This is a genomic window from Antarctobacter sp., assembly GCF_048262615.1.
Taxonomy (GTDB): Bacteria; Pseudomonadota; Alphaproteobacteria; order Rhodobacterales; family Rhodobacteraceae; genus Antarctobacter.
Genome location: NZ_JBLXFB010000004.1, coordinates 107,871 through 217,529 on the forward strand (window position 1 = coordinate 107,871; position 109,659 = coordinate 217,529).

The window sequence follows — 109,659 nt, forward strand, 5'->3', positions numbered from 1 at the left end:
GATCCGCCCGGATTCTGTCTTGACCGTGGGTTTGGCCCCCTCGGTCACGTCCAGCACCAGACTGCGCTCGAAGATCCGCGCGCCAGCGGCCTGTGCCGCCTGCGCCAGACCTTTGGCCAGCTTCAGCGGGTTCAGATGCCCCGCGCCCCGGTCGACAATCCCGCCCCGATACAGCGGTGAGGGGCACAGCGCGGCAAACCCGTCCGGGTCCAGCGCCTCTATCGGATAGCCATAGACCCGGTCCATATGCGCGGCGTAGGCGTGCAGATCGCGCATTGCCCCGGCTGAGGACCCGGCCCAAGCGATGCCGTCGCGCAGGTCACAGTCAATGCCGTGCCGCGCCGCCAGATCGCGCACCAGCGCCTTGGCGTCCTCGCCCAGATCCCACAGCACGCGAGCGGCGTCGCGCCCGACCATCTTTTCCAGCGTGACCTGATCCTGCCGCTGGCCCGATCCCAACTGGCCGCCATTGCGTCCCGACGCGCCAAAGCCCACGCGATGCGCCTCGACCAGAACCACGTCCAGCCCGGTCTCTGCCAGATGCAGCGCCGCCGACAGGCCGGTGTAGCCGCCGCCCACGACGCAGACATCGGCCCGCATCTCACCTTTTTGCACCGGGAAGGGCGGCAGGGGCGGCGTCACCGCCGCATACCAGCTTTCGGGGTATTCGCCGCGCCGGTCGTTGCTGAACAAGAGGTTCACGGGCCCGCTCCGCGATCAGACGTTCAGCAGCAGGTGCTCACGCTCCCACGGCGAGATCACTTGCAGGAACTCATCGTATTCGGCGCGTTTCACGATGGAATAGACCCGCGCGAACTCTGGCCCCAGAACCTCGTGCAGGGCGGTGGCCTCGTCGAAGATGTCCAGCGCCTGACCCAGAACGCGGGGGATGTCGCCCTCGCCCTCATAGGCATCGCCCTTGAACTGTTTCGAGGGCCTGCGCTCTTCCATCAGGCCCAGATAGCCGCTGGCCAGCGAGGCCGCGATGCCAAGATAGGGATTGCAGTCCATCCCCCCCAGCCGGTTTTCCACCCGCCGCGCCTCGGGGCCGGACAGGGGAATGCGGATGCCGGTAGTGCGGTTGTCGCGTCCCCACTCCAGATTGATCGGCGCGGCGTGGTCCTTCACGTAGCGGCGATAGCTGTTCACATAGGGCGCCATGACCGCGATGGCCGAGGGCAGATGCGTCTGCAACCCGCCGATAAAGTGGAAAAACGCATCCGTCTCACCGCCCTGCGGACCGGAAAACAGGTTCTGCCCGGTCTCGATATCCAGCACCGAATGGTGGATATGCATGGCGCTGCCCGGTTCATCGGCGATGGGCTTGGCCATGAAGGTCGCGAAACAATCGTGCCGCAGCGCCGCCTCGCGGATCAGCCGCTTGAAGAAAAACACCTCATCGGCCAGCTTGACCGGGTTGCCATGGCGCAGGTTGATCTCCAACTGCCCGGCGCCGCCCTCCTGCGTGATACCGTCGATCTCAAAGCCCTGCGCCTCGGCGAAATCATAGATGTCGTCGATCACCGGGCCGAACTCATCCACCGCCGTCATCGAATAGGCCTGACGCGCCGCCGCCGGGCGACCGGAACGGCCCATCATTGGCTCGATATCCTTGGCCGGGTCGATGTTGCGCGCCACCAGATAGAATTCCATCTCCGGTGCGACCACCGGCTTCCACCCCTGTGCCTCGTACAGGGCAACCACCCGTTTCAGCACGTTGCGCGGGCTGAAAGGCACCGCCGTGCCGTGCCGGTCATAGGCATCGTGGATCACCTGCAAGGTCCAGTCGCCGGTCCACGGCGCGGCGGTCGCGGTGGTCATGTCGGGGCGCAGGACCATGTCGCGCTCAATAAACCCCTCTTCCGAGGCCGCCTCTCCCCAGTCGCCGGTGATGGTCTGGAAAAAGATCGAGTCGGGCAGGTGAAAATACGACTGACGGGCGAATTTCGACGCCGGAACCGCCTTGCCCCGCGCAATCCCCGGCAGGTCCGAGATGATGCACTCCACCTCGTCCAGACGCCGCCCCTCAAGGTAGGCATGGGCCGCTTCGGGCAGGTTTTCGGTCCAGTCGATCTGGGCGCTTTTGTCCACGGTATGTCCTTTGCGTTTCAGGCGGCGCGCTCTGGCAACTGCTTGTGTTTCAGGAAGTGTATCAGGTCGTCGATCATCTCGGCGTTGTCCAGCGGCGTATCGATCTCTGCCGAAGCCTGCGCCAGCAGCGGGTCCGGCACCACGCCGCGCCCGCGTTTGTCGATCAGACCCTTGGTAAAGGGGGCGTTGAATTCAGGATGCGGCTGCACCGTGTAGGCCTGACCGGGATACAGCAGCGCCGCATGGGTGCAAAAATCGCTGGAGGCGACGGTCCGCGCCCCCTCGGGCGGGGTGATCACCTGATCCTGATGCCATGCCATCACGGTTTTCGGTCCGCGCCCGGCAAAGTCATAGACCTGCGGCCCGATCGACCAGCCGCCGGGGAATTTGACAACCTCGCCGCCCAAGGCCTGCGCGATCACCTGATGGCCAAAGCAGATGCCAACCAGCGGTTTGCCCGCCGCCACGATCTGCCGGATTAATTCCTCCAGCGGCGGCAGCCACGGGTGATCCTCATAGATGCCGTGCCGCGATCCGGTGATCAGCCAGCCATCCGCCGCCTCTGGCCCCGGCGGGAACTCACCGTTCACCACCGCCCATGTTTCAAACGCGAACCCCGCGTGGGCCAGCCGGTCGATGAACATATCCGGGTACTGGCCGTGGGTTTCGGCCAGTTCCGGCACCACGATCCCGGTCTGAAGAATACCGATCTTCATGTGTCACCTATGCGTTGGCGTATGACGAAAGCGTCCCAAGATCACACCGTATCCAGATAGATTTCCGTCTGTTCCGACTTTGTCAGCTCTTCCATGTCGCGCATTTCCTGCCGCTTGGTCAGCACCAGATTGCGGATCAGTTCCTTGGGGAAGATACGCGGCATATAGGGGCTGGCGTCAAAGGCGTCGATGGCCCCGCCCCAGTCGCGCGGAATATGCGGCAGGTCCTGATCGTAGGCGTTGCCGGTGATGCGCTCTGGCGGGGTCATCTTGTCCTCGATCCCCATCAGGGCCGCGCCAAGGATGGCGGCCAGCGCCAGATAGGGGTTCACGTCACCACCCGCCACGCGATGCTCGATCCGCCGCGCGACCGGCGCGCCGGATGGCACGCGCACCGCCGCGGTGCGGTTGTCATAGGCCCAGCAGATCGCCGAGGGCGCGTGTGATCCGGGCACGATCCGTTCATAGCTGTTGAGATGCGGCGCATAGATCAGCGCGCTGTCCGACAGCGCCGCGATGCAGCCGCCGATGGCGTGCAGCAGCGCCTCGGTGCCTTCGGGGCCGCCGTTGTCAAAGATGTTCTTGCCGTCCTTGTCCAGCACGGAAAAATGCGCGTGCATCCCGTTGCCGGAATAATCGTCATAGGGTTTGGCCATGAAACTGGCGGCAAAGCCGTGTTTGCGCGCCAGACCCTTCACCAGCATCTTGAACAGCCACGCATCGTCCGCCGCCTTCAGCGGGTCGGCCTGATGCATCAGGTTGACCTCGAACTGGCCCAGACCGGCTTCCGAGATCAGCGTATCGGCGGGAATGTCCATCAATTCACAGGCCTCGTAGAGGTCGGTGAAAAACACGTCAAAGGTGTCCAGCGCCCGGATGCTCAGGACTTCGGCGGCGTTGCGCCTCTTGCCGGTGCGCGGCGACACCGGCACCTGCAAGCGCCGCGCGCTGTCGTCGATCAGGTAGAATTCCAGTTCCACCGCCACCACCGGCGTCAGACCCTTGTCGGCAAAGCGTTGCTGCACCGTCGCCAGCGCATGACGCGGATCGCCGCCATAGGGGCGGCCGTCCTCATGGAACATCCAGATCGGCAGCAGGGCGCTGGGCGCTTCCAGCCACGGCATCGGGACAAAGCCGCGTTCTGTCGGGAACAGGATGGCGTCGCGGTCGCCGCTGTCAAAGACCAGCGGGCTGTCCTCGATGTCCTCTCCCCAGATGTCGACGTTGAGCGCCGAAAAGGGAAAGCGGGTGCCATCGGTCAGCATCTTGATCGCGCTGGGGATGGGCATACGCTTGCCGCGTGCGACGCCGTTCACGTCACAGGCAGCGGCTCGGATGGTGCGGATTTGCGGGCGGTCGTGCAGCCAGTCGGCGCTGGGGGCGGTCATTTGAGACTCGTCTGTTTTGAAATTTGATCAAATTCATATGCCAGCCGCGACGATCCGGCAAGGGGGGGCGTTGAACGGGGGCGGGCAAGCCGTCAAAATCTTGGCAAAACGGGCGGACCCGTGGGCGCGCTTACTCCGCCAGAAACGCCGCGGCCCGGTCCCGCACATCCTGCGGCACCTCCACCGCGCGCCGCGTCTCCAGCGACAGCAGCACGCCCTTGAACGTCGACTCGAACGACAGGGTTTCTTCCGGGCAGCGGTACAGACGATGGCGAAAGGTCATCGTCTTGGTCCCGATCGCCACCACATCGGTTTCCACCCGCAACAGGTCGCCCGCGTGCAGTTCGGCGCGGAAATCGCTTTCTGCATGGACCACCGCAAAGGACAGCCGCCGCCCGCCGCGCATGTCCGCAGGCGTCAGCCCCAGTTCCGCCTGCAAGGCAAAGACCGCATCAGAACAGGCGGCGAAATAGCGTGAGACATTCATGTGGCCCAGAAAGTCGCAATGCGACGGGTCGACGGTGGCGCGGTAGGTAGTCATGGCGGGCATGGGCGGCGTCTCCTGTGGGTGTCATCCGGCGCGGCGATGGCCAGCGGGGGGCCATCAAATGATGGCCGTTTCCTAACGATAGGTAAATTCGCCTCTGTAACCCATTGATTTTGCTAAGGCGCAAAGCTGTCCACGCGTGGACACCCGTCAGCGGATGAGGTTCATTTTCAACCTGATCCGTCCCCTCACATCCTGAGGCAGATGCCGGTTCAAACGCCGGTTCATCAGCCCGAACAGGCTGATGATCACCAGCGTCACAAGGACAAAATACGCCGCAAGGATCGGGTAGGGCACGAAGGGATTAAAGGTCTTGTCGGCGAAATAGCTGGCATAATACAGCGCGTCGCCCTTTTGCCGCCAGGCCGGAAATCCCGACAGAAAAACCAGCGTGGTGGCATGAAACAGAAAGATCGCCTCATTCGTGTAGGCCGGCCACGCCAGCCGCAGCATCGTCGGCCATGTGATCTTTCTGAATTTCGTCCAGCCCGAAAACCCATAGGCATCCGCCGCCTCCATGTCGCCCTTGGGGATCGACAGCAGCGCGCCGTAAAAGATTTCCCCCGAATAGGCGGCGGTGTTCAGAAACAGCACAATCGCCGCGCCCAGCCATGCGGCCGTGAAGGGGTCAAAGATCGGCGAGACGGATTTCAGGCTGAGAAAGGCGAAATAGGCAAAGAAGAACTGGATGAACAGCGGGCTGCCCCGAAAGACAAAGATGAACCACTCGCTGAGTTTGCGCGCCAGCGGGTTGGCCGAGGCCTTGCCCAGGGCCACGGCGGTGGCCAGAAAGAACCCCGACACCAGCGCGATCACCCCGAAGTAGACGTTCCAGATCATCCCCGACCCGATCAGCACCACCTGCTGGCAGAGGGTGAAATCCTCTCGCGGCAACAGCCGCTCGCCGATCCCGACAGAGCGCAGGCCATAGTCGGCGATGGTCTCCCAGCAGCTCATGCCGTCTTCCTCTGCGCTTCGCCGCCCATGGTCGCCTGCCCGTGGGTCAATCGTTTCATGATCCGTCCAAGCACCAGCTCGGACACGCGGGTAAACGCGAGATAAAACACCAACAAGGCAAGGAAATACCACATCCGCCAGTCGCCATGCGGATAGTCGGTAAAGCGCGGCGTTTTGGAGCCGCCCAGTTCGCGCGCCCAGTAGACGATATCCTCGACCCCCAGCAGGAACAGCAGCGGCGTTGCCTTGATCAGCACCATCCAGAGGTTGGACAGGCCGGGCAGGGCAAAGACCCACATCTGCGGCACGAGTATACGCCAGAAACACTGGCGCTGACTCATGCCATAGGCCTCGGCGGTTTCCAGTTGCGCGCGCGGCACCGCCCGCATTGCACCATACAGGACATTGGCCGCAAACGCGCCAAAGACGATGGCAAAGGTCAGGACGGCCAGAAAGAAACCGTAGGTCTCATGCACCCATTGCGCAGCGTTGCCTTGCGGCAGCTTGGCGGCGGCGCAGACGACAAAATCATTGCCCTGCCGGATCGGCTGATCCCAGTCGGGGCATTTTACTTCGTGCCGGATCCACTCAAAGAACTGGTCCAGCGCGATGACAAAGAACAGAAAAAACGCGATGTCCGGCACGCCGCGCACCACGGCGATATAGCCGCGCCCCAGCAGGTTCAGCGGCAGGAACCGTGACCGCGCCGCCGCTGCCCCGGCAAAGCCGAACGCCAGAGCCGATGGCGCGGTGATCGCCAGCAACAGCAGGACGGTGCCGACGGACCAGTAGATCGCCATGTGCTTGCCCGTGGTCAGGTAGCAGGCCATCCAAAACACGCCGTCGAGCGTCGAGGGGTCAGCGCAGGAATTGAACATGCCGGGCCGCTTTCTTGTCTGATCTGTCGGGCACCCCCAAAACCGGAGGTGGGGGAGCGACTGCTGTGTGTCTGGCCCGAACTTTCCCCGTAACCCGGCGGGCGCGGGCCATTACACTGACGTCATTCAATTGTTCATGGTCGGAGGTCATTATGCCAGATGAATTTGTCTTCAAGAAACCGGTCGCCGTCGTCATCGACAACGGGTCCGGGATGTTTCAGCCACCGATGTCCAGTTTCGAAGACCCGCTTTTGGGCAAGAAGGGGCCGCCCGTGGTCTCCTACGCCTATGCCGATACCGGATCGCTGGTTCCGGTCGCCTTCGAAGACCCGCTGCTTGGCAAAAACCCGCCTCCGGTCTTTGAGGACCCGCTGCTTGGCTTCATGCCGCAGGGCTTTGAGGACCCGCTGCTGGGATAACGGCCAAGGGACCGCACGTTGCCGTGCGGTCCCGCGATTGCATCAGAAGGTTTCGCCGATTTCCCACTTGGTGATCAGCGCGTTCAGCGTGCCGTCGTCCTTCATGGACTGGATGGCCGCGTCGAACTTTTCACGCAGTTCGGTGTCGCTTTCGCGCAGGCCCATGCCGACGCCGCCGCCGATCAGGATATCGTCCCCGGCAAAGGCAAGCTCTGCGTCCTCTTCGGCGATGGGGGTCAGGAACGCCTTGTCGGCCAGAACCGCGTCTGCCTCACCGTTGCGCACGGCAGCGATGGTTTCATCCGGCGTGGCGAATTCCACCAGCGTGGCCCCCATCTCGGCGATGTAGGAGGCCTGAATGGTGCCGGTCTGCGCGGCAAAGATGCCCCCTTCCATGTCCAGTTCCGCACCCTCGGGGGCAAGGAACGAGGACGGATCGGGCTGGGTATAGTTCTGGGTGAAATCAATCACCTCGTCGCGTTCGTCGGTGATCGACATGCCCGCGATGATGGTGTCGTAGTTGCCCGACACGAGGTTCGGAATGATCGAGTCCCACTCGTTGGTGACCCACTCGCAGGTCAGGCCCGCGCGCTTGCACAGCTCATCGCCCAACTCACGTTCAAACCCGTCGACTTCGCCGGCGTCGTTGATGAAGTTGAAGGGCGCATAGGCGCCTTCGGTGCCCATCCGCACAACTGAATGGCTTTCCGCCCATGCCGCACCTGCCAGCATGGCCAGCGCCGCCGTTCCGATCATCAGTTTTTTCATATCGTTACTCCCTGGTTCTTTGGCGGCTGGTTCGGCCGCCTGCTTATCCGCAGGCCTTTGGCCTACGCGTGCACGGTCGACTTCAGGAACCCCTGAAGCCGCTCCGACTTGGGCGCACCGAAGAGTGTTTCCGGCGGCCCCTGTTCCTCGATCAGACCCTTGTGCAGAAAGACCACGTGGTCGCTCACATCCGAGGCCATCTTCATGTCATGGGTCACGATCAGCATTGTGCGCCCCTCTTGCGCCAGCGCTTTGATGACGCGCACAACTTCCTGTTCCAGTTCCGGGTCCAGCGCGCTGGTCGGTTCATCGAACAGCAGCGCCTCGGGTTCCATACACAGGGCGCGGGCGATGGCGGCGCGCTGTTGCTGGCCGCCCGACAGTTGCGCGGGATAGGCCTCGCATTTGTCGCCGATCCCCACCTTGTCGAGATAGCCGCGCGCGGCGTCCTCTGATTCGGACCGGTCACGGCCCAGAACGGTCACGGGCGCTTCCATGACGTTTTGCAGGATCGTCATATGCGCCCAAAGATTGAATTGCTGAAAGACCATCGACAGGTTGGTGCGGATGCGCAGAACCTGTTTGGCGTCGGCGGGGCGGCGATTGTGGCCGTTGCCCTTCCACTGCACCGGCTCACCCTTGAACAGGATGTCGCCTTGCTGGCTGTCTTCAAGCAGGTTGCAGCATCGCAGAAGCGTGGATTTTCCGGACCCGGACGACCCGATCAAAGAGACGACGTCCCCCTTGTGCGCTGTGATGTCAACGCCCTTGAGGACTTCGAGCGAGCCATAGGCCTTGTGCAGGCCTTTGATCTCTATGACGGGCTGGGTCGCCATGCACTTCCTGACTGTTGCTCAGATTTGCGACAGATTGGCGGCAAGACGGCAGGGTTGCAATCGCGAAATCGCCTCAGTGCGGTCAATGGGGGGCATGATGACGAAAGGTCAGGCGACGTCGCGCGCCTGCGGCGGCGGTGCCGGGATCGGCACCGCAAGGTAGTCTTCGTTCCGGTTCTGGGCCAGTCCGACCGGCCCGCCCATCGCCGCGCGGGTCTCGTCCGGGAGCGTCTGCAACGCCTCCGCCAGCGCCGTGCGCAGGGGGAGGGGATCATTGCCAAGGGCGGTGATCAACGCCAGACCGGCGGTCGGCGTGCTGCGGTCGCTCACCTGTAGCGCATCTGCGACCGACGGCTCCAGCAGGCAGAGAACGCGCCATGTCACGGCATCGACATAGGCCACGTCCGCGCGGCCCTCGATCACCGCCGCGACAGAGGCGCGATGGCTGCCGGTCTCCAGATAGCTGGCAAAGGGCCGGCCCCGCGTCGCCCCCCAGCCGGACTGGCTGTCGGGCTGGTTGAAGGCAAGGCGCAGATCGCCCCGATCGCCGGGGTCGCCGCGCCGGGTCAGCACAACGGAATGGTAAAAGCCGGGCGGGGTGTCCGGCAGCGCGTAGTCGAAAGAGGCCACATAGGTCACACGGTCGCGCAGCCGGTCCCGAAAGGGCAGCCCGCAGGTGTGCGACAGGATCAGATCCGGGGCCATCCAGTGCGCATACCAATCCTCGGGCAGGGCATCGGGGGGGGTCAGGGGGGGCAAGTCCGGCAAGCGGTGCTGCACCGCGTCCCAGAACACCGCCCAATGCGGCGCGGTCTCGCGCTGCCAGTACATCGGAAGGCTGGCGATCATCCGCGTTTCTCCACCCGGCGCCGCGCAAAGGCGCTGTCGCGGTCGTTGACACCCAGCAGGTTGGACACCAGCCGCAGCAGCGCGTCCTCTTCGGCCTCGCGCACGCCATCGGCAAGAACAACCTGCCACAGCGCCTCGATCACACCGATGCGCTCCTCATAGGGGACCGCATCCTTGATCGCACGGGTAAAGCGCACGGTGTCGGGGGCCTCGGCCTCCAGCGTTTCGGCGTCGCCGCGCAGCTGGGCCGCCTCGAACGGCGAGAGGCTGTACCGGGCGGCAACGATGCGGTCGATCCGCGCCTTTTCGGCCTCGTCAAAGTCGCCGTCGGACCGGGCGACCCGCACCAGAAGGGCGGTCAGCGCAAGGCGGGCATCCGCATCGGGCAGCGGGGCGGGGTCTGGCGCGGTCAGGCGCTTGAGGAAATCTGCGAACATGGCGGTGATATAGTCCCGGGCGGCGGCGGGTACAAACCCTCAGGGGATCACGGCGGCGCTGCGCGCGGCCTCATTGTCGGCGGGGGCCACGCCAAGCGCGTCTTCGACCAGTTGGACCAGCGCCGCTTCGCGCGCATCGGTGATCCCGTCGGCCCATGCCACCTGCCACAGCGCCTGCACTGTCTCGACCCGGTGGGCATAGTCGACATTCTCACGGATCAGCGCCGACATGCGGGCGTCATCGGTGATCTCATGGGCCAGCCGTTCACAGGTGGCGCGCATCTTGGCCGCCTCAACCGGGTTGAGGCCAAACGCCTTGGACAAGGTGCGGTCGATCTGGCTGATTTCCTCAAACAGATAGGTGTTGTCGGCCCGCGCGACCCTCACCAGCAGCGTTCCCAGCGCCAGCTTGGCGTCGGGTTCCGGCAGCGGTTCCGGTTTGCGCGGACCGTGGTGGAAAAAGGTTTTCAAACGCTCGAACATGGGCGGCACTCCGCAGGATCTGGCTTTGGTTAACACGGTCCGCGCGATGGCGTCACGCGCCTCCTGCGGAGAGGTTCGCGAATTGCGCCGACAGTGTTTTCAGCGCCGCGTCCAGCCCCCAGGGCGGGTTCACGACGAACAGGCCAGAGCCGGTCATCCGGTGTCCTTCGCGCGCCGGGGGAAAGGTGACCTCGTGGCGTAGGCCGTCCGGGAAATGGTCCTGCAAGGCGCGCAGCATGGGGGTATGGGGCGCGTCGGTCAGCAGCGGATACCACAAGATCATGACGCCGACGTTCCATTTCCGCGCCACCTGCGCCATCGCCTTGGGCACCGTGGCGTAGTCGGTCTTGACCTCCCAGCTGGGGTCGATCAGCAGCAGGCCCCGGCGCGGATCGGGGGGGCAGAGGCTCTGGATCAGGGCGAAACCGTCCTCGTGATAGACCCGCGTATTGGGCGCGCGCGCCACCTGTTTCAGGGCGATGTGTTCCTGCGGGTGGAGTTCGGCGAGGTGCAGCCGGTCGGTTGCGCGCAGCAGGCTTTGGGCGATCAGGGGGGAGCCGGGGTAGGCGGCGTCGCCGTGGGTGTCCCGCACATGGGCCAGCGCGCGGGCATAGGGGTGGTCGGGTGGGAACCACGCGGAGGCGAGGGTAATCCCCTTGGCCGCCTCCCCGGTTTTTTGCGCCTCCGTGCCCGAGAGATCATAGATGCCCCGGCCAGCGTGGGTCTCTATATAGGTGATCGGCTTGGGCTTGCGGGTGAGGTAATCGAGGCACCAGGCGAGGGCCGCGTGCTTGTGGACGTCGGCAAGGTTTCCGGCGTGATAGGCGTGTTGATAAGACAGCATGGGCCTCGGGTAAGGGCTTGGGCCGTCACTGGCAAGTGGGATCGGGCGGATGGCGAGGTGATTTCGGGGGTGTCCACGCGTGGACAGCTTTGCGGGTGTGTAAAATCAATGGGTTACAGAGACGTTTTCAGGTTTTGTTAAGGAGTCGGGGGTGGTGATGGTGTCGCGTGGTGGGTTGAAAACCCACCCTACGGGCGCTTGGTGCATGGGCAGGTCATCGCCGTTGCAGCCGCCACGCCGGGGTGTTTTCCCATGACGTGACGGCCCAAAGGGGGCGATGTCAGCCGCGCCGGACGCTGTCGACCATCAGCATCTTTTCCGCCTTCTTTTGCGCGCGGCCGCGCCATGCGGGGTACGCAAGGAAGGGTGATACGAAAAACCCGATAATCAGAAAATTGAGTAGAAAAACGATCAGCGCGCGGCCCCAAAAGCCATGAACGGCGAAATAGATCGGGCCGAACGGGAAGGCCCAAAGCCAGCTTGCGCCGGTTGAGTCGTCGAAGGTGTCGGCGAGCACGTCTGCCTCGGCCTTGTTGGCGACGGCCTCATTCTGGAGGCGTTGTACGCGGTCGGTGGAAGTGGTGTCTGTCATGGGCTACCGCATTGAACACGCTTGGGTTTGCGCGGGGTCGGAGGGTCTGCAATTCCGTTTTTCCGACAAGTTTCAGTTCATCGTGGCTGGGGCGGGGGTGGTTTGAATCGGGCGTTAAGCGGTGTGTTGGTTGTGGTGAGGGATTCGCGGTTTGGGCCGGTGGGGGGGCGTTGCGCGCCGATCTATCCTCGGATGAAGCGCGAAGCCCCCGGGCGCGGGACAAGGCCGCAGGCCGCCGCGCCAGCGCCGACCCGCCCCCCGGGGCGGCGCTTTGGTCAGGTCTGGATGGGCCGGTGAGGGCACACGGACTTGGCTGGGATAAACTGCCGAATTGGGAGGTTTGGAGCGCCACCCCGCGGGTCGGCGCTGGAGCGGCCGTTCAAGTCTGCGTATCGTCCAGCGTTCCAGTAAAAAAGAGGGGAATTCGAGAATCTAGCGCAGTCAGCGACAACTCGTCTTCGACGTGAACGATCACTTCAGAAAACCTTTTTTCAGGCAAAATATCCTGAACCAAGTGCATGCTAAGTGTATTTAAAACGTGTGTCATTTGTCGACTTGCTTTCAATGTCCAGTCTAGCCAGGACAAGAAAACTTCTGTTCCAGTTTTATCTTTCTGTTTTGCAAAATCTTCAATGGCGCAATCGAACATTGTAGCTTCCCCAAAAGGAAAGAAGCTATCTCCTTCATGGCGATGGAAGTAGAGTTTTTTTGAAAATTTCTCGTTGCCATGGGGAAGAAATTCTAGAGCGCGTGCCGGAAGTGAGTGGTTGGTCGAATAGTCTCTAAGAAATTTAGAAATCGCGTAGCCATCCAAGTTCTTTAGGATTTCAATCTCTGTCCATATCGTGGAGATTTCTTTCAGAAGGGCAATATTCCTTGAGCGGGATTTTTCTAGCCTCTTTCTAAATCCGGAAATGCCATCTATGGCCTCAAAGGACTTTGCGCTTAGAAGTCTCGCTAGGGTGTTGGTGTGAATTCTCCACTTTTGGAGCGCGTGCTCGTCGCTGGGTTTTGACTCGTATGCGGAAAGGTAAATTCCTTGCACTACACGAATTTCGTTTCCGGTGTGACATGCGACTGCCAATAGGGCTGCGAATTCCTTTGGAAGCTTGCTGTATTCTTCTTTGGTCAGTTCCAGTAGCGAAAGTGCTGTTGACCCCATTTCTGACACTAGCCCCTCAAACCAACCGCGACACATCCTTCGCCGCCCGCACAAAATCCCTGAAAAGCGGATGCGGGTCAAAGGGTTTCGACTTTAGCTCGGGGTGGAACTGGACGCCGATGAACCACGGGTGGTCGGGCCATTCGACGATCTCGGGGAGGCGGTCGTCGGGGGACATGCCGGAAAAGCGCAGCCCGCAGGCCTCCAGTTGATCCTTGTACTTGATGTCGACCTCGTAGCGGTGGCGGTGGCGCTCGTCGATGGCGGTTGTGCCGTAAACCTCGGCCACCTTGGAGCCCTCTTTCAGCACCGCGTCATAGGCGCCAAGGCGCATGGTGCCGCCTTTGGCGTCGTCGGGGCGGCGGTTGACCTTTTCGTTGCCCTGCACCCATTCCTTGAGGTGATAAACAACCGGTTCAAAACGCTTTTCGCCGGATTCGTGGTCAAATTCCTCGGAGCCCGCCTTGGCGACACCGGCGACGTTGCGCGCCGCCTCGATCACCGCCATCTGCATGCCAAGGCAGATGCCCAGATAGGGCACCTTATGTTCGCGGGCGAATTGCGCGGCCTTGATCTTGCCCTCTGTGCCGCGCTCGCCAAAGCCGCCGGGCACCAGAATGGCATCGTATTTCTCAAGGTAGGGGGCGGGGTCTTCGCTCTCGAAGGTTTCGGCGTCGACCCATTCCACGTTGACCTTGACCCGGTTGGCCATGCCGCCGTGGGTCAGCGCCTCTGCGATGGACTTGTAGGCGTCTTCAAGCTGGACGTATTTGCCGACGATGGCGACCGTGACCTCCCCCTCGGGATTGTGGATGCGGTCAGAGACGTCTTCCCATTTGGTCAGGTCGGGCTTGGGTGCGGGGCTGATCTGAAAGGCGTCGAGGACGGCCTGATCCATGCCTTCGCGGTGGTAGGCCAGCGGGGCGTCGTAGATCGATGACAGGTCCTGTGCCGCGATGACGGCGTCGGGGCGGACGTTGCAGAACAGCGCCAGCTTTTCGCGTTCTTTCTGCGGGATTGGTCCTTCGGAGCGGCAAACAAGGATATCGGGGGCCAGACCGATGGAGCGGAGTTCCTTGACGGAGTGCTGGGTCGGCTTGGTCTTCAACTCACCGCTGGCCTTGATGAAGGGCAGCAGGGTGAGGTGCATGAAGATACACTGGCCGCGCGGTTTGTCCTGACTGAACTGGCGGATCGCCTCGAAAAACGGCAGGCCCTCGATGTCGCCGACGGTGCCGCCGATCTCGCAGAGCATGAAGTCGACTTCGTCTTCGCCGATGGAGATGAAATTCTTGATCTCATCGGTGACGTGGGGGATCACCTGGATCGTCTTGCCGAGGTAATCGCCCCGCCGCTCTTTTTCCAGCACATTGGTGTAGACGCGGCCCGAGGAGATGGAGTCGGTCTTGCGCGCGGGGACGCCGGTGAAGCGTTCGTAATGGCCAAGATCCAGATCGGTTTCGGCGCCGTCGTCGGTGACAAAGACCTCACCGTGCTCAAAGGGCGACATGGTGCCGGGGTCGACGTTCAGATAGGGGTCCAGTTTGCGCAGGCGGACTGAAAAGCCGCGTGCCTGTAGCAGCGATCCGAGCGCCGCCGAGGCCAGACCCTTGCCAAGCGAAGACACAACGCCGCCAGTGATGAAGATAAAGCGTGCCATGTGGGCGATCCCGTGATTTTGCCTGTCGTACCGGCGTTTTGGTCCTGACCCAAGCGTGTCCGGATCTGGGGTCCGGCTGGGCCAATTCATGCGCTCCCGCTGCCAGAATGGCAGCAGCATCACGGGATTAAACCGATAGCGGATTCGGAACGATTTGTCCAGCCAACCGCAAGATGCTGTTGCGGTTGGTGAAAGTTATGCAAACCCTAGTGGGGTGGGTGTCAGTCGGCGCGCGGCACCAGCGGCGCGTCGGGATCGGTGTCCGCGGCGGGCGGCGGAATCAGCGCGCTGGGGTCGATGCCATCGAGTCCGGGGGCCGGTGCGTCGGCAGAGGCGGGCGCGGAGGTGCCCAGCCGGTCGAGGATCGAGGTGCCCGAGGCATTGCGCGCCGAGATGACGGTCAGCGTGATCGAAGTCACGATAAACGCCACGGCGAGGATCCAGGTCAGTTTGCCCAGAGCGGTCAGCGGCGCGCGCTGGCTCATGGCGCCACCGCCGCCAATCCCCAGCCCACCGCCTTCGCTGCGCTGGAGGAGCACGACGCCGATCAGGCCAAGGGCCAGAAGCAGGTGCACGATGAGGATGACGTTTTCCATGGGGCCAGCGCCTTTCGGTCGGTTTCGGGGTCATTTAGGCGAAGGTGAGGGGCGGTGCAAGCGACGAAACTGTTTGGCGGGTGGCGGGTGGCTCTGTTTGGCCTGCGGCCAAAGGCGCCCACCCGCCAACCCTTGGGTCGGGGCGGGCGGTCTGGGGGATTGTTCCGGACGGCGGGCGGGGGCATGCTGCGGCTATGCCCCATGATCACGCAGACGATGCCCCGCCCCACAGCCTGTTGCCGCCTGAGCCTGCCTTGCGGGTCAGGGCGCTGGAGACTTTGTTGACCCGCAAGGGTCTGGTCGATCCGGCGGCGATGGATGAGATCATCGAGACTTATGCGCACAAGGTGGGGCCGCGCAACGGCGCTGCGGTGGTGGCGCGGGCCTGGGTTGATGCGGATTTCCGCGCGCGTCTGTTGGCGGATGCGACGGCAGCGGTGGCGGAGATGGGATTCGCCGGGCGGCAGGGGGAGCATATGGTGGCGGTCGAGAACACGCCCGAGCAACACAATATGGTCGTCTGTACGCTGTGTTCCTGTTACCCGTAGCCGCTGTTGGGGATTCCGCCGGGGTGGTACAAATCCGACGCCTATCGGGCGCGGGCGGTGCGCGAACCGCGCGCCGTTTTGGCGGAATTCGGCGTGACCCTGCCAGAGGGCCAGCGGGTGCGGGTCTGGGATTCGACCGCCGAGGTCCGTTACCTCGTGCTGCCGATGCGGCCCGAGGGCACGGGCGGCATGGATGAGGCGGCTTTGGCGGGTTTGATCAGCCGCGATGCGATGATCGGCACCGCGCTGGTGGCGGCCCCCACATGAGCCGGGTGCATGACATGGGCGGGCGGTTTGGCGATGGGCCAGTGCTGCCCGCGCCCGAGGATGCCCCGGTGTTTGAGGCGGACTGGCACGGGCGGGCGCTGGCGCTGACCCTTGCGGCGGGGGCCTTGGGACAGTGGAACCTTGATATTTCGCGGCACGCGCGCGAATGCCTGCCGCCCGGCGACTACATGGCGTTTTCCTACTATGAAAAGTGGCTGGCGGGGTTGGCCGATCTGCTGGTGGCGCGGGGCGTTGTCACGCGCGCGGAACTGGCGGGGGCGGTGCCTGCGGACTCAACGCTGACAGACAGGCGGTTAAAGCCCGAGGCGGTGGCGGGGGCCTTGGCGCGGGGCGGACCGGCGTCGCGCGACGGCGCTGCGCCGCGCTTTGCCGCAGGAGACAGGGTGCGGACGCGGCGGCCTTCGCGCAATGTGATGGTCGATGGCGGGCATACCCGCCTGCCGGGCTACGCGGCGGGGCTGGTGGGGAAAATCGAATTGCTGCACGGCTGCCACGTCTTCCCCGATGCCAATGCGCATGATCTGGGGGAACGGCCAGAGCCGCTGTACACGGTTGTCTTTGACGCGGGCGAGGTCTGGGGTGCGGCGGAGTCCCCCGGCGATACGGTCAGTTGCGATCTGTGGGAAAGCTATCTGGAGCCATTGGCATGAGCGCGCCTTCGCCGGTGTTCGAGGCCCCGTGGCACGCCGAGGCCTTTGCCCTTGCGGTCGCGCTGGAGGCGGCTGGCGCATTCACATGGCCGGAGTGGACGCAAGTGTTTGGCGCGGTGCTGGCCGAACATGGCGCGGCCAAGGATCTGGACGGCGGCGAAGATTATTTCCGCGCATGGGTGGCCGCGCTGGAGCGGATTTGCGCCGCCAAGGGGATTGCCGGGGCCGACGATCTGGAGGCGCTGCGGCAAGCGTGGGAACGGGCCTATCTGTCGACGCCGCATGGGGCACCAGTGCGCATCGACGCCTAGCCGACAAGCTTTCCGCCGACATAGGTGGCCGCGATGGCGCGGTCGTCACCCATCATGATGGTGGGAAAGAGCGATTCCCAGATGTCGCCCGCGCGTGCATTGCGTTGGGCGATGGCAGCGGTGGAGGCAAGGTCCAGCGCGATGAAATCCGCCTCTGTGCCGGGGGCCAGCGTGCCGATCCGGTGATCCAGCCGCAGCGCGCGGGCGGACCCGGCGGTGGCCAGCCAGACCAGTTCGGCGGGGTGCAGGGCGCGGCCCCGCAACTGGGCGATCTCATAAGCCGCCGCCATGCTGCGCAGCATGGAAAAGGACGACCCGCCGCCGGTATCGGTGGCCAGCCCGATGCGGTGACCGTCACGCGTCAGCCCGTCCATGTCGAACAGACCCGATCCGATGAAGGTATTGGAGGTCGGGCAATGGATCAGCGCGGCACCGACCTCTTGCAGGCGGTGGGCCTCGCGCGGTTCAAGGTGGATGGCATGGCCATACAGGCCGTTTCCGCCCAACAGGCCGGCGCGCTCATAGGTATCAAGGTAATCGCGGGCCTCGGGGAACAGCGATTTCACCCAAGCGATTTCGTCCTCCTGTTCGCTGAGGTGGGTCTGCATCAGGCAATCGGGGTGTTCGGCCCAGAGTGTCCCCAGCGCCTGTAGCTGCGCGGGCGAGGAGGTGGGCGAAAAGCGCGGCGTGATGACGTAGGACAGGCGGTCCTGCCCATGCCAGCGGGTCAGCAGCGCCTTGCTGTCGTCATAGGCGCTTTGCACGCTGTCGCGCAGCCCCTCTGGCGCGTTGCGGTCCATGCAGGTCTTGCCGCCCAGCACCCGCATGCCGCGCGCGCGGGCCGCCTGAAACAGCGCGTCGACCGATCCGGGGTGGATGGTGCAATAGCTGCACACGGTGGTGGTGCCATTGGCCAGCAGCAGGTCCAGATAGCGGCCCGCGATCTCTGCCGCATAGGCCGGATCGCCAAAGCGCATTTCCTCTGGAAAGGTATAGCTGTTGAGCCAGTCGATCAGCCGCTTGCCCCAACTGGCGATCATGGCGGTCTGCGGATAATGGGCATGTGCGTCGATGAACCCCGGCAGCAGCAGCGCCGCGCCGTGATCGGTGACGCTGGCATAGTCGCCCTTGCGCAGGGCGTCGGCCTCTCCCAAGGCGGCGACCACGCCATCCTCGACCACCAGCGCGCCTTGACGGCTGTGACGGGCGGCGTCGAGCCCGTCGTGGAACGGGTCGCCGGTAAAGGTCAGCGTCTGACCAAGGTGCAGGTGCCGTTTGCTCATGCAGCAAAGCCTAGGCGCGGTTGAGAAAAAGGTAAATCTCTGATGCCCCCCTGTCGCCCGCTCTGCGCATGACTTATTGTCGGGGCAAAGCAGGTTGAGGGCACAAAACATGGCCGAAGAGCTGGAGGCAGACACCACAGACGCGCCCGAGCGCGACGACGCCTATGCGCTGGACCGCAAGGCCGTCGCGGCGATTCTGTATGCCGTCGATATCGAGGACCGCGAACAGCTGATCGAGTTGATGGAGCCGCTGCACGCGGCGGACATCGCCGACCTTCTGGAACAGGTGAACGCCTTTGATCGCGGGCGGCTGATCCGTCTGTACGACAAGGAAATCGACGGCGAGATCCTGTCGGAACTGGATGAGACGCTGCGCGAAGAGGTGATCGCCGCACTGACGCCGCAGGTTCTGGCCGAGGCGGTGCGCGAACTGGACACCGACGACGTGGTCGATCTGGTCGAGGATCTGGAGACCGCGCAGCAGGACGCCATCATCGACGCGCTGGAGGCCGGGGATGCGGCGGCGGTGCGCCAGTCGCTGGCCTATCCGGAGTTCTCCGCCGGGCGCCTGATGCAGCGCGAGGTTGTGATGGCCCCGGAATACTGGAGCGTGGGCGACGCCATCGACTACATGCGCAGTTCCGAACACCTGCCCGAGCAGTTCTATCATGTGATCCTTGTGGACCCCAAGCTGCGCCCGGTGGGCAACGTGACGCTGGGCAAGATCATGTCCTCGCGGCGCGATGTGCTGCTGAAACGGATCGTCGAAGAGACCTTTCACACCATCCCGGTGACACGGGATGAGGGCGAGGTGGCCTATGCCTTCAACCAGTATCACCTGATTTCCGCGCCCGTGGTGGATGACAACGACCGGCTGGTGGGCGTGATCACCATCGACGACGCGATGGCGGTGCTGGATGAGGAAAACGAGGAAGACATCCTGCGGCTGGCCGGTGTGGACGGTGAAAGCCGCCTGTCGGACAAGGTGATCGAAACCACCAAACGGCGCTTTCCCTGGCTGGCGGTGAACCTGTTGACGGCGGTTTTGGCCTCGCTGGTGATCTCGCAGTTCGAAGAGGCGATCACGCAGGTGGTGGCGCTGGCGGTGCTGATGCCGATTGTCGCCTCGATGGGTGGCAACGCCGGCACCCAGTCGCTGACGGTGGCGGTGCGGGCGCTGGCGACCAAGGATTTGACCGGGTCGAACATCTGGCGGGTGATCCGGCGTGAGGTCGCGGTGGGGCTGATCAACGGGCTGGCCTTTGCGGTGATCATGGGGATTGTCGGCATCGTCTGGTTCGGGTCGCTGCAACTGGGCGGGGTGATCGCGGTGGCCATGGTGGTCAACCTTGTGGTCGCCGGGCTGGCCGGGATCGCGATCCCGGTGATCCTTGAAAAGGCCGGGGTGGACCCGGCGCTGGCCTCGGGGGCCTTTGTGACAACGGTGACCGATGTGGTCGGCTTCTTCGCCTTCCTCGGGCTGGCCGTCGTGGTGCTGTTGTGACGCTGGAGGCGCGCAAGGCGGCGGCCCGCAAGGCGGGCTTTGCCCGCCGTCAACAGGCCTTCGACACGCAGATGCCCGGCGCGGCAGGCAAGCTGAGCGAGGTGCTGGCCGGCTACCGCGGTGTGCCGGTGTCCGGGTTCCTGCCGATCCGCACGGAAATCGACCCGGTGCCCGCCATGGCAGAGGCCGCGGCCCACGGCCCTGTCGGCGTGCCGGTGATCGTGGCCAAGGCAACGCCGCTGAAGTTTGCCCGGTGGGAGCCGGACTGCACGCTGGTCGAAGGCGCGTTCAAGGTGATGATCCCCGACCCGGCAGAGTTCCTCGAACCGGAGGTGCTGGTCGTGCCGCTGGTGGCCTTTTCACGCAGCGGCGGGCGGCTGGGCTATGGCGGCGGCTTTTACGACCGAACGCTGGAGATGCTGCGCGCCAAGCGACCGACGCTGGCCATCGGCTTTGCCTTCTCCGCGCAAGAGGACCGCGACCTGCCGCTGGAACCCACCGATCAGCCGCTGGACATGATCGTGACCGAATCCGAGGTCATCACCCCCAAGGGCTGACCTCAGACCGGCGGCGCGGGCGGCTTGGCCCGCAGTTCCAGCCGCCGTTCCCGCTCGAACACATACAGACCAGAGGCGACGATGATCGCGATGCCGACCCATGTCAGCGGCGTGGGGAAATCGCCAAACGCCAGATAGCCGATCACCGTGGCCCCCACGATCTCCAGATACTGCAACGGCGCGATGGTGCCCGCGGGCGCAAGGCGCAGCGCATAGGTCAGAAACAGATGTGAGATCGTCGCCACCACGCCAACCCCCAACAGCGTCCACACCGCCCGCCCCGCAGGCCAGACCGGGTCGAAATAGAGGTTGCCCGTGCCGTTGAAGATCAGCAGCGGCGGCAGGATCAGCAGCGTCGCCGCCAGCGCCGTGTGCCCCTGCAAGACCAGCGGATGCAGCCGCCGCGCCATGGCGCGCGTCATCAGCATGTAAACCGAAAACAGCGCCGCCGTGCCCAGCGGCAACAGCGCCACCAGCCCCAGATCGGAAAAGCTGGGCCGGATCACCAGCAATGCGCCGCCAAAGCCCACCGCGCAGGCGGTCAGGCGACGCCAGCCCACCGGCTCGCCCAGAAACACCGCCCCCATGAGGATCAGCACAAACGGCTCGACAAAAAAGATCGAGATGGCATCGGCGATCGGCATGTAGCGCAGCGCGGTAAAGAACATCCCCGTCGCCACCAGCAGCGCCGCCGCGCGCACCAGATGCAGCGCGGCATCGCGTAGGGTCACACGCTGACTGTGGCCCAGAAGGGCGGCCAGCGGCATCAGGATCGCCACCTGAATGGCAAAGCGGAACACAAGGATCTGCGGCACCGGCACAACCTCCGGCGTGGCCTTGGCCAGCGCGTCCATCATCGGCGCGAACAGGCAAAAGGCCAGCATGAAGACAATGCCTAGGGTGGTGCGGTCAGGCGGGCTGGTCATGGTGGCCTCAAAATGGTCTGCGGCGCCAGATGACCCGCGCCGCCGGTGAATGTCAAAGCGCATCGCCCCGGTTTCTTCTGTCCAGAAATATTCCCGGGGGTGAGGCGCGCAGCGCCGAGGGGGCAGCGCCCCCTTGCCCCGCTCTCCTCCGCGCTCAGGGCAGCAGCGACAACCAGATCCACGCGGTGATCACCGACAGCGCCGTGGCGATCAGCACCGCCGAGGCCGCCACCCGCCGCGCCCGTCCGTACATATTGGCAAACACATAGGTATTGATGCCCGGCGCCATGGCGGCGGTCAGCACCGCAGAGCGGAACGCCTCGACCGACAGGCCGGTGAGCGTGCCCAGCGTCCATGTGATCGCCGGATGCAGCACCAGTGAGACCGCGCAGATATAGGCGATCACCCGCCCGTCGCCCTGCGGCTTGTAGCGGCACAGCACCCCGCCCATGCCGAACAGCGCCGCGGGCAGGGCGGTGCGGATCATCATGTCCAGCGCGTCGGTGGCCACCGAGGGCAGTTGCAGGTTCGTCAGGTTGGCGAACAGCCCCAGACCGATGCCGATCACCAGCGCATTGCGGAACATCGCCCGCCCGACCTTGGCCGGCAGCGCCCGGTTCGAGATCCCGGCAGAGCGGGCGCGGGCAATCTCCATCGCGGTGATGCCGATGCCGTAGCAGAACGGCGAATGCAGCGCGACAATCACATAGTTGGCCTGCAAGGCATCGGTGCCGTAGGCGCGTTCGGTCAGCGCAAGGCCGATCATCACCGAATTGGCAAACAGACAGCAAAACCCGATGGCCACCGCGTCCTCCCAGTCGCGCTTGAACAGGTAGCGCGCGCCTAGCAACCCGGCGGTAAACCCGGTGGCCGACCCGGTGTAAAAGCTGACCAGCAGCCACGGGTTGAAATCGTCGCCCAGTTCCAGCGTCCAGATCGCGCGGAACAGCAGGCAGGGGATGGCAAAGCTCTGGGTAAAGCTCATCAGCCCGTCGACGCCGGACTCGGAGAACCAGCCTTTCCAGACCGCGCCGTAGCCGGCGGCAATGACCAGAAACACCGGCAGGATGACGTCAAGCAGCGCCTGCATGTCAGCGGGTCTTTCGGTTTGGATCAGAGGGCATAGCGCAGGACCATGCCGTCATAGGCCGGGGTGATATGCGCGGCGGTCTCTGCGTCGAGTTCGGCATAATCGAGATCGATGTGCATATTGGTCAGCACCGCGCGGCGCGGTTGCGCCCGCGCGATCCAGTCCAGCGACAGGGCGAGATGCGCGTGGGTCGGGTGCGGCTTGCGGCGCAGCGCGTCCAGCACCCAGCAGTCAAGGTTGTCCAAAACGGGCCAGACGTCCTCGGGGATGGTCGCCACGTCGGGCAGATAGGCCAGATCGGCGATGCGGAATCCCAGCGCGTCGATGCTGCCGTGGTTGACCTCGAACGGGGTGAGGGTGATCTGACCGCCCGCGCCGTCGATGCTGAAGGGGCCCTTGATGGTGTGCAGGTTCAGGATCGGCGGATAGGGAGAGCCTTCGGGCTGCACAAAGGCATAGGCAAAGCGCGACAGCAGGTCGTCCTGGGTGTCGCCATCGGCCCAGACGTTCAGCCGCTCCCGCGTGTTGAAGACGATCTGGCGCAGGTCGTCCAGCCCGTGGGTATGGTCGGCGTGGCCATGGGTCCAGACCACGGCGTCCAGTTTGCCGATCCCGGCGTCCAGCAGTTGCGCGCGCATGTCCGGGGTGGTGTCGATCAGGACGGTGGTGGTGCCGTCTTGGGTTTCGCGTTCGACCAGCATCGAGCAGCGGCGGCGGCGGTTTTTCGGATTGTCCGGGTCGCAGTCGCCCCAATGGCCGCCAAGGCGCGGCACGCCACCCGAGGACCCGCAGCCAAGGATGGTAAAGCGCAGCTCACCGCTCATGCGTTGGCCTCATTGGTCGTGTCCGCCATCCATGCGGCGGCCTTGGCAAAGAGGCGGTCAAAGTTGGCTTCGGTCTGTTGGGCGAAATCGTCGTAGCCGAGGCCAAAGACCTCGGCCCCCTTGCGGGCGGTGTGGGCCACGTATGCCGGTTCATTGCGTCGTCCGCGATGGGGCGGCGGTGCAAGGTAGGGGCTGTCGGTTTCGACCAGAATACGCTCGACCGGGGCGGCGGCAAAGATGTCGCGCAGCTCTTGCGATTTCGGGAAGGCGGCGATGCCCGACATCGACAGGTAGAACCCAAGGTCCAGCGCCGCCCGCGCCAGTTCCGCGCTGGAAGAGAAACAGTGCATGACGCAGGTGTAGGGCTGCGCGCGGTAGCCTTCGGTCAGGATGCGGGCCATGTCGTCGTCGGCGTCGCGGGCGTGGATGATCAGCGGCAGGCCGGTGTCCTGCGCAGCTTCGATATGGATGCGCAGGCTTTGCTTTTGGATTTCCGCGCTGTCGGCGGTGTAGTGGTAATCCAGCCCGGTCTCGCCGATGCCGACGAATTTGGGGTGTTTGGCAAGGGCCGCCAGTTCGTCGAGTGTCGCCAGCGGTTCATCGGCGGCGGACATCGGGTGGGTGCCTGCGGCGTAAAACACCGGGGCGTTTGCCTCGGCGATGGCGCGCACCTGCGGTTCCAGCCGCAGGCGGGTGCAGATGGTGACCATGCGGTGCACCCCGGCCTCAACGGCGCGGGCGATGACCTCGGGGCGTTCCTGATCGAAGTCGGGGAAATCGAGGTGGCAATGGCTGTCGGTAATGGCGGGAACGGTCATGACGGATCCTTGGTTGCCCGTGGTATCTAGGATGGGGCGGGGAGGGTCAAGACGGCGGCCGCGACTAGGGCGCGCCCAGCCCGGCGGGGCGGGCGACCGGGCGCAGGGTGAACGGATCGGGGCGGAAACGCGGGTCGCGCGCGACCGGGCGCAGCGAGGAGTCCGGGGCCTGCGCCGTGGGCGGCCCGCGCTCTGGATCGGGGACTATCGGGTCCGGTGCGGGGGCGAGGGGCGTTTGCGGCTCTGGGTCGGGTTGTGGGTCTGGCAATGGCTCTGGCTGCGGGGCGGGCTGCGGCTCTGGCTCCGGTTCCGGAAGTGGGTCCGGGTCGGCGGGCGCGGGTGCGGGCAGAGGGGCCGGCTGAGGGTCGGGGGCGGGTGCCGGTGCGGGGGCGGGCGCGTCAGCCGGCAAAGGCGCGGGATCAGGGGGCGCGGCCCTCTCTGGTGTCGGTGGGGGCGGAGGCGGGGGTGGCGCTGCCGGTGTGGTATCCACCTGCGGCAGCGCGCCGTTTGCGGGCGCGACCAGTGCCGCGCCGGAGACGCGCGGCGCGGCGGGCGCGCTGAGGAGCGCCGCGCGCGAGGTCTGCAACTCTGTCGCGGCAAAGGGCGCGGGCAGCACCAGCGCATTGGGCACGTCGCCTGTCACCACCGGGCGCGGGCGCGGCGTGGGGTCGGGCGCGGGCGGCACGGCTGGCGCGTCAGGCGTTGCGGGTGCGGGTGGCGCGGGGAGGCGTGCGGGCGCTTTGGCCTCCGCCACCGGGGGGCGCGGCGCGGCCTCTGCCGGGGGCGTGGCGGGCGTTTCGGGCAGGTCGGCCTCTGGCGCGCGGTCCCATGCGGCGACAAGATCGCTCAACCCCGGCGTGACCGGCGACAGGGCCAGCGCCGGGTCGGGCGGCTCTGCCTCGGGACGGGCGATCACGGCGAGGATCGCAAGGTGGACCGCCAGCGCCAATGCAACGCAGACCAGCGCCTCGATCAGCCGCACGCGGGTCATTGCGCCGTCTTTCCGGTGGTCACAAGATCAACCCGCCCCGCGCCCGCCTGCGCCAACGCCGACAGCACCCGCGCCAAGGCGGCTGCCTCCGTCCGGCCGTCGGTTTGCAGGCGCACCGGACCAGACCCGGCGGCGGCGGTGATGGCGGCCTCGCCGCGCAGCGTGCCGAACGACACCAGCCCCGAGGGCGCAAGGATCAGGACCGAGCGCATCGGGCCGGGCGCGTCCTCGACCGACAGCTTGCTGCGCCCGGCGCTGCCGGGATCGGCGAATTGCGCGGTCATCAGGAAAAAGATCAACAGCAGGAAGACCACGTTGATCATTGGCACAACGGGTTCAGCCCGCGCCTTGGGCGGACCGGGCCAGAACCGGCGGGGCGTGCTGAGCGGGACGCGGGCCATTGCGCTATTCCACCACGGCGAGGCGCGCAAAACCAGCCTCGCGCAGGGTGTCCAGCACCTCGACCAGCCGGTCGACACCGGTGCCGGGGGCAGGGCGGAGGACAATAAGGTCGTCCGGTGCGGCCATGAGCGGGCCAAGCGCCGTGGGCAGGTCGGGCACTGGCAGGCCATTGAGCGTGACGCCCGATGGCAGCACGGTCACAAGGCGCGGCGGGCCGGTATAGGGTGCCTCACCGCCCGGCGCGGCCAACAGCAGCGAAATGCCATCGGTTCCGCCAAAGCGCGCCACCAGCATAAAGAACACCAGCAGCAGAAAGACCACGTCAATCATCGGGGTCAGGCTGGGGCGGCGGCGGCGCGGAGAGACGGGCAGGTTCAACATGGGATCAGGCCGATTGCCCTTCTTCATCCTCGACATAGGCCCAGGGGGTTGTGAAGACGCGGGTGACCAGATCCTCAAGGTCATGGGCCAGCCGGTCGGCCATGCCGTCAAAGATCGACAACATGACACTGGCGGGGATCGCCACGGCCATGCCTGCGGCGGTGGTCAGCAGCGCCGCCCAGATGCCGCCCGCCAGCGCCGCCGGATCGGCCTGCTGGCCGCTGTCCTGCAAGGCCTGAAACGCGTCGATCATACCCAGCACCGTGCCCAGCAACCCCAGAAGCGGCGCAATGGTCACGACAAGGTCCAGCATCCGCAGGCCCAGCCGGGTTTCGTTCAGCACGGCGCGGGCCTGCCGTGCGGATTCCTCGCGGGCGTCTTCCTCGGGGATCGACAGGCGCGCCTGCATCGCGGCCTGCACGACGCGGGCGCGCGGCGCGGGGTCAAAAGAGATATGCGACATCGCCAGCGTGGTCTGTCCCTGTCCCCAGAACCGCAGCGCGGTCTCTGCGCCTTCGCGTTTCCATGTGCCCCGGCGGAACATCTGCCAGAGTTTCCACAGGACGAGGCTTAGCGTCAGGACCGACAGGACAGCGATGGCCCAGAGCGCCGGGCCGCCACGGTCGAGGAACTGGGTGATTGTGCTCAGCATAGAGGGGCCTTCCGCGTGGGGGCGAGGGTGCCTGTGTCAGTGATCTCATGAAATGGCTTTTGGGGCGAGGGTGTCTTGCGCGCGCCCCCGCATGCCCCCTCGGCGCGCGCCGGAAAAACAGATTTGGCAGCCCGACATGGGAACTGATGGGACCGGACATGGGCCGAGATGGAACAAGCGGGGGATTTGATGGTCCGGACTGGGCGGAGACAGCCAAAACGGGCGAAACCCTGCCGAGTCACCGGGATTCGCCGCGATTTTTGATGAGTCACACCGGCATTTGAGGCAGAAAGCGCCTGTCGACCGGCGTGATCAGGCCTTCTGACCGCGGCGATCGTGGTTTTTCTGGGCTCTGATGAGATTTTTTTCTCGGCCATGGGTTCGTCTATATCTTGTGTGCATGTGGCGGGGCGCTCGCTAGGTCTGCCCGGATTTCGCCATCCTGAAGGGATTTTGCCCTAATTTTATGGGCCTGGCTACCGCTCGGATGAGCAATTTCCCACAAAAAACTATTGAATACCATTCCTTCCCATGGCATCCATGGTTCACACGATGAGAACGGCAGCAAGGGCATCCAAGACCCGGCACTGAACTCAAATAATAACAAGAGCAGGTTTCATACAGGCGCACGCTCTCATCGTGACACAAGGATCCGGCGCGCGGGCGAGCAGACATCCCCCCAGGTGGCGCGCGCAGTCGGAGACACCCGCATAGCGGGTCCAGCGGCGGGTTGATCAATGGCAGCTGATCAACCCGCCGTATTTCGTTTCAAAACGGGGGATTGAAGGGGCCGAGGGCAGTGAGCCGCAGGCTGAGGTTCAGAGGCGAACATCGACTGAAGGTCGATAGCAAGGGGCGGATGTCCATTCCGGCCGAATTTCGCCGTGTCCTCGCAGCGGGTGACCCCGACTGGAACCCCGAGTCCAAGGAAAACGCGAACCCCAGCCTTGTGATCGTGACAGGTGACCCGCGGCAGGAATGCCTTGAGGTCTATACCGTCGAAGAGATCGAGAGCATCGAGGCCCGCATCGAAAAACTGAAAGCCGGCCCCGGAAAAGCGGCGCTGACGGCGGTCTATTCCTCGGGGGCCACGCCCGCGACGGTGGATGAGACCGGGCGTCTGGTGCTGTCGGCGCGGTTGCGCACGCGATTTGGGATCGGCTCTGAGGCGTGGGCGGTGGCAAGCCTGAACAAGTTCCAGATCTGGAGCGCCGACCGTTACGTTCCGACCGATGCGGTCGAGGCGGATGACCTGGCAGTGGATCTTCCCGAAGACCCAATGGAACTGCTGGATGCGCTGGAGGGTCTGTGATGGCCCGGCCCGCTGCGACATCCGGCGGCGCACCCCATGTTCCGGTGCTGTTGCGCCCGCTGTTGGCGGCGGTGGCGCCGGTCACAGGCGTGTGGATCGACGGCACGCTGGGCGCGGGCGGATATGCGCGCGGGCTGCTGGAGGCCGGGGCCGACAAGGTGATCGGCATCGACCGCGATCCGCTGGCGCATGAAATGGCGCGCGAGTGGGGCGCCGAATACGGCGACCGGCTGACCCTGTGGCAGGGCAATTTCGCGCAGATGGACAAGGCGGCAGAGGCCGTCGATGGCGTGGTGCTGGATCTGGGCGTGTCCTCGATGCAGCTGGACCGGGCCGAGCGCGGCTTTTCCTTCATGAAGGATGGTCCGCTGGACATGCGGATGGGGCAAGAGGGGCCGACGGCGGCGGATCTTGTCAATTCGGTCGAAGAGGCCGAGCTGGCCAATATCCTGTTCATCTATGGCGAGGAACGGCAATCGCGCCGGATCGCCCGCGCCATTGTGCAGGATCGTCCCTTTGACCGGACCTTGCCGCTGGCCGAGTTGATTGAGCGGGTGCTGGGACGCACCAAACCGGGGCAGGCCCATGCGGCCACCCGCAGCTTTCAGGCGCTTCGGATTGCGGTGAACGGCGAATATGACGCGCTGTGGCAGGGGCTTATGGCCGCCGAGCGGGTGCTGAAACCCGGCGGGTATCTGGCGGTTGTGACTTTTCATTCGGTCGAGGACCGAATGGTGAAACGCTTTTTCCAACTGCACGGCGACAAGAAAACCCATGTGAACCGCTACGGCGACCAGACCCATGAGGCGACGGACCCCTTTACGGTGCTGACCCGCAAGGCGGTGGGGCCGGATGCCGAGGAACTGGCACAGAACCCGCGGTCCCGGTCCGCCAAGCTGCGGGTCGGGCGGCGGACAGAGGTCGCCGCGCGCCCGGTCGAGGCGGCGGAACTGTCGATGCCAATGATGAAACAGACACCAAGGAGAAGATGAAATGCGCAGCGTCCTGTTCCTGCTTGCCGCCATGGCTGTCATCACCTCCGGCTATTGGGCCTATTACGAAAATTACCGCACCAAGGCGGAACTGGATAATGTCGAGGACCTGCACCGCGAGATCGGGGCGGCGCGCGAACGTCTGGCGATCCTGCGCGCGGAATGGGCCTATCTGAACCGGCCCGACCGGCTGCGCGATCTGGCCGAGCTGAACTTTGACCGGCTGGGCCTTTTGCCGCTGCGCCCGGATCAGTTTGGCCGCATCGATCAGGTGGCCTATCCGCAGCCCGAGGTTCTGGACATCACCAAACCCGTCGACGTCACCTCTGCCGGAGCGACAAACCCATGACCCGCACGCCGCTGCGCCCGCTGGCGCGCATCCTTGAGGCCCGCCAGAAGGGCGAGAATCCCGACGTCATCGAGCGCGAGAACCGCAGGCTGCGGCATGAAGAGATCCGCGACCGGCTGCGGCTGCGCGCCGAAGGCCGCCTGCTGGTGCTGGCGGCCTTGTTTGTCTGTGCCTATGGCGTCGTCGGTGCGCGAATGGGGATGCTGTCGGCCTCTGAACCGGCAGAGCCGCGCGCGCAGGCCACCGGGGCCTCGATTATCGCGACGCGGGCGGATATCACCGACCGGCATGGCCGCATTCTGGCCACAAACATGTCGACCCACAGTCTGTATGCGCACCCGAACCGGATGGTCGATCCGGTGCGCGCGGCGCAGGAACTGGCGGCGATCTTTCCCGATCTCGACGGCGACAAGCTGACCGCCCGCTTTACCAACCCCAAGACCAAGTTCCTGTGGGTAAAGAAGAAACTGAGCCCCGAGCAGGTGCAGGCGGTGCATGACATCGGTGAGCCGGGACTGTTGTTCGGCCCGCGTGAGATGCGGCTGTATCCCAATGGTGCGCTGGCGGCCCATGTTCTGGGCGGGGCCAGCTTTGGCGACGAAGGTGTCCATGCGGCCGAGGTCATCGGCACGGCGGGCATCGAGAAATTCTTTGACGCGGAAATGCGCGATCCCGCCCGGCAGGGTGTGCCGCTGACGCTGTCTCTGGATCTGTCGGTGCAGGCCGCCACCGAAGAGGTGCTGGATGCGGGCATGAAGCTGCTGAACGCCAAAGGCGCGGCCAGTGTGCTGATGGATGTTTACACGGGCGAGGTGATCGCCATCGCCTCGCTGCCCGATTTCGACCCGAACGACCGCCCCCGTGTGCCGATCGCGGGTGAGAATCCGGGCGACAGCCCGCTGTTCAACCGCGCGGTTCAGGGACTGTATGAACTTGGCTCGACCTTCAAGATATTCACCGCCGCGCAGGCGCTGCAACTGGGGTTGGTCAACCCCCAGACGATAATCGACACCTCGCCCCCGTTTGAGGTTCTGGGCTTCAAGGTGGGTGAGTTTCAGGGCAAGAACTATGGCAAGCTGACCGTCGAGGACGTGATTGCGCGCAGTTCGAACCGGGGCACCGCCAAGCTGGTCATGGCCATCGGGCGTGGGCGGCAAAAGGACTTTTATGGCAACCTTGGCATGTTCGATCCGGCGGCGCTGGAGATTGTCGAGGCCAAGCGCGCCAAGCCGTTGATCCCCGACCGATGGACCGATCTGTCGGCGGTCACAATCTCTTACGGTCACGGAATCTCTGTCTCGCCGCTGCATCTGGCGGCGGGGTATGCGATGCTGGGCAATGGCGGCCACGTGGTGCAGCCGACGCTGTTGAAACAGGATGGCCCCCGCTTGGGGGACAAGCTGTTGCGCGATGAGGTGGCGACGCAGGCGCTGACCATGCTGCGCAAGGTTGTAAGCGACCAGAAAGGCACCGCGTCCTTTGCCGAGGTGCCCGGCTACCGCGTCGGTGGCAAGACCGGAACGGCGGAAAAGCCCAAGCGGAGCGGCGGCGGGTATCACAAGGACAAGGTGATCGCGACCTTCGCGGCCTTGTTCCCCACCGATGCGCCGCGGTATGCGCTGGTGGTGATGCTGGATGAGCCTGTCGAAACCTCCGGGTCCAAGCCGCGCCGCACCGCTGGCTGGACGGCGGTGCCGGTTGCCGCCGAGATGATCACGCGGATTGCGCCGCTTCTGGACTTGCGTCCTGAGTATGATACGGGGCAGGTGAAAACGTTGACGACGGCCTCTGATTAGGGCCGCTTGGACGCGGTGCCGCCTGCCGTGCGGCTGAACCAGACAGACAGCCGGGGGCGAGCAAAACATGGCGTCGGAACGCAGCATCCTGACCAAGAGCCTGTCACAATTGGGACTGACCGCCCGAGGCGGGCGCGAGGTCGAGGTGACAGGCCTTGCGGTGGACAGCCGCGAGGTGCGCGCGGGCTTCCTGTTTGCCGCGCTGCCGGGCACGCGGGTGCATGGCGGTGAGTTCATCCAGTTCGCCCTGCGCATGGGGGCGGCGGCGGTGCTGACCGACGCGGCGGGCGCAAAGATCGCCGAGGCAGAGCTGGCGGCGTCGAACGCCGCGCTGGTGATTGCCGAAGACCCGCGTCAGGCGCTGGCCTATACGTCGGCTCTGTGGTTCGGGGCGCAGCCCGATACGGTGGTGGCGGTGACGGGCACCAACGGCAAGACCTCGGTCGCCAGCTTTACCCGGCAGATCTGGCAGGAACTGGGTCTGCGGGCGGTCAATGTCGGCACCACCGGGGTCGAGGGCGATTGGCAGACACCGCTGAAACACACCACGCCGGAACCGATCACCCTGCACCGGGTATTGGCGGGGGCGGCGGACTCCGGTGTGACCCATGCGGCGATGGAGGCGTCCAGTCACGGGTTGGCGCAACGGCGGCTGGACGGGGTGACGCTGGCGGCGGCCGGGTTCACCAATTTCACGCAGGATCATCTGGATTACCACGAAAGCTTTGACGAGTATTTCGCCGCCAAGGCGGGGCTGTTCGCGCGGGTGCTGCCCGAGGATGGCGTGGCGGTGATCAACATCGACGATCCGCGCGGCGTGGACATGTTGGCCATCGCGCGGGCGCGCGGTCAGGAGGTGATCACCGTGGGCCGCGAGGCGGCGGACCTGTGCCTTGAGGCGCAGCGCTTTGACGCCACCGGGCAGGAAATCCGGCTGAGCTTTGAGGGCACCGTGCGGCAGGAACGCCTTGGCCTGATCGGCGGCTTTCAGGCGGAAAACATTCTGGTCGCGGCGGGGCTGGTGATTGCCTGCGGCGGCGACCCGGAAGATGTGTTCGACGTGCTGCCCCTGCTGGGGACGGTGCGTGGGCGGATGCAACTGGCGGCCAAGCGCGACAACGGCGCGGCGATCTTTGTCGACTACGCCCATACTCCGGACGCGGTGGCGACCGCCTGCAAGGCGCTGCGCCCGCATGTCATGGGGCGGCTGATTGCCGTGGTCGGCGCGGGGGGCGACCGGGACCGCGGCAAACGCCCGCTGATGGGCATGGCCGCCACGGCAAACGCCGACAGCGTGATCGTCACCGATGACAACCCGCGCTCCGAGGACCCCGCCCTGATCCGCGCGGCGGTGATGCAGGGCGCGCCCGAGGCGCTGGAAGTGGCCGACCGGGCCGAGGCGATCCTGCGCGGCGTCGACGGGCTGGGCCCCGGCGACGCGCTGCTGATCTGCGGCAAGGGCCATGAGACCGGGCAGACCGTGGGCGATACGGTGTACCCTTTTGATGACGTGGAACAGGCCAGCATCGCGGTGGCGGCGCTGGACGGGAAGGGGCTATGAGCGCGCCTTTGTGGACCTCTGCCGAGGCGGTCGCCGCCACCGGCGGCAGCACCCCCTGCGACTGGACCGCAACGGGCGTGTCGATCGACACCCGGACCCTGAAACCCGGCGATCTGTTTGTCGCCCTGAAGGCAGAGCGCGACGGGCACGATTTCGTCCAACAGGCGCTGGACAAGGGCGCGGCGGCGGCCTTGGTCAGTCGCGTCCCCGAGGGGGTGGACGACACCGCCCCGCTGTTGCTCGTCAAGGACGTGCAGGCCGGGCTTGAAGCCTTGGGGCAGGCCGCGCGCGCCCGCACCCGTGCGCGCGTTGTTGCGGTGACAGGCTCTGTCGGCAAGACCTCGACCAAGGAAATGCTGCGCACGGTTCTGGCCGCGCAGGGCCGCGTCCATGCCGCCGAGAAAAGCTATAACAACCACTGGGGTGTGCCGCTGACACTGGCGCGGATGCCTCGGGACGTGGATTTTGCCGTGATCGAGATCGGCATGAACCATCCCGGTGAGATTGCGCCGCTGGCCCGTCTGGCGCGGCCGCATGTGGCGCTGATCACGATTGTGGCCCCCGCGCACCTTGCGGCCTTTGACAGCGTCGAGGGCATCGCGCGCGAAAAGGCCGCGATCTTTGACGGGCTGGAACCCTACGGCACCGCCATCTTCAACGGCGATCTGGCGGTCAGCCCCATCCTGCGGCAAAAGGCCGGCGAAGGCCGCCGTTTCGCTGTCAGCTTTGGCGAGAAGGCCTGTAACCAATACCGTTTGTACCGGGTCACGGTGCGCGATTCCTGTACCGTAGCCGTGGGCCGGGCCGGGGTCGAGACGCGGCTGTTCAAGGTGATGGCGCCGGGGCGTCATTTCGCGGTCAATGCCATTGGGGCGCTGGCGGTGTCCGATGCGCTGGGCCTTGATCCGGCGCTGTCGGTCATGGCGCTGGGCCAGTGGGAGGCAGGGGCCGGGCGCGGTCAGCGCGAAAAGATCGCGCTGGACCCGGTGGATGCCCGCATCAGCGTCGAGCTGATCGACGATGCCTATAACGCCAATCCTGCCTCGCTGGCTGCCTCGCTGGAGGTGCTGGCCGCGGCGGAACCCCGGCACGGGGTTGGCCGCGTCGCGCATGGCCGCCGGATTGCCTATCTGGGCGACATGAAGGAACTGGGCCGCAGCGAAGTGGCGCTGCACCGCATCATTGCGCAGAACCCCGCGCTGGAGCGTATCGACACGGTGCATTGCATCGGCCCGCTGATGCAGCACCTGTGGCGCGATCTGCCACCGGCCAAGCGCGGTCACTGGACCGACACCGCCGACAAGATGGCCGAACGGGTGGCGCGTGATCTGGACGCGGGGGACGTTGTGTTGGCCAAAGGCTCGCTCTCGATGGGGGTGGGGCGCGTGGTTGACGCCATCCGCAAATTGCGCCAAGCGACACCGGATCTGGAAGGCTAGGAAGGACGAGGGCCATGCTATTCTGGCTGACAGAGTTCAGTGACGGCGGCGACGCCTTTAACCTGTTTCGCTACATCACCTTCAGGGCGGGCGGTGCCTTTATGACGGCGCTGATCTTTGGCTTTATCTTTGGCCAGCCGCTGATCAACGTGCTGCGCAAGCGGCAGGGCAAAGGCCAGCCGATCCGCGACGACGGCCCCGAGGGGCACTTTGCCAAGGCGGGCACTCCGACGATGGGCGGCCTGCTGATCATCGGGGCGCTGGTCACCTCGACCCTGCTGTGGGCGCGGCTGGACAACCCGTTTGTCTGGATGGTGCTGTTTGTGACCATTGCCTATGCGGCCATCGGCTTTGCCGACGATTACGCCAAGGTGAGCAAGCAGAACACCGCTGGTGTGTCCGGCAAGGTGCGGCTTTTGCTGGGTTTTTTGATCGCGGGCATCGCGGGTTTCTGGGCCTCTGCCTATCATCCCGACGACCTGACCTACCGGGTGGCCTTTCCGATCTTCAAGGACACGCTGGTGTATCTCAGCTACTTCTTCATCCCCTTCGCGATGATCGTGATCGTGGGCGCGGCCAATGCCGTGAACCTGACCGACGGGCTGGACGGGCTGGCCATCATGCCGGTGATGATTGCCACCTCGACCCTTGGGGTGATCGCCTACGCGGTGGGCCGGGTCGATTTCACCGAGTATCTGGACGTGCATTACGTGCCCGGCACCGGTGAGATTCTGGTCTTTGCCGCGGGCGTCGTGGGCGGCGGTCTGGGGTTCCTGTGGTACAACGCCCCTCCGGCGGCGGTGTTCATGGGCGACACCGGGTCGCTGGCTCTGGGCGGCGCTTTGGGGGCCATCGCGGTGGCCACCAAGCACGAGATCGTGCTGGCCATCGTCGGCGGTCTGTTTGTGGTCGAGGCGCTGTCGGTCATCATTCAGGTGCTGTATTTCAAACGCACCGGCAAGCGCGTCTTTCTGATGGCCCCGATCCATCACCACTATGAGAAAAAGGGCTGGGCCGAGCCGACGATCGTGATCCGCTTCTGGATCATCTCGCTGATCCTTGCGATCATCGGGCTGGCCACGCTGAAAGTGCGCTAAGCCGGAAACGGTGTGTCTGACAGGTGCTTGCCGCACCTTTGTGACCTTATTGGAGAGCTGTCATGATCCCTGTTCGCGGGTTCGAGGGTGCCGTGGTCGCGGTGCTGGGACTGGGCCGGTCCGGCCTGTCGGCGGCGCGTGCGCTGCGCGAGGGCGGCGCGCAGGTGGTTGTCTGGGACGATACGGATTCGGCGCGCGCGCGGGCCGAGGCCGACGGGTTCGAGGCACGGCGGCTGGACCGGGTGGAGGCGTTTGACGACGTGGCCTGCCTGATCACCTCGCCCGGCATCCCGCATCTTTACCCGCAGCCCAATGCCGCCATTCTGGCGGCCCTGCGCGCCGGTGTGCCGGTGGACAATGACATCGGCCTTTTCTTTCAGAGCCTTGGCGGCGACTGGGACATGTATGACAAACCGCCCAAAGTGATCGCGGTGACCGGGTCGAACGGCAAATCCACCACCTCGGCGCTGATCCACCATATCCTGACCACCGCAGGCCGCGAAAGCCAGTTGGCGGGCAACATCGGGCGCGGCGTGCTGGACATCGACCCGCCGGGGGATGGCGGCGTGGTGGTGCTGGAGCTGTCCAGCTACCAGACCGATCTGGCGCGCAGCCTGACGCCGGATGTGGCTGTTTTCACCAACTTTTCCGCCGACCACCTTGATCGGCACGCGGGTCTTGGCGGCTATTTCGCGGCCAAGCGACGGCTGTTCGCCGAGGGCGGGCCGGACCGGGCGGTGATCGGCGTCGATGAGGTCGAGGGGCTGTATCTGGCCGGGCAACTGGCAGAGGGGCGCGCGGATGACCGGGTGATCCGGGTGTCCAGCGGCCAGAAACTGGGCGGTCCGGGCTGGTATGTCTTTGCCCGCAAAGGGTTTCTGTCCGAATGGCGCAAGGGGCGGCAGGTCGGCGCGGTCGATCTGCGCGAGGTGGCGGGCTTGCCCGGTGCGCACAACCATCAGAACGCCTGTGCCGCCTACGCGGCGTGCCGGAGCCTTGGTCTGGCACCTCGAGACGTTGAGGCGGCCCTGCACAGTTTTGCCGGTCTGCCGCACCGCAGTCAGCGCGTGGCAGAGGCCGGTGGCGTCACCTATGTCAATGACTCCAAAGCAACAAATGTGGATTCGGCGCTGAAGGCCCTGCTGGCGTTCCCGAAGGTCCGCTGGGTGTGTGGCGGGTTAATGAAAGAGGGGGGTCTGGCGGCCTTGCAACCGGGGCTGAGCCATGTGGCCAAGGCCTATGTCATTGGCCGGGAGCCTGAAAGTTTTGCGCTGCAACTGCCCGGAGTCGCGACAGAAATCTGCGGCGATATGGCGACGGCAGTGGCCCGCGCCAGTGCCGATGCAGAACCGGGAGAGGTGGTTTTGCTGGCCCCGGCGGCGGCGAGTTTCGACCAGTATGACAGTTTCGAGAAACGCGGCGAGGATTTCATTGCCTGCGTCAACGCCGCGACGGGCGTGACATAAGGCGCGTTTTCAACCGGTTGCGCGGCTCTGGATGTCGCGCCCGGCAGCCACACCCGAGGCCCAGGCCCATTGGAAGTTGTACCCTCCCAGCCAGCCGGTCACGTCGACCGCCTCACCGATCACGTAGAGGCCGGGAAGATGCTTTGACATCAGCGACTTGGAGTCGATCCCCGTGGTCGAAACGCCGCCAAGGGTCACCTCGGCGGTGCGATACCCCTCAGACCCGGTGGGTTTGAGCCGCCACGCGGTCAGCGCATCGGTCAACTGGTCGATGCGACTGTCCGACAGGTCAGCGATATTGCCTTTCAGATCAATCTCCTGCCCGATGAAGCTGACCAGTCGCGCGGGCAAATGGGCCGCCAGTTCGACAGTCAACGCGCGTTTGCCATCGGTCTGGCGCTTTTCCCGGAGCAGGGTGGGCAGGTCCACCTCTGGCAGCAGGTTGACCACGATCTCTTCGCCTTCGTGCCAGTAGCTGGAGATTTGCAGGATGGAGGGGCCGGACAGGCCGCGATGGGTGAACAGCATCGCCTCTGGAAAGCTGGCTTTGTCGTTTGACACCAACGTGTTGGTCGCAACCCCGGCCAAGGGGACAAAGCGGTCGCCAAAGGTGAGGGGGACCAGCGCCGGGCGGACCTCGGTCACGTCATGGCCAAACTGCCGGGCAATGTCGTAGGCGATGCCGGTGGCCCCCATCTTGGGGATGGATTTGCCGCCGGTGGCGAGGATCAGGTTTTGAGACGTGATTTCAACCTCTTGCCCCTCTTTCTCGACACGGGTGACAAAGCGGCCTTCGGCGTGGCGAATGTCCTTGATCTTTGTGCGCAGCCAGAGGCGCGCCCCGGTCTTTTCCATCTCTTTCAACAGCATATCGACGATCTGGGTGGACTTCCCGTCGCAGAACAGCTGTCCCAGCGTCTTTTCGTGCCATGCGATGCCGTGGCGGTCGACCAGCTCGATGAAATCCCACTGGGTATACCGGGCAAGGGCCGATTTGGCGAAATGCGGGTTCCCGGACAAAAAGCTGTTGGGATCGCAGTACATGTTGGTGAAGTTGCAGCGCCCGCCGCCAGAGATGCGGATCTTTTCGCCGGGCGCTTTGGCGTGGTCGATGACCAGAACATCCGGCCCCGCGTGGGCGGCGGCCATCAGTCCGGCGGCACCCGCGCCAAGGATCAGAGTGTTGACAAACATGCGCGGGACGTAGGGCCAAACCCCGGAAAAGGCCAGAGGACAGCGGGCTTTGGACAGGACATAAAGGCGCGTCAACGTGGCCGCACGGGCACACCGCCCATTGCACCCCCCCGATTCCTTTGGCGTGGCCCGGAATTCTGCGCTACACTACCCGTCAGACCCGGAAAACCGGGCGATCCGAGGCAGTAGCGGTGTTCAGATGACAGAGATGGTTTATGGCACGGTGCCCGTGAAGGGTGGCGAGCCGGTGTTGCCCAAGTGGTGGCGGACGGTGGACAAGTGGACCTTGTCCTGCATTTTCATGCTCTTCGGCGTGGGGCTCTTGCTGGGTCTGGCGGCCTCGCCGCCGCTGGCGGAACGCATCGGGTTGCCGCCGTTCTACTATGTCCAGCGTCAGGCGTTCTTTGGCGGTCTGGCGATGATTGCCATGGTGCTGACCTCGATGATGGGGCCGGTGATGGTGCGGCGTCTGGCGGTGATGGGTTTTTTCGCGGCCTTCGTGTCGCTGGCCCTGCTGCCGGTGTTCGGAACGGATTTCGGCAAGGGGGCGGTGCGGTGGTACAGCCTTGGGTTCGCCAGCGTGCAGCCATCTGAATTCCTCAAGCCGCTGTTTGTGATCATGACCGCTTGGCTGATGGCCGCAGGACAAGAGCTGAGCGGTCCTCCGGGGCGGATGTATTCCTTTGTGATCATGTTCTCGATCGTGATGATGCTGGCGTTTCAGCCGGACTTTGGTCAGGCGGCGCTGGTGCTGTTCGGCTGGGGCGTGATGTGGTTTGTCGGCGGCGCGCCGATGCTGTTGCTGGTGGGACTGGCGGGGCTGGTCGTGCTGGGCGGCATGCTGGCCTATAACTCGTCCGAGCATTTTCAGCGCCGTTTCGACGGGTTCCTGAACCCCGAGGTCGATCCGACCTCACAACTGGGCTACGCCGAAAACGCGATCCGCGAGGGCGGATTTTTCGGCGTCGGCGTCGGTGAGGGGCAGGTGAAGTGGAGCCTGCCGGACGCGCATACGGATTTCATCATCGCTGTCGCGGCCGAGGAATACGGGCTGCTGATGGTTCTGGTGATCCTGACGCTGTATGCGGCCATCGTGATGCGCAGCCTGATCCGGCTGATGCGCGAGCGTGATCCGTTTATCCGGCTGGCCGGCACCGGCCTTGCGGCGATGTTCGGCGTGCAGGCGATGATCAACATGGGCGTTGCGGTGCGTCTGCTGCCGGCCAAGGGCATGACGCTGCCTTTTGTCAGCTACGGCGGGTCGTCTTTGATCGCGGGCGGCATTGCGGTCGGCATGCTGCTGGCCTTTACCCGGTCGCGGCCGCAGGGCGAAATCCGCGACATTCTGCGCGGTCGGGCGCGGTGACACGCGCCCGATGGGCAGGAACCTGCCGGTCTTCCCCTTGTCATGGACGGGGCCATGCGGATGTTATATCCGCGCGTGGATCGGGTACGGAGTTGGGTAAATGGGCGAGCGCAAGCCTTTGCTGGTGATGGCGGCGGGCGGCACAGGCGGACATATGTTCCCTGCGCAGGCTCTTGCGGAAATCATGCTGGCGCGCGGCTGGCGGGTAAAGCTGTCGACCGATGCCCGTGGCGCGCGCTACACCGGCGCTTTTCCCGACGGGGTCGAGATCGAGACGGTGGCCTCTGCCACCTTTGACAGGGGCGGGGTGCTGGCCAAGGCGATGGTGCCGTTCCGGCTGGCCTCGGGGGTGTTGTCAGCGATTTTCGCGATGCGGCGGGACCGGCCTGATGTGGTGGTGGGCTTTGGCGGTTATCCCAGTGTCCCGGCGCTGACCGCCGCCTGGCTGCTGAAACTGCCGCGCATGATCCATGAACAGAACGGCGTCCTTGGCAAGGTGAACACGTGGTTCGCGGGCAAGGTCGACGTGATGGCCTGTGGCACATGGCCCACCGATCTGCCCGAGGGGGTGGAGGGCATCCACACCGGCAACCCGGTGCGCATGGCCGTGCGCGAACGCGCCGGGGCGGGCTATATCGCGCCCGGACCCTATCCGATGTCGATCCTTGTGATCGGCGGCTCTCAGGGGGCGCGGACGCTGTCGGACGTCGTGCCGCCCGCGATTGCCGCGCTGCCGCTGGAGATGGTCGGCAACCTGCGGGTCAGCCATCAGGCGCGCGACGAGGATGAATTGCGCGTGGCGACCTATTACGCGGAACACGGGCTGGACGCGGATGTGCAACCGTTCTTTCATGACGTCCCGGCCCGGATGAGCGAGGCGCAATTGGTGATCTCGCGCTCTGGCGCGTCCTCTGTCGCGGATATCGCGGTGATCGGGCGGCCCAGCATCCTGATCCCCTATCCCCATGCGACGGGCGATCACCAGATGGCCAACGCACAGGCGCTGGTGGATGCGGGGGCGGCCATCCGCATCCCGGAAAGCAAGCTGACCATCGAGACCCTGACAGAGTCGATAGAGGCGGTTCTGAGCAATGAGCAGGGCGCGATCCGCATGGTGCAGGCGGCGCTGCGGGTGGGCAAACCCGAGGCGGCGGACCACTTGGCCGCGCTGGTCGAAGAGCTGGCAGGCATAACAACAAACGATGAGGGCACGGCAGATGAAGGATTTCGGGATTGAGCGGGGCGCTTGCATGACCGGCGCGACAAAGCTGCCCGGCGATGTGGGCGCGATCCATTTCGTCGGCATTGGCGGGATCGGCATGTCTGGCATCGCCGAGGTTCTGCTGGACCACGGCTATGCGGTGCAGGGGTCTGACCTGAAGGCGACCAAGATCACCCAGCGGCTGGTGGATCTGGGCGCGCGGGTGTTCGAGGGGCAGGTGGCCTCGAACCTCGAAGGCGCTGAGGTTGTGGTGATCTCCTCGGCGATCAAGCCGGGCAACCCCGAACTGGACGAGGCGCGCCGTCGCGGTCTGCCCGTTGTGCGCCGGGCAGAGATGCTGGCCGAGCTGATGCGGCTGAAATCCAACGTGGCCGTGGCCGGAACCCACGGCAAGACCACCACCACCACGATGGTCGCCACGCTGCTGGACGCCGGTGAGTTTGACCCGACCGTGGTGAACGGCGGGATCATCCACGCCTATGGCTCCAACGCGCGGATGGGGCAGGGCGAATGGATGGTCGTCGAGGCGGATGAGAGCGACGGCACCTTCAACCGGCTGCCCGCGACCATCGCCATCGTGACCAACATCGACCCCGAGCATATGGAGCATTGGGGCACGATCGAGAACCTGCGCAACGGGTTTTATGACTTCGTGTCAAACATCCCCTTCTACGGGCTGGCGGTCTGTTGCACCGATCACCCCGAGGTGCAGGCCCTGGTGGGCCGTGTGTCTGATCGGCGCGTGGTGACATACGGGTTCAACGCTCAGGCGGATGTGCGCGCCGTGGGGCTGACGTATAAGGGTGGCGTGGCGCATTTCGACGTGGTGTTCCAGCAGAGCGGTGAGCGGATCGAGGCCATGACCCTGCCGATGCCGGGGGATCACAACGTGAGCAATGCCTTGTCGGCCATCGCGGTGGCGCGGCATCTGGGCATGTCGGGCGATGAGATTCGCAAGGCCTTGGCGGCGTTCGGCGGCGTGAACCGGCGCTTTACCAAGGTGGGTGAGGTTGGCGGCGTGACGATCATCGACGATTATGGCCACCACCCGGTTGAGATTGCCGCCGTTCTGAAGGCGGCCCGGCAGGCCAGTGAGGGGCGGGTGATCGCGGTGCATCAGCCGCATCGGTACAGCCGTCTGTCGCACCACTTTGAGGAATTCTGTTCCTGTTTCAACGAGGCGGATGTGGTGGCGATTGCCGAGGTGTTTGCCGCCGGTGAGGACCCCATTGCGGGGGCCACGCGGGACGATCTGGTGGCTGGGCTGGTGCGGCATGGCCACCGGCATGCGCGGGCGATCCGGGACGAGGACGATCTGGAGCGGCTGGTCCGTGAGCAGGCGCAGCCGGGGGATATGGTGGTCTGCCTTGGGGCGGGCACGATTTCGGCCTGGGCCAATGGCCTGCCGGCGCGGCTGGAGGCGGTGCCGGGCTGAAGCCCGGCCTACCCTTGTCCACGCGTGGACAGCCTGTGGGGTATGTGAAATCAATGGGTTACAGAGACGGTTTTACGTTTCTTTAAGAAATGGCCCCTTCGGGGGCTGTTTTTGTTTGGGGGCGGGGGCGCTGCCCCCGGCCTTCGGCCTCCCCCGGGATATTTTTGGACAGAAGAAGCTGGGGTGAGGGATAAGTCGTTGAGTTTCGGTGCCGTGGCGGTGACAGTTGCGGGATGAAGGCTGAGGATATCAAGGATCGGGAGGCGCTGGAGGCGTGGCTGGAGGGGCGGCCCCGGCAGGATGCGGTGGTGATTGCGCATCGGGCGGCGCTGCGGGTCTTGCCGATCTGGGGTGCGGCGATGGGAGAGGATTGGGCAATTGAGGAAGGTCTCTCAGTGCTCCCACTGCTCCGTTGTTGTCTAGTCTCAGCGCTAGATGCCAATGATGCTTTGGGTTCCAAAAATGCGGCAAAAGCAGCTTTTGGGACTGATGCCGTCTATGATCCGTTCATTGCAGCTCAAGGAAAAGACAGAGTCAGTGCAGCATTTGCGGCTGCTAGGGCCGCTGCGCGAACGTCGGTTTCTGAATCACTTTCGGAGTCTGCTGCATTTGCAGCTGCCCGGTTTTCTCAGGAACAATCATGCGAGATATTGGGTGATGTGGCTGCTTTGCTTGAGGGACTTGACCCAAGAAGTTTCAACATTTGGGCCAAGGATGTAGCTCCCGACTGGTTTCAAGACGCCGAGACCGAGATGCAGGCATTGTGGCACAATGACGGAAACAAACGTTGGGAGTTTTGGGCGCGGTGGTGGGAGAGTGCTGTACGAGGCGAACCACTTGACCCAAATCTTCAACTGGCCATCGTGCAGGGGATCGACGAGGAAACCTGGAAAGACCCTGACAAGGTGGCGGCGCGGATTGTCGAGATTGAGGCGCGGTTCAGGCTGGATGCGGTGATTGCCGAGAATCCGCACGCCTGGCGGATCGAGTTGGACCACAAGACCGGGCTTTTCAACGCCTATGCCATCGAGACGCGCGACCTGTCAGAGATCGTTGCTGGTATTCAGGAGGCGATCAGCGAATTCCACCGGCGCTGCAAGCTGCTGAACGTCAGCAATTTCGGGCAATCGGTGAAACTGGCTTTCAAACCCGTGATCGACACGTTGCGGCGGGACATTCGACGTCACTCCGAGGAACCCTATAGCTTGTTCAGGTCGCTGGACTACGCGCGCGCAGAACTGGAGGAGATTGCCACTGCAGAGAAATATGCCGGGGAAAGCTATGTCACGCGGTTCTTCAAGACGCTGGACGACCATGCCGAGGACATCTGTCTGGCCTCGCCCGAGGTTGTCGAACAGTTGAAGGCCAAGGCGGCGGTGCGTTTTGAGCTTTGCACCGTCGAGCGGCGCATGATGATGATGCGGCAGACCCTTGGCCTGCATCTGGATGCAGAGGGGATCCTGAAGCGCGCGGCGCTGGAGGCGCTGATCGTTCTTCAGGACGACAAGGCAAGCGACGAACGCAAGAAAGATGCCTTTTACTTTTGCACCGCGATCTTGCCGCGTGCTGCGCGGGCCTATCTGGCGGAGAAAGATGAGACAGGAGAGGCGCCCAAAGGGTCGAAGTCCACGCGGGCCAAGCGCATTGTTGAAGCCGCCGATGCGCTGTCAAAGCTGGACAAGGGGAAGGATGCGCTCGTTGAGAATGTTCCAGAAATGTATGAAGGGGCGCAGAGCTTGCTTGAATTCATAAACAGCAATGCTTGGCCGTTTTGACCGTGGGCTTACGGGATTTGCGCCTGTCCAGTCAGCAGATAGGGCCTTCCCCCTTTCAAACCGCCCAAACCACCCTCTTTTCTGCAATTGCATCTATCGCGGGGCTTGTCTGACGGGCCGCCTTGGCGCAAGCTCTTGGCACCTCTGGGGGGACACGGAGGGCAGACAATGTCGGTTTCGCTAATACTCGCCTGTGCCTGGGCTTTGCTGGCCAATGTGCTGGCGGTGCTCCCGTCGCGGGACAACCATTGGACGCGCGCCTATGTGCTGATCGCGTTGGGCATTCCCCTTGTCGGTTTCGTCACCTATCAGAACGGCCCTTGGGTGGGTCTGCTGGTCCTGTTCGCGGGCATGAGCGTGTTGCGCTGGCCGCTGCGCTATCTGTTTCGCTGGGTGCGCAAGACCGCCGCAAGGTAAGGGCGTCCTGACTGGCGCAACGGCGTCGGACCGGCGAGATTTGCGCCGGAAGGAGGGCCGCGCCCATGATTTTCGTCATTCCCGCTGTTGCGGCGCTGATCGGTCTGACCGCCGGTTGGGGCTTTTTGCGATATGGGCTGTCCCGTGCCGCATGGGCCATGACTCTCCTTTTGGCGGGGCTGATGGCCTGGGGGCTGTACAAGAGCCAGGTGGCGCAGGGCTGGGACGCGCTGGCCTATGTGATCCTCTGGCTGCTGGGCGCGGCCCCGGCGCTGCTGGGTCTGGGGCTGGGCGCGTTGATTGGCCGGTGGCGGCGGGTCAAGGCCGAGGTGGCTGGGCAAGGGGCTGCGCAGGCCGAGTGATCCCCCTTGCAGAGCGCGCGCCCGCGGCCTAGCAACCGGGGCATGAGCGATCTTCCTACCCCGCGCGGACGGCTGACCCCGGACCGCCCGCTGAACGATCTGACATGGCTGCGCGTGGGCGGGCCTGCGGATTGGCTGTTTCAACCTGCTGATCTGGACGATCTGCGTGCGTTTTTGGCGGAGTTGCCGCGCGAAGTGCCGGTGTTCCCGATGGGCGTCGGCTCTAACCTGATTGTGCGCGATGGTGGCATTCGGGCCTGCGTGATCCGGTTGGGGCGCGGCTTTAACGGTATCACGGTTGAAGGGTCTCGGGTGACGGCGGGGGCGGCGGCGCTGGATGCGCATGTGGCCAAGCGCGCCGCAGAGGCGGGCGTGGACCTGACGTTTTTGCGCACCATTCCGGGCAGTATCGGCGGTGCGGTGCGGATGAACGCAGGGTGTTATGGCACCTATGTGGCCGATCATCTGGTCGAGGTGCGCGCGGTGACGCGGGACGGCGATCTGGTGGTGATCCCCGCGGCGGAGTTGGCTTTGCAGTACCGGCAAAGCGATTTGCCCGAGGGCTGGGTGCTGGTCGAGGCGGTGTTTGAGGGGGTGCCGGGCGATCCCGACGCCTTGGCCGCGCGGATGGACGCGCAGTTGAAGAAGCGCGATGAGACGCAGCCGACCAAGGACCGCACCGCCGGCAGCACGTTCCGCAACCCGGCGGGGTTTTCCTCGACCGGTCTTGCGGATGACACGCATGACCTGAAGGCATGGAAGGTGATCGACGCGGCGGGGATGCGCGGGGCCACGCAGGGCGGCGCGCAGATGTCGCCCAAGCATTCGAATTTTCTGGTGAACACCGGGGGCGCGACGGCGGCGGACCTTGAAGGGCTGGGCGAATCAGTGCGAAAAAAGGTTTTCCAACACAGTGGAATAGAGCTACACTGGGAAATCATGCGGGTCGGTGAACCGGACCGCGACTAGGGCCACGATCAAGAAAATAAGAGCAGGGCCCGGCGACCACAGGCAGGTTGCACACATACATGCGGCATCGTCCGCGCAAGAATTTGCGACGGGGGCACGAAACCCCGCGCGATCAATGGGGGCATGGCCCTCTATATAAGAATGGGGGCTCCGCCCCTGGGCAGTTGAGGCAGATTTGGGAATGTCGAGCAGGACAATCCCGAAAGTGGTGGTGTTGAAAGGGGGGCCTTCGTCAGAGCGCGAGGTCTCGCTGAGTTCCGGTCGGGAATGCGCCGCCGCTTTGAGGGGCGAAGGATACGAGGTGATCGAACTGGACGCGGGGCCCGATGTGGCCGGGCGGCTGGCAGAGATTGCCCCGGACGTGGTGTTTAACGCATTGCATGGGCGCTGGGGCGAGGACGGCTGTATTCAGGGCATTCTGGAGTGGCTGCGCCTTCCCTATACGCATTCCGGGGTTCTGGCCTCGGCGCTGGCGATGGACAAGGAAAAGACCAAGGACGTGTACCGCGCCGCCGGGTTGCCGGTGGCCGAGAGCCTGCTGGCGCGGGCTGATGAGGTGCGCGAACGGCACGTGATGGCGCCGCCCTATGTGGTGAAGCCCTACAACGAGGGGTCCTCGGTCGGGGTGTATCTGGTGGACGAGGCGGCCAACGGGCCGCCGGCGCTGGATGCGGCGATGCCCGAGGTGGTCATGGTCGAGGCCTTTGTGCCGGGGCGGGAACTGACCGCCACCGTGATGGGTGACCGGGCGCTGGGCGTGACGGATATCCTCACTGACGGCTGGTACGATTTCGACGCCAAGTACAAGGCGGGCGGGTCGCGGCATATCTGTCCGGCAGACCTGCCGCAGGATATCTACGCGGCCTGCATGGACTATGCGCTGCGCGCCCATAAGGCACTGGGCTGCCGGGGGGTGTCGCGGACGGATTTCCGCTGGGATGAGGGCAGGGGGCTGGACGGGCTGATCCTGCTGGAAACCAACACCCAGCCGGGCATGACGCCCACGTCGCTGTCGCCGGAACACGGCGCGCTGGAGGGCATGAGCTTTGGCCAGTTCTGCGACTGGATGGTGAAGGATGCCTCATGCGACAGGTAGAGGCGCAGGCCGCCCATGACGATCCGCAGATGGCGCGGCTGGACCCGCGCGCGTCCAAGCTGAAGTACCGGCTGGAACGGCTGATGCTGACGCCGTTCTTTCGGTTTACCTTGCGGGTGTTGCTGCCGTTTGGCCTGTGTTTCGGGGTCGGGGCGGCATGGTTCGCGGTGGATGAGAACCGCGAGGCCTTTCACCTGATGCTGAGCGAGGTGCGCGCCACGGTCGAGAACCGGCCAGAGTTTCAGGTCCGCATGATGGCCATCGACGGCGCGGCGCCAGAGGTGGCGGTTGCGATCCGGGCCGACCTGTCGATCGACTTTCCCAAAAGCTCTTTCGATCTGGATCTTGAGGGCATGCAACAGACGGTGACGGCGCTGGACGCGGTCAAGACGGCGCAACTGCGGGTGCGGCAGGGCGGTGTCCTACAGGTCGACGTGGTCGAGCGCGTTCCCGTGGTGCTGTGGCGGACCGCCGAGGGGCTGAACCTGCTGGATGACGAAGGCGTCTTTGTTGGCCCTGCGGTATCGCGGGGGGCCCATGCGGCGCTGCCGGTGATCGCGGGCGGTGCTGCGGAACTGGCGGTGGACGAGGCGCTGCGGCTGTACGCGCTGACCGGGCCGGTGCGGGCGCGGCTGCGCGGGTTTGAACGGATCGGCGCGCGGCGCTGGGACGTGGTGCTGGACCGGGGTCAGCGCATCATGCTGCCCGAGACCGGCGCGGAACGGGCGCTGGAACAGGCCATCGGCATGGCGCTGACGCCGGGGCTGGACCTGCTGGCGCGCGACCTGACGGTGGTCGATCTGCGCCTGCCACGCAGACCAACAATACGAATGACCGAGGACGCCACGCAGCAGATGTGGCGGATCAAGGCGATTGAGGCTGGTAGGGAAGTGTTGCGATGATCGAGCTTTACGAGTCCCAAAGGGCGATGCGGAACATGCGGCGGGCAGCGATGCAGCGCGGCGTGGTGGCCATTCTGGACGTGGGGTCGTCCAAGGTGGCCTGTCTGGTGCTGCGCTTTGACGGCACCGACCCGTCCGATGAGGGCATCGGGTCACTGGCGGGGCAGTCCGGGTTCCGGGTGATCGGGGCCGCGACAACGCGGTCGCGCGGGGTGCGTCACGGCGAAGTGCATGACATGGGGGCGACCGAACGGTCGATCCGCACGGCGGTGCAGGCGGCGCAGAAGATGGCCGGTATCCGGGTGGATCACGTCATCGCCGCCTTTTCCGGGGCCGAGCCGCGCTCTTACGGGTTGGCGGGCAAGTCCGAGGTGCTGGGCACCACGGTGGATGAACAGGACGTGGCGCGGGTGCTGTCGGCCTGTGATGTGCCCGATTTCGGCTATGGCCGCGAGGTGCTGCACGCGCAGCCGGTGAACTTTGTGCTGGACCACCGCAGCGGGCTGATCGATCCGCGCGGCCAGATCGGCAACGAACTGGGCTGTGACATGCACATGCTGACGGTCGAGGGGCAGGCGATCCAGAACCTTGCCCATTGCGTCAAGCGTTGCGATCTGGAACTGGCCGGGCTGGCGTCGTCGGGCTATGTCAGCGGCGTCTCGGCGCTGGTCGAGGATGAGCAAGAGTTGGGCGCGGCCTGTATCGACATGGGCGGCGGGGCCACCGGCCTGTCGATCTTTATCAAGAAACACATGATCTACGCCGACAGCGTGCGCATGGGCGGCGATCACGTCACCCGCGACATCTCCAAGGGGCTGAAGGTCTCGATGGCGACGGCGGAACGGATCAAGACCTTTTACGGCGGTCTGGTCGCCACCGGCATGGACGACCGCGAGATGATCGAGATCGGCGGCGACACCGGCGATTGGGAACACGACCGCCGCACCGTCAGCCGCGCCGAACTGATCGGCATCATGCGGCCGCGCGTCGAGGAGATCCTTGAAGAGGTGCGGATGCGGCTGGATGCGGCGGGCTTTGACCATTTGCCCAGCCAGCAGATCGTGCTGACAGGCGGGGCCTCGCAGATCCCCGGTCTGGATGGGCTGGCGTCCAAGATCCTTGGCCAGCAGGTGCGCCTTGGCCGCCCCTTGCGCGTCCACGGGCTGCCGCAGGCGGCAACCGGGCCGGGCTTTGCCACGGCGGTGGGCCTGTGCCTGTTCGCGGCGCATCCGCAGGACGAATGGTGGGATTTCGAGATCCCGGTGGACAGGCTGCCGGCGCGGTCGCTGAAACGCGCGGTGCAGTGGTTCCGCGAGAATTGGTGACAGCGCCGGACAGCGCTTTCAATTCAGACCGGAAAAATCCTTTCGGCAAGTCACTTCCGGGGCTGACGGGCGGGTAAGGCTCTGTTAGGTTATACACAAATCCGTCCACAGAGGCGGGGCTACGGGATGTCGGGCAGGCTCCCTTACATTGTCAGTTGATCGGACGCGCGCCATGGGTGTTTGTCGCGCGCCATTAGTGGTCGGCACTGAGTAATCCACTGCATATCGGTGAATGGGCGAAATACGGCCAAAACACGCCGCGAATTTGCCACATTTGGTAGATTTCGCGCGTTTTTCGCGTGACGGACCGGGCGTCTATCGGTAGGATTCAAGGGAACGGGCCGCGCACAGGCCCGAAACCGGAATAAAAAACAGGCGGACGACAACATGGCACTGAATCTTTCGATGCCCGGACAGGATGAGCTGAGACCCCGTATCACGGTCTTTGGCGTGGGCGGCGCGGGCGGCAATGCCGTCAACAACATGATCGAGAAAAACCTTGAGGGCGTCGATTTTGTCGTCGCCAACACCGACGCTCAGGCGCTGGCCCAAAGCATGTCGCAAAGCCGCGTGCAACTGGGTGTAAAAGTGACCGAGGGTCTGGGTGCCGGGGCGCGGGCCAGTGTGGGCGCCGCCGCCGCCGAGGAAAGCATCGAACAGATCGTTGACCATCTGGCCGGCGCGCACATGTGTTTCATCACCGCAGGCATGGGGGGCGGCACCGGGACGGGGGCGGCTCCGATCATCGCTCAGGCGGCGCGTGAACTGGGTGTGCTGACCGTTGGTGTGGTGACAAAGCCCTTTCAGTTCGAGGGCGCCAAGCGGATGAAGCAGGCCGAGGCCGGTGTCGAAAGCCTGCAAAAGGTTGTCGACACGCTGATCATCATCCCGAACCAGAACCTGTTCCGTCTTGCGAACGAAAAGACCACCTTTACCGAGGCGTTCAGCCTGGCCGATGACGTGCTGTATCAGGGCGTCAAAGGTGTCACGGACCTGATGGTCCGTCCGGGTCTGATCAACCTCGACTTTGCCGACGTGCGCGCGGTGATGGACGAGATGGGCAAGGCCATGATGGGCACCGGTGAGGGCGAGGGCGAGGATCGCGCGGTTCAGGCCGCCGAGAAGGCCATCGCCAACCCGCTGCTGGACGAAATCAGCCTCAAGGGCGCGCGCGGTGTGTTGATCAACATCACCGGCGGTCACGACCTGACGCTGTTCGAACTGGACGAAGCGGCCAACCGCATCCGCGAGGAAGTGGACGCAGAGGCCAACATCATCGTCGGCAGCACGCTGGACGATGGCATGGCAGGCCGGATGCGCGTGTCGGTGGTCGCCACCGGCATCGACGCCCGCGACAACACCGGCGATGTGCCGGTGCCGCGCCGTCCGCTGTCCAAGCCGCTGGGCACTCTGGCCAACACACCCGCGCCTGCTCCGGCCCCCGCGCCGCAGCCCGCACCGGAACCGGTTGCGGCCCGCGCCGCCGAGCCCGAGCCGTCGCTGTTCGGTCAGATGGAGGAGGCCGGACAGGCCGATCCGGTGATCTCACGCGAGTATGACGAGGTGATCGAGGATGAGCGCGCCGACGACGGCCTGCCGCCGCCGGTCTACCGCGCCCATGTGGCCGAGTTCCGCCCCGCGCCCGACACCATCGAGGCCGATCCGCAGGACTTTGTCGCGCCGCGCGCGCCCGCACCCGGCACGCCCAGCCCGGCCACACTGGACCGGCTGAAGGCCGCCGCCGCGCGGACCCGCGAAGAGACGCAGGCCGCTGCCGCGCCGCAGCCCGCGCCCGCCGCCCCGCCGGCAGAAGAGCGGTCGCGCTTCAGCGTGAACTCTTTGATCGGTCGCATGACCGGCCATACCGAGCAGCAGGCCGCGCCGCAGTCACGCCGCGCACAGCCGCCGGTGCAGGCGCATCGCCCGGCCCCGATCCACGATCAGGAGCCCGAGGCCGAGGATGACCGGATTGAAATTCCGGCCTTCCTGCGCCGTCAGGCCAACTGAGGCCAACCGGACTTGGCGGTCGGGCCTGCGCCCGACAGCCAGAACCACCCCGCGACATGAAAACGCCCCCTGCCTGAGCCGGGGGCGTTTTCATATGTTACGCCCCCGGCCAAAGGTGTTCACAAAACGCAACATTGATGCAAATAACGGTCGAGTCCGGGTCGCGGAGAGGTCTGGGAGAGACCCCGATTCCTGCCGAAATAATGAGGCGATAACAGTTGCTTGCCGCGTGTTCTTCGCGTTTGTGGCGGGGTTCCGCCGACCGTTCACGAGTGATGTTTCACACCGTTGCAATCTTTGATTTGAGGCGAGGGGGTACCTTCGCTACGTCCATACCCAAAGCCGCGTCCGGGTTGGGGGGACGTGTGCAACTCAGGGGCAACCTCGTGCAGACCACTCTTCGTTCGCCGATCACATTCACTGGTGTTGGACTTCATTCCGGCGCGCCCGCGCGCCTGACGATCCGTCCTGCCAGCGCCGACTATGGCATCTGGTTCAAACGCACCGACATCGCGCTTGGCGACACGCTGGTTCCCGCCCGCTGGGACGCGGTCGAGGCGTCGCCGCTGTGTACCTGGATCGTCAACCGCGCCGGGACATCGGTGTCGACGGTCGAACACGTCATGGCGGCCCTGTCGGGTTGCGGTGTCCACAACGCATTGATCGAGATCGACGGACCCGAGGCCCCCATCCTCGACGGATCGTCGGTGCCTTTCGTGCGTGGCATCCTTGCCCGTGGCCTGCGCCAACTGGCCATGCCGATCCGCGCCATCGAAGTGCTTGCACCTGTCGAGGTCCGCACCGACATGGGCTGGGCGCGTCTGTCGCCCGCCGAAGTGGGGCAGGGCCTGACCATGCAGTTTCACATTTCGTTTGCCGATGCGGCCATCGGCGAGCAGACCAAGACGCTTAACCTTGCGAACGGCACCTTTGTGCGCGAACTGTGCGACAGCCGCACCTTTTGCCGCGCCTCGGACGTCGACGCGATGCATGCCGCTGGCAAGGCGCTGGGCGGCACCTATGAAAACGCGGTTGTGGTCGATGGCGACAAGATCCTGTCGCCCGGCGGGCTGCGTCATTCGGATGAGGCGGTGCGGCACAAGATGCTGGACGCGCTGGGGGATCTTGCCCTCGCCGGGGCACCGATCATCGGCCACTATGAGGGCCACAAGGCCGGTCACGCGATGACCAATGCCCTGCTGCGGGCGCTGTTTGACATGCCCGGTGCGTACCGCGTGGTTCTGTGCGATCCGGCGCAGGCGGCTCGCCTTCCCGGAGCCGGTGTCGAGCGGCACGAGATTCCGGCCGTGGCCTGAGCGCCGCGTGGGCGGCATAGCGCGCATTATTCGGGCTACAAGACATTTTGCACCGGAATTTTCTGTGCTAGACCGCTCCCAATGGCAACCGCTGAAGGCGGTGCCGCACGAAGTAGAGGACGATCGGGCATGACTGGGGGCGGATCGCGGAAACTTGGGATCGTCGCGGTGGCGTTTGCGCTGTCGCTGGCGGGCTGTGGTGAATTGCAGCGCAAGGAAGTGGGCCCCGGTGGCGTGCCGCTGGAAAGCTTTACCGCCAAGCAGATTTTCGAACGCGGCGAATACGAGCTGTCGAGAAACGACTCAAAAGACGCGGCGTTTTACTTTGGCGAGGTCGAGCGCCTCTATCCCTATTCGGAATGGGCCAAGCGTGCATTGATCATGCAGGCCTATGCCTATCACGAGGACAGGGATTATGAAAACGCGCGCTCTGCGGCGCAGCGGTTCATTGATTTCTATCCCGCCGAAGACGACGCCGCCTATGCGCAATACCTGCTGGCGCTGTCCTACTATGACCAGATCGAACTGGTGGGCCGCGATCAGGGGCTGACGTTTCAGGCCTTGCAGGCGCTGCGCACGGTGATCGAACGCTATCCCGACAGCGAATATGCCCGCTCTTCCATCCTGAAATTCGACCTTGCCTTTGACCATCTGGCGGCCAAGGAAATGGAAGTGGGGCGCTACTATCTGAAGCGGTCGCATTACGGTGCCGCAATCAGTCGGTTCCGCGTTGTGGTCGAGGATTTCCAGACCACGACCCACACGCCGGAGGCGCTGTATCGTCTGATTGAGGCCTACCTCTCGCTGGGTCTTCTGAACGAGGCGCAGACCGCCGGGGCCATCCTTGGCTATAACTACCAGTCGACCGACTGGTATGAGGATGGGTTCAAGCTGTTGACCAAGCAGGGGCTGAAGCCTTCTGTGCTGGGCGACAACTGGCTGTCGGCCATCTATCGTCAGATGATCAAGGGCCAGTGGTTGTAAGGAGCGGCGGACCTCAGGTCTGGCCGACGGCGAACCATGCTGCGCGCGCTTGAAATACGAGACATGTTGATCATTGAGCGGCTGGAACTGGAGTTCCAGCCGGGTCTGAACGTGTTGACCGGGGAAACCGGGGCCGGAAAGTCGATCCTGCTGGATTCGCTGGGCTTTGTGCTGGGCTGGCGCGGGCGCGCCGAACTGGTGCGCTCTGGGGCCGAGCAGGGAGAGGTGGTGGCCGAATTCGAGTTGCCGCAGGGACATGCGGCGTGGTCGGTGCTGGAAGAAGCGGGGTTGCCCGCCTCGGACGAATTGATCCTGCGGCGGGTGAACACCAGGGACGGGCGCAAGACCGGCTGGGTCAATGACCGGCGGGTGTCCGGTGAGGTGCTGCGGCGCCTGTCGGAAACGCTGGTGGAACTGCACGGCCAACATGACGATCGCGGCTTGCTGGACCCCAAGGGGCACCGGGCGATCCTTGATCTGTATGCGGATGCGGGACCGGCGCAGGCCGAGGTGCGCAGCGCATGGCGGGCGATGGGGACGGCGCGCAAGACGCTGGACGCGGCGCAGGCGGCGCTGGAGGCGGTGCGCGCCGAAGAGGATTTCCTGCGCCACGCGGTTGCGGAACTGGACAAACTCGCGCCGGTCGCGGGCGAAGAGGCGGAACTGGACGCGCGCCGGCGCAGCATGCAGTCGGCGGAGAAGATCCGCGACGACATCGCGCAGGCCTCCAGCGCGTTGGGCTATGACGGGGCCGAGGGGGCCATGTCGAACGCGCTGCGCTGGCTGGACGGGGTGGCGGAAAAGGCCGAGGGGTTGCTGGATGCGCCCATCGCGGCGCTGACGCGGGCCATGTCCGAACTGGACGAGGCTTCGCGCGGGGTGGCCGATTGCCTTGAGGCGCTGGAATTCAACCCGATGGAACTGGACGACACCGAGGAGCGGCTGTTCGCGATCCGGGGCTTGGCGCGCAAACATCAGGTGATGGCGGATGACCTGCCGGGTCTGGCGGCGGAGCTGTCGGACCGGCTGGCGGCGCTGGACGCGGGCGAGGCGCGCATCGGCGGGCTGCGCGCGGACCTGAAGACCGCTGAGGCGGGGTATGACGCGGCGGCCACGGCGCTGAGCGCGCTGCGCCGCGAGGCGGCGGGGCGGCTGGACGTGGCGGTGGCGGGCGAACTGGCCCCGCTCAAGATGGAGCGGGCGGTGTTTCACACCGCCGTGTCCGAGGCCCCGGCAGGCACCGAGGGGCGCGATACGGTGGCCTTTACCGTGGCGACAAACCCCGGTGCCCCGGCGGGCGCGCTGAACAAGATCGCCTCTGGCGGCGAGCTGTCGCGGTTTCTGCTGGCGCTGAAGGTCTGCCTGACCGAGGCGCAGGGGCGCGGGGCGACGATGATCTTTGACGAGATCGACCGCGGGGTTGGCGGGGCCACGGCGGATGCGGTGGGCCGCAGGCTCAAGGCCTTGTCCGAAGGCGGGCAGGTGCTGGTGGTGACCCATTCGCCGCAGGTGGCGGCCCTTGGCGGGCATCACTGGCGGGTGTCCAAACGGGTCGAGGGTGAGATGACGCTGTCCGAGGTGCTGCCGCTGGCGGTGGATGACCGTGAGGATGAGATCGCGCGGATGCTGTCCGGCGACGTGGTGACAAAAGAGGCCCGCGCGGCGGCGCGGGCGCTGCTCAAGGCCTGAGGACGGGACAGGGGCATCTTTGAGTGTCTTGACCGCCCGTCAGGCGGATGGACATCCGACCACATCCGACAAGGGCGATCAGTTGCTGGGCACCAGTTTGCCCGGATTCATCAGGTTTTGCGGGTCGAGCGCCGCCTTCACGCTGCCCATGACCTGCCATGCGTCGCCGTGTTCGGATTGCATGAAGGGCAGTTTGCCATAGCCCACGCCGTGTTCGCCGGTACAGGTGCCGCCCAGTTGGATGGCGCGCGTGGCCATGCGCGCGGCCAGTTCCTTGGCCTTGCCCAGTTCGGCGGGCTGGTCGGGGTCGATCAGCAGGATGGCGTGGAAATTGCCGTCCCCCACATGGCCGAGGATCGGCCCGGGCAGGCCGCTGTCGGCGATGTCGGCCTGTGTCGCCTCGATTGCCTGCGCCAGCCGCGAGATCGGCACGCAGATGTCCGTCACCACCGCGCGCGCGCCGGGGCGCGAGGCGAGGATGGCATAATAGCCGTTGTGGCGCATCGCCCAGAGCGCGCGCCGTTCCTCTTCGCGGGCGGACCAGCGAAAGGCGCTGCCGCCGTGGTCTGCGACAATCTCGGCAAAGCGTTCGGCGTCCTGTTCGGTGCTTTGCGGGCTGCCGTGGAATTCGACCATCAGGTGCGGTGCTTCGGCCATGTCGGTGCCGGCATAGGCGTTGAAGGCGCGGGCGGTTTGTGCGCAGGCAAATTCGATCCGCGCCATGGGAATGCCCATCTGGATGGTTTCCATGACGGCGGCGGTGGCGGCGGCCATGTCGGGAAAGGCGCAGATGCCGGCGCTGACCGCCTCTGGCTGACCGTGCAGGCGCAGGGTCAGTTCCGTCACCAGTCCCAGCGTCCCCTCCGACCCGACCATGAGCGCGGTCAGGTCGTAGCCAGCGGCACTTTTGCGGGCGCGGGTTCCGGTGCGGATCACCCGCCCGTCGGCCAGCACCACCTCCAGCCCCATGACATTGTCGCGCATCGAGCCATAGCGCACGGTTGTGGTGCCCGAGGCGCGGGTCATCGCCATGCCGCCCAATGAGGCATTTGCGCCGGGATCGACCGGAAAGAACAGCCCGGTGGCGCGCAACTCTTCGTTCAGTGCCTCACGGGTGACGCCCGGTTGCACGGTCACATCCATGTCGGCGGGGCGGATTTCCAGCACCCGGTTCATGTGACGGAAATCCACCGAAACGCCTCCACGCAGGGCCTGACCGTGCCCTTCGAGAGAGGTGCCCGCACCCCAGCCGATCATCGGTACATCCGCTTTTGCGCAGATTTCGACGATCTGGCGCACCTCGTCGGTGCTGCGGGGATAGACCACCGCCTGCGGCGGCACGGGGGGGAAATAGGATTCCGATGCGCCATGCGCGTCGAGATCGCTCTTGGACAGGCTGACGCGTTCGCCTAGGACGGTTTTGAGATTATCGATCGCCTGCGCGATGGGCATGGGGGACTCCGGCATTTTGCTCGGACCACCTTAACCAGCGCGTGCGTCGCGGGAAAGCCACGGGATTTGGGGAGGCGGTATTGCCAGGCCTGCTGCGAGAGCAATTGCGCAATGTTTCGGCGGCCTGCGGGCAGGGCTGGGACATGGTGCGGCACCAAGGGCCGGGACAGGTCCAGTTCTGGTTCATCGCGCTGGGTGTGGGAATTGCCTCGGGCTTTGCGGCGATCGCCTTTCGCGGCGCGGTGGAGGGGTTGCAGACGCTGGTCTACGGCACGCCGGACGTCAACACGCTGCATTCCTTTGCCGAACGGCTGCCGTGGATCTGGGTGCTGATCATCCCGGTGCTGGGCGGGATCGCGGTGGGGATTATCCTGCATGTGGCCACGCCGGACGGGCGGGTGCGGGCGGTGGCCGATGTGATCGAAGGCGCGGCGCTGAACGACGGCCGGGTCGAGAAAAAGGCCGGAATCGCCTCGGCGCTGTGTTCGTGGATCACCCTGTCGACCGGCGGGTCGACGGGGCGCGAGGGGCCGGTGGTGCATATCGCTGCGATGGCGTCGAGCTGGGTGGCCAACGCGCTGAAGGTGGACGGGATCACCGGGCGCGACCTGCTGGGCTGCGCGGTGGCGGCGGCGGTCTCGGCTAGTTTCAACGCCCCCATCGCCGGGGCGCTGTTCGCGCTGGAGGTTATCCTGCGACATTTCGCGCTGCACGCCTTTGCGCCGATTGTGGTGGCCAGCGCGGCGGGGACGGTGATCAACCGGCTGGTGTACGGCGACGTGACCGAATTTGTCCTGCCGGGGACAACGACGGTGGAGTTCTACCTTGAACTGCCCGCTTTCTTTATCCTTGGGCTGGTTTGCGGATTGGTTGCGGTGATCATGATGCACGCGATATTTTTCGCAGACGACATGGAGACGCGGCTGCAAAAGCGCCTGAACCTGCCCTACTGGCTGCGCCCGGCAGTGGCGGGGCTGCTGCTGGGTGGGATCGCGATCCTGTATCCGCATATCATCGGGGTCGGGTATGAGACGACCTCACGCGCGCTGACCGGCGGGCTGTTGATGCACGAGGCATTTGTCTTTTGCATCGTCAAGGTGGCGGCGGTGTCGATCACCATGGCGGGGCGCATGGGCGGCGGCATCTTTTCGCCCTCGCTGATGGTGGGGGCGCTGACCGGGCTGACCTTTGGCCATATCGCGACGGGGTTGTTTCCCGAGGTGTCCTCGGCCTTTACGCTCTATGCGCTGGCGGGCATGGGGGCGGTGGCGGCGGCGGTGCTGGGGGCGCCGATCTCGACCACGCTGATCGTGTTCGAGCTGACCGGCGACTGGCAGACCGGGCTGGCGGTGATGGTGTCGGTGTCGATGTCGACGGCACTGGCCAGCCGGTTGGTGAACCGGTCGTTCTTTTTGTCCCAGTTGAAACGCCGCAACGTGCATCTGGCGGCGGGTCCGCAGGCCTATCTGCTGGCGATGTTCCGGGTGCAGGGGGTCATGCGCAAGCCGACCGACGAGAACGCCGCCGACGAAGAGGCCTGCCTGCGGATGATCGAACAGGAACTGTATGTGCAGGCGACCGCGACACTGGAGACGGCATTGCCCCGGTTCGACAAATCCGGCGTGGCCTTTCTGCCGGTGGTGACGATGGTCGAGGACAAGCCGGTGCTGCAAGGGGCACTGTTCCACGTCGATGCGCTGAAGGCCTATAACCGGGCCTTGGCGGCGACGGCCAAGGAAGAGCACAGGTAACCGCCGCGACCGGGAAAAGACGGGCCACGCCGGGCCCGTCCTGTGTCTGTGCCGGTGGTCTTGTCGCTGTCCGGAGTGCTGTCCGGAGCGCTGTCCGGGGCGCGGTCACCTGATCCGCGAGATGTTCCGGGCAAGGCAGACCTGAAGGTCATTGCCATTGTGTCCGGCGCAGGCGGCCACGGCCTCGGCGAAACTGTCGAAGGTCTTGCCGCCCTTCTTGCCCTTTCTGCGGTTGTCGTTGTGGCCATAGTCCTTGTGGCCGGTGTCGCCGCGCCAGTCGCCGTCACGGTCGCGACCACCTTTGCGCCTGTCGTCCCGATGGTCGTAACGGTTGCCGTTCGGGGCGCGGCTGTGGCCGGGGTCCTGTTTGACCAGATAGTCGCCATGCGCCCAGCCGGTATAGCCGGAGGGGTGACGCAGAAGAATCCAGTCGCCCTGACGGCCAAGCTCTGCCACCTTGTCGCGCTGGCCCATGGTGAACAGCACCGGGTAGCCGGTTCCGGGACCGTTGCGCAGGTTCAGCCCGCCATAGCCGGGGGCATAGACCCAGTAGTGCTGCCCGGTGGGTTGGGCATAGGGCGTTCCGGCATGACCGCCATTGTGGCCGCGTGTCTTGACCTTGTGCTCTGACAAGAAGCGGCTGTTGGCCCAGCCGGTCTTGCCCTCAAAGCGCAGCTTGTACCAGCCATCCTGTTTGTAGATCACATGCGCCTTGGCGCCGTGGGGCATCTTTTCGATGACCTGATAGGCTTGGCCCGGTCCGTTGCGCAGGTTCAGGTGGCCAAAGCGCGGCGCGTCGATCCAGTAGTCCTGCCCACGGCTGTATCCGGGATCGCGGTCATGGCCGAGAACCGGCTTATGGTCGGTGAGAAAGCCGCTGTGCGCCCAGCCGATCAGGCCCGAGACATGCCGGACCTTGACCCATTTGCCCGGCGCTTCGAGCAGTTTGACCGGGCTGCCGTGGGGCATCTTGCCAAGCACATGGTACTGGACAGAGGGGCCGGTGCGCAGGTTGAGATAGCCGTCGCGGGGGGCGTCGACCCAAAGGGACGTGGCGGCCGCCGCGCTGGCGAGGAACAGGGCAGAGAGGAATGTCAGCAGTCTAAGCATGGTGTCGTCCTTTGTTGCAGAGGCGATGACCGGATTAGGCCCACAGCCCCCCGGACGCGCAATATCGGGGGGGTGTTAGAGGATAGCATCCTTGTTTTTCAGCGGCTTACGGCGGCGCGGGGCCGCCACCTTTTTTGCGCGCAAACCCGCCGGTCAGGGCCGCGCAGGCGGTTCCGGCGGCGAATTCGGCTTTGCCCGGAGCCCGTCCCTGAGGTATGCCCGGCCCTGTCAGTTGGATCGAAGGACGCCGCCGCCCGTGACCCGCAAACAAGTCCTTCTTGTCGTTGGTGCCGCGCATAGCGGCACGACGATCCTTGACGCCGCGCTGGGCGTCTCGCGGCAGGTTGTGGGGGTTGGCGAGGCGGTGCGCTTGGTGTCGGGGATTCGCCCCGACCGGATGAAAAACCCGGTGACGGGACGCCTGTGCACCTGCGGGCAGCGCGCCGAGCAATGCCCGCTGTGGTCACAGGTACTGCCGGACTTGCACGCCGACAGCACCGTGGCCTCACATTTTCCACTGGTGGATGACGCGGCGCGCGCGCTGTCGCCAGAGGTGCGTTACGTGCTCGACAGCACTCCGGACGCGCTGGACCACGTCGACGGGCTGGCCGGCTACGATGTGCGGGTTCTGCAACTGACCCGCGACGTGCGGTCCTGGGTGGCTTCGCGGCGACGACGCCGGGGCGGCAGCCTTGTGTCCGGCTACGTGACATGGCTGCGCACGGTCAAACGGATCGACGCCGATCTGACGCGGCGCGGCCTGCCGCGCTTTCGGCTGGGGTATGAGGAACTGGCGCTGCGCCCGCGCGAGGTGCTGACCCTGATCTGCGCGTGGTTGCAGGTGCCGTTCGATGAGGCGATGCTGCGGCCCTTTGGCAATACGAACAGCCATATCATCACCGGCAATGCCAGCATCCGCACACCCGATCTGGCGGCGACGGTGCGGTATGATGGCAGCTGGCTGGCGTCGAATGACCATCCCGCCGCCTCTGGCCTGCTGACCAGCATGTGCGCCGGGATCAACCGGCGGCTGGTCTATTCCAACGGGGTGTTGAAACGGCGCGGCTGACACGAATGCCCCCCGCGCCGGGGGGCGCAGGGGGCGGGGTCTTGGCTGTGGCTGGCAAGGCGCGGTGTCAGACGTGTTCGACCGCGACCCCGTCCTGAACGTAAAAGGCGATGTGGTCCTTGATCTGGGCCACGTCGGCCTTTGGGTCCTCATAGGACCATGCCGCGTTCACGTAGGTCGTGGATTTCGACATGATCGAGAAATAGCTGGCCGCGCCCTTGTGCGGGCAGGCGGTGGTGTGGTCGGTGCGGTCCAGAAAGGCCATGGCGATGTCGCCGCGCGGAAAGTAGACAATCATCGGATAGCCGTCTTCCTGTAGTTCAAGCGCATTGGCGGATTCGCCCAGAACGGCCCCCCCGGCGCGCACAACCCAGGTGCCGGTGGCCGGCGTGATGGTGATCTTGCTCATTTCATGTCCCCCAGATGTCGCCCGCATCAGAGACACGGGCAGTGTAACGTTGTCATGTCAGATGACAGAACAGGCGTCCGACAGCCACTGCCCCGTTGCCGCATCCAGATGCGGGGACAGCGTTGCGTAGACCCGTCGGTGATAGTCGTTCAGCCAGATGCGTTCGGCCTCGGTCAGCAGAGTAACGTCGATCAACCGGGAGTCTATAGGCACCCATGTCAGGGTTTCGAACTCCAGCATCTGGGCCACGGTCTGCCCGTCCAGTTTCGGTGCGGGCTGCACGGCGATCAGGTTTTCGATGCGGATGCCATAGGCCCCTTCGCGGTAAAAGCCCGGCTCATTGGACAGGATCATGCCCGCCTCCAGCGGCACGGTGCCGGTACGCGCGATGCGCTGCGGGCCTTCGTGGACGGACAGATAGGCGCCGACCCCGTGGCCGGTGCCGTGGCCATAATCCAGCCCCGCCTCCCACAAAGCCGCGCGCGCAAAGGGATCAATGTCACGCCCCGCCAGCCCCTTGGGAAAGCGCAGCCGCGAGACGGCGATCATGCCTTTGAGAACGCGGGTAAAGGCCTGCACCTCCTCCGCCCCCGGTGTGCCGATGGCGACGGTGCGGGTGATGTCGGTGGTGCCGTCGACGTATTGACCCCCGGAATCGACCAGCAGCAGCTCACCGTCGCCCACGGGACGGTCGGTGCTGTCGGTGACGCGGTAATGCACGATTGCGCCGTTGGGGCCGCTGCCAGAGATCGTCTCGAACGAAATGTCGCGCAGGGCGTTGGTGGCGCGGCGTTCCTCCTCCAGTCGTTTGACGACGCCGATTTCGGTCAGGCTGCCGGGGGGGTGCGCGTCCAGCCATGCCAGAAAGCGTACCATGGCCAGCGCGTCGCGGTGGTGGGCGGCGCGGGTGCCGTCCAGTTCGGCGGCGTTCTTGAGCGCCTTGGGCAGCCGACAGGGATCGGTGCCGTCCTTCGGATCGACAAGGGCGTCGGCCACGGCGACCGGACAACTGGCAGGGTCGATCAGCACCGGGCCGGTCAGGGCGGCAAGGTCCGTCAGGAAATCCGATGGCGCGCGCAGGGTGATCTGCGGGCCAAGGTGATCGCCAAGATCGGCCAGCTTGGCGGCGTCCATATACAGCGTGACGCGGCCCTCCTTGTGCAGCACGGCAAAGCCGTGCGGCACCGGCGTGCGGGCAATGTCGCTGCCACGGATGTTAAGCAGCCATGCGATGCTGTCGGGCAGGGTCAGCACGGCGGCCCCGGCGGCAAGCGTCTTGGCCAGTCGCGCGATCTTGTCCGCGTGGCTTTCGCCCGCCAGTTCCAGCGGCTGCGCAAAGACCCGGCCCTGCGGCGGGGCGGGTTGATCGGGCCAGATGGCATCGACAAGGTTGTCGGTGGGGGTCAGGGTCACATCCGGCAGCTTGTCCGCCAGAGCGCGGTGCAGATCGACGCTGAGCAGCCACGGGTCAAAGCCCAGCTTCCCCTTGGGCAGCGCCGCGCCGATCCAGTCGTTCAGCGCGGTTTCGGGCCAGTCGACCTTTTCGAAGACATCCGCCACCTGCGCCTTGACCTGCACGCGGTAGCGCCCGTCGACAAAGACCGCCGCCCGGTCGCGCAGCGCCACGCACCAGCCCGCCGAGCCGGTAAAGCCGGTCAGCCACGACAGGCGTTCGTCCCGCGGCGCGACGTCTTCGCCCTGATGCGCATCGGCGCGCGGGATCAGGAACCCGTCGAGGCCGCTATCGGCCAGTTTCTCACGCAGGGCGGCAAGGCGGGGTGGCCCCTGATCGGGCGAGGCGGTCTCAACGAAACTCTGAAACATGCGCGGTCTCCTTTGCCGCGCAGACTAGCGAGCGGCGCGCCGGTGGCAAGGGCGGGCAATTTGTCGCGTTCGGGACGGTTTGGGGCGGACTATAACCGCCGGATTGACAATGACGACAGGAGCGCGTTCGTGAGTGACGATCCCGAAGCCCGCCGCATTTTTCAAGACATGCTGGACCGCTGCGGTTCCGCGATGCTGGCCGGAGACATGGCGGGCGTGCTGCGCTGGTTTGCAACCCCGAACACCGTTGAAAGCTATGAAGGGCGGCGGGTTCTGCTGACCGAGGACGACACGCGGGCGCTGTTCGAGACGGTCATTGCGCGGCAGCGCGAACAATCCATTTCCCATATGATCAGGCGCGTGACACATGCGGAATTCCGGGGCCCTGACATCATCTGGGCCACCCATGAGACGCGCTATGTGTATCACAATACGGTGCTGTCAGATGCACCGCATGAGGGGTTTTCGATCCTGCACCGCTATCCGGATTGCTGGAAGGTGCATCATGCGCAATTCACCGTGGACGGCAGGAACCCGTTGAACTCGGCGGTTCAAAAGCTCGAAGCGGCGGACAGGTATGACGCCCCCCGGATCATGCCAGGACAAAGCGGATAATGGCGTCCAGATAGGCGTCGTAATGCGGGTTGCCGGGAATCGGGACGTGATTGGCGCTGTCCTGAATCATCAGTTCGGCCTGTGGAATGCCCGTCGCCAGTTTGCGCGCCTCCGACAACGGGTGCACCCTGTCGTGACGCGCGTGGACAATCAGCGTAGGGCATTGGATGCGCGGCAGCAGATCGGCGTTCGAGATCCTGTCGATGGCGGAACGGATGCTCAACTCATTGGCTTTCGACGCGGCGGCCTGCATGTTGCGGCCCATCGCCTGCACGGCCTCAATCGGACCTTCCGGAAAATAGGGATAGAGCAGGGCCGCCGCAAAGGGGCTGTCGGGGGTGTCCCAGGCCTCTGACACCAGCGCGTGAAAGGTTTCCGGCAAATCGGCACCGCGCCGTTTGCGCCCATCGACGTAGCCGCCGGCGATCACCAGTTTGCACACCCGGTCCGGATGTGCGGCGGCAAGGTGCAGCGCGGTGTGCACGCCCCCCGATTCAGAGAACAGGGCGAACCTGTCCAACCCGGCGGCATCGGCTGCCCGCAGCGCGTTTTCCGCCATCACCGCGAAATCGGCCGTGATGTCGCTGCGGTCCGACATGCCAAAGCCGACGGGATCGTAGCGCAGCAGCGTGAGATGGTCGGCAAGCCGGTCAAAGGCGGTGCGTTCACAGGGCGTGTGCCATTCCGCCTCAAGATGGGTGGTGTTGTATCCCAACCGGAACAGCGGCGGCCCGGCACCGGTCAGCGCCCAGGCGATAGAGCGGCCCTGCGCATCGCTTGCATAGCGAATGCGCTGTTCTTGTGGCGCGCGCACCGGCGCGGACACGGATGTGGCCGGGGTGTGGTCGACCGCCGCCACCAGTTGCAGACCCCGCCGCGCCACGGTGCGGATCACGCGCTGGGCCTTGCCATCGTCCCCCAGCGCCTTGCGCGCGCCCGCGATACGGGCCGAAATGGCAGAGTCAGAGACGATGCGTCCGTTCCAGACGGTCTCGACGATCTCGTCGCGGGTGACGACCCGTCCGGCGTTTTCCACCAGCAGGCGGATCAGGTCAAAGACCTGCGGCTCGACCCGGACCAGGGCCCCGGACCGGGTCAGGGTCAGACTGTCGGTGTCCAGCAGGCAGTCGGCGAAACAGTGGCGCATACCCATGATTAAGACGCGGGGGCGCGGGTTCCGCAAGCTTCGGGTCGAACCTCAGGGGTTTCCAAGGGATATCCAAGGGCGGTCTTCAAGCGCGCCGCCGGTGACGGCGCGATGATCGGGTTGCAGCCACAGGAGGTACCCATGTTCACCCCATTCGACACCGCTCACCTGACCCATCGCGCCGCACGTCACATACCGGTGTCCAGCGCCACCCGCGAAGCCAATCGCCAGCGCCGGGCCGCGCGCGGGACCGTGTTCAGGACCGCGTTCAGGGCGTTGTGGGCAAGGCTTTTTGCCAAAGCGCCGGGTCAGGTCGCGACGGTGCAGCCTGTCAACCGGCGCGTTTGATGCCCATGAACCGCGCCCGCGCACGCGGGTCGCTGTCGAACAGCGCGGCCAGTTGTTCGGTCATGGCCCCGGCCAGTTGTTCGACGTCGGTAATGGTCACGGCGCGGTCATAGTAGCGGGTCACGTCGTGGCCGATGCCGATGGCCAGCAGTTCGACCTGCCGCTTGCGTTCAACCATGGCGATGACGTCGCGCAAGTGCTTTTCCAGATAGTTGGCCGGGTTCACCGACAGGGTGGAATCGTCCACCGGCGCGCCATCGGAAATCACCATCAGGATTTTGCGCGCCTCGGGGCGGCCCGCCATCCGGCGGTGCGCCCATTCCAGCGCCTCACCGTCGATGTTTTCCTTCAGAAGGCCCTCTTTCATCATCAGACCCAGATTGTCGCGGGTCCGCCGCCACGGGGCGTCGGCGTGTTTGTAGATGATGTGGCGCAGGTCGTTCAGGCGGCCGGGCTGCTGTTCGCGTCCCGCGTTCAGCCAGTCCTCACGCGCCAGCCCGCCTTTCCACGCGCGGGTGGTAAAGCCAAGGATCTCGACCTTGACCGAGCAGCGTTCCAGCGTGCGCGCCAGAACGTCGGCGCAGATCGCCGCGATGCTGATCGGGCGGCCGCGCATAGAGCCGGAGTTGTCCAGCAGCAGCGTCACAACCGTATCGCGGAACTCCATGTCCTTTTCGACCTTGAACGACAGCGGCGTCGTCGGGTTGGCAACCACGCGGGCCAGCCGCCCGGCGTCAAGGATGCCTTCCTCGCGGTCGAACTCCCAACTGCGGTTCTGCTGCGCCTGAAGGCGGCGTTGCAGTTTGTTGGCCAGACGCGACACCGCGCCTTTGAGCGGTTCCAGCTGCTGATCCAGATAGGCGCGCAGGCGTTCCAGTTCGATCGGCTCGGCCAGATCCTCGGCGGCGATTTCCTCGTCGTTTTCGGTCGAATAGACGGTGTAATCCGGATCGGCCTCGGAAATCGGCTGCGGGGCGGGCGGCTCCAGCGGGGCCTCGCCCTCTGGCATCTCGGCCTCTTCGCCAAGTTCCTGATCAGCCATCTCATCCATCGAGACCTGCGCCTGCGACGGATCCTGGGTTTCCTCCTGCGACTGTTCGGGAGAGGCTTCGGATTCTTCGCCGTCGTCGTCATCGTCGCCGGTGGAATCGGGTTCCTGATCGTCCTGATCGTCGTCAACGCCGTCTTCGTCGGAATCGTCGTCAAAGCTGTCGGGGTCGTCGCCCAACTGATCGCCATAGCCCAGATCGGTGATCATCTGGCGCGCAAATTTCGCAAAAGCGGTCTGGTCGGACAGGGTGTCGTCCAGCCGGTCGAGCGTGCCACCGGCCTGATTTTCCATGAACCCGCGCCACAGGTTCATGACATTGGCCGCGTCGGGCGGCAGGTCGCGCCCGGTGGCCAGATGACGGATCAGGTAGTTGGCGGCCACCGACAGCGGTGCCTCGGCGGCCTCGCGGATCTGGCCATAGCCGCGCCGGGTGGCGTCGGCGGCGATCTTGGCGTCGATGTTGCCGGCGGTGCCGGGCATGTCGCGCGCGCCCATCGCCTCACACCGGGCGGTTTCCATCGCCTCATACAGTTCGCGCGCCATGTCGCCCTGCGGCAGATAGCGGGCATGGGTGCTGTTGTCGTGATAGCGGTGGTACAGCGCCAGCGCATCCGCCGTGCCGCGCGCCAGCATGACTTCATCGCGCGACATGCGGCGCGAGACTTGCGGCAGGCGCATCGCCTCTCCGGACACGCCGGAGGGGTCGACCGAATAGCTGACCGAAAGCTCCGGGTCGTCGGCCATCACCTTGGTGGCTTCGGCGAGGGCCTTCTTGAACGGATCGGCGGGGTTGTCGCTGGGCTTGTTCATGGGGCGTTTATCCGCCCTTTGAGGTGCGCCCGCAAGGGGGCGCAGGCTTGGTCGGGCGTGCATTTCGGGATAGGCTGCGGGAATTGGTTGATTTGTTTTGCGACGAAAGGTTTCGACGATGAAGCGTTTGTTTCTTGCCGGCTTGCTGCTCTGGCCGGGAGGCGTCCGGGCCGATGTGACCTGCGCCGAAATGCAGACGGCGCTGCGTGTGCCGCCACCGTCCTCTGGCGTCTCCGAGGAACCGGGTGGCCCGTTGGGATGTTCGCGGGATGCGCTGAAGATGTTTGTCCTGAACGAAACCGCGCTGGCAGAGGCGGGTCCGGTGACGGATCTGTCAGAATTGCACGGCGTCTGGCTGGGCGATCTGGTTTTGCCCTATCTTCTGGGCGTCACCGTGCCGGGGCAAGAGGTGCTGGAGATCGCGCCGGGGCGCGAGGCAGGCACGCTGACCGTCACGCAATACTGGATGAAGGCGGTTTCGCCGCCTTCAGGGCCGCTCTGGTCCGAAGAGGGGGATTATCTGGGGGTGGCCGCGCGGGCGGTGCTGGAGCAGGACAGCGACGGCGCGTTTGTCGTTGCCCGGCAGGGTGAGAAGATCCGCTATGGCTCTGTCCAGCTGGAGTTTGAGCGGTCCTATGACCTTGTCGTGAAAATGCAGTTGAACCATTTCGAATTGCCTTTCACGCTGCGCCTTGCAGAGCCTGTGCTGGTGCTGGAGGGCGCGCTGCGCGATCCCGTAACCCGCGACCCGCAAAACTATGCCCGCACCTACACACGCATCGCGCCGGGGGCCGCGGATCTGGCGTTGGGCACGATTCTGGCGTTTTCCCTCAGCCAGTCGCGGAATTTCGATTGTCTGTCGCACCAGATCTCGGATGGGGCGGGGCCGCTCATCGACGCGGTGGGCGCGGACGGGATTGAGGGGCTCAGGGATCTGGTCCGTCGGATGATTGCCAACGGGATGCGCCGGGAGCGGCTGGCCGAGGCGCTGGGCGATACCGATGACGATGCCGAACGTGACCGGCTGCGGCAAGAACTGCGGGACGCCATGGAGTCCTATCTGGCCATAAGCTCCGCGCCCGAGGCCCGCGCCCTTACGACCCGCGTTGCGGACAACGCCAACCTGTTCTGCCCCGAATTGCCCTGAGCCGACGTTGGATCAGCTGAGAATCAGCGCCGTACAAGGGCGCATCGCCATGCGGGCGGCGGCCCCGGCGCGGCGCTTGCGGTCCGGATCGGTATGAAAGGTCGCGATTTGCAGCAGGTGCGCCTGCGCAAACTTGGCCCGGATGCGGATATCAAGGATTTCGGGGCCGGGGAGGCCAGAGCGCGGCGCGACCGTGTCCAGCAGCAATTCAAACAGGGCGCGGCGGTCCTGTTCCGCATCCGCACCGCCCCCCATGAGCCAGCGATGTTCCATCTCTGCCGAGGCGCGCCCCAGGCAGGCGGCGAACACTTTTGCGCGTTCACGCGGCACATCGGTCAGCGCGGCCAGCGGTGCAGCCAGCGCGGTCCAGAGGCCGAAAGTGGCGATGATTGTTTTCAAAGCGCCCATGAAACCGACTTTATGCCGGATTTATTGCCAAACAATAAGGCAATATGAAAACTTTTCCGGCCTGTGTGGCTGAAGGCGCGCGGCTTCGTCTTGATCTGCGGCCGCATGCTGGACCGCACCGTCCTGAGGGGCGGGACCACCGCGTTCTTTGGGGGGCAGACCTGCGGGCAGGCTGCGCCCGTCGATGCCGCCTCAACGGTCCTGAAACATGTGTTCCGATGCCCTGGGTTCCGGTATTTCCGGCCCGCCCAGTCTGGCCAGCCGTTAGCGGCAATCGGTGATCTGGGGGGCCAGCACGGCGCGGGCATTGAATGCCAGGTCGGGCCGCGCCCCTTTCTGGCGGATGCGGTAGACCCGGACACGCGCCTGAAACCCCCGTTCAAGGCCGTCATCGCCGCACCGGTTGCTGATGAAACGGATGTGCAGGTGGACCCCGTCACGCATCTCTGTCAGGTCTGCGGTATCGGAGGCCACCAGCGGGTCGGCCTCATTCTCGAGGACCCCCTTCAGGACGTCATGACAATAATTCGGCGCGGTAGCCGTCCTGCGGCGCGGGCGCAGGCCTCGCCGCAGCGCGACGCGCGGCCCCTTGCAAACACCAGCCACAACAAAAAGAATGCCCACGCCCGCCGCGCGGACCCAGGCATTCCGTAAGGTCGGGATTGTCAGCCGAGGCTGAGCGAGGCTGCGCTTTCCGGCAGTTCCTCGTCAAAGCAGCGCTGGTAGAACTCGGCCACGGTCTGGCGCTCCAGCTCATCGCATTTGTTCAGGAAGGACACGCGGAAGGCATAGCCGACATCGCGGAAGATCTCGGCGTTCTGGGCCCATGCGATCACGGTCCGGGGCGACATGACGGTCGACAACTCGCCGTTCATAAAGGCGCGGCGGCTGAAATCGGCCACGGTCACCATCTGGCGGATCGTCTTGCGGCCCTTTTCGTTGTTGTAGTGCGGCGCCTTGGACAGGATGATCTGCGTTTCGGCGTCGATCGACAGATAGTTCAGGGTTGCGACCAGCGACCAGCGGTCCATCTGGCCCTGGTTGATCTGCTGCGTGCCGTGGTAGAGACCGGTCGTATCGCCAAGGCCAACCGTGTTCGCGGTGGCGAAGATGCGGAAATACCGGTGCGGGGTGATGACCTCGTTCTGGTCCAGCAGCGTCAGCTTGCCGTCGGTTTCCAGCACCCGCTGGATCACGAACATCACGTCGGCGCGGCCCGCGTCGTATTCGTCAAACACAATCGCGGTGGGGTTGCGCAAGGCCCAGGGCAGGATGCCCTCCTGGAATTGCGTCACCTGCTTGCCGTCGACCAGCTTGATCGCGTCCTTGCCGATCAGGTCGATCCGGGAGATATGGCTGTCAAGGTTGACACGCACGGCGGGCCAGTTCAGCCGGGCGGCGACCTGTTCGATATGCGTCGATTTGCCGGTGCCGTGATAGCCCTGAATCATCACGCGTCGGTTGTTGCGAAAGCCCGCAAGGATCGCCAGCGTCGTGTCGGGATCGAACTTGTAGGTGGAATCAAGGTCCGGCACGCGGGCGGTGCGGTCCGGGAAACCGTGGACAATCATGTCGCTGTCGATGCCAAACACCTCGCGGACAGAGATTTCCTCGGTCGGTTTCGCGTTGATATCGATCATCCCGTCGGCCATGGTGCCCGCGTCCTTCTGTCAAAGCTCGTATGCTTTGCGTTACGTGCAACATATCTTGGGGAGGGGCAAGGGGAACTGGTGAGGCGTTCGGTATGACCGCGCAGGAAGAGATCGAGGCCCTGCTGGGCCGTGTGTCCAGCGGCGACCGGACCGCGTTCCGCAAGCTCTATGCTGCGACATCGGCCAAACTCTATGGCATCGCCCTGCGCATCCTGCGCGATGAGGCGCTGGCCCAGGAGGTGATGGAAGAGGTTTTTACCGGCATATGGGAACGGGCGGGCCAGTATCGCGGCGCGCTGGCCTCGCCGCTGACATGGCTGGTGACGATCACCCGCGACGCGGCCATTGCCCGGCTTGGCGCGGAACGGGCGGCGGGCCGGATGACCGGGCCTTTGGAAATCACCGAGCGGCTGTATGCGCCCCGGCCAGAGATCAAGGAACTGGAGGGCCTGCGCGAAGAGGCGCAGGCGCTGGAGACCTGCCTGCGCGAATTGCCCCGCGCGCGGGCGGACATGCTGCGGCAGGCCTATCTGTACGGGGCGACCTATGGCGATCTGGCGCGCAGCGCCGGGGCGTCGGTCGACAGCCTGCGGGCGACCCTGCGCGGCGACCTGCTGGCGCTGCGCGCGTGCCTGAGCCGATGAAGACCCCGCTGGACAGGGACCTGCCGGGCGGCTGGGAGGCGGGGGCCGCCGAATACTCGCTGGGCCTGATGCCCAAGGATGAGATTGCCGGGTTCGAGGCGCAGCTGATCGCAGAGCCGGACCTGCAACAGGACGTCGCGGCCTGGGCCGAATATTTCGCCTGCTTCACCGATCTGATCCCCGAAGAGACGCCGCCGCCGCAGGTGCTGCGCCGGATCGAGGGCAAGGTGTTCGGCGCGGTTGAAAAGGCACCGGTCTGGCAACAGGTGCTGCCGTATCTGATCGGTGCGGTGGTGGGCGTGGTGCTGGCCTGGGTGGTGTTTGCCTCCGGCCTGCTGGAACCGGCCCGTCCGGTCTTGCAGGCGGAGATGACCGGGGCAGGGGGCGCGCTGACGCTGGATGCGCGGTTCGACTCCGGCACCGGGGTGTTGACGGTGATCCGAAAGACGGGGGCAGTCGGTGAGGGGCGCGTTCTGGAGCTTTGGCTGATGCCGGACGATGGCGCGCCGCTGTCGCTTGCGTTGTTGCGCGGCAAAGAGACGCTGGTTGCGCTGCCCGCATCCCTTTTGCGCGACCTCACCGGGGCGCGGCTGATGGTGAGCGAGGAACCGGCAGGCGGTGCGCCCGGTGGCCTGCCCACGGGCGAAACGCGCGCCGAAGGCGTTTTGACTGCCCCCTGACGCGGGCCTGTTGCCGATTTGCGACGCGCATTGGCGTCAGCAGGGCGGCGTGGTTGCGGCCCGGAGGCGGTGGGCCTAGCCCTTGGTACAAGAACCTGTTCCACAAATTGAGAGATGCCATGTTTCGCACCCTTTTCGCGCCCGTTTTCACCGCCGCCCTGTTGCTGAGTTCTGGCGGTGTCACGGCGCAGCAGACGCTGCTGGAGGTGCCGGTTGGTGCCGGTTTCTCCCATGGTGAGTTGAACTGGGACACCAATATGGGCGACATCAAGTTTGCCTGGTCGGTGATGGGTATCAATGGCGCCGCCTATGTCTGCGGCGCCACCAGCGCCACCAAGAGTTTTGCCCACCGCAACACGACCAAGGCCTTTCGCAAGGCGTGGGTCAAGGCGAGCGACCGCAAGGTCATGTCTGACCTCAGCTATTTCACACGGGCCCCGCGCAACACCGATCTGAAGACGGTCAAGGCGCGCTGCAAGGCGTTGCCGGGCAATGCCGGTCAGGCCAAGCAGTTCCTGCTGGGCTTTGATCCGGTCCGGGCGCGGATGTAGGCACGCCGTCACCGGCACTTTGGCCTCGCACCCCGGACACGCGCCGCCTATAAGGGCGCGGTCTGTTGCTGCCCCATACCCATAGGAGAGGTCCATGACCGGAGAGCTGTCCCCCATCGACAAGGCGAAATTCGCCGCCGCGAAACAGGCGGCAAGCCTTGTGGAATCCGGTATGCGCGTGGGTCTGGGCACCGGCTCGACCGCGGCGTGGCTGGTGCGGTGCCTTGGAGAGATGGCGCGCGAAGAGGGGCTGCGCTTTCGCGGCGTGCCGACCTCGACCCGCACCGCGGAACTGGCGCGGGATGTGGGGATCGAGGTGATCTCGCTGGATGAGGCGCGCTGGCTGGACATCACCATCGACGGCGCGGATGAATTTGACGGCGATCTGAACCTGATCAAGGGCGGCGGCGGGGCGTTGCTACAGGAAAAGATCGTGGCGACGGCGAGCGATCAGATGGTGGTCATCGCCGACGCGGCCAAAGAGGTCGAGCGGCTGGGGAACTTTCCGCTGCCGGTGGAGGTGATCCCCTTCGGGATGCAGACGACTCAGGCCTTGATCGAAGAGACATTGGTCTCGATGGATGTGATGGGCCGTCAGACGACGCTGCGGATGAACGGCGACAAGCCGTTTTATACCGATGAAGGCAATCATATTCTGGACCTGCATCTGGGGCGGATCGGCAATGCGCGGCAGTTGGCCATGGTGCTCAATCAGATCCCCGGCGTGGTCGAGAACGGGCTGTTTATCGATATCTGCGACAAGGTCATCATTGGCTATGGCGACGGGCGGGTCGAGACCCGCGACATCAATGAGGGTACGGTCAGCGAGGCGCAGCTGGAATTTGCCGAGGATGACAACATTTTTCGCGACCTCTGAGCGGGGCTGTCCACGCGTGGACAGCGTTGCGCCTGTGTGAAATCAATGGCTTACAGAGACGTTTTTACGATCCGTTAGGCTTTGCCCTTGTTTTCGGAGGGGCGTGTTCCGGGCTGAAGCCCGGCCTACGGGGGGCCTCTCACCGGGTCCGAGGGGAAAGCCTCCGGGGGCTTCATGGCGGTTCTGCGGGGCGCCCTTCGGTTTGCAGCGGTGGGGCGGAACATCTGTCGCGCGGCGTCCGGTCGGCGGCTGGCGCGTCGCGTCCGCGATCAGCAACAGCCGCCGCCATGAAGGTGACGATCACCGGCCTGTCATCGCCACGCGCGGCAAAGCTGCTGTAAACCACGACGAAGATAGCCCCCGGAAGTCGCGCAGCCGCGACAGGGGGCAGCCGCCGACCATGGCAAGGGTCACGCCGTCCCGCGTATCGGTGGCAGGGGCTGCGTGGATATCGCGGCGCAGAGCCCGCAACAGCCTGAGCGTCACGGGGGGGCGGTCTGACTGTCCGGCCTCCCCGCTGGGCGCGCGTCGCAGGGGGGGATCAGGCGGCCATGAACAGCCAGCCCATATAGGCGCCGTAGGACGCCAGCAGGGCTGCGGCCTCTCGTCGTGACACCCGCGCGCCGGAGGTGGCAAAGACCAGCAAGGCCACGGTTGCGGCGGCCATGACCCAGCCATCGACGCTCAAGATTTGGGCGGGGACGTCGATTGGCACGACAAGGGCGGTGATGCCGAGAATGCCGAGGATATTGAAGATGTTGCTGCCGATGACGTTGCCAAGGGCGACCGCGCCCTCTCCGCGCCGGACGGCCATGACAGAGGTGACGAGTTCGGGCATCGAGGTGCCGATGGCCACAACGGTCAGGCCGATGACCGTCTCGGAAATGCCCACGGCAGAGGCGATGCCCACCGCGCCCTCGACAAGAAAGCGTGCGCCAAGGACCGTCAACGCCAGCCCGGCGATTGTCAGCAGCGCGTCGCGGCCAAAGCGGGGGGATTGCATCGGCAGCAGGTCGGCCTCTGCCGCGTAAATCGCCCCGGTGTCGCTGGCGCGGCGGCGTTCCAGCAGCAGGGTGGTGCCGACATAGGCCAGTATCCCGGCCACAAAGAGCGCGCCGGTGGGGCGGGTTATGACGCCTTGGGCCATCGCCCAGAGGCCCAGCAGGGTGGCCCCGGCCAGAACCGCGCCGTCGCGCCGCAGGGCGCGGGTGTCTACGGCAATCGGCGCGATCAGCGCGGCGATCCCGAGGATCAGCAGCACGTTGCCGATATTGCTGCCCACCACGTTGCCCACGGCCAGACCGGGCGACCCGGAAAGCGCCGCTTGCAGACTGGTTACAAGTTCCGGCGCGGAGGTACCAAAGCCGACCAGCGTCAGGCCGATCACCATGGGCGGCACGCGCAGGGCGCGCGCCACGTTGACTGCGCCACGCACAAGGACGTCACCGCCCACCACAAGGGCGAGCAAGCCGCCCAGAACAAAGAAAAGGTCCATGATGTCCGGTTTGCCAAGACAGGTGCCGGTGCGGCACCGCGTTAAGATGGGGGACCGCGCCTGCGCTACAAGGCCCGGCGGCGTGTCGGGGCACGCGCGTGTGACCGATGGGCGGAATTCGCCGTCTGGCCATCTTGGGCCGCCTGTGAAATACACTTTGGCGGGTCAAGCAAGGATACAGACATGAGCGATTTCGACTATGATCTCTTTGTCATCGGTGGTGGTTCGGGTGGCGTGCGCGCCGCGCGGGTGGCTGCGGGCGAGACGGGGGCCAAGGTCGGGCTGGCGGAAATGGACCGTTACGGCGGCACCTGTGTGATCCGGGGCTGCGTGCCGAAAAAGCTGATGGTCTTTGCCAGCGAATACGCCGGGATGCCCGCCGAGGCGCGGGCCTATGGCTGGGACATCGGGGACGGCGTGTTTGACTGGGCGGCGTTTCGCGGCAAGCTGAACACCGAGTTGGACCGGCTGGAGGGTGTCTATCGCAAGCTGCTGTCCGGCTCTGGCGTCGACAGTTTTGACGCCCGTGCGCGGCTGAAGGACGCGCATACGGTTGAGCTGTCCACCGGCGAGGTGAAGACGGCCAAGCACATCCTGATCGCCAGCGGCGGGCGTCCGGTGCGCCCGGACATGCCCAACGCGGAATTGGGCATGGTCTCGGACGATCTGTTCCACATGGAGCGGCTGCCGAAGTCGATCCTGATCGTCGGGGGCGGCTATATCGCCTGTGAGTTCGCCTGTATCCTGCACGGTCTGGGGGTTGAGGTGACGCAGTATTATCGCGGCGCGCAGATTCTGCGCGGATTCGACGACGAGGCGCGCGGCTTGATTGCGGATGCGATGAAGGAACGCGGGATCGATCTGCACACCGGGACCAACATCGTCGAGATGCACCGCAGCCACGATCCCCGCGAAGAGGGGCTGGAGGCGGCCCCGGTCGAAGACAAGCAATACGGCGGCGACCATCATGCCGGTCCCAGCGACGGCGCGATCCGGGTGAAGGCGACCAACGGCAATATCCGCGAGTTCGACGCGGTGCTTTTTGCCACCGGACGCGCGCCCAACACCGCCGACATGGGTCTGGAAGAGGCCGGTGTCACGCTGGGCCGGGGCGGTGCCATCGAGGTGGATGACTACAGCCAGACCAAGGTGCCCTCGGTCTATGCCATCGGCGACGTGACCAACCGGGTGAACCTGACGCCGGTGGCGATCCGCGAGGGCATGGCCTTTGTCGAGACGGTGTTCCGGGGCAACCCGACGCCGGTGGATCACGCGCTGATCCCCTCGGCGGTGTTCACCCAGCCCGAGATGGGCACCATCGGCCTGAGCGAAGAGGCAGCGGCCGAGCAGGAAGAGATCGAGGTCTATTGCACCTCTTTCCGGCCCATGCAGACCGCCTTTGCCGACAAGTCCGACCGGGTTTTGATGAAGCTGATCGTCTCCAAGGCCTCGCGCCGGGTGCTGGGATGTCATATCGTGGCACCGGGCGCGGGCGAGATGATCCAACTGGCGGGAATCGCCATCAAGATGGGCGCGACGAAAGAAGATTTCGACCGGACGGTGGCGGTGCATCCGACAATGTCCGAAGAAATGGTGACCATGCGCAATCCAATCCGGACCGCTTGAATTCGCGGGCGCCGGGCACAGGTAACATAACAATACGACAGACGAGGAAGGACCGAAGTTCATGGCAGGTAACAGCGGCGGCCCCTGGGGGGGCGGCGGTGGCAACCAGAACGGTGGCGGCAACGGTCAACGTCCGCCCAGCGGTGGCGGGGGCGGCGGGCGTCGTCCCGAAGACAGCCAGATCCCCGAGATCGACGAGTTGATGAAAAAGGGACAGGAACGCCTGCGCGTTCTGATGGGCGGTCGTGGCGGCGGCTCTGGAAACAATGGCACGGGCGGCGGCGGGTCCGGCGGGCCCGGCCTGACGCGGGGCACCGTGGGCATCGGCGCGGTTGTGCTGCTTGGCCTGTGGGCCTTTGCCAGCGTCTATACCGTGCGCCCCGAAGAGCAGTCGGTCGAGCTGTTCCTTGGCACCTATTCGAACACCGGCAATCCGGGTCTGAACATCGCGCCATGGCCGTTTGTGACCTATGAGGTTGTCAACGTGACCTCGGAACGGACCGAAACCGTGGGCGCAGGCCGTGGTGGTAATGACGGGCTGATGCTGACCACCGATGCGAACATCGTCGACATCGACTTTCAGGTGGTCTGGAACATCTCGGACCCGGCCAAGCTGTTGTTCAACATCCGCGATCCGCAACTGACCGTTCAGGCGGTGTCGGAATCGGTGATGCGTGAGATCATCGCGGCGTCGACCCTTGCGCCGATCCTCAACCGTGACCGTGGTGCGATTGCCGATGGCGCGCGTGAGCAGATTCAGGCAACGCTGGACGAATACGACAGTGGTATCAGCATCGTTCGGATCAACCTCGACAATGCCGACCCGCCGGGTGAAGTGATCGACGCCTTCCGCGCCGTTCAATCGGCCGAGCAGGAACGTGACCGGCTGGAACGTACGGCTGACGCCTATGCCAACCGTGTGGTCGCCGAGGCGCGCGGTGCAGCAGCGCAAACCCGCGAAGAGGCCGAAGGCTATCGCGCGCAGGTTGTGAACCAAGCCGTTGGTGAGGCCGCGCGCTTTACCAGCGTTCAGCGGGAATACGCGCTGGCCCCCGAGGTCACGCGCCGCCGCCTGTACATCGAGACGATGGAAAGCGTGTTGGGATCTGTCGACAAGATGATCCTCGACAATTCGGTGACCAGTGGGGGCGGGGCCGCCGGTGGCGGCGTTGTGCCGTACCTGCCGCTGAATGAACTTCGCCGCAGCGGAGGGAACAACTGATGCGCAAGACAACCCTGATTTTACCCGTCTTGGTCGTGGCCATTGTCGTCGTGCTGTCGTCGATCTTTGTGGTGGACGAACGCGAAAAGGCGCTGGTGCTGCAATTCGGCCAGATCAAGGCCGTGAAAGAAGAGCCGGGGCTGGCGTTCAAGATCCCGTTTATTCAGGAAGTCGTCTACTACGACGACCGTATCCTGTCGCTGGACACGCAAACCATCGAAGTCACGCCGTCGGATGACCGCCGCTTGGTCGTCGACGCCTTTGCCCGTTACCGGATCGCCGATGTGGTGCAATTCCGGCAAGCGGTGGGCACCGGCGGTATCCGCGTCGCTGAGGATCGTCTGTCAGGCATCCTGAACGCGCAGATCCGCGAAGTGCTGGGTGCCGATCAGGTCACATCGGACCGTATCCTGTCCAAGGACCGGGGCGGGCTGATGATCCGCATCCGTGACAGCGCCCGCGTGCAGGCCCGGTCGCTGGGTCTGGATGTGGTCGACGTGCGTCTCAAGCAGACCAACCTGCCGCAGCGCAACCTTGAAGCCACCTTTGAACGGATGAAGGCAGAGCGTCAACGCGAAGCGGCGGACGAGATCGCCCGTGGTAACGAAGCCGCGCAGCGTGTGCGTGCCTTGGCGGATCGTACCGTGGTCGAAACGCTGTCGGTCGCGGATCGGGACGCCAACGTGATCCGCGGTGAGGCCGACGCCGAGCGGAACCGGATCTTTGCCGATGCTTATGGCGCAGACCCCGAGTTCTTTGCCTTTTACCGCTCGCTTCAGGCCTATGAGACGTCGCTGAAGGGCAACAATTCGACCATGGTCATGACGCCGGACAGCCAGTTCTTTGAATACTTCAAGAACGAACTGTCGACCAACGGCTCTGTGACCCTGCCCGAACCGGTGGCCCGCGTTGTGGCCCCGGATGCACCGACGCCGGAAACTCCCGAAGATCCGGCGCCTGTCAGCCCGGCCCCGACGGACCCGGCCCCGGAGCCTGTTGCTCCGGCGGTGTCGCCAGTGGCGCCCGAGGCCGACACCCCGCCCGCCGACAATTAATTGAGCGGGACGGACATACTAACGGGGATCGGAATGGTCCTTGTGATCGAGGGGCTGGTGTATGCACTGGCCCCTTCGCTTGTGGAGCGCCTTTTGGAGGCGCTGCGCGCGCTGTCGCTGGAACAGCGCCGCAATCTTGGCCTGTTGACGCTGGTGTCCGGGCTGCTGGTGCTGTGGATCGCCAAGGGATGAGCCACCCGGCTGCGGTCCGCAAGAGACCCGCCCCAAGCGGTTTTTGACCGGGTTGCACACATGGGCCTAGCGGAAATGCGCCGATTTCCCTGTGTCACAGGTTTCTCACAAACCGGTGAGGCGGCATTTCATCCCTTTGGTGTTGCGCGCGCGCACCTATCTTTGACACACTGACCGACAGGAGGCAGGCGGTGGCGTGCGGCCCCGCGCGCCCGCTGGCTGGCAGAGACAAGGAGACCCCATTGAAACCGCAATCCCTCGCCCTGACGCAGGAGAATGCGACACCGCTGCGGCTGTTCTGGCTGGCATCGCTGTCGATGATCCTGATCGTATCGCAATCCCTGATGGCCCATGCGCGCGGCGCGCCCGAAAGCTTTGCCGATCTGGCAGAGCGGATCAGCCCCGCCGTGGTGAACATCACTACCTCGACAACGGTTGCGGGCCGGACCGGTCCGCGCGGCGTTGTGCCCGAAGGGTCCCCCTTCGAGGATTTCTTTCGTGAATTTCAGGACCGTGGCGGCCCCGACCGCCCGCGCCGGTCTTCGGCCCTTGGCTCTGGCTTCGTCATTTCCGAAGACGGGTTCATCGTGACCAACAACCACGTCATCGAAGGCGCGGATGAGATCACCATCGAGTTCTTCGAAGGGTTCGAATTGCCTGCGACGCTGGTGGGGACGGACCCCAACACCGACATCGCCCTGCTGAAGGTCGAGGCAGAGCGCCCACTGATCTACGTCAAGTTCGGCAACAGCGACACCGCGCGTGTCGGCGACTGGGTCATGGCCATGGGCAACCCGCTGGGTCAGGGCTTTTCGGTCTCGGCCGGCATCGTTTCGGCCCGCAACCGGGCGCTGAGCGGCACCTATGACGACTACATCCAGACCGACGCCGCCATCAACCGCGGCAACTCTGGCGGTCCGCTGTTCAACATGGACGGCGAAGTGATCGGCGTGAACACCGCGATCCTGTCGCCCAACGGCGGGTCGATCGGCATCGGCTTTTCGATGGCGTCGAACGTGGTGACCAATGTGGTCGGCCAGTTGCAGGAGTTCGGCGAGACCCGTCGCGGCTGGCTGGGTGTGCGCATTCAGGACGTCAGCGATGACGTGGCGGATGCGCTGGAACTGGCAGAGGCCAAAGGCGCGCTGGTGTCGGATGTGCCTGAGGGCCCCGCGCTGGAGGCCGGTGTCGCGGCAGGCGATGTGATCGTGTCGTTTGACGGCATCGACGTCGAGGACACCCGTCAGCTTGTCCGTATCGTGGCCAACACGCCGGTGGGCAAGACCGTGCGCGTGGTGGTGAACCGCGATGGCGCGACGCAGACGCTGAAGGTCACGCTGGGCCGCCGCGAAGAGGCGCAGTCCGCTGTTCCCGCCGCCGCCCCGGTGGTGCCCGACGCCCCGGCAGAGGTGAAGACCCTTGGCCTGACGCTCAGCCCGCTGACGGATGCGATCCGTTCCGAACTGGGTGTGCCCGACGGGATGCAGGGTCTGGCGATCATGGATGTCGATGCCACGACCGAGGCCTATGAAAAGGGCCTGCGCGCCGGTGACGTGATCACCGAAGCGGGTCAGCAGGCGATCAGCAGCCTCGAAGATCTGGAGGCGCGCATCGAAGAAGCCCGCGACGAGGGCCGCAAGTCGATCCTGTTGCTGGTGCGCAGCGGCGGCGACCCGCGCTTTGTCGCGCTGAGCCTGTCGGACGGCTGATCCCGCGCGACCGGACCATGAAACAGCAAAGGGCGGCCTGCGGGCCGCCCTTTTTTCGTCAGGGGGTGCGTTGGCGTGCGGTGGCTACAGCGTCCCCTCCGCCGGTTCCGTCCGGAGCAGTTCGATGGCGACCAGCCCCAGCGCCCGCGCGGTTTCCAGCGAAAGCTGCGCGCTTTTCAACCCGCGCTCTGACTGGTAGGCGCGCACGGCAGCGGTGGTCGGCGCGTCCAGCGTGCCGGTGACATTGCCCGCGAAATAGCCCCGCGCCGCCAGCGCGCGCTGGACCGAGGCGATGAACTCGGGCGTCATCTGTTCCGGGCAGGGGGCCTCGAAGGTGATCTCGCCGCGTTCACGGACCACGCGCGGCACCGGGGCCTTGCGGTAGATCGGCGGGCGGATCACGGTGCCGTCCTCGGCGATTTCGGCCTGAACCACCTGCACCTCACCCATGACATGCTCATAGACCGCCGGGCGCACGTCGCGCGCCCGGCAAGTGCCGTCCTCGACGTGTTCGGCCATAGGCGGCGGGCCGTCGGGCTCCTGCGCCTCGCGGCTGACGGTTTGCGGGTCGCCACAGGCGGCAAGCGCGCTCAGCGCAGCCAGCAGCGCGGCCGGGGGCCATGGGAAACGGGACATCTCTGCTCGGGCCTCTTGTGTGCCTTTGTTGCGGGGAACATAGCGGTTTTGACGGCCCCTGCCTAGAGCGCCGGAACAGCGGGGGAGGGCCGACAGCGACGGGTCGCCTGTGCCATGGCCCTCAGGGCGTATCGAGCAGCCGGTCCAGCAGCGCCGAGATATCCTCGATCTGTTCCGAGATGACGTGGGTCACACCGTTTTCGCGCTGCACCCGCCCGGTGACGCGCAGCATCCGGCCCGCGATCACCGCGCGGCGGAACCGTTCATACAGCTTGCGCCAGACGATGATGTTCACCACGCCGGTCTCATCCTCCAGCGTGATGAAGATCACCCCCTTGGCGGTGCCGGGCCGCTGCCGCAGGATCACCAGCCCGGCCACGGTGACGCGCGCGCCATTGGGCGGCTGGCCCAGACGGCTGGCGGGGATGCAAGAGGGGGGCTGAGGCCAAGTCATGTGAACAAATATAGAACATGTATCGGCCAGCGCCATGTTTTTCGCGGCTCTGCGAGCACCGGTCGGCCGCTGTGGTCGCAAAGGTGCAATAGGGGCTGGCGGCTGCGGGATGAGCGCACTACCTAGGATGTCGAATTTCAAGGAGAGCGGTGAAATGGCCAAGATCACCTATATCGAGCACAACGGCACGGAACATGTCGTCGACGTCCCCAACGGTCTGACCGTCATGGAAGGGGCGCGGGACAACAATATCCCCGGAATCGAGGCGGACTGCGGCGGCGCCTGCGCCTGTTCCACCTGCCACGTCTACGTGGCCGAAGACTGGGTCGAAAAGCTGCCCGCGAAAGACGACATGGAAGAGGACATGCTGGATTTCGCCTATGAGCCGGACGCCAAACGCTCGCGCCTGACCTGCCAGCTGCGGGTGACCGATGCGCTGGACGGGTTGATCGTGAAGATGCCCGAAAAGCAGATCTGATGCAGACGGGGGCGCCGCGTCACCCGGCGCGCCCGTGGGCGGCTGTCGCGCGCGGCGCGCGGTTGGCGCTGTGCCTGTGGCTGACGTCTCCCGTGGCCGCTGTCGCACAAGAGGCTGTCGCGGCGCGCTATGAAGGCGCGGTGACACGCTATCCGCACGGCGTTCTGGGCGATGAGGTCGAATACGACACGCTGGCGGTGACCCTGTCGGACGGGCGCGTGCTGCGCCGCCGCTGGGACGCGCCGTTGGTGTTCGAGGACGTGGCCCCCCGGCTGTGGGATGTGACCGGCGACGGGCGGCCGGAAATCGTCACGGTTGAGAGCCATGAGACGCGCGGCGCGCGACTGGCGATCTGGACCGTCGCGGAGGGCAGCCTTGACCCGCTGGCGGCCACGCCCTTTATCGGCCAGCGGTTCCGCTGGCTGGCGCCGGTAGGGGCGGCGGATCTGGACGGCGACGGCGCGATCGAGATCGCCTATGTCGACCGCCCGCATCTGGCCAAGACCCTGCGCATCTGGCGCTATACCGATGGCGCAATGCACGAGGTCGCGGCGGCACCGGGGTTCACCAATCACCGGATCGGTTGGGATTATATCGCGGGCGGCCTGCGCGACTGCGGCGACGGGCCGGAGATGATCCTTGCCAGTGGCGACTGGTCGCGGACCGTCGCCCTGCGCTTTGACGGCAGGCTCCGGGCGCGCGACCTTGGGGGCTACAGCGCCGACCGGATGGCCGCTGCCCTGACCTGTCGCTGATCGGTGCCGAGGCGCAGGGCGTTCAGGGTTTCTTCTCTGTCCAAATACCCCCTTTGAGTCGACCGCAGGGAGACGATAGCTTGCGGAAAGCCCGCCTTTGGCATGATGCGCCCTTTGCGCCGCCTGACCCGCACGATTCGGGCTTTGCTTTCCCGGCGCTCCGAATTACCCCTGTCGGCCATGAAAATACTCTTTCTAGGCGACGTCATGGGCCGCGCGGGGCGGCAGGGCATTACGGAACGGCTCCCGGCCCTGTGCAAGGACTGGCGGCTGGATTTCGTGATCGTGAACGGCGAGAACGCCACCAATGGCGCGGGCCTGTCGGCGGAACATGCCAAGGCGATCTTCGAGGCGGGGGCAGATGTGATCACGCTGGGTGATCATGCCTTTGACCAAAAGGAAATGCTGACCCATATCGAGGGCGACACCCGCATCATCCGCCCACTGAACATCGCCCGGCAAGCGCCGGGGCGTGGGGCCGCGATCTACAAGGACGCGCGCGGGCGCAAGGTGCTGGTGGCGCAGGCGCTGGGGCAGGTGTTCATGAGCCGCAACTACGACAGCCCCTTTGTGGCCATCGACGAATTGCTCAAACGGCATCCGCTGGGCGGGCAGGCGCAGGCCATCGTGGTCGACATGCACTGCGAGGCCACTTCGGAAAAGATGGGCATGGGGCATTTCTGCGACGGGCGGGCCAGTCTGGTGGTGGGCACGCACACCCATGTGCCGACTTCGGACACCCAGATCCTGCCCGGCGGCACGGCGTTTCAGTCCGACGCGGGCATGTGCGGCGACTATAACTCGGTCATCGGCATGGACCCGGCAGAGCCGCTGCGCCGCTTTGTCAATGGCATGGGCAAGGGCCGGTTCAACCCCGCTTTGGGCGAGGCGACGCTGAGCGGTGTCTATGTCGAGACGGACGACAGCACGGGCAAGGCCGTCTCTGTGCAGATGGTCCGCCAAGGCGGGCGGCTGGCCCAGTCCGGCCCCGCATGATCCGGCTGCTGCCCTTTGCCACGCTGGTGGTGACGGGCGCGGCCTGGGGTGCGACGCAGCCGCTGGCCAAGATCGCGGTCTCGGAGGGTTATCGGCATTTCGGGCTGATCTTTTGGCAGACGGTGCTGGTGGGGCTGCTGCTGGGCGCGCTGACGCTGCTCAAGGGCAAGCGGCTGCCGCTGCATATACCCGCCCTGAGGCTGTATCTGTTCATCGCCATTGTGGGCACGGTTGTGCCGGGTATCGCGTCTTATCAGGCGGCGGTGCATCTGCCCTCGGGGGTGCTGTCGATCCTGCTGAGTTCGGTGCCGATGTTCGCGCTGCCCATAGCGCTTGCGCTGGGCACGGACCGGCTGTCAGTCGCGCGGCTGACGGGCCTGTTGCTGGGGCTGGGCGGGGTGGCGCTGCTGGTGCTGCCAGAGGCGAGCCTGCCCGCCGGGACAGAGGCCGTCTGGATCGCCATCGCGCTGATCGCCTCGGCCTGTTACGCGCTGGAGGGCAACATGGTCGCCAAATGGGGCACGCAGGGTCTGGACGCGGTGCAGGTGCTGACCGGGGCGTCGGTGCTGGGCGCGGTGCTCAGCCTGCCGCTGGCGCTGGCGAGCGGCCAGTTCATCGGGCCCGCCCTGCCGCTGGGAGCCCCGGACAAGGCGGTGATCGCCAGCGCGGTGCTGCACGGCTTTGCCTATTCGGCCTATGTCTGGCTGGTGGGCCGCGCGGGGGCGGTCTTTGCCGCGCAGGTCAGCTATCTGGTGACGCTGTTCGGGATCACATGGGCGATGCTGTTCCTGTCCGAGGCCTATACCGGATGGGTCTGGGCGGCGCTGATCCTGATGATGGCGGGCATGGCTCTTGTGCAGCCGCAGCGCAAACCGCTTGTACCCGACCGGGCGTCACGCCAGAATGCGGTCGGTTGAGGGCAGGCGGTGAGCTGAGCGGGACATGATCGGAATTGAGCTGAGCCAGACAGGTCAGGCAATGGTAACTCTTGCCGTGGTGGCTGTGATGTTCGTGCTGTTTGTGCGCGAATCCTACCCCACGGAGGTGACCGCCATCGGCGGTGTCGCGGTGCTGTTGCTGCTGGGCGCGCTGCCCTATGAGGCGGCGCTGGAGGTCTTGTCGAACCCCGCGCCATGGACCATTGCGGCGATGTTTGTCGTCATGGGGGCCTTGGTGCGGACCGGCGCGCTGGATGCCTTTACCGGATATGCGCAGGTTCAGGTCGCCAAGCGGCCACGGCAGGCGATTGCGGGCATCCTGATGGTGGTGGTCGTGGCCTCGGCGGTGATGAACAACACGCCGGTGGTGGTAGTCATGCTGCCGATTTTTGTGCAGATTTCCAATTCGATGGGCATTGCGCCGTCGAAACTGCTGATCCCGCTGAGTTATGCCGCGATCCTTGGCGGCACGCTGACTCTGATCGGGACCTCGACCAATCTGCTGGTGGATGGTGTCGCGCGGGCGAGCGGGCTGGAGCCGTTCACCATCTTCGAGGTGACGCCGCTGGCGGTGATCCTTGTGGCGTGGGGCATGTTCTATCTGCTGTTTTTCGGTCGCTTCCTGTTGCCGGACCGGACCTCGATGGCGGGAATGCTGTCGGACCGTTCGCGGATGAAGTTCTTTTCCGAGGCGGTGATTCCGCCGGACAGCAACCTGATCGGGCGCGAAGTCCTTGGCGTGCAGTTGTTCAAGCGCGAGGGCGTGCGCCTGATCGACGTGATCCGTGGCGACGAGTCGCTGCGCCGCAACCTGCAAGAGGTCGAACTACAGGTCGGCGACCGCGTGGTGCTGCGCACCAAGATGAACGAATTGCTGTCGCTGCAACGCAACAAGGAACTGAAACGCGTCGATCAGGTCTCTGCCAAGGAAACCACCACGGTCGAGGTGCTGATCACGCCGGGCTGCAAGATGGTGGGCCGCAGCCTTGGCGCGCTGCGCCTGCGCCGGAAATTCGGGGTCTATCCGCTGGCGGTGCACCGGCGGAACCAGAACATCGGGCGGCAGTTGGACGATCTGGTGGTGCGGGTGGGCGATACCCTGCTGCTGGAGGGCAGCGCCGAAGACATCAAGCGGCTGGCCGACGAGATGGAACTGGTCGACGTGGCGCAGCCCTCGGCGCGGGCGTTCCGGCGCGGCCATGCCCCGGTGGCGCTGTTGGCACTGGCCGGAATCGTGGTGCTGTCGGCCTTTGGCGTGGCACCGATTCTGGCGCTGGCGGTGGTCGCGGTGGCGGTTGTCCTGCTGACCCGCTGCATCGACGCGGATGAGGCGTTTTCCTTTGTCGAGGGACAGTTGCTGGCGCTGATCTTTGCCATGCTGGCCATCGGCGCGGCGCTGCAAACCTCGGGCGCGGTCGAACTGATTGTCGGCGGGGTGGCCCCGTGGATGACCAATCTGCCCGCGCCGCTGGTGATCTGGGCGGTCTACCTGATGACCAGCCTGCTGACCGAAGCCGTGTCAAACAACGCCGTCGCTGTGGTGGTGACGCCCATCGCAATCAGCCTTGCCGCCGCGATTGGCGTTGACCCGCGCCCCTTGGTGGTGGCGGTCATGGTCGCGGCCTCGTGCAGCTTTGCCACGCCCATCGGCTATCAGACCAATACGCTGGTCTACGGTCCCGGCGGCTACAAGTTTTCGGACTTCTTCAAGGTCGGCCTGCCGCTGAACCTGTCGGTGGGGGTGCTGGCGTCGTTCCTGATCCCGTGGTTCTGGCCGCTGTGATCCTCCTGAGGGGGATCTGGCCAGTGACGTGACCGGGGGCACCGGGAAACCGGGGCGCGGATCACAAGGATCGGGATATATACCCTTTGGCGGCCCATGCGCGGGCCGCCAATACGACGGGCCCGTCGCCACCGACCCTTGCGCGCAAACGGTCCTTCAGCTCTTGCCGGTGCGCCTGCGTAAGGCTCTTGCAATAGCCGGGTGCCGGTCCCGCCCCCAGCGTGAAGGGGTGCCAGAACGCGTCGAAATCCTCAAAACCGGTGGCGACCTCGATCGGGACGACCTCTGTCCTTTCAAGGCCCGCGTCATCGCACAGACCGGCAAGGCTTTCCGGATTGCAGAATGGAAAGCGGGCGCTTTCGTCCAGATCGGCGGCTGCCGGATCAACCTCTGCCGCCGCTTTCCAGAACGCGTCGATAAAGCCCATGCCGCCGCCCGGATAGTCCCACAGATAGAACGACAGCAGGCCACCGCGCCGGAGCACGCGGCACATCTCGGCAAAGGCCGCCGGTCTGTCGGGAATGAAGTTCAGCACCAGTGCCGAGGTGACGCAATCGACAGAGCCATCCTGAACTGGAAGCTGCAAGGCGTCGGCAACCTGAAACCGGGCGCGGCTGTCGTCGGTCTGCGCCTTGGCGTGGGCGACGAAATCGGCGGACTGGTCGGTGGCCAGGATTGAGCGTGGCGCGGCCGTGGCGAGGATTGTCCGGGTCAGCGCCCCGGTGCCGCACCCGAGTTCAAGCCAGTCCGCCTCCGCGCTGGGCGCAAGCCAGTCAAGGAAACGGGCCGCGATCAGCTGGCTCCAGCGGCCCATGTAGTGATCATAGCTTTGGCCCGCGCTCCAGGTGTCGAATTCGCCATGTTTCGGCATCGTATCCTCCGGGTCCTTTGGACGCTGTTTTTGCCAGCTTCAGCGCATCCGAACCCAAGGTATAGCATAGTTGTGGTCAAAGCGCTTGGGGGTGGCCGGGCACAGCAGAGCCAGACATGGTCTTTGCGGGCCATCCGGTCGAGCCGCCGCCCTGGCGATGCGGTCGCGGGCGCGGCGCGCGGTTATCCGTAGCGTTCTACGAACCCTTCCAGCAGGCGCGGCGGTTCGGTGACGCGGGCAGCGCGGCACATCCCGATCAGGGTGTCGGCCTCTTCGGGGGCGAAATAGCCCTTGTGCCGGTAGATGCGGATGCGGGTTTCAAATTCTTTGGCGTCGGCCTCCGGGTGAAACTGGGTGGCATAGACGTTCTGCCCGTAGCGGATCATCTGGTAGGGACAGGGGCCGGAGGAGATCAGGTGGACCGCGCCTTTGGGCAGGCCCTGCACCGCTTCCTTGTGCCCGACGAAGGCGTCGAACCGGTCCGGCAGTCCGATGGTCAGCGGGTCTTGTGCGCCGTCTTCGGTCCGGTAGCAAGTCACCGCGCCCACCGGCTCTCCGTAGCGGTCCTTGGACACTTCGGCCCCAAGGTGATGGGCAAGGATGCCGATGCCATAGCAGCAGCCCATGAAGGGAATGTCCTGTGCGGTGATCTTTGGCATCAGCCGCAGGATCGCCTCTTCGATGCGGCGCTCTGCCGGGGCCTTCCTGGCGGGCGGATCGCTGACGCAGCCCGGACCGCCGCCGACGATCACACCGGCGTAGTCGCCGGGGTCGAGGTCGGGGGGCAGATCCTCGTGGTCCAGACAGAGCCGGTGAACGCGGTCCTCGGACAGGCCGGAGGTGGTGAGGATGGCGCGGTACTCAGAGTCGCTGGCCTCGGCCTCGGGGCGCAGCTGGAGGAGAAGGAATTTGCTCATGTCCCAGCGCTAGCGCAGCCCGGACCCCTGCGCAACGCCCGGACTTGGCAAGGGGGGCGGCGCTGGCCTATAGAGACGCGGATATCTCAGGGCATCCGACAAAGAGGCACACCGACCATGGCCGGCCATTCCAAATGGGCAAACATCCAGCACCGCAAGGGCCGTCAGGACAAGATCCGGGCCAAGATCTTTTCGAAGCTGTCGAAGGAGATCACCATCGCCGCCAAGATGGGCGATCCGGATCCGGAAAAGAACCCGCGTCTGCGGCTGGCGGTGAAAGAGGCCAAGGGCCAGTCGATGCCCAAGGACAACATCGAGCGCGCCATCAAGAAGGCGACCGGGGGCGACGCCGAGGATTACGAGGAAATCCGCTATGAGGGCTATGGGCCGGGCGGCGTGGCGGTGATTGTCGAGGCGATGACCGACAACCGCAACCGGACCGCATCGACGGTGCGGTCGACCTTTGCCAAGAACGGCGGCAATCTGGGTGAGACCGGCTCTGTCGGGTTCATGTTCGAGCGCAAGGGAGAGATCCTTTATCCGGCGTCCGTGGGCGATGCCGACACCGTCATGATGGCGGCGATCGAGGCGGGGGCCGAGGACGTCGAAAGCTCGGACGAGGGGCATGTGATCTGGTGCGCCGACACCGATCTGAACGAGGTGTCGACCGCGCTGGAGGGCGAGCTGGGCGAGTCGGACTCGACCAAGCTGGTGTGGAAGCCGACCACCACCACGGACATGGATTTCGATGGCATGCAGTCCTTGATGCGGCTGATCGAGGCGCTGGAGGACGATGATGACGTCCAGCGGGTGACGGCCAACTTCGAGGCCTCGGATGAGGTCATGGCGAAGCTGGAAGAGGCCTGAGGTTTCGGGCCTTTCAGGGACCTGAGGAAACCCCCGCCTTGGCGGGGGTTTTTGTTTGGCCCTAAGGGGGGTGTCCACGCGTGGACAAGATCCCGGTGACGCGAAATCAAGGGGTTACAGAGGCGTTTTTACCTTTTGTCAAGGTTCTCGGACCATGATGGAGGGCAAGGGTTCGGCATTTCGGACCGCAAAGGGCAAGGGGCCTCACGCCGCCGTCACACCTGTTCCGGTGGCGATCGCCGGATCGGCTGAGACCGGATTGGAGCTGTCCCGGCGCGCCCGTCCTGCACCGATGCCAGTCCGGCGTTTGCGCCCTGCGGCCCGCGCTTTTGTTTTGCGGTTCGCGCCTGCGCTGTGGTGCGAGTCTGCGTCCGGTCGGCCTGTGTTTGGGTCCAGACGTTCGGCGACCGTCCGTCGGCCCGTGTTTGCGTTCTGACGTCCGGTGACTGCCCGTCGGCCTGCGCCCGCGGCCTGACGTCCGACGATTGCCCGTCAGCCCGCGCGTGCGTCCTGACGTCCCGCGACCGCCTATCGGTCCTGCGCCTGCGGCTTGACGTCCCGCGACCGCCTATCGGTCCTGCGCCTGCGGCTTGACGTCCCGCGACCGCCCGTCGGCCCGCGTGTGCGCCCTGACGCCTCGCGACCGTCTGTCGGCCCGCGTGTGCGCCCTGACGCCTCGCGACGACCTGTCGGCCCGCGTGTGCGTCCTGACGTCCCGCGACCGCCCGTCGGCCTGCGCCTGCGGCCTGACGCCTCGCGACCGCCTGTCGGCCCGCGCCCGCGCAGTTCAACACCCGACACATAGCCGGATGCAGGGAAACCGACCGGACTGTGCTATGATCTACGGATTCGAGGCAGTCATACATCCGGGAGCCGTGCCAACAGGAGGACGGTGTATGATCATGCGCATATTTCAGGTTGTGACCCGACCGGGAAAGGAAGAAGAGTTTGGACGCTTCTTCCACGAAACGGCAATTCCGTTGATGCGGGGAACCAAGGGCATCGTTCAGGTGCTGCCCGGTGCGCCGCGCGCGGAGTCGCCCAGAGAGTTCAGCTTTGTGATGGTGTGGGAAAGCCTTGGCGCGCTCAAGGCCTTTGTTGGTGACGATTACCAGAGCCCGCACATCGACCCGGCAGAGGCGGAACTGGTCGAGTCGCGGACCATCAAACATTACGATCTGGTGGAAGATTGATGGGCAAGGAGATCAGAAACCCGGATGCCCTTGTGTCGACGCAATGGCTTGCAGACCATCTGGACGATCCCGGTCTCAGGGTATTCGACTGCTCGACCGTGTTGCAGTTCGAGGCGGGCGGCAAACGGCCATACCGGGTGCTCAGCTGCGCCGCCGAACACGCGGCGGGCCACATCCGCGGAGCGGGTTATTTCGACTTGCAGCGGGATTTTTCCGTGGCTGACAGTCCGTATGGCATGACCCTTGCAGACCCGGAAACGGTGGCCTCATCCTTTGAGCAAGCGGGTATCGGGGATACGGCGCGCGTGGTTCTCTACAGCCGCAGAAGCCCGTCCTGGGCCACCCGTTTCTGGTGGATGCTGCGCTGGCTTGGATTTGACAACGCGGCCGTGCTGGACGGTGGGTTCGAGAAATGGATGGCCGAAGGCCGGCCCGTTTCCACCGCAGCGGGCAGCTATCCCCGTGGCCGACTGTCGATCCGCCTGCGGCCAGACCTGTTTGTTGCCAAGGACGACGTTCTGGCTGCGATTGACGCGCCGGAGACCTGCCTTGTCAACGCGTTGGGGCGAGACATCTTTTCCGGTGAAAACCTGCGCTACGGACGACCGGGACGCATTCCCGGCAGCATAAGTTTGCCGCAGGTGGATCTGGTGGACCCCGAGACCAACACATTCCTGCCGGCAGAGGATATTTCGCGGCTGATCGAGAGCAGCGGGGCCAACGGCGCACAAAGGCACATCACCTATTGCGGTGGCGGGATATTTGCCACTCTGGATGCCTTTTGGCTTTATCAGTTGGGGCACGACACCGTGGCGGTTTACGAAAATTCGATGAGCGAATGGGGGCCGGATCAAAGCCTGCCCATGGAGACCGGCTAGCCCTTGGGCCCATGTCGCTCCGTCAGGGGGGCGCGCGCCGTTGCCGCCGTTGCCGCAGCTACGGCACACGCATGCCCCGCCATCACTCCGCGCCGGTTCCCGGACGCCTGAAACCGCGTGTTTTCCACCGGGGCGCTTCCGCGTTTCTGCCATACACCCGCGGCCCCGACGGAATGCCCGACTTGCAGGGATGCGCGAAAACCGCCTAAGCCGGGGGGATGTTGGTCCGGGCGCTTTTCTTGCTGGTGGTCTTTGTGGCGCTTTCGGGGGCCGCGACATGGTATTTCGGGCACGAGGTGCTGATTGCGCTGGGGCTGATCCTGACCCAGATCAAGGTGCTGATGAAAAAGCTGGTCGGCGTCGAACTGCCGGTGCTTTTTGTCTGGCTCAAGACGCAAGGCGCGATGTTTTTCCGGGTCGAGCTGATCAAGAAATGGATCATGACCTCGGTCCTGCCCCTGATGTTGGGCAAGGCGCTGTTGCGGCGCATTCAACTGCTGGTGAAAGGCTATCTGGAGGGGGTGCAACTGCGCTATGCGCGGCTGCTGGCTTGGTTCAACCGGCTGAGCCCGCTGGAGCGCGCGGTGGCGTGGATGGTGATCCTGTTTGCCTCGCTGGCCTTGTCGGTGACCTCGATGGGGCTGTGGCTGATCCTGTTTTCGGTGCAATTGCCGCTGTGGCTGGTGGCGGCGGGCGGGGCGGCGCTGCGGCTGACGTGGTCGACGCTGCAAAAGGGTGTGTTCAAGGCGCTGGCGTTTTTGCAACTGGGCTGGCTGTGGAAAGGCATCAAGCGGCTGCTGCCCGCCGCCGTGCTGGAACGCAAGCGCCGCACCGAGTTCCGCATCGCGCGCGCGATTGTGCGGCGGCGGCGCATGACGTTGAAGCAATTGGTGGAGCGCAAGGGGCGGCTGCCGTTCAAGCTGGGGGTGCTGGCGGAGTATCTGTTCCACCCGCCGGGGCGCAAGCGGTAGCGGCGTGGTCAGGCGGTGGCGGTCGGGGGAAAGACCTGCCGCCGGACCAGCGGGCTGATCCCGATCAGCACCAGCCCGATCGACAGCAGGCACCAGACCGCCGGCATCTCATTGGGGTTGCCGGTCAGGCCGGAGGCCAGCAGCGGACCGACCAGCGTGTTCAGAACGGCAAAACGCCATGCTCCGTAAAGGCAGGGCAGGACCAGCGTGGCCAGCAGGTAGTCGGGGAAATGGCCGATCCCGCCGACCCAGTGCGCAAGGCTGAACAGATTGTTGAGCGGCATCGTCCAGCCGATGTGCCAGTCGCCCGAGATGGTGCAGAACGCCGCCCCGCAAAGCGGTGTGCCGGGCGGGCAGGGGCCCAGCCAGTCGGCGGGGATCAGGCGCGCCAGCAGGGTCAGCGACACCAGCGAGGCCAGCACCAGCACCATGCGTCGGGTGCGCGGGGCGATATCCGGGCCGACGAGGGCCAGACAGAACAGGTTGATCACGATGGGCTGCAAGACGATGTGCAGGTAGGACAGGACCGTCACCGTGGTGTTGGCCGGTGTGCCGCATTGGTCCACGGTGCTGTAACCCCAGGCCTGTAGCCCCTCCATCAGGGTGAAATAACCCAGCGTCCCCCAGATGCCCGCAGGCTCTCCGCGCCGCCATGTGGCGAGGGTTGCGGCGGCCCCAAGGCCGGCCATGGCAAAGGTCGCGGTTTCGCTCCAGCACATGTGATCCCTCCCTTGTGGGCAGAATTCTGGAAATGGCCGGGCGGGTCAATGCCGTCGCGGGGCGGGGGCCTTTCTGCTTGCCCTTGAGGCGGTTCCACGCGAAAGGACGCGGCTGGACCATGAGATGCGAAAGAGGATGAGATGGAAGCGGTGCTGGCGGGGTTTGCCCTAGGGCTCAGCCTGATCCTTGCGATCGGGGCGCAGAATGCCTTTGTGCTGCGGCAGGGGCTGCGGCGGGTGCATGTGCTGCCGGTGGTGCTGGTCTGTGCGGTCTCGGACGCGGCGCTGATCGCGGGCGGGGTGGCGGGCTTTGGCGCGCTGGTCGAGGCGGTGCCGGGGCTGGAATGGGGGATGCGGATCTTTGGCGCGGCCTTCCTGATCTGGTACGGGGCCAAGACCCTGTACGCGGCATGGAAAGGCGGCGCGACACTGGCGGCGGGCGCGGGTGCGCAAAGCCTGCGGGCGGCGGTTCTGACCTGTCTGGCGCTGACTTGGCTGAACCCGCATGTCTATCTCGACACGGTGGTCCTGCTGGGCGCGGTCTCGGCGCAATATGACAACCGGCTGGGTTTTGCGCTGGGCGCCATGACGGCCTCGTTCGTGTTCTTCTTTTCGCTGGGCTATGGCGCGCGGGCGCTGGCGCCGCTGTTTGCACGGCCTGCGGCGTGGCGGGTGCTGGATCTGGTGATCGGGCTGACCATGTGGGCCATCGCGGCAAAGCTGATCGCGATGTAGCGCCGGGGGGCTTGTACCTGCGGATCAATCGGCTAAGCCTTGGCCATGGCGGACAATTTGCAGAGCCCGGCACGGGGCGTGTTCTGGATGGTGGTGACGGGGTTGTGCTTTGTCGCCGTGACGGCGCTGGTGAAATCGCTGGGGCCGCGCATCCCGGCGGCGGAATCGGCGTTTCTGCGCTATGTGCTGGGGCTGATCTTTCTGCTGCCGGTCGCAAGAAGCGTGGTCAAGGTGCGGTTGACGCCCCGGCTGTGGCGGCTGTTCACCCTGCGCGCGGTGTTCCACACCGGCGGCGTGGTGCTGTGGTTCTACGCCATGACCCGCATTCCCATCGCCGAGGTGACGGCGATGAACTATATCAACCCGGTCTACGTGACGGTTCTGGCGGTGATCTTTCTGGGTGAGCGGCTGGCGTTGCGGCGGGTCACGGCCATCGTGGCGGCGCTGGTCGGCGCGCTGATGATCCTGCGCCCCGGTTTCCGGGAACTGGATCCGGGGCATTTCGCCATGCTGGGGACGGCGCTGTTGTTTGCCGGGTCCTACCTGTTGGCCAAGATCCTGTCCGGCGAGGTGAGCGCCACGGTGGTGGTCGCGCTGTTGTCGGTCGGGGTGACCATCGGGCTTGCGCCGCTGGCCATCGCGGTCTGGGTCTGGCCGACGGCGTCGGAACTGCTGGTGCTGCTGGGCGTGGCGTTCTTTGCCACGGCGGGGCACTATGTGATGACACTGGCCTTTGCCGCAGCGCCGGTGACGGTGACGCAGCCGGTGACCTTTCTGCAATTGGTCTGGGCGGTGGCGCTGGGCGCGATCGCCTTTGGCGAGCCTGTGGATCCTTGGGTCATCGCGGGCGGGTCGCTGATCATGTCGGCGGTGATTTTCATCACCTGGCGCGAGGCGGTGCTGAAGCGGCGGATCACGCCGCTGGTGTCGGAAACCAAGACCTGACGCCCTGACGGCGGGTCACGTTTCGCTGAAACTCCTTCGGTTGGGCGCAATGGCGCCCCATTTTTTAACGATGATGCAAGCATTCGCGTGCAGCATATCAGGAGGAATTTGATGTTTGCGGAGGGAAAAATGACCGATGACATGACAGAAATTGAGGACTTCCTGCTGAGTGAACGGCAGAAGGTTCTGTCCGAGGCAGAGTGGCGGTTCCGGATGCGGGGCTATGGTTACAACCTGCGGCGCACCGACCACGGCGTCGAAGTTGCGCGGCTGCCGCAGAACCGGGTTTTGGGCACGCTGAACCTCTGAATTTTTGCCAAAAGGCTCGACAGGGTCTCTGCGGGACGTGTCTGATGTGCTCCGAATATCGGAGGACAAGGTTTGAAGAAACGGAATTTTCGCAAAGCGGTTATCGGGGCTTTGGTCGCGATGGGTGCGCCGGGTGTCGCGCAGGCCGGGCTGGACGTCTGCAACGACACCGACCTGCGGCAGAGCGTGGCCATCGGCTATGAGGCGCCGGGCGGTGTCTGGACATCCGAGGGCTGGTGGCAACTGGCACCGGGGGACTGCAAGACGGTCATGGGGCGCGATCTGGGCCGGCGCTATTTCTACTACAGGGCAACGGTGCCGGGCGGCGCATTCGACGGGCCGTTTTCATTTTGCAGCGCGCCGGACGCCTTTACCATCGAGGGCGACAAGGACTGCGGCGCGCGCGGCTATGACAGCACGCGCTTTCGCAAGGTCGACACCGGCGAGGCGGCGGACTTTACCCTGACGCTGGTGGCGGACGGGGCGGCGGGCCCGGAGCCTGACGATCCGGACCCCGACTACAGCGAAGAGGAACTGCCGCTGGAATCGGCGGTGGATTTTCCGCGCGGCAGTCTGGGGGAGCCATTTACCCAAAACGGTATCTTTACCGGCTGTGAGCTGATCGACGGGCTGGATTTTTGCAGCTTTGAGATCGAGGGCTGGCGCTATCACGCCTATTACGGCGGCGGCACGGCGGACAGTATTCTGGACGATCTGCAACACTGGCCCATGCCGCTGGCGGTCGAGATCGAAGGCGACATGGTCAACTACGGCGACATCACGGTCGAGGTGGCGCTGGCGCGGGTGACAGAGGTCTTTGACGGCGATTTCTTTGCCGAAGAGCGGCAGATGATGCAGGGGACGTGGCAATCGGTGGACGATCCCGAAGCGCAATTCACGATCGCGGGGGCGGATGTCTACGACTACTACGGCGGCGAATTCATCGGCCACCAGTGGATGACGCTGGGCGGGACGTGTCCGGATGCGCCCTATGAGGGGATCGGGTTCACCCGGACCGAATTGGAGACGCAGGAGAGTTGGTGCGAGCATCTGGGGGAGGTGACGGCGGAGCGGCTGGAACTGATCATCCCTGAGTTGGGCGATGTGCTGACCTATCGCCGGGTCGACTGACACCCGCGCGACGGACGTTTTCGACAGACATAAAGCGCCGGACCCCGAGCAGGGATTCGGCGCTTTTTGCGTGTGAGTGTTGGGTGTGGTGTTTTTGATTGACTGGACAGTCAATAAAACCCATTTTGGCCGTATGCCAAAGATCGGACAAGAACCAATTCGGCGCGCCGCGCTTATGGAGGCCACGGTGGCCGAGATCGGCGAGGCCGGGTCGCTGGACGTGACCGTCTCACGGATCGCGCGGCGGGCGGGTATGTCCAGCGCGCTGGCGCATCACTATTTCGGCGGCAAGGCGCAGATTTTCCTCGCCGCCATGCGCCACATCTTGACCGAATACGGGGCCGAAGTGCGCCATGCGCTGGCCACCGCCCCCGAAGGCGGGCGGCTGGAGGCGGTGATCGCGGCGAACTTTGCCGACAGTTGCTTTCGGTCTGACACGGTGGCGGCGTGGTTGAATTTCTATGTGCTGGCGCGGAAGGAACCAGAGGCCGCGCGCCTGCTGCATGTCTATCAACGGCGGCTTCATTCCAATCTGGTGCATGCGTTGCGCGACCGGGCCGACAACCCGGACGCGGTGGCCCAGCAGATCGCGGCGCTGATTGATGGTGTCTACCTGCGCGCGGCCTTGTCGGGCAGCGGCGTCGCGGGGGCCGCCTGCCAAGTCATCCAAACCGCCCACGCCCTGATGAGGACGACATGACCAAACCCAATATCCTGATCGTGATGGTGGACCAGTTGAACGGGACGCTGTTCCCCGATGGTCCTGCCGATTGGCTGCACACGCCGAACCTGCGGGCGCTGGCGGAACGGTCGGTGCGGTTCCAGAACGCCTATACCGCCAGCCCGCTCTGCGCGCCGGGGCGGGCCAGTTTCATGTCCGGGCAATTGCCCAGCATGACGCGGGTCTATGACAATGCGGCGGAGTTCGCGTCGGACATCCCCACCTATGCGCATCACCTGCGGCGGGCGGGCTATCAGACCTGTCTTTCGGGCAAGATGCATTTTGTCGGCCCGGACCAGATGCACGGGTTCGAGGAACGGCTGACCACGGATATCTACCCCGCCGATTTCGGCTGGACCCCGGATTACCGCAAGCCGGGAGAGCGGATCGACTGGTGGTACCACAACATGGGGTCGGTGACGGGCGCGGGTGTGGCCGAGATCTCCAACCAGATGGAATACGACGATGAGGTGGCCTATCACGCCGAGCGCAAACTGTATGATCTGGCGCGGGGCAAGGACGCGCGGCCGTGGTGCCTGACCGTCAGCTTTACCCATCCGCATGACCCCTATGTGGCGCGCAAGAAGTACTGGGACCTGTACGAGGATTGCGACCACCTGACGCCAGAGGTTCCGGCCATGGCGTATGAGGATCACGACCCCCACAGCAAGCGGATTTTCGACGCCAACGACTGGCGCAGTTTCGACATCTCCGAGGAGGATATTCGCCGGTCGCGGCGCGCCTATTTCGCCAATATCTCATACCTTGATGAGAAGATCGGCAAGCTGCTGGAGGTGTTGGACGAGACCCGGCAGGAGGCGATTGTGGTCTTTGTCTCTGATCACGGCGACATGCTGGGCGAGCGGGGCCTGTGGTTCAAGATGAGCTTTTACGAAGGTGCGGCGCGGGTGCCTTTGATGATCGCCGTGCCGGGGGCAGAGGGCGCGCGGATTGACGCGCCGGTCTCGACCATCGACCTGTGCCCGACGCTGTGTGATCTGGCGGGGGTGGACATGTCCGAGGTTATGCCGTGGACCGAGGGCGAAAGCCTGACGCCGGTCATGCAGGGGCGGGCGCGCATTTCCCCGGTGGCGATGGAATACGCGGCAGAGGCCTCTTATGCGCCGCTGATCTGCCTGCGCGAGGGGCGGTGGAAATACACCAACTGCGCGCTGGACCCCGAGCAGCTGTTTGACCTTGAGGCCGATCCGCATGAGCTGACCAATCTGGCAGAGGACGCGGACCATGCGGAGGTGCTGGAGAAATTCCGGGTCAAATCTGCCGCGCGATGGGATCTGGAGCGGTTCGACGCCGAGGTGCGGCAGTCTCAGGCGCGGCGCTGGGTGGTCTATGAGGCGTTGCGGCAGGGTGGCTATTTCCCGTGGGATTTCCAGCCGCTGCAAAAAGCCAGCGAGCGCTACATGCGCAACCATATGGATTTGAACGACGTGGAAGACAGCCAGCGCTTTCCGCGCGGCGAGTGACGCCCGTTCTACAGGAGACAGATGATGAGTTATGACACGCAACCGCAGGCCTCGCATTTTGTCGATGGTCGGTATCTTGAAGACACGGCAGGCGAAGTGATCGAGGTGGTCTATCCGGCCACGGGTGAGGTGATTGCACGTCTGCACGCGGCGACACCGGCGGTGATCGAACAGGCGATTTCCAGCGGGCGGCGGGCGCAGGCTGAATGGCGCAAGCTGAGCGGGACGGAACGGGGCCGCGTGCTGCGCCGGGCGGCCGATATCATGCGCGAACGAAACCGCGATCTGTCGGTTCTGGAAAGCTATGACACCGGCAAGCCGCTGTCCGAAACGCTGTATGTGGATGCCACCAGCGCGGCGGATGCGCTGGAGTATTTCGGCGGTTTGGCAGGCAGTTTGACGGGCGAGCATGTGCAACTGCCGGACGGCAACTGGGGCTACACGGTACGTGAACCGCTGGGCCTGTGCGTTGGCATCGGCGCGTGGAATTATCCGACGCAGATTTCCTGCTGGAAGGGCGCGCCCGCGCTGGCCTGCGGCAACGCGATGATCTTCAAACCCTCCGAGGAAACGCCACTCTGCGCGTTGAAGGTGGCCGAGATCATGATCGAGGCGGGCGCGCCTGCGGGGCTGTATAACGTGGTTCAGGGTGCGGGGGCCTTGGGGGCGGCGCTTGTCACCGATCCCCGTGTCGACAAGGTTTCCCTGACCGGATCGGTGCCGACAGGGCGCAAGGTTTATGCCGCCGCCGCCGAAGGCATGAAGCATGTGACGATGGAACTGGGCGGGAAATCCCCGTTGGTGATCTTTGACGACGCGGATCTGGAAAACGCCGTTGGGGGCGCGATCCTCGGGAACTTTTATTCCTCCGGTCAGGTCTGTTCCAACGGCACGCGGGTCTTTGTGCAAAAGGGCATCAAGGAGGCGTTTCTGGAGCGTCTGGCGGCGCGCTTGCAGGGCGCGGTGATCGGCGATCCGATGGATCAGGCGGTGACATTTGGCCCGATGGTCAGCGCCCGGCAGCGCGAGATCGTGCTGGGCTATATCGAAAAGGGCATGGCCGAGGGCGCGCGGCTGGTCTGTGGCGGGGCGGCCTTGGAACGCGACGGGTTTTATGTCGCGCCGACGGTTTTTGCCGATGTGACCGATGACATGGTGATCGCGCGCGAAGAGATCTTTGGCCCCGTCATGGCGGTGTTGGATTTCGAGTCCGAGGATGAGGTGATCCCGCGCGCCAATGATACCACGATGGGTCTGTCGGCGGGGGTCTTTACCCGCGATCTGGCGCGCGCGCATCGGGTGATCGGGGCGCTGGACGCGGGATCGTGTTTCATCAACTCGTACAATGACGCGCCGGTAGAACTGCCCTTTGGGGGCGTCAAGATGTCGGGTGTCGGGCGCGAGAACTCCAAGGCGGCGATCGGACATTATTCGCAGTTGAAGTCGGTGTTTGTGCGGATGGGCGACGTCGAGGCGCCGTTCTGAGAGGCGTGCTTGCGGGCGCGCCCACCCGCCCACCCCGCGCCCGCAAGCGCGCGGTGGGGGCGGCAGGGGGTGTGCCCGTTTTGAAGGTTGAAGGGGCGGACCGATGGAAGCGGATTATGTGATTGTCGGCGCGGGATCGGGCGGCTGCGCCATCGCGGCGCGGCTGACGCAGGCGGGCAAATCGGTGATTGTCATCGAACATGGCGGCAGCGACTGGGGGCCGTTCATCAACATGCCCGGCGCGCTGAGCTATCCGATGAACATGCCGCGCTATGACTGGGGCTATCAGACCGAACCGGAACCGCACATGGGCGGGCGGCGCATGGCCTGTCCGCGTGGCAAGGTGATCGGCGGGTCGTCGTCGATCAACGGGATGATCTATGTGCGCGGTCATGCGCTGGATTATGACCATTGGCGCGACGCGGGCTGCGAGGGCTGGGGCTATGCGGATGTGCTGCCGTACTTCAAGCGCATGGAGGACTGGCACGATGGCGGGCATGGTGGGGATGCGTCGTGGCGCGGGCAAGGCGGGCCACTGCATGTGACGCGCGGCAAGCGGGACAACCCGCTGGTGCAGGCCTTTGTCGAGGCCGGTGGTCAGGCGGGCTATCCGGTCACGGGCGATTACAACGGCTATCAGCAAGAGGGCTTTGGCGCGTTTGACATGACCGTCTGGCAGGGGGAACGCTGGTCGGCGGCCAAGGCCTATCTGCGTCCGGCTCTGGCGCAGGGGGCGGAACTGGTGCGGGCCTTTGCGCGGCGGGTGGTTTTTGAGCAGGGCCGCGCCGTGGGGGTCGAGGTGACGCGCGGCGGCACGGTCGAGGTGATCCGCGCGCGGGGGGAGGTGATCCTTGCCGCCAGTGCGATCAACTCTCCCAAACTGCTGATGCTGTCGGGGATCGGGCCGGGGGCGCATCTGGCGGAGCATGGCATCGAGGTCTTGGCGGACCGGGCGGGCGTGGGGCAGAACCTGCAAGACCATCTGGAACTGTATATCCAGATGGCAGCGACGCAGCCGGTGAGCCTTGCGAAATACTGGAGCCTGATGGGCAAGGCCTGGGTCGGGCTGCAATGGCTGCTGGCACGCAAGGGGCCGGGGGCGTCGAACCAGTTCGAAAGCGCCGGGTTCATCCGGTCGCAGGCGGGTGTGCAATACCCGGATATCCAGTATCATTTCCTGCCCATCGCGGTGCGGTATGACGGCAAGATCGCGCCGGAGGGACATGGCTTTCAGGCGCATGTGGGGCCAATGCGGTCGCCGTCTCGGGGCGAGGTGACGTTGCGGTCGGCCGATCCGGAACAGGACCCGCGGATCTTTTTCAACTACATGAGCACCGATCAGGACTGGCAGGATTTCCGCCGCTGCATCCGGCTGACGCGAGAGATCTTTGGGCAGGAGGCCTTTGCGCCCTATCGCGGCAAGGAGTTGCAGCCGGGGGATCAGGCGCAGTCGGACGCGGATCTGGACGCGGTGATCCGCGAGCACGCCGAAAGCGCCTATCACCCCTGTGGCACTTGCCGGATGGGGGCGGCGGACGATCCGCTGTCGGTGGTGGACCCGCAGGGCCGGGTGATTGGCGTTGAGGGACTGCGCGTGGCGGACAGTTCGATCTTTCCGCGCATCACCAATGGCAACCTCAACGCGCCGTCGATCATGGTGGGCGAAAAGATCGCCGATCACGTGTTGGGCCGACGTTTGCCGCCTGAAAACGCGCAGCCTTGGGTGCATCCGCAGTGGGAGACCGCGCAGCGGTGAAATCGTTAACCACGTCTGGCGGCGGTTAACCTTTCGTTAACAAATGACTTGAAAACGGGCGGGCGCGCACAGATCTTAACGAGATGTTAAGGTTTTGTTTCGCACTTGTTCTTTCGTCTCTGGCCTCGGTCGCTTTGGCGGACCTGAGCGGTCCTTTGCGGGTCATCGACGGCGATACGGTTGCGATTGGCGAGACACGCATTCGCCTGCACGGGATCGACGCCCCGGAAAACGGCCAGTTCTGCGGCAACCGGACCGCGCCCATGTGGCCTTGTGGCAGTTGGATCACTGGCGAGGTGCGGGCGCGCTTTGACGGGCGCAACGCCCGGTGCGCGGCCGTGGACATGGACAAATACGGGCGCACCGTCGCCCGCTGCGCGGTTGCGGGTGAGGATCTGGGGGCGGCGCTGGTGCGGGGCGGGCTGGCCTTTGCCTATGTGCGCTATTCCCCTGACTACCTGCCGCAACAGGCGGAGGCGGCGCGACGCGGCGCGGGGCTGCACGGGGCGGGGGTGGAATCGCCTGCGGATTTCCGCAAGGCGACGCGGCGCGGCCATGACGCGCAGCACCTTGCCAGCGCGCCAGAGGGCTGCGTGATCAAGGGCAATATCTCGAACCGGGGTGACGCGCATATCTATCATATGCCGGGGCAGGCGTGGTACGGCGCGACCCGGATCAATCTGGCCAAGGGCGAACGCTGGTTCTGTTCCGAGGCAGAGGCGCAGGATGCCGGATGGCGGCGGGCGCATCACTGACCGGGCGGGTTTTCTGGCGCTAAAAAATGTATTGCCTGCGCGGATTTGATCCCGGTCAAGGTGTGTGATCACGGCATGTGCAAGTTGGTGTGCAAGCAGACCAGATGGAGACGCCAATGTCGCACACACCGCACGAACTGTCCGAAGAATTCCCCGAGTTCGCAGACAAGATGCACAAGCTGAAACAGTCGGACGCACATTTCGCCAAGCTGGCGGATGAATACCATGAGATCAATCGGCAGGTGCACCGGGCCGAAACCAATGTGGAGCCAATGGAGCATCTGGCCGAGGATCAGTTGCGCAAGCAGCGTGCGTCTCTCAAGGATGAGATCTATGGCATCCTGCGCGCCTGATTGGCTTTGACGGCCAGCCGTTTTTTGACGACGCCCCGGTCATGGCCGGGGCGTTTTCATTTCAGCGTCGCCTCGATGGCGCGCGTCATCTGGGTGGAAAGCGGCCGGGTGGCAGAGCCGAATGTGGCTGTGATCTGGCCATCGGGGCCGATCAGCACCTTGTTGAAGTTCCACGCCGGGGTGAACCCGGACTGTTGCGCGACCCAGCGGTAAAACGGATGCGCCTGCGGCCCCCGGACCGGGGTGATGTCGGTCATCGGCATGTCGAGGTCAAAGTTGACGGCGCAGAACTCTTTGACCTCTTCTGCGGTGGACAGTTCCTGCCGGAAGTCGTTGGAGGGCACCGCAAGCACGATCAGGCCGCGGTCGCGGTAACGGTCGTACAGCGCCTGAAGGCCGTCGTATTGCGGGGTAAAGCCACAGCGCGAGGCGGTGTTGACCACCAGAACCGGGCGGCCCTGCCAGTCATCCAGCGACAGGGTGCCGCCGTCGATGCTGTCAAAGGTGAACCCCTGCGCGGCCCAGACGGGAAACGCGATCAGGGCGGCGAGCAGGGTCAGGAGACGGGACTGTATACAGGTCATGGCAAAGCATCCTAAAACTAGGCTTGAGCTAGGGCTTGGCGCATTTTGTCAAGGTCTGGCCAGTGGATGACCGGCGGACGGCGCGATCAAGGTCGCTGTGGCGACTGCCTGCCAAAGCCTGCGCGCAGGACTGGAAAAGGGTGAATCCACAGCGGTGTTGCGGACCGCACAGCTTGACCCCGGTGTTTTTTGGCGCATCCTGAGCGGGCATTGAACCTTTAGGATCCCCTTTGGATAGGACTTTTCTGATGCGTCCGATTTTCTTGACCATCTGCTTTGGCATGGGCTTGTCTGCCGTGTCCGCCGCCGCCGAAGACGGCTGCAAGCTGTACCCCACCGGCAGCGTGATCGAGTACAGTTATGAACTGGTCGGACCGGAGGCCTGTCTGGCGTTTTGTGAACAAACAGAGGGCTGTGTGGCCTGGTCCTATACGCCGCATAATTTCAACCCCAAGACCGCGCCGGGGGAATGCCGCCTTCTGCCGGACGAAGGCACGCGCGAAGATCACGCGCGCGACTTTTGCGGCCGTTTGGGCGGCTGAGCGGATCAGTTGGCGGCGCGGTCGTATTCCAGCAACATGAAGGGTTTGCCCTTGCCTGTCTTCAACAGGTAGCCGTTGCCGGCGAACGGCTTGTATTCCGCGCCGTCGATCCAGAGCATCGGCGCGGCGGGGTCCAGCGCGACCGTCTGACCGGCATCGGGCACAAGGGTCATCACGGCGGTCCAGCCATGGGGTTCGTTGATGTAGACGGCCAGACTTTCGCCGGTGGCGGTGTAGTCCATCGCCATGGTGCCCGCGCCTGCGACGATCCATTTGGTGCCTTCCAGTTCGATTTGTGAACCAGCGGCGGGATAGCTGTCCTGAGCGAAACCGGGCAGGGCGGTCAGGCCCAGAAAAGCGGACAGTGCCAAAAGGCGTAACGATCTCATACGGGGCTCCTGTCAGAGACCAAAAAGGCATGGGGTTTCCCCCGGTCACGGCAGCCGGTCACCGGACAACCGGCGACCGGCAGGGGCGATCACATCTCGCCGCAAAAGACCTTGGCGGACTCTTCGCGGCTGAACACGCCTTTGATCAGCTTGCACTGACCGGGCATCGAGGCATCAAAGCTGTGCGGACGGAAGGTCCAGCTGTCGCAGCCCTCTGTGGTCTTGCAGGCGGCGACACATTCATCCGCTGTGGTGAAGGTGTCGATGAATCCGACCTGATCGACAGGCGTGATGGAACATTTCTCAAAGTCATCCGCCTGGGCGCTGGCGGCGACAAAAATCGAAACGAGGGATGCGGACAGCAAAAGTTTGCAGGACATCTAAAATACCTTTCCGAATTGGTGTTGGAATGGCTTGATCCTATCAACCGCTTCCGTAACGGAACGGGGAATATCCACGACGGCTTCCCCGGCTGGACGCGTATCATGGCAAAATCGGCCCCTGCGCGGTGACCGCGCAGGGGCCGGGGGGTTATTCCATCGCTTCGAGTTCCTCGATAAAGCCCTCGATCATCGACAGGCCCTTGTCCCAGAATTTGGGGTCGCTGGCGTCCAGTCCGAACGGGGCCAGCAAGTCCTTGTGATGCTTCGATCCGCCCGCCTTGAGCATGTCGAAATATTTGTCCTGAAAGCCCTCGGGCTGTTCCTGATAGGCGGCATAAAGCGCGTTCACCAATCCGTCGCCAAAGGCATAGGCGTAGACATAAAAGGGTGAGTGGACGAAGTGCGGGATGTAGCACCAGAAGGTCTCATAGCCGTCCATGAACTCGAACGCCTCGCCAAGGCTTTCGGCCTGCACCGACATCCACAGGGCGTTGATGTCGTCCGGGGTCAGTTCGCCGCCGCGCCGCGCAGCGTGCAGTTTGCACTCGAAGTCGTAAAAGGCGATCTGGCGCACAACCGTGTTGATCATGTCCTCGACCTTGCCCGCCAGCAGGACCTTGCGTTCCTTGTCGCTTTTGGCGTTCTCCAGCATCTTCTGGAAGGTCAGCATCTCGCCGAACACGCTGGCGGTTTCGGCCAGCGTCAGGGGCGTGGACGACAGCATTTCGCCCTGATCGGCGGCCAGCACCTGATGCACGCCGTGGCCCAGTTCATGCGCAAGGGTCATCACGTCGCGCGGTTTGCCAAGGTAGTTCAGCATCACGTAGGGGTGGACGTCGGTGACGGTGGGATGGGCAAAAGCCCCCGGCGCCTTGCCCGGTTTCACGCCCGCGTCGATCCAGCCCTTGTCAAAGAACGGTGTCGCGATCTCGCCCATGCGGGGATCGAACGCGGTGTAGGCGCTCATCACCATCTCGCGCGCCTCGTCCCAGCCGACAACGCGGTCGGTTTCCAATGGCAGCGGCGCGTTGCGGTCCCAGACCTGCATCACGTCCAGACCCAGCCACTTGCGCTTCAGCTCATAGTAGCGGTGCGAAAGGCGCGGATAGGCGGCGACAACGGCGTTGCGCAGCGCCTCGACCACCTCGGGTTCGACATCGTTGGACAGGTGGCGGCCGGTCTGGGCGGTGGGCATCCCGCGCCAACGGTCCAGCACTTCTTTTTCCTTGGTTTGCGTGTTGTGGACGCGGGCGAAGGTCTTGACGTTGTCGGCAAAGACGCGGGCCAGCTCAACGGCGGCGGCTTCACGTTTGCTGCGGTCCTGATCGGTGAGCAGGTTCAGCGTGCCCTCGATGTTCAGATCCTCGCCGTCGACCTCAAAGGTCAGCCCGGCGATGGTTTCATCGAACAGCCGTTCCCACGCGTCGCCCACAACGCCCAGATCGTGCAGGAACTTTTCCAGCTCATCGGACAGTTGATAGGGCTTCATCGCGCGCATCCGGTCAAAGGCGCGTTTGTAGCGGTTCAGGTCGGCGTTGGCGGCAAAGAGCGTCTCATAGTGATCGTCGCCAAGGCGGTTCGCCTCAAGCGAGAAAAACACCAGCGGGGTGGTGTAGTTGGTGATCTTTTCCTGACAGTCGGACAGGAACTTGGCGCGCTCGGCGTCGGTGGTCAGCTGGTAATAGCGCAGACCGGCGAAGGACATGATGCGTCCTGCAACCGCCGAGATCTTTTCGTTGCGCAGCACCAGCGTCAGAAAGGCGTCGGCGTCCAGCGTGTCCAGCTTGCCCTCATAGTCGTCGGCAAAGCTGCGGCAGGCGTCCTCCAGCCAGTCGAGGTCGCGCTTCAGTTCCGGCGCGTCGGGCGAGGGGTAAAGATCGGTCAGGTCCCATTCGGGCAGATCGCCCAGATCCTTGCCCCCGGCGCTGGGGTTGGCATCGAAAAGCGGTTTTTTGGCGAACGTGCGCATGCGGCCCTCTCTTGTCATTGCCCTTCACATAGGGGGCGACCGTGCGCGAAGGCAACCGGCACACAATAATTTTGGAGGTCTTGACGCAGAAAAGGTTTCGGGTTGGCGCGGGACTCTCGTTAAGCTTCCGACAGGGAAGATGCGATTATCCAATTCAGGGAGGAGATTTCAGCATGTCAAATACCTCAATACTTTACGGGGCGGGTGGCCTTGTGGTCGGGGCGCTGGCCGGGGTCGCGTTCAGCGGGTCCGACAGTTCCGAGGATCTGCGCAAGGTTCTGGGTGATACGGTGGTTCCGGCGCAGGAAGTGGCGCAAAAGGCAGCCAAGTCCCATGAAGAGCAGCTTGCCGCCCTGCAAAAGCGTCTGGATGCACTGGAGGCCGGTCTGGCGGAGAATGCGCCCGACTTGACGGCGGTTACGGCGGGCCTGTCCAAGGAGATGACCGCCAAGCTGGACAGCCTGAGCACCGCGCTGGGCAACGAGATCGCGAAATCTTCGGCCGCGCAGGCCGAGACCCTCAAGGCCACTCTGGCCGATCTGTCCGCAGGCATCGAGAAAAACGCGCGCGCGGCAGTAACCGCAATGGCGGGGACGGACGATGCGGGGCCAGCGGCCCCCGCCAAATCCGCGTCCGACAACGACACCATGCTGGCGGGGGCACTGGGGGTTGGCGACACGGCGCTGTTTGCGGAAGGCGCGGTGCGGGCCTTTGTCTCGCGCATTGATCCGTCAGGCGGCGCGGTGCGGTTGTCGGTCAATGGCGGGCTTGTGACCTTGGGGGCCGGTGGTTCGACCAAGGTGTCGATGGGCCGGTCCGACTGTACGGTCACGGTCGAGGCTCTGAACGGTCAGGGTGTCACGCTGGGGTCCGACTGCGGGGTGCTGCCGCCGCCTCCGGCGCTGACAGCGCCGGACGATGGCGTGGCGCCGGGACATGCGGTCAGCCTTGCGGACGGGGCGGTGCGGGTTTTTGTGTCCAGCGTGGACAGCGACGCCCGGACGGCGCGCATAGCGGTGAACGGTGTCCAGACCCAGCAGGTCTCGGCGGACAGCCGCCTTGGCGTGGAGTCCGGTGACAAATCCTGCACCTTGCAGGTGACCGGGATCGGCGAAGGCATGATCGGGTTCGAAGCCTCCTGCGACTGACGCGGGGCGACCGTCTGGCCTCACGCCAATACCGTCGCCCCTATGTCCCGCAGCGGGCCGGGGGGCGACGCCTGTCAGAAGCGCCGTTCCAGCGTCAGGTGCACGGCGCTGTCGCGCGCACCATCGGTGACGGCGAACAAGACGCTGGAATCGCCCCGGACCTTGTAATCCAGCGCAAGGCCATAGGCGTCGTCCTTGCCCTTGTCGGTGATCTCTCCAAAGGCCAGCATGTCGACCCGCGAAGACACCGGAAAGACAACGTCCAGCGCCAGCGCATCGGGTGTGTCGTTGGCATCCGGGTGCAGGTAGGTGATGCCCACATCCATCTGCCCCATGTCGAAACGCGCGCCCAGTTTGGCGTTGATCCCCTCATGGGTGAAATCATCCTCGGTCACGGTTTCCACCGCAGCGGCCAGTTGCCAGCCTGCCCCGTGATAGGTCAGAGCGATGGAGGCAGAGCGGAAATTGCCCTTGTTCGCGTCGTGCAAAGAGACAGCGACGTCGGTCTGCCCGAAGGATTGTTGCCACGATATGCCCCAAGGCACCGCCGTGCGGCGCATCGCCTCGACTGTGGCATGGGCGCGGGTGTATTCGGCGCGCTCATACGCCAGATAGGGCGCGGCACGGGCAAAGACCGACGGCAGCACCTGATCGAAGGCCGGGCGCACGACGCCCACGCGCCATGTGTCATCCCAGACAAAGGCGCCATAGGTTTCATGCGGGCGCTTGCCGTCGAGGCCAAAGAGATAGGCCCCCAGCTCAAATGTCAGCGGATAGCGCCGGGTCAGCGGAATGGTCGCGGTGGCGTCGATGACACCGATGCCCGATCCACCGGCAATGTCCGTTGTCCCAAGAGCAAGCGTGCCCTCAAAGCTGACGGATTGGGCCGACAGGGCGGCGGGCCAGAGAAGACCAAGCGTAAGAAGCGCGGAACGGACCATGAGAAGCAATGCCTTGATTTAATTGCGCCAAGGTTAGCCACTTAGATCCAGCCGCTGCCAGTCCGCAATACCGGACCCTGCGATAATCGCGGAATGTTTCAGCCGTAGGCGGCAAGCAGCGCACGCAGATCGTCCAGCGTGTTGGCGTCCTGGGCAGATTTGTCCTGCCGCCAGCGGGCCATGCGGGGAAAGCGCAGCGCAAGGCCGGACTTGTGCCGGGGGCTTTCGTGGATGCCCTCAAAGGCGATCTCGAACACATGTTCGGGGCGGACCTGCCGCACCGGGCCAAACCGTTGCAGCGTGTTCTTGCGGACCCAGCGGGTGATCTGTTCGAATTCCTTGTCGGTCAGGCCGGAATAGGCCTTGGTGAAGGGCACCAGATCGTTGCCCTGCCAGACGGCAAAGGTGAAATCGGTGAACAGGGTGGCGCGGCGGCCGTGGCCTTGCTGGGCGTAGATCATGACCGCGTCGACGGTCAGCGGGTCCAGCTTCCATTTCCACCAGTCGCCTTTCTTGCGGCCTGACAGGTAGGGGCTGGATGTGCGTTTCAGCATTAGCCCTTCGGCGCGCATGTCGCGGGCCTTGGCGCGGGTGTCGGCAAGACTGGCCCATGTATAAAAGGGCACGATGGGCGAGGGGCGGATGGGGGCATCCTCTGGCAGGTCGGCCAGCAGGGCGTCCAGTGTGGCGCGGCGCTGCGCCAACGGCGCATCGCGCAGGTCACGCCCATTGTGTTCCAGAAGGTCGTAGGCCAGCAGGATCACCGGCGCCTCGCGCAGCAGTTTTTTCGGCACGGTCTTGCGCCCGATGCGCGGTTGCAGCGTGTTGAAGGGCAGCGGTTGCGAGCCGTCCCAGGCGACAATCTCACCGTCCAGAACGGTGCCCGGTGGCAGGAAATCGACCGCGCGGGCAAATTCGGGGAAACGGTCGGTCATCAACTCTTCGCCCCGTGACCAGACGTGGTAGGCGGTGTCGCGCAGGATCACCTGCCCACGGATGCCGTCCCATTTCCATTCCGCTTGCCAGTCGGCGGGATCCCCCAGCGCGTCGGGCGCACCGTCAAGCTGGTGGGCCAGATAAAACGGGTAAGGGCGGCTTTGATCGGCGGCGGGGTCTTCGGCCTCGATCAGCGCGTGGTAGCTGGTGGTCTCGGGCGTCCATCCGCCCATCAGCTTGTGCGCAAGGGTGGCCTCTGGCTGTCCGGTGGCCTGCGCCAGCGCGCGGGTCATCAGCTTGCGGCTGACGCCGATGCGGAAGCCGCCGGTGATGAGTTTGTTGAACAGGAACCGTTCGGTGGTATCCAGACGGTCCCATGCGTCAAGGATGCGGGGTTTGCGGTTCTCCAGAGGGACGTCGTGCAGGGCGCGCAGAACGTCGATCCAGTGGCTCAGACTGTGGTCTGAGGTCTGCGTGGGCGGCGGCAGGATCAGGGCAAGGGTTTCGGCCAGATCGCCGACGATGGGATAGGATTCTTCCAGCAGCCAGAGCGGGATGCCCGCGCGCTCTGCCGCCCATGTGCGCAAGTCGGTGGTGGTGACGGCGCGTTTCGGGCGGCGGCCTGAAAACAACGCGATGCACCAGAGTTTGTCGCTGTCGGGCGCATGGCTGAAGTAATCGGCCATAGCCTTTGTTTTTACACTGGTTTTGGTGGTCTGGTCGATGGCGGCAAAGAGGGCGGCAAAGCGTTTCATGACGGCTCTTCCTCGCCGCCGAATTCTGTCGGGACAATTTCGGCATCATAGCCTTGGGTCTTTAACCAGCGTGAGAAGATGTCCGTGTAACCATGCGTTACATATATCTTTTCCGCCCCGGTGGCCTTGATCGCCTGATGCAGTCCGGGCCAGTCGGCGTGATCCGAGATGACAAAGCCACGGTCCATCGCCCGGCGACGGCGGATGCCGCGCAGGCGCATCCAGCCAGAGGCAAACCCGGTGGCGGCAGGGCCAAAGCGGCGCGCCCATGCGCTGCCGAACGCCGAGGGCGGCGCAAGGACCAGCGCGCCCTTGTGCGCCTTGACCTCTGTGTCGGGCGTGACGGGGATGGTGGCGGGCAGCGGGTAGCCCTGCGCGCGCAGGATGGCATTGGTGGCCTCGACCGCGCCGTGGGTCAGGATCGGGCCTTGCGGTTCCAGCAGCGACAGCAGGCGCTGTGCCTTGCCCAGCGAATAGGCCCCCAATAGCGACGCGCGGCCCTGTGCGGCGTTGTCCGCC

Annotated in this window: 111 protein-coding genes and 1 pseudogene (2 of these 112 running past the window's edge); 64 read left to right on the forward strand and 48 right to left on the reverse strand. The window is 64.9% G+C overall.

What is annotated here, in order from left to right:
• The 7 genes from ACN0S5_RS05950 to ACN0S5_RS05980 all read right to left on the reverse strand — a co-directional run.
• Window positions 1–702, reverse strand: partial view of an NAD(P)/FAD-dependent oxidoreductase gene (locus ACN0S5_RS05950; RefSeq protein WP_417206901.1) — the 5' portion only. It extends 600 nt beyond the left edge of the window; 702 of the gene's 1,302 nt are visible here — the first part of the coding sequence; its start codon is at window positions 700–702; the stop codon falls past the left edge of the window.
• A 15-nt stretch (window positions 703–717) separates the two neighbouring features.
• Window positions 718–2,091 (reverse strand): glutamine synthetase family protein, encoded by a 1,374-nt coding sequence (locus ACN0S5_RS05955; protein ID WP_417206902.1) that lies wholly within the window; start codon window positions 2,089–2,091, stop codon window positions 718–720.
• Between the two features lie 17 nt (window positions 2,092–2,108).
• Window positions 2,109–2,807: a type 1 glutamine amidotransferase gene (locus ACN0S5_RS05960; protein WP_417206904.1), complete on the reverse strand. Its 699-nt coding sequence runs from the start codon at window positions 2,805–2,807 to the stop codon at window positions 2,109–2,111.
• A gap of 41 nt (window positions 2,808–2,848) precedes the next feature.
• Window positions 2,849–4,195: a glutamine synthetase family protein gene (locus tag ACN0S5_RS05965; protein ID WP_417206907.1), complete on the reverse strand. Its 1,347-nt coding sequence runs from the start codon at window positions 4,193–4,195 to the stop codon at window positions 2,849–2,851.
• A gap of 130 nt (window positions 4,196–4,325) precedes the next feature.
• A complete protein-coding gene (locus ACN0S5_RS05970) occupies window positions 4,326–4,745 on the reverse strand; it encodes an acyl-CoA thioesterase (RefSeq protein ID WP_417206909.1) in 420 nt (139 codons plus the stop codon).
• Window positions 4,746–4,892: 147 nt separating this feature from the next.
• Window positions 4,893–5,699, reverse strand: a complete 807-nt coding sequence (locus tag ACN0S5_RS05975; protein WP_417206910.1) for an ABC transporter permease — start codon at window positions 5,697–5,699, stop codon at window positions 4,893–4,895.
• The gene (locus ACN0S5_RS05980) at window positions 5,696–6,577 is read right to left on the reverse strand and encodes an ABC transporter permease (RefSeq protein WP_417206912.1); all 882 of its coding nucleotides are present in this window, start codon (window positions 6,575–6,577) and stop codon (window positions 5,696–5,698) included. Before ACN0S5_RS05980 ends, ACN0S5_RS05975 begins: the two co-directional genes overlap by 4 nt.
• A gap of 152 nt (window positions 6,578–6,729) precedes the next feature.
• Between ACN0S5_RS05980 and ACN0S5_RS05985 the strand changes: the two genes are divergently transcribed.
• Window positions 6,730–6,996, forward strand: coding sequence for a hypothetical protein (locus ACN0S5_RS05985; RefSeq protein ID WP_417206914.1), 267 nt, complete (start codon window positions 6,730–6,732; stop codon window positions 6,994–6,996).
• 42 nt (window positions 6,997–7,038) lie between these two features.
• Here the strand turns inward: ACN0S5_RS05985 and ACN0S5_RS05990 are convergent, their stop codons facing one another.
• The 10 genes from ACN0S5_RS05990 to secG all read right to left on the reverse strand — a co-directional run bounded on the left by ACN0S5_RS05990 (window position 7,039) and on the right by secG (window position 15,223).
• The gene (locus ACN0S5_RS05990) at window positions 7,039–7,764 is read right to left on the reverse strand and encodes a transporter substrate-binding domain-containing protein (RefSeq protein ID WP_417206917.1); all 726 of its coding nucleotides are present in this window, start codon (window positions 7,762–7,764) and stop codon (window positions 7,039–7,041) included.
• A gap of 62 nt (window positions 7,765–7,826) precedes the next feature.
• A complete protein-coding gene (locus ACN0S5_RS05995; protein WP_417206920.1) occupies window positions 7,827–8,600 on the reverse strand; it encodes an ABC transporter ATP-binding protein in 774 nt (257 codons plus the stop codon).
• 108 nt (window positions 8,601–8,708) lie between these two features.
• The gene (locus ACN0S5_RS06000) at window positions 8,709–9,449 is read right to left on the reverse strand and encodes a phosphate/phosphite/phosphonate ABC transporter substrate-binding protein (protein ID WP_417206922.1); all 741 of its coding nucleotides are present in this window, start codon (window positions 9,447–9,449) and stop codon (window positions 8,709–8,711) included.
• A complete protein-coding gene (locus ACN0S5_RS06005) occupies window positions 9,446–9,886 on the reverse strand; it encodes a TerB family tellurite resistance protein (RefSeq protein WP_417206924.1) in 441 nt (146 codons plus the stop codon). The genes ACN0S5_RS06000 and ACN0S5_RS06005 overlap by 4 nt, the downstream gene beginning before the upstream one ends.
• 39 nt (window positions 9,887–9,925) lie before the next feature.
• Window positions 9,926–10,369, reverse strand: a complete 444-nt coding sequence (locus ACN0S5_RS06010) for a TerB family tellurite resistance protein (protein WP_417206926.1) — start codon at window positions 10,367–10,369, stop codon at window positions 9,926–9,928.
• 52 nt (window positions 10,370–10,421) lie between these two features.
• Window positions 10,422–11,213: a 23S rRNA (adenine(2030)-N(6))-methyltransferase RlmJ gene (locus ACN0S5_RS06015; protein WP_417206928.1), complete on the reverse strand. Its 792-nt coding sequence runs from the start codon at window positions 11,211–11,213 to the stop codon at window positions 10,422–10,424.
• Window positions 11,214–11,493: 280 nt separating this feature from the next.
• A complete protein-coding gene (locus ACN0S5_RS06020; protein WP_417206930.1) occupies window positions 11,494–11,805 on the reverse strand; it encodes a DUF2628 domain-containing protein in 312 nt (103 codons plus the stop codon).
• A gap of 379 nt (window positions 11,806–12,184) precedes the next feature.
• On the reverse strand, window positions 12,185–12,976 hold the full coding sequence (locus ACN0S5_RS06025) for a hypothetical protein (protein ID WP_417206932.1): 792 nt from the start codon (window positions 12,974–12,976) through the stop codon (window positions 12,185–12,187).
• A gap of 7 nt (window positions 12,977–12,983) precedes the next feature.
• Window positions 12,984–14,627 carry a CTP synthase gene (locus ACN0S5_RS06030; protein ID WP_417206934.1) on the reverse strand — a complete coding sequence of 548 codons (1,644 nt, stop codon included), beginning with the start codon at window positions 14,625–14,627 and terminating at the stop codon, window positions 12,984–12,986.
• A 221-nt stretch (window positions 14,628–14,848) separates the two neighbouring features.
• Entirely contained in the window at window positions 14,849–15,223 is a 375-nt protein-coding gene (gene secG / locus ACN0S5_RS06035; RefSeq protein ID WP_417206936.1) for a preprotein translocase subunit SecG, read from the reverse strand.
• A 194-nt stretch (window positions 15,224–15,417) separates the two neighbouring features.
• Between secG and nthA the strand changes: the two are divergent.
• The 3 genes and pseudogenes from nthA (at window position 15,418) to ACN0S5_RS06050 (ending at window position 17,020) form a co-directional block, all read left to right on the forward strand.
• Window positions 15,418–16,038 (forward strand): annotated as a pseudogene (gene nthA, locus ACN0S5_RS06040) (nitrile hydratase subunit alpha).
• Entirely contained in the window at window positions 16,035–16,709 is a 675-nt protein-coding gene (nthB, locus tag ACN0S5_RS06045) for a nitrile hydratase subunit beta (protein ID WP_417206938.1), read from the forward strand. Before nthA ends, nthB begins: the two are co-directional and overlap by 4 nt.
• Window positions 16,706–17,020 carry a nitrile hydratase accessory protein gene (locus ACN0S5_RS06050; protein WP_417206940.1) on the forward strand — a complete coding sequence of 105 codons (315 nt, stop codon included), beginning with the start codon at window positions 16,706–16,708 and terminating at the stop codon, window positions 17,018–17,020. The genes nthB and ACN0S5_RS06050 overlap by 4 nt, the downstream gene beginning before the upstream one ends.
• Here ACN0S5_RS06050 and guaD read toward each other — a convergent pair.
• Window positions 17,017–18,303 carry a guanine deaminase gene (guaD, locus tag ACN0S5_RS06055; RefSeq protein ID WP_417206942.1) on the reverse strand — a complete coding sequence of 429 codons (1,287 nt, stop codon included), beginning with the start codon at window positions 18,301–18,303 and terminating at the stop codon, window positions 17,017–17,019. The genes ACN0S5_RS06050 and guaD overlap by 4 nt on opposite strands.
• A 109-nt stretch (window positions 18,304–18,412) precedes the next feature.
• Between guaD and mgtE the strand changes: the two genes are divergently transcribed.
• Both mgtE and ACN0S5_RS06065 read left to right on the forward strand, forming a co-directional pair.
• Complete coding sequence (gene mgtE / locus ACN0S5_RS06060; RefSeq protein WP_417206944.1) at window positions 18,413–19,807, forward strand: magnesium transporter; 1,395 nt, start codon at window positions 18,413–18,415, stop codon at window positions 19,805–19,807.
• Window positions 19,804–20,364, forward strand: a complete 561-nt coding sequence (locus ACN0S5_RS06065; protein ID WP_417206946.1) for a 5-formyltetrahydrofolate cyclo-ligase — start codon at window positions 19,804–19,806, stop codon at window positions 20,362–20,364. Before mgtE ends, ACN0S5_RS06065 begins: the two co-directional genes overlap by 4 nt.
• 2 nt (window positions 20,365–20,366) lie before the next feature.
• On the opposite strand, the gene ACN0S5_RS06070 is transcribed toward ACN0S5_RS06065, so the two are convergent.
• The 8 genes from ACN0S5_RS06070 to ACN0S5_RS06105 form a co-directional block, all read right to left on the reverse strand.
• The gene (locus ACN0S5_RS06070; protein ID WP_417206948.1) at window positions 20,367–21,290 is read right to left on the reverse strand and encodes a DMT family transporter; all 924 of its coding nucleotides are present in this window, start codon (window positions 21,288–21,290) and stop codon (window positions 20,367–20,369) included.
• A 154-nt stretch (window positions 21,291–21,444) separates the two neighbouring features.
• Entirely contained in the window at window positions 21,445–22,380 is a 936-nt protein-coding gene (locus ACN0S5_RS06075) for an AEC family transporter (RefSeq protein ID WP_417206949.1), read from the reverse strand.
• A gap of 23 nt (window positions 22,381–22,403) precedes the next feature.
• The gene (locus ACN0S5_RS06080) at window positions 22,404–23,204 is read right to left on the reverse strand and encodes an MBL fold metallo-hydrolase (protein ID WP_417206951.1); all 801 of its coding nucleotides are present in this window, start codon (window positions 23,202–23,204) and stop codon (window positions 22,404–22,406) included.
• A complete protein-coding gene (locus ACN0S5_RS06085) occupies window positions 23,201–24,022 on the reverse strand; it encodes a TatD family hydrolase (protein WP_417206953.1) in 822 nt (273 codons plus the stop codon). The genes ACN0S5_RS06080 and ACN0S5_RS06085 overlap by 4 nt, the downstream gene beginning before the upstream one ends.
• A 64-nt stretch (window positions 24,023–24,086) precedes the next feature.
• Window positions 24,087–25,013, reverse strand: coding sequence for a hypothetical protein (locus tag ACN0S5_RS06090; RefSeq protein ID WP_417206955.1), 927 nt, complete (start codon window positions 25,011–25,013; stop codon window positions 24,087–24,089).
• Complete coding sequence (locus tag ACN0S5_RS06095; protein ID WP_417206957.1) at window positions 25,010–25,414, reverse strand: ExbD/TolR family protein; 405 nt, start codon at window positions 25,412–25,414, stop codon at window positions 25,010–25,012. The genes ACN0S5_RS06090 and ACN0S5_RS06095 overlap by 4 nt, the downstream gene beginning before the upstream one ends.
• Window positions 25,415–25,418: 4 nt before the next feature.
• Window positions 25,419–25,796 carry an ExbD/TolR family protein gene (locus ACN0S5_RS06100; protein ID WP_417206959.1) on the reverse strand — a complete coding sequence of 126 codons (378 nt, stop codon included), beginning with the start codon at window positions 25,794–25,796 and terminating at the stop codon, window positions 25,419–25,421.
• Between the two features lie 4 nt (window positions 25,797–25,800).
• Window positions 25,801–26,448 (reverse strand): MotA/TolQ/ExbB proton channel family protein, encoded by a 648-nt coding sequence (locus ACN0S5_RS06105; protein WP_417206961.1) that lies wholly within the window; start codon window positions 26,446–26,448, stop codon window positions 25,801–25,803.
• An 859-nt stretch (window positions 26,449–27,307) separates the two neighbouring features.
• Between ACN0S5_RS06105 and ACN0S5_RS06110 the strand changes: the two genes are divergently transcribed.
• The 8 genes from ACN0S5_RS06110 (at window position 27,308) to murD (ending at window position 36,460) form a co-directional block, all read left to right on the forward strand.
• A complete protein-coding gene (locus ACN0S5_RS06110; RefSeq protein ID WP_417206964.1) occupies window positions 27,308–27,760 on the forward strand; it encodes a division/cell wall cluster transcriptional repressor MraZ in 453 nt (150 codons plus the stop codon).
• Window positions 27,760–28,752, forward strand: a complete 993-nt coding sequence (gene rsmH / locus ACN0S5_RS06115) for a 16S rRNA (cytosine(1402)-N(4))-methyltransferase RsmH (protein ID WP_417206966.1) — start codon at window positions 27,760–27,762, stop codon at window positions 28,750–28,752. Before ACN0S5_RS06110 ends, rsmH begins: the two co-directional genes overlap by 1 nt.
• 1 nt (window position 28,753) lies before the next feature.
• Window positions 28,754–29,101 (forward strand): cell division protein FtsL, encoded by a 348-nt coding sequence (gene ftsL, locus ACN0S5_RS06120; RefSeq protein ID WP_417206968.1) that lies wholly within the window; start codon window positions 28,754–28,756, stop codon window positions 29,099–29,101.
• Window positions 29,098–30,897, forward strand: a complete 1,800-nt coding sequence (locus ACN0S5_RS06125) for a peptidoglycan D,D-transpeptidase FtsI family protein (RefSeq protein ID WP_417206970.1) — start codon at window positions 29,098–29,100, stop codon at window positions 30,895–30,897. Before ftsL ends, ACN0S5_RS06125 begins: the two co-directional genes overlap by 4 nt.
• 67 nt (window positions 30,898–30,964) lie before the next feature.
• A complete protein-coding gene (locus ACN0S5_RS06130) occupies window positions 30,965–32,458 on the forward strand; it encodes a UDP-N-acetylmuramoyl-L-alanyl-D-glutamate--2,6-diaminopimelate ligase (protein WP_417206972.1) in 1,494 nt (497 codons plus the stop codon).
• Complete coding sequence (locus ACN0S5_RS06135; RefSeq protein WP_417206974.1) at window positions 32,455–33,897, forward strand: UDP-N-acetylmuramoyl-tripeptide--D-alanyl-D-alanine ligase; 1,443 nt, start codon at window positions 32,455–32,457, stop codon at window positions 33,895–33,897. The genes ACN0S5_RS06130 and ACN0S5_RS06135 overlap by 4 nt, the downstream gene beginning before the upstream one ends.
• A 14-nt stretch (window positions 33,898–33,911) precedes the next feature.
• The gene (gene mraY, locus ACN0S5_RS06140) at window positions 33,912–34,994 is read left to right on the forward strand and encodes a phospho-N-acetylmuramoyl-pentapeptide-transferase (protein WP_417206976.1); all 1,083 of its coding nucleotides are present in this window, start codon (window positions 33,912–33,914) and stop codon (window positions 34,992–34,994) included.
• A gap of 62 nt (window positions 34,995–35,056) precedes the next feature.
• Window positions 35,057–36,460, forward strand: coding sequence for a UDP-N-acetylmuramoyl-L-alanine--D-glutamate ligase (gene murD / locus ACN0S5_RS06145; RefSeq protein WP_417206978.1), 1,404 nt, complete (start codon window positions 35,057–35,059; stop codon window positions 36,458–36,460).
• Between the two features lie 9 nt (window positions 36,461–36,469).
• Here murD and ACN0S5_RS06150 read toward each other — a convergent pair whose 3' ends face one another.
• Window positions 36,470–37,654 (reverse strand): NAD(P)/FAD-dependent oxidoreductase, encoded by a 1,185-nt coding sequence (locus ACN0S5_RS06150; RefSeq protein WP_417206979.1) that lies wholly within the window; start codon window positions 37,652–37,654, stop codon window positions 36,470–36,472.
• 199 nt (window positions 37,655–37,853) lie between these two features.
• On the opposite strand from ACN0S5_RS06150, the gene ACN0S5_RS06155 reads away from it, so the two are divergent.
• From ACN0S5_RS06155 to recN, 14 genes are all read left to right on the forward strand, one after another.
• Window positions 37,854–39,020: a peptidoglycan glycosyltransferase FtsW gene (locus tag ACN0S5_RS06155; protein ID WP_417206980.1), complete on the forward strand. Its 1,167-nt coding sequence runs from the start codon at window positions 37,854–37,856 to the stop codon at window positions 39,018–39,020.
• A 100-nt stretch (window positions 39,021–39,120) separates the two neighbouring features.
• The gene (murG, locus tag ACN0S5_RS06160) at window positions 39,121–40,257 is read left to right on the forward strand and encodes an undecaprenyldiphospho-muramoylpentapeptide beta-N-acetylglucosaminyltransferase (RefSeq protein WP_417206982.1); all 1,137 of its coding nucleotides are present in this window, start codon (window positions 39,121–39,123) and stop codon (window positions 40,255–40,257) included.
• Window positions 40,258–40,270: 13 nt separating this feature from the next.
• Window positions 40,271–41,677, forward strand: a complete 1,407-nt coding sequence (gene murC, locus ACN0S5_RS06165; RefSeq protein WP_417206984.1) for a UDP-N-acetylmuramate--L-alanine ligase — start codon at window positions 40,271–40,273, stop codon at window positions 41,675–41,677.
• 233 nt (window positions 41,678–41,910) lie between these two features.
• Entirely contained in the window at window positions 41,911–43,452 is a 1,542-nt protein-coding gene (locus ACN0S5_RS06170) for a hypothetical protein (protein WP_417206986.1), read from the forward strand.
• A gap of 168 nt (window positions 43,453–43,620) precedes the next feature.
• Complete coding sequence (locus ACN0S5_RS06175) at window positions 43,621–43,869, forward strand: DUF2484 family protein (RefSeq protein WP_417206989.1); 249 nt, start codon at window positions 43,621–43,623, stop codon at window positions 43,867–43,869.
• 65 nt (window positions 43,870–43,934) lie between these two features.
• Window positions 43,935–44,231 carry a hypothetical protein gene (locus tag ACN0S5_RS06180; protein ID WP_417206992.1) on the forward strand — a complete coding sequence of 99 codons (297 nt, stop codon included), beginning with the start codon at window positions 43,935–43,937 and terminating at the stop codon, window positions 44,229–44,231.
• A gap of 42 nt (window positions 44,232–44,273) precedes the next feature.
• Window positions 44,274–45,200 carry a UDP-N-acetylmuramate dehydrogenase gene (gene murB, locus ACN0S5_RS06185; protein WP_417206994.1) on the forward strand — a complete coding sequence of 309 codons (927 nt, stop codon included), beginning with the start codon at window positions 44,274–44,276 and terminating at the stop codon, window positions 45,198–45,200.
• Window positions 45,201–45,381: 181 nt separating this feature from the next.
• Window positions 45,382–46,296 (forward strand): D-alanine--D-alanine ligase, encoded by a 915-nt coding sequence (locus ACN0S5_RS06190; RefSeq protein ID WP_417206995.1) that lies wholly within the window; start codon window positions 45,382–45,384, stop codon window positions 46,294–46,296.
• Window positions 46,284–47,198 carry a cell division protein FtsQ/DivIB gene (locus tag ACN0S5_RS06195; RefSeq protein ID WP_417206998.1) on the forward strand — a complete coding sequence of 305 codons (915 nt, stop codon included), beginning with the start codon at window positions 46,284–46,286 and terminating at the stop codon, window positions 47,196–47,198. The genes ACN0S5_RS06190 and ACN0S5_RS06195 overlap by 13 nt, the downstream gene beginning before the upstream one ends.
• Window positions 47,195–48,523: a cell division protein FtsA gene (gene ftsA / locus ACN0S5_RS06200; protein WP_417207000.1), complete on the forward strand. Its 1,329-nt coding sequence runs from the start codon at window positions 47,195–47,197 to the stop codon at window positions 48,521–48,523. Before ACN0S5_RS06195 ends, ftsA begins: the two co-directional genes overlap by 4 nt.
• A gap of 387 nt (window positions 48,524–48,910) precedes the next feature.
• The gene (ftsZ, locus tag ACN0S5_RS06205) at window positions 48,911–50,530 is read left to right on the forward strand and encodes a cell division protein FtsZ (protein WP_417207002.1); all 1,620 of its coding nucleotides are present in this window, start codon (window positions 48,911–48,913) and stop codon (window positions 50,528–50,530) included.
• A 386-nt stretch (window positions 50,531–50,916) separates the two neighbouring features.
• Entirely contained in the window at window positions 50,917–51,846 is a 930-nt protein-coding gene (gene lpxC / locus ACN0S5_RS06210; RefSeq protein WP_417207003.1) for a UDP-3-O-acyl-N-acetylglucosamine deacetylase, read from the forward strand.
• Window positions 51,847–51,975: 129 nt separating this feature from the next.
• The gene (locus ACN0S5_RS06215; protein ID WP_417207005.1) at window positions 51,976–52,830 is read left to right on the forward strand and encodes an outer membrane protein assembly factor BamD; all 855 of its coding nucleotides are present in this window, start codon (window positions 51,976–51,978) and stop codon (window positions 52,828–52,830) included.
• 36 nt (window positions 52,831–52,866) lie between these two features.
• Window positions 52,867–54,519 carry a DNA repair protein RecN gene (recN, locus tag ACN0S5_RS06220; protein ID WP_417207007.1) on the forward strand — a complete coding sequence of 551 codons (1,653 nt, stop codon included), beginning with the start codon at window positions 52,867–52,869 and terminating at the stop codon, window positions 54,517–54,519.
• 78 nt (window positions 54,520–54,597) lie between these two features.
• On the opposite strand, the gene ACN0S5_RS06225 is transcribed toward recN, so the two are convergent.
• Window positions 54,598–55,971, reverse strand: a complete 1,374-nt coding sequence (locus tag ACN0S5_RS06225) for an FAD-binding oxidoreductase (protein ID WP_417207009.1) — start codon at window positions 55,969–55,971, stop codon at window positions 54,598–54,600.
• A 143-nt stretch (window positions 55,972–56,114) separates the two neighbouring features.
• Here ACN0S5_RS06225 and ACN0S5_RS06230 point away from each other — a divergent pair, with 143 nt between their 5' ends.
• Window positions 56,115–57,722, forward strand: coding sequence for a chloride channel protein (locus tag ACN0S5_RS06230; protein ID WP_417207312.1), 1,608 nt, complete (start codon window positions 56,115–56,117; stop codon window positions 57,720–57,722).
• 105 nt (window positions 57,723–57,827) lie between these two features.
• Here ACN0S5_RS06230 and ACN0S5_RS06235 read toward each other — a convergent pair whose 3' ends face one another.
• Complete coding sequence (locus tag ACN0S5_RS06235; protein ID WP_417207012.1) at window positions 57,828–58,832, reverse strand: SH3 domain-containing protein; 1,005 nt, start codon at window positions 58,830–58,832, stop codon at window positions 57,828–57,830.
• A 256-nt stretch (window positions 58,833–59,088) separates the two neighbouring features.
• Between ACN0S5_RS06235 and ACN0S5_RS06240 the strand changes: the two genes are divergently transcribed.
• Window positions 59,089–59,901: a sulfotransferase gene (locus ACN0S5_RS06240; protein ID WP_417207014.1), complete on the forward strand. Its 813-nt coding sequence runs from the start codon at window positions 59,089–59,091 to the stop codon at window positions 59,899–59,901.
• Between the two features lie 67 nt (window positions 59,902–59,968).
• Here ACN0S5_RS06240 and ACN0S5_RS06245 read toward each other — a convergent pair whose 3' ends face one another.
• Together ACN0S5_RS06245 and ACN0S5_RS06250 are read right to left on the reverse strand one after the other, a co-directional pair.
• On the reverse strand, window positions 59,969–60,310 hold the full coding sequence (locus tag ACN0S5_RS06245) for a DUF427 domain-containing protein (protein ID WP_323771114.1): 342 nt from the start codon (window positions 60,308–60,310) through the stop codon (window positions 59,969–59,971).
• Window positions 60,311–60,367: 57 nt separating this feature from the next.
• Window positions 60,368–62,134 (reverse strand): aminopeptidase P family protein, encoded by a 1,767-nt coding sequence (locus ACN0S5_RS06250; protein ID WP_417207016.1) that lies wholly within the window; start codon window positions 62,132–62,134, stop codon window positions 60,368–60,370.
• 129 nt (window positions 62,135–62,263) lie between these two features.
• Here ACN0S5_RS06250 and ACN0S5_RS06255 point away from each other — a divergent pair, with 129 nt between their 5' ends.
• The gene (locus tag ACN0S5_RS06255; protein WP_417207017.1) at window positions 62,264–62,749 is read left to right on the forward strand and encodes a hypothetical protein; all 486 of its coding nucleotides are present in this window, start codon (window positions 62,264–62,266) and stop codon (window positions 62,747–62,749) included.
• Here ACN0S5_RS06255 and ACN0S5_RS06260 read toward each other — a convergent pair.
• Complete coding sequence (locus ACN0S5_RS06260) at window positions 62,727–63,902, reverse strand: alpha/beta fold hydrolase (protein ID WP_417207019.1); 1,176 nt, start codon at window positions 63,900–63,902, stop codon at window positions 62,727–62,729. The two genes, ACN0S5_RS06255 and ACN0S5_RS06260, sit on opposite strands and share 23 nt — an antisense overlap.
• A gap of 135 nt (window positions 63,903–64,037) precedes the next feature.
• Between ACN0S5_RS06260 and ACN0S5_RS06265 the strand changes: the two genes are divergently transcribed.
• Window positions 64,038–64,244 carry a hypothetical protein gene (locus ACN0S5_RS06265; protein WP_417207022.1) on the forward strand — a complete coding sequence of 69 codons (207 nt, stop codon included), beginning with the start codon at window positions 64,038–64,040 and terminating at the stop codon, window positions 64,242–64,244.
• On the opposite strand, the gene cobT is transcribed toward ACN0S5_RS06265, so the two are convergent.
• On the reverse strand, window positions 64,228–66,105 hold the full coding sequence (gene cobT / locus ACN0S5_RS06270) for a cobaltochelatase subunit CobT (RefSeq protein ID WP_417207024.1): 1,878 nt from the start codon (window positions 66,103–66,105) through the stop codon (window positions 64,228–64,230). The two genes, ACN0S5_RS06265 and cobT, sit on opposite strands and share 17 nt — an antisense overlap.
• 118 nt (window positions 66,106–66,223) lie before the next feature.
• Here cobT and ACN0S5_RS06275 point away from each other — a divergent pair, with 118 nt between their 5' ends.
• On the forward strand, window positions 66,224–67,252 hold the full coding sequence (locus ACN0S5_RS06275; protein WP_417207027.1) for a hypothetical protein: 1,029 nt from the start codon (window positions 66,224–66,226) through the stop codon (window positions 67,250–67,252).
• 12 nt (window positions 67,253–67,264) lie between these two features.
• On the opposite strand, the gene ACN0S5_RS06280 is transcribed toward ACN0S5_RS06275, so the two are convergent.
• The gene (locus tag ACN0S5_RS06280) at window positions 67,265–67,660 is read right to left on the reverse strand and encodes a hypothetical protein (RefSeq protein ID WP_417207030.1); all 396 of its coding nucleotides are present in this window, start codon (window positions 67,658–67,660) and stop codon (window positions 67,265–67,267) included.
• A gap of 105 nt (window positions 67,661–67,765) precedes the next feature.
• On the opposite strand from ACN0S5_RS06280, the gene ACN0S5_RS06285 reads away from it, so the two are divergent.
• Window positions 67,766–68,314 (forward strand): hypothetical protein, encoded by a 549-nt coding sequence (locus ACN0S5_RS06285; RefSeq protein ID WP_417207032.1) that lies wholly within the window; start codon window positions 67,766–67,768, stop codon window positions 68,312–68,314.
• 11 nt (window positions 68,315–68,325) lie between these two features.
• Here ACN0S5_RS06285 and cobS read toward each other — a convergent pair whose 3' ends face one another.
• Window positions 68,326–69,312: a cobaltochelatase subunit CobS gene (cobS, locus tag ACN0S5_RS06290; protein ID WP_417207035.1), complete on the reverse strand. Its 987-nt coding sequence runs from the start codon at window positions 69,310–69,312 to the stop codon at window positions 68,326–68,328.
• A gap of 92 nt (window positions 69,313–69,404) precedes the next feature.
• On the opposite strand from cobS, the gene ACN0S5_RS06295 reads away from it, so the two are divergent.
• From ACN0S5_RS06295 to rpiA, 4 genes are all read left to right on the forward strand, one after another.
• The gene (locus ACN0S5_RS06295; RefSeq protein ID WP_417207038.1) at window positions 69,405–69,956 is read left to right on the forward strand and encodes a sigma-70 family RNA polymerase sigma factor; all 552 of its coding nucleotides are present in this window, start codon (window positions 69,405–69,407) and stop codon (window positions 69,954–69,956) included.
• Window positions 69,941–70,636, forward strand: a complete 696-nt coding sequence (locus tag ACN0S5_RS06300) for an anti-sigma factor domain-containing protein (protein WP_417207040.1) — start codon at window positions 69,941–69,943, stop codon at window positions 70,634–70,636. Before ACN0S5_RS06295 ends, ACN0S5_RS06300 begins: the two co-directional genes overlap by 16 nt.
• 119 nt (window positions 70,637–70,755) lie before the next feature.
• Entirely contained in the window at window positions 70,756–71,187 is a 432-nt protein-coding gene (locus ACN0S5_RS06305; protein ID WP_417207042.1) for a hypothetical protein, read from the forward strand.
• 94 nt (window positions 71,188–71,281) lie between these two features.
• On the forward strand, window positions 71,282–72,064 hold the full coding sequence (gene rpiA, locus ACN0S5_RS06310; RefSeq protein ID WP_323771125.1) for a ribose-5-phosphate isomerase RpiA: 783 nt from the start codon (window positions 71,282–71,284) through the stop codon (window positions 72,062–72,064).
• Between the two features lie 541 nt (window positions 72,065–72,605).
• On the opposite strand, the gene ACN0S5_RS06315 is transcribed toward rpiA, so the two are convergent.
• Window positions 72,606–73,559, reverse strand: a complete 954-nt coding sequence (locus ACN0S5_RS06315) for a calcium/sodium antiporter (RefSeq protein WP_417207044.1) — start codon at window positions 73,557–73,559, stop codon at window positions 72,606–72,608.
• Window positions 73,560–73,742: 183 nt separating this feature from the next.
• On the opposite strand from ACN0S5_RS06315, the gene ACN0S5_RS06320 reads away from it, so the two are divergent.
• From ACN0S5_RS06320 to ACN0S5_RS06340, 5 genes are all read left to right on the forward strand, one after another.
• Window positions 73,743–75,185, forward strand: a complete 1,443-nt coding sequence (locus ACN0S5_RS06320) for an FAD-dependent oxidoreductase (RefSeq protein WP_417207047.1) — start codon at window positions 73,743–73,745, stop codon at window positions 75,183–75,185.
• Between the two features lie 61 nt (window positions 75,186–75,246).
• Window positions 75,247–76,407, forward strand: a complete 1,161-nt coding sequence (hflK, locus tag ACN0S5_RS06325; protein ID WP_417207050.1) for an FtsH protease activity modulator HflK — start codon at window positions 75,247–75,249, stop codon at window positions 76,405–76,407.
• Entirely contained in the window at window positions 76,407–77,462 is a 1,056-nt protein-coding gene (locus tag ACN0S5_RS06330; RefSeq protein WP_417207052.1) for an SPFH domain-containing protein, read from the forward strand. The genes hflK and ACN0S5_RS06330 overlap by 1 nt, the downstream gene beginning before the upstream one ends.
• Complete coding sequence (locus tag ACN0S5_RS06335) at window positions 77,463–77,654, forward strand: DUF2065 domain-containing protein (RefSeq protein ID WP_417207054.1); 192 nt, start codon at window positions 77,463–77,465, stop codon at window positions 77,652–77,654. It begins immediately after the preceding gene.
• A gap of 242 nt (window positions 77,655–77,896) precedes the next feature.
• Window positions 77,897–79,363: a Do family serine endopeptidase gene (locus tag ACN0S5_RS06340; RefSeq protein ID WP_417207057.1), complete on the forward strand. Its 1,467-nt coding sequence runs from the start codon at window positions 77,897–77,899 to the stop codon at window positions 79,361–79,363.
• 84 nt (window positions 79,364–79,447) lie between these two features.
• Here the strand turns inward: ACN0S5_RS06340 and ACN0S5_RS06345 are convergent, their stop codons facing one another.
• Window positions 79,448–79,999 (reverse strand): peptidoglycan-binding domain-containing protein, encoded by a 552-nt coding sequence (locus ACN0S5_RS06345; RefSeq protein WP_417207059.1) that lies wholly within the window; start codon window positions 79,997–79,999, stop codon window positions 79,448–79,450.
• Window positions 80,000–80,120: 121 nt separating this feature from the next.
• A complete protein-coding gene (locus tag ACN0S5_RS06350) occupies window positions 80,121–80,453 on the reverse strand; it encodes an OB-fold nucleic acid binding domain-containing protein (protein WP_417207061.1) in 333 nt (110 codons plus the stop codon).
• A 154-nt stretch (window positions 80,454–80,607) separates the two neighbouring features.
• Here ACN0S5_RS06350 and ACN0S5_RS06355 point away from each other — a divergent pair, with 154 nt between their 5' ends.
• The 5 genes from ACN0S5_RS06355 (at window position 80,608) to ACN0S5_RS06375 (ending at window position 85,403) form a co-directional block, all read left to right on the forward strand.
• Window positions 80,608–80,931, forward strand: coding sequence for a 2Fe-2S iron-sulfur cluster-binding protein (locus tag ACN0S5_RS06355; RefSeq protein ID WP_417207063.1), 324 nt, complete (start codon window positions 80,608–80,610; stop codon window positions 80,929–80,931).
• Window positions 80,931–81,686, forward strand: a complete 756-nt coding sequence (locus ACN0S5_RS06360) for an FG-GAP repeat domain-containing protein (protein ID WP_417207065.1) — start codon at window positions 80,931–80,933, stop codon at window positions 81,684–81,686. Before ACN0S5_RS06355 ends, ACN0S5_RS06360 begins: the two co-directional genes overlap by 1 nt.
• 180 nt (window positions 81,687–81,866) lie before the next feature.
• Complete coding sequence (locus tag ACN0S5_RS06365; RefSeq protein WP_417207067.1) at window positions 81,867–82,682, forward strand: TIGR00282 family metallophosphoesterase; 816 nt, start codon at window positions 81,867–81,869, stop codon at window positions 82,680–82,682.
• Window positions 82,679–83,599 carry a DMT family transporter gene (locus ACN0S5_RS06370; protein WP_417207070.1) on the forward strand — a complete coding sequence of 307 codons (921 nt, stop codon included), beginning with the start codon at window positions 82,679–82,681 and terminating at the stop codon, window positions 83,597–83,599. Before ACN0S5_RS06365 ends, ACN0S5_RS06370 begins: the two co-directional genes overlap by 4 nt.
• Before the next feature lie 25 nt (window positions 83,600–83,624).
• A complete protein-coding gene (locus ACN0S5_RS06375) occupies window positions 83,625–85,403 on the forward strand; it encodes an SLC13 family permease (protein WP_417207072.1) in 1,779 nt (592 codons plus the stop codon).
• Window positions 85,404–85,464: 61 nt separating this feature from the next.
• Here ACN0S5_RS06375 and ACN0S5_RS06380 read toward each other — a convergent pair whose 3' ends face one another.
• Window positions 85,465–86,274 (reverse strand): class I SAM-dependent methyltransferase, encoded by an 810-nt coding sequence (locus ACN0S5_RS06380; protein WP_417207074.1) that lies wholly within the window; start codon window positions 86,272–86,274, stop codon window positions 85,465–85,467.
• 182 nt (window positions 86,275–86,456) lie between these two features.
• Window positions 86,457–87,191, reverse strand: coding sequence for a glutamine amidotransferase (locus ACN0S5_RS06385; RefSeq protein ID WP_417207076.1), 735 nt, complete (start codon window positions 87,189–87,191; stop codon window positions 86,457–86,459).
• A gap of 117 nt (window positions 87,192–87,308) precedes the next feature.
• On the opposite strand from ACN0S5_RS06385, the gene ACN0S5_RS06390 reads away from it, so the two are divergent.
• The 4 genes from ACN0S5_RS06390 to ACN0S5_RS06405 all read left to right on the forward strand — a co-directional run bounded on the left by ACN0S5_RS06390 (window position 87,309) and on the right by ACN0S5_RS06405 (window position 91,100).
• Window positions 87,309–88,058: a YebC/PmpR family DNA-binding transcriptional regulator gene (locus ACN0S5_RS06390; RefSeq protein WP_417207078.1), complete on the forward strand. Its 750-nt coding sequence runs from the start codon at window positions 87,309–87,311 to the stop codon at window positions 88,056–88,058.
• A gap of 896 nt (window positions 88,059–88,954) precedes the next feature.
• Entirely contained in the window at window positions 88,955–89,251 is a 297-nt protein-coding gene (locus ACN0S5_RS06395) for an antibiotic biosynthesis monooxygenase family protein (RefSeq protein ID WP_417207080.1), read from the forward strand.
• Complete coding sequence (locus tag ACN0S5_RS06400) at window positions 89,251–90,129, forward strand: sulfurtransferase (RefSeq protein ID WP_417207082.1); 879 nt, start codon at window positions 89,251–89,253, stop codon at window positions 90,127–90,129. The genes ACN0S5_RS06395 and ACN0S5_RS06400 overlap by 1 nt, the downstream gene beginning before the upstream one ends.
• A gap of 239 nt (window positions 90,130–90,368) precedes the next feature.
• Window positions 90,369–91,100 carry a hypothetical protein gene (locus tag ACN0S5_RS06405; protein ID WP_417207084.1) on the forward strand — a complete coding sequence of 244 codons (732 nt, stop codon included), beginning with the start codon at window positions 90,369–90,371 and terminating at the stop codon, window positions 91,098–91,100.
• Window positions 91,101–91,108: 8 nt separating this feature from the next.
• Here the strand turns inward: ACN0S5_RS06405 and ACN0S5_RS06410 are convergent, their stop codons facing one another.
• The gene (locus tag ACN0S5_RS06410; RefSeq protein WP_417207086.1) at window positions 91,109–91,819 is read right to left on the reverse strand and encodes a DUF5765 domain-containing protein; all 711 of its coding nucleotides are present in this window, start codon (window positions 91,817–91,819) and stop codon (window positions 91,109–91,111) included.
• A 141-nt stretch (window positions 91,820–91,960) separates the two neighbouring features.
• Here ACN0S5_RS06410 and ACN0S5_RS06415 point away from each other — a divergent pair, with 141 nt between their 5' ends.
• The 10 genes from ACN0S5_RS06415 (at window position 91,961) to ACN0S5_RS06460 (ending at window position 101,493) form a co-directional block, all read left to right on the forward strand.
• Window positions 91,961–92,554 carry a LysE/ArgO family amino acid transporter gene (locus tag ACN0S5_RS06415; RefSeq protein WP_417207088.1) on the forward strand — a complete coding sequence of 198 codons (594 nt, stop codon included), beginning with the start codon at window positions 91,961–91,963 and terminating at the stop codon, window positions 92,552–92,554.
• 45 nt (window positions 92,555–92,599) lie between these two features.
• The gene (locus ACN0S5_RS06420; protein ID WP_417207091.1) at window positions 92,600–93,499 is read left to right on the forward strand and encodes a DMT family transporter; all 900 of its coding nucleotides are present in this window, start codon (window positions 92,600–92,602) and stop codon (window positions 93,497–93,499) included.
• Between the two features lie 129 nt (window positions 93,500–93,628).
• On the forward strand, window positions 93,629–93,808 hold the full coding sequence (locus ACN0S5_RS06425) for a hypothetical protein (RefSeq protein ID WP_323771147.1): 180 nt from the start codon (window positions 93,629–93,631) through the stop codon (window positions 93,806–93,808).
• A 72-nt stretch (window positions 93,809–93,880) separates the two neighbouring features.
• Window positions 93,881–94,939, forward strand: a complete 1,059-nt coding sequence (locus tag ACN0S5_RS06430) for a DUF1036 domain-containing protein (protein WP_417207093.1) — start codon at window positions 93,881–93,883, stop codon at window positions 94,937–94,939.
• 133 nt (window positions 94,940–95,072) lie between these two features.
• On the forward strand, window positions 95,073–95,639 hold the full coding sequence (gene betI / locus ACN0S5_RS06435) for a choline-responsive transcriptional repressor BetI (RefSeq protein ID WP_417207096.1): 567 nt from the start codon (window positions 95,073–95,075) through the stop codon (window positions 95,637–95,639).
• Window positions 95,636–97,144, forward strand: a complete 1,509-nt coding sequence (betC, locus tag ACN0S5_RS06440; protein ID WP_417207098.1) for a choline-sulfatase — start codon at window positions 95,636–95,638, stop codon at window positions 97,142–97,144. The genes betI and betC overlap by 4 nt, the downstream gene beginning before the upstream one ends.
• Before the next feature lie 24 nt (window positions 97,145–97,168).
• The gene (gene betB / locus ACN0S5_RS06445; protein ID WP_417207101.1) at window positions 97,169–98,629 is read left to right on the forward strand and encodes a betaine-aldehyde dehydrogenase; all 1,461 of its coding nucleotides are present in this window, start codon (window positions 97,169–97,171) and stop codon (window positions 98,627–98,629) included.
• Window positions 98,630–98,732: 103 nt separating this feature from the next.
• The gene (gene betA, locus ACN0S5_RS06450) at window positions 98,733–100,385 is read left to right on the forward strand and encodes a choline dehydrogenase (RefSeq protein ID WP_417207103.1); all 1,653 of its coding nucleotides are present in this window, start codon (window positions 98,733–98,735) and stop codon (window positions 100,383–100,385) included.
• Between the two features lie 155 nt (window positions 100,386–100,540).
• Window positions 100,541–101,140, forward strand: a complete 600-nt coding sequence (locus ACN0S5_RS06455) for a thermonuclease family protein (protein WP_417207105.1) — start codon at window positions 100,541–100,543, stop codon at window positions 101,138–101,140.
• A 116-nt stretch (window positions 101,141–101,256) separates the two neighbouring features.
• Entirely contained in the window at window positions 101,257–101,493 is a 237-nt protein-coding gene (locus tag ACN0S5_RS06460; protein WP_417207107.1) for a YdcH family protein, read from the forward strand.
• Window positions 101,494–101,549: 56 nt separating this feature from the next.
• Here ACN0S5_RS06460 and ACN0S5_RS06465 read toward each other — a convergent pair whose 3' ends face one another.
• Window positions 101,550–102,077 (reverse strand): glutathione peroxidase, encoded by a 528-nt coding sequence (locus ACN0S5_RS06465; RefSeq protein WP_417207109.1) that lies wholly within the window; start codon window positions 102,075–102,077, stop codon window positions 101,550–101,552.
• A 248-nt stretch (window positions 102,078–102,325) separates the two neighbouring features.
• On the opposite strand from ACN0S5_RS06465, the gene ACN0S5_RS06470 reads away from it, so the two are divergent.
• Window positions 102,326–102,619, forward strand: coding sequence for a PAN domain-containing protein (locus ACN0S5_RS06470; RefSeq protein WP_417207111.1), 294 nt, complete (start codon window positions 102,326–102,328; stop codon window positions 102,617–102,619).
• Window positions 102,620–102,624: 5 nt separating this feature from the next.
• Here ACN0S5_RS06470 and ACN0S5_RS06475 read toward each other — a convergent pair whose 3' ends face one another.
• From ACN0S5_RS06475 to ACN0S5_RS06485, 3 genes are all read right to left on the reverse strand, one after another.
• Window positions 102,625–103,008, reverse strand: coding sequence for a hypothetical protein (locus ACN0S5_RS06475; protein ID WP_417207112.1), 384 nt, complete (start codon window positions 103,006–103,008; stop codon window positions 102,625–102,627).
• Window positions 103,009–103,097: 89 nt separating this feature from the next.
• The gene (locus ACN0S5_RS06480; protein WP_417207114.1) at window positions 103,098–103,388 is read right to left on the reverse strand and encodes a hypothetical protein; all 291 of its coding nucleotides are present in this window, start codon (window positions 103,386–103,388) and stop codon (window positions 103,098–103,100) included.
• A gap of 151 nt (window positions 103,389–103,539) precedes the next feature.
• Window positions 103,540–105,360, reverse strand: coding sequence for a M3 family oligoendopeptidase (locus ACN0S5_RS06485; protein WP_417207115.1), 1,821 nt, complete (start codon window positions 105,358–105,360; stop codon window positions 103,540–103,542).
• A gap of 173 nt (window positions 105,361–105,533) precedes the next feature.
• On the opposite strand from ACN0S5_RS06485, the gene ACN0S5_RS06490 reads away from it, so the two are divergent.
• Entirely contained in the window at window positions 105,534–106,508 is a 975-nt protein-coding gene (locus ACN0S5_RS06490) for a hypothetical protein (protein ID WP_417207117.1), read from the forward strand.
• Window positions 106,509–106,582: 74 nt separating this feature from the next.
• Here ACN0S5_RS06490 and ACN0S5_RS06495 read toward each other — a convergent pair whose 3' ends face one another.
• The 3 genes from ACN0S5_RS06495 to ACN0S5_RS06505 form a co-directional block, all read right to left on the reverse strand.
• Window positions 106,583–107,449 carry a hypothetical protein gene (locus ACN0S5_RS06495; RefSeq protein ID WP_417207119.1) on the reverse strand — a complete coding sequence of 289 codons (867 nt, stop codon included), beginning with the start codon at window positions 107,447–107,449 and terminating at the stop codon, window positions 106,583–106,585.
• A gap of 98 nt (window positions 107,450–107,547) precedes the next feature.
• Window positions 107,548–109,140: an ATP-dependent DNA ligase gene (locus ACN0S5_RS06500; RefSeq protein ID WP_417207122.1), complete on the reverse strand. Its 1,593-nt coding sequence runs from the start codon at window positions 109,138–109,140 to the stop codon at window positions 107,548–107,550.
• On the reverse strand, window positions 109,137–109,659 hold the 3' portion of the coding sequence (locus tag ACN0S5_RS06505) for a ligase-associated DNA damage response exonuclease (protein ID WP_417207124.1). Its footprint extends 473 nt past the window's final position; the window shows 523 of its 996 coding nt (coding positions 474–996); its start codon lies beyond the right edge, outside the window — the gene reads right to left on this strand; its stop codon occupies window positions 109,137–109,139. The genes ACN0S5_RS06500 and ACN0S5_RS06505 overlap by 4 nt, the downstream gene beginning before the upstream one ends.

What these genes read in the sequence shown, in the direction of transcription:
- ACN0S5_RS05960 (WP_417206904.1), bottom strand. Translation starts at nt 2,807, where the DNA reads ATGAAGATCGGTATTCTTCAGACCGGGATCGTGGTGCCGGAACTGGCC.
- ACN0S5_RS05965 (WP_417206907.1), bottom strand. Translation starts at nt 4,195, where the DNA reads ATGACCGCCCCCAGCGCCGACTGGCTGCACGACCGCCCGCAAATCCGC.
- ACN0S5_RS05970 (WP_417206909.1), bottom strand. Translation starts at nt 4,745, where the DNA reads ATGCCCGCCATGACTACCTACCGCGCCACCGTCGACCCGTCGCATTGC.
- ACN0S5_RS05975 (WP_417206910.1), bottom strand. Translation starts at nt 5,699, where the DNA reads ATGAGCTGCTGGGAGACCATCGCCGACTATGGCCTGCGCTCTGTCGGG.
- ACN0S5_RS05980 (WP_417206912.1), bottom strand. Translation starts at nt 6,577, where the DNA reads ATGTTCAATTCCTGCGCTGACCCCTCGACGCTCGACGGCGTGTTTTGG.
- ACN0S5_RS05985 (WP_417206914.1), top strand. Translation starts at nt 6,730, where the DNA reads ATGCCAGATGAATTTGTCTTCAAGAAACCGGTCGCCGTCGTCATCGAC.
- ACN0S5_RS05990 (WP_417206917.1), bottom strand. Translation starts at nt 7,764, where the DNA reads ATGAAAAAACTGATGATCGGAACGGCGGCGCTGGCCATGCTGGCAGGT.
- ACN0S5_RS05995 (WP_417206920.1), bottom strand. Translation starts at nt 8,600, where the DNA reads ATGGCGACCCAGCCCGTCATAGAGATCAAAGGCCTGCACAAGGCCTAT.
- ACN0S5_RS06000 (WP_417206922.1), bottom strand. Translation starts at nt 9,449, where the DNA reads ATGATCGCCAGCCTTCCGATGTACTGGCAGCGCGAGACCGCGCCGCAT.
- ACN0S5_RS06005 (WP_417206924.1), bottom strand. Translation starts at nt 9,886, where the DNA reads ATGTTCGCAGATTTCCTCAAGCGCCTGACCGCGCCAGACCCCGCCCCG.
- ACN0S5_RS06010 (WP_417206926.1), bottom strand. Translation starts at nt 10,369, where the DNA reads ATGTTCGAGCGTTTGAAAACCTTTTTCCACCACGGTCCGCGCAAACCG.
- ACN0S5_RS06015 (WP_417206928.1), bottom strand. Translation starts at nt 11,213, where the DNA reads ATGCTGTCTTATCAACACGCCTATCACGCCGGAAACCTTGCCGACGTC.
- ACN0S5_RS06020 (WP_417206930.1), bottom strand. Translation starts at nt 11,805, where the DNA reads ATGACAGACACCACTTCCACCGACCGCGTACAACGCCTCCAGAATGAG.
- ACN0S5_RS06030 (WP_417206934.1), bottom strand. Translation starts at nt 14,627, where the DNA reads ATGGCACGCTTTATCTTCATCACTGGCGGCGTTGTGTCTTCGCTTGGC.
- secG (WP_417206936.1), bottom strand. Translation starts at nt 15,223, where the DNA reads ATGGAAAACGTCATCCTCATCGTGCACCTGCTTCTGGCCCTTGGCCTG.
- nthB (WP_417206938.1), top strand. Translation starts at nt 16,035, where the DNA reads ATGAGCCGGGTGCATGACATGGGCGGGCGGTTTGGCGATGGGCCAGTG.
- ACN0S5_RS06050 (WP_417206940.1), top strand. Translation starts at nt 16,706, where the DNA reads ATGAGCGCGCCTTCGCCGGTGTTCGAGGCCCCGTGGCACGCCGAGGCC.
- guaD (WP_417206942.1), bottom strand. Translation starts at nt 18,303, where the DNA reads ATGAGCAAACGGCACCTGCACCTTGGTCAGACGCTGACCTTTACCGGC.
- mgtE (WP_417206944.1), top strand. Translation starts at nt 18,413, where the DNA reads ATGGCCGAAGAGCTGGAGGCAGACACCACAGACGCGCCCGAGCGCGAC.
- ACN0S5_RS06070 (WP_417206948.1), bottom strand. Translation starts at nt 21,290, where the DNA reads ATGACCAGCCCGCCTGACCGCACCACCCTAGGCATTGTCTTCATGCTG.
- ACN0S5_RS06075 (WP_417206949.1), bottom strand. Translation starts at nt 22,380, where the DNA reads ATGCAGGCGCTGCTTGACGTCATCCTGCCGGTGTTTCTGGTCATTGCC.
- ACN0S5_RS06080 (WP_417206951.1), bottom strand. Translation starts at nt 23,204, where the DNA reads ATGAGCGGTGAGCTGCGCTTTACCATCCTTGGCTGCGGGTCCTCGGGT.
- ACN0S5_RS06085 (WP_417206953.1), bottom strand. Translation starts at nt 24,022, where the DNA reads ATGACCGTTCCCGCCATTACCGACAGCCATTGCCACCTCGATTTCCCC.
- ACN0S5_RS06090 (WP_417206955.1), bottom strand. Translation starts at nt 25,013, where the DNA reads ATGACCCGCGTGCGGCTGATCGAGGCGCTGGTCTGCGTTGCATTGGCG.
- ACN0S5_RS06095 (WP_417206957.1), bottom strand. Translation starts at nt 25,414, where the DNA reads ATGGCCCGCGTCCCGCTCAGCACGCCCCGCCGGTTCTGGCCCGGTCCG.
- ACN0S5_RS06100 (WP_417206959.1), bottom strand. Translation starts at nt 25,796, where the DNA reads ATGTTGAACCTGCCCGTCTCTCCGCGCCGCCGCCGCCCCAGCCTGACC.
- ACN0S5_RS06105 (WP_417206961.1), bottom strand. Translation starts at nt 26,448, where the DNA reads ATGCTGAGCACAATCACCCAGTTCCTCGACCGTGGCGGCCCGGCGCTC.
- ACN0S5_RS06110 (WP_417206964.1), top strand. Translation starts at nt 27,308, where the DNA reads ATGTCCATTCCGGCCGAATTTCGCCGTGTCCTCGCAGCGGGTGACCCC.
- rsmH (WP_417206966.1), top strand. Translation starts at nt 27,760, where the DNA reads ATGGCCCGGCCCGCTGCGACATCCGGCGGCGCACCCCATGTTCCGGTG.
- ftsL (WP_417206968.1), top strand. Translation starts at nt 28,754, where the DNA reads ATGCGCAGCGTCCTGTTCCTGCTTGCCGCCATGGCTGTCATCACCTCC.
- ACN0S5_RS06125 (WP_417206970.1), top strand. Translation starts at nt 29,098, where the DNA reads ATGACCCGCACGCCGCTGCGCCCGCTGGCGCGCATCCTTGAGGCCCGC.
- ACN0S5_RS06130 (WP_417206972.1), top strand. Translation starts at nt 30,965, where the DNA reads ATGGCGTCGGAACGCAGCATCCTGACCAAGAGCCTGTCACAATTGGGA.
- ACN0S5_RS06135 (WP_417206974.1), top strand. Translation starts at nt 32,455, where the DNA reads ATGAGCGCGCCTTTGTGGACCTCTGCCGAGGCGGTCGCCGCCACCGGC.
- mraY (WP_417206976.1), top strand. Translation starts at nt 33,912, where the DNA reads ATGCTATTCTGGCTGACAGAGTTCAGTGACGGCGGCGACGCCTTTAAC.
- murD (WP_417206978.1), top strand. Translation starts at nt 35,057, where the DNA reads ATGATCCCTGTTCGCGGGTTCGAGGGTGCCGTGGTCGCGGTGCTGGGA.
- ACN0S5_RS06150 (WP_417206979.1), bottom strand. Translation starts at nt 37,654, where the DNA reads ATGTTTGTCAACACTCTGATCCTTGGCGCGGGTGCCGCCGGACTGATG.
- ACN0S5_RS06155 (WP_417206980.1), top strand. Translation starts at nt 37,854, where the DNA reads ATGACAGAGATGGTTTATGGCACGGTGCCCGTGAAGGGTGGCGAGCCG.
- murG (WP_417206982.1), top strand. Translation starts at nt 39,121, where the DNA reads ATGGGCGAGCGCAAGCCTTTGCTGGTGATGGCGGCGGGCGGCACAGGC.
- murC (WP_417206984.1), top strand. Translation starts at nt 40,271, where the DNA reads ATGACCGGCGCGACAAAGCTGCCCGGCGATGTGGGCGCGATCCATTTC.
- ACN0S5_RS06170 (WP_417206986.1), top strand. Translation starts at nt 41,911, where the DNA reads ATGAAGGCTGAGGATATCAAGGATCGGGAGGCGCTGGAGGCGTGGCTG.
- ACN0S5_RS06175 (WP_417206989.1), top strand. Translation starts at nt 43,621, where the DNA reads ATGTCGGTTTCGCTAATACTCGCCTGTGCCTGGGCTTTGCTGGCCAAT.
- ACN0S5_RS06180 (WP_417206992.1), top strand. Translation starts at nt 43,935, where the DNA reads ATGATTTTCGTCATTCCCGCTGTTGCGGCGCTGATCGGTCTGACCGCC.
- murB (WP_417206994.1), top strand. Translation starts at nt 44,274, where the DNA reads ATGAGCGATCTTCCTACCCCGCGCGGACGGCTGACCCCGGACCGCCCG.
- ACN0S5_RS06190 (WP_417206995.1), top strand. Translation starts at nt 45,382, where the DNA reads ATGTCGAGCAGGACAATCCCGAAAGTGGTGGTGTTGAAAGGGGGGCCT.
- ACN0S5_RS06195 (WP_417206998.1), top strand. Translation starts at nt 46,284, where the DNA reads ATGCGACAGGTAGAGGCGCAGGCCGCCCATGACGATCCGCAGATGGCG.
- ftsA (WP_417207000.1), top strand. Translation starts at nt 47,195, where the DNA reads ATGATCGAGCTTTACGAGTCCCAAAGGGCGATGCGGAACATGCGGCGG.
- ftsZ (WP_417207002.1), top strand. Translation starts at nt 48,911, where the DNA reads ATGGCACTGAATCTTTCGATGCCCGGACAGGATGAGCTGAGACCCCGT.
- ACN0S5_RS06215 (WP_417207005.1), top strand. Translation starts at nt 51,976, where the DNA reads ATGACTGGGGGCGGATCGCGGAAACTTGGGATCGTCGCGGTGGCGTTT.
- recN (WP_417207007.1), top strand. Translation starts at nt 52,867, where the DNA reads ATGCTGCGCGCGCTTGAAATACGAGACATGTTGATCATTGAGCGGCTG.
- ACN0S5_RS06225 (WP_417207009.1), bottom strand. Translation starts at nt 55,971, where the DNA reads ATGCCCATCGCGCAGGCGATCGATAATCTCAAAACCGTCCTAGGCGAA.
- ACN0S5_RS06230 (WP_417207312.1), top strand. Translation starts at nt 56,115, where the DNA reads ATGGTGCGGCACCAAGGGCCGGGACAGGTCCAGTTCTGGTTCATCGCG.
- ACN0S5_RS06235 (WP_417207012.1), bottom strand. Translation starts at nt 58,832, where the DNA reads ATGCTTAGACTGCTGACATTCCTCTCTGCCCTGTTCCTCGCCAGCGCG.
- ACN0S5_RS06245 (WP_323771114.1), bottom strand. Translation starts at nt 60,310, where the DNA reads ATGAGCAAGATCACCATCACGCCGGCCACCGGCACCTGGGTTGTGCGC.
- ACN0S5_RS06250 (WP_417207016.1), bottom strand. Translation starts at nt 62,134, where the DNA reads ATGTTTCAGAGTTTCGTTGAGACCGCCTCGCCCGATCAGGGGCCACCC.
- ACN0S5_RS06260 (WP_417207019.1), bottom strand. Translation starts at nt 63,902, where the DNA reads ATGGGTATGCGCCACTGTTTCGCCGACTGCCTGCTGGACACCGACAGT.
- ACN0S5_RS06265 (WP_417207022.1), top strand. Translation starts at nt 64,038, where the DNA reads ATGTTCACCCCATTCGACACCGCTCACCTGACCCATCGCGCCGCACGT.
- cobT (WP_417207024.1), bottom strand. Translation starts at nt 66,105, where the DNA reads ATGAACAAGCCCAGCGACAACCCCGCCGATCCGTTCAAGAAGGCCCTC.
- ACN0S5_RS06275 (WP_417207027.1), top strand. Translation starts at nt 66,224, where the DNA reads ATGAAGCGTTTGTTTCTTGCCGGCTTGCTGCTCTGGCCGGGAGGCGTC.
- ACN0S5_RS06280 (WP_417207030.1), bottom strand. Translation starts at nt 67,660, where the DNA reads ATGGGCGCTTTGAAAACAATCATCGCCACTTTCGGCCTCTGGACCGCG.
- ACN0S5_RS06285 (WP_417207032.1), top strand. Translation starts at nt 67,766, where the DNA reads ATGCTGGACCGCACCGTCCTGAGGGGCGGGACCACCGCGTTCTTTGGG.
- cobS (WP_417207035.1), bottom strand. Translation starts at nt 69,312, where the DNA reads ATGGCCGACGGGATGATCGATATCAACGCGAAACCGACCGAGGAAATC.
- ACN0S5_RS06295 (WP_417207038.1), top strand. Translation starts at nt 69,405, where the DNA reads ATGACCGCGCAGGAAGAGATCGAGGCCCTGCTGGGCCGTGTGTCCAGC.
- ACN0S5_RS06305 (WP_417207042.1), top strand. Translation starts at nt 70,756, where the DNA reads ATGTTTCGCACCCTTTTCGCGCCCGTTTTCACCGCCGCCCTGTTGCTG.
- rpiA (WP_323771125.1), top strand. Translation starts at nt 71,282, where the DNA reads ATGACCGGAGAGCTGTCCCCCATCGACAAGGCGAAATTCGCCGCCGCG.
- ACN0S5_RS06315 (WP_417207044.1), bottom strand. Translation starts at nt 73,559, where the DNA reads ATGGACCTTTTCTTTGTTCTGGGCGGCTTGCTCGCCCTTGTGGTGGGC.
- ACN0S5_RS06320 (WP_417207047.1), top strand. Translation starts at nt 73,743, where the DNA reads ATGAGCGATTTCGACTATGATCTCTTTGTCATCGGTGGTGGTTCGGGT.
- hflK (WP_417207050.1), top strand. Translation starts at nt 75,247, where the DNA reads ATGGCAGGTAACAGCGGCGGCCCCTGGGGGGGCGGCGGTGGCAACCAG.
- ACN0S5_RS06330 (WP_417207052.1), top strand. Translation starts at nt 76,407, where the DNA reads ATGCGCAAGACAACCCTGATTTTACCCGTCTTGGTCGTGGCCATTGTC.
- ACN0S5_RS06345 (WP_417207059.1), bottom strand. Translation starts at nt 79,999, where the DNA reads ATGTCCCGTTTCCCATGGCCCCCGGCCGCGCTGCTGGCTGCGCTGAGC.
- ACN0S5_RS06350 (WP_417207061.1), bottom strand. Translation starts at nt 80,453, where the DNA reads ATGACTTGGCCTCAGCCCCCCTCTTGCATCCCCGCCAGCCGTCTGGGC.
- ACN0S5_RS06355 (WP_417207063.1), top strand. Translation starts at nt 80,608, where the DNA reads ATGGCCAAGATCACCTATATCGAGCACAACGGCACGGAACATGTCGTC.
- ACN0S5_RS06360 (WP_417207065.1), top strand. Translation starts at nt 80,931, where the DNA reads ATGCAGACGGGGGCGCCGCGTCACCCGGCGCGCCCGTGGGCGGCTGTC.
- ACN0S5_RS06365 (WP_417207067.1), top strand. Translation starts at nt 81,867, where the DNA reads ATGAAAATACTCTTTCTAGGCGACGTCATGGGCCGCGCGGGGCGGCAG.
- ACN0S5_RS06370 (WP_417207070.1), top strand. Translation starts at nt 82,679, where the DNA reads ATGATCCGGCTGCTGCCCTTTGCCACGCTGGTGGTGACGGGCGCGGCC.
- ACN0S5_RS06375 (WP_417207072.1), top strand. Translation starts at nt 83,625, where the DNA reads ATGATCGGAATTGAGCTGAGCCAGACAGGTCAGGCAATGGTAACTCTT.
- ACN0S5_RS06380 (WP_417207074.1), bottom strand. Translation starts at nt 86,274, where the DNA reads ATGCCGAAACATGGCGAATTCGACACCTGGAGCGCGGGCCAAAGCTAT.
- ACN0S5_RS06385 (WP_417207076.1), bottom strand. Translation starts at nt 87,191, where the DNA reads ATGAGCAAATTCCTTCTCCTCCAGCTGCGCCCCGAGGCCGAGGCCAGC.
- ACN0S5_RS06390 (WP_417207078.1), top strand. Translation starts at nt 87,309, where the DNA reads ATGGCCGGCCATTCCAAATGGGCAAACATCCAGCACCGCAAGGGCCGT.
- ACN0S5_RS06395 (WP_417207080.1), top strand. Translation starts at nt 88,955, where the DNA reads ATGATCATGCGCATATTTCAGGTTGTGACCCGACCGGGAAAGGAAGAA.
- ACN0S5_RS06400 (WP_417207082.1), top strand. Translation starts at nt 89,251, where the DNA reads ATGGGCAAGGAGATCAGAAACCCGGATGCCCTTGTGTCGACGCAATGG.
- ACN0S5_RS06410 (WP_417207086.1), bottom strand. Translation starts at nt 91,819, where the DNA reads ATGTGCTGGAGCGAAACCGCGACCTTTGCCATGGCCGGCCTTGGGGCC.
- ACN0S5_RS06415 (WP_417207088.1), top strand. Translation starts at nt 91,961, where the DNA reads ATGGAAGCGGTGCTGGCGGGGTTTGCCCTAGGGCTCAGCCTGATCCTT.
- ACN0S5_RS06420 (WP_417207091.1), top strand. Translation starts at nt 92,600, where the DNA reads ATGGCGGACAATTTGCAGAGCCCGGCACGGGGCGTGTTCTGGATGGTG.
- ACN0S5_RS06425 (WP_323771147.1), top strand. Translation starts at nt 93,629, where the DNA reads ATGACCGATGACATGACAGAAATTGAGGACTTCCTGCTGAGTGAACGG.
- betI (WP_417207096.1), top strand. Translation starts at nt 95,073, where the DNA reads ATGCCAAAGATCGGACAAGAACCAATTCGGCGCGCCGCGCTTATGGAG.
- betC (WP_417207098.1), top strand. Translation starts at nt 95,636, where the DNA reads ATGACCAAACCCAATATCCTGATCGTGATGGTGGACCAGTTGAACGGG.
- betB (WP_417207101.1), top strand. Translation starts at nt 97,169, where the DNA reads ATGAGTTATGACACGCAACCGCAGGCCTCGCATTTTGTCGATGGTCGG.
- betA (WP_417207103.1), top strand. Translation starts at nt 98,733, where the DNA reads ATGGAAGCGGATTATGTGATTGTCGGCGCGGGATCGGGCGGCTGCGCC.
- ACN0S5_RS06460 (WP_417207107.1), top strand. Translation starts at nt 101,257, where the DNA reads ATGTCGCACACACCGCACGAACTGTCCGAAGAATTCCCCGAGTTCGCA.
- ACN0S5_RS06465 (WP_417207109.1), bottom strand. Translation starts at nt 102,077, where the DNA reads ATGACCTGTATACAGTCCCGTCTCCTGACCCTGCTCGCCGCCCTGATC.
- ACN0S5_RS06470 (WP_417207111.1), top strand. Translation starts at nt 102,326, where the DNA reads ATGCGTCCGATTTTCTTGACCATCTGCTTTGGCATGGGCTTGTCTGCC.
- ACN0S5_RS06475 (WP_417207112.1), bottom strand. Translation starts at nt 103,008, where the DNA reads ATGAGATCGTTACGCCTTTTGGCACTGTCCGCTTTTCTGGGCCTGACC.
- ACN0S5_RS06480 (WP_417207114.1), bottom strand. Translation starts at nt 103,388, where the DNA reads ATGTCCTGCAAACTTTTGCTGTCCGCATCCCTCGTTTCGATTTTTGTC.
- ACN0S5_RS06485 (WP_417207115.1), bottom strand. Translation starts at nt 105,360, where the DNA reads ATGCGCACGTTCGCCAAAAAACCGCTTTTCGATGCCAACCCCAGCGCC.
- ACN0S5_RS06490 (WP_417207117.1), top strand. Translation starts at nt 105,534, where the DNA reads ATGTCAAATACCTCAATACTTTACGGGGCGGGTGGCCTTGTGGTCGGG.
- ACN0S5_RS06495 (WP_417207119.1), bottom strand. Translation starts at nt 107,449, where the DNA reads ATGGTCCGTTCCGCGCTTCTTACGCTTGGTCTTCTCTGGCCCGCCGCC.
- ACN0S5_RS06500 (WP_417207122.1), bottom strand. Translation starts at nt 109,140, where the DNA reads ATGAAACGCTTTGCCGCCCTCTTTGCCGCCATCGACCAGACCACCAAA.